General features: G+C 73.2%; 104 protein-coding genes and 1 riboswitch (1 of these 105 running past the window's edge). Of the genes, 32 read left to right on the top strand and 72 right to left on the bottom strand.

Going from position 1 to position 113831, the window contains the following annotated elements; all coding sequences use genetic code 11:
* Positions 1-442, bottom strand: partial view of a dihydropteroate synthase gene (gene folP, locus BM223_RS21515; RefSeq protein ID WP_038676625.1) — the 5' portion only. The gene continues 434 nt to the left of window position 1, outside the view; the window shows 442 of its 876 coding nt (coding positions 1-442); it begins with the start codon at positions 440-442; the stop codon falls past the left edge of the window.
* Between the two features lie 63 nt (positions 443-505).
* On the opposite strand from folP, the gene BM223_RS21510 reads away from it, so the two are divergent.
* Both BM223_RS21510 and BM223_RS21505 read left to right on the top strand, forming a co-directional pair.
* Positions 506-1306: a hypothetical protein gene (locus BM223_RS21510; protein WP_038683371.1), complete on the top strand. Its 801-nt coding sequence runs from the start codon at positions 506-508 to the stop codon at positions 1304-1306.
* Positions 1307-1337: 31 nt separating this feature from the next.
* Positions 1338-1934, top strand: coding sequence for an acyltransferase (locus BM223_RS21505; RefSeq protein WP_038676623.1), 597 nt, complete (start codon positions 1338-1340; stop codon positions 1932-1934).
* Here BM223_RS21505 and BM223_RS21500 read toward each other — a convergent pair.
* From BM223_RS21500 to BM223_RS21485, 4 genes are read right to left on the bottom strand one after another with little or no spacing between them, the layout of a single operon-like run.
* Positions 1921-3210 (bottom strand): nucleotide sugar dehydrogenase, encoded by a 1290-nt coding sequence (locus BM223_RS21500; RefSeq protein WP_038676621.1) that lies wholly within the window; start codon positions 3208-3210, stop codon positions 1921-1923. The two genes, BM223_RS21505 and BM223_RS21500, sit on opposite strands and share 14 nt — an antisense overlap.
* Positions 3211-3212: 2 nt before the next feature.
* Positions 3213-4718, bottom strand: a complete 1506-nt coding sequence (locus BM223_RS21495; RefSeq protein WP_052138194.1) for a glycosyltransferase family 2 protein — start codon at positions 4716-4718, stop codon at positions 3213-3215.
* A 2-nt stretch (positions 4719-4720) separates the two neighbouring features.
* Positions 4721-5704 carry a Gfo/Idh/MocA family protein gene (locus tag BM223_RS21490; RefSeq protein ID WP_038676619.1) on the bottom strand — a complete coding sequence of 328 codons (984 nt, stop codon included), beginning with the start codon at positions 5702-5704 and terminating at the stop codon, positions 4721-4723.
* A complete protein-coding gene (locus tag BM223_RS21485; RefSeq protein WP_038676617.1) occupies positions 5701-6792 on the bottom strand; it encodes a DegT/DnrJ/EryC1/StrS family aminotransferase in 1092 nt (363 codons plus the stop codon). The genes BM223_RS21490 and BM223_RS21485 overlap by 4 nt, the downstream gene beginning before the upstream one ends.
* A gap of 104 nt (positions 6793-6896) precedes the next feature.
* On the opposite strand from BM223_RS21485, the gene BM223_RS21480 reads away from it, so the two are divergent.
* On the top strand, positions 6897-9515 hold the full coding sequence (locus BM223_RS21480) for a glycosyltransferase (RefSeq protein WP_038676616.1): 2619 nt from the start codon (positions 6897-6899) through the stop codon (positions 9513-9515).
* On the opposite strand, the gene wecB is transcribed toward BM223_RS21480, so the two are convergent.
* The 3 genes from wecB to BM223_RS28635 are packed head-to-tail and all read right to left on the bottom strand — an operon-like array spanning position 9512 to position 12416.
* Complete coding sequence (gene wecB / locus BM223_RS21475; protein WP_038676614.1) at positions 9512-10603, bottom strand: non-hydrolyzing UDP-N-acetylglucosamine 2-epimerase; 1092 nt, start codon at positions 10601-10603, stop codon at positions 9512-9514. The two genes, BM223_RS21480 and wecB, sit on opposite strands and share 4 nt — an antisense overlap.
* On the bottom strand, positions 10600-11100 hold the full coding sequence (locus BM223_RS21470; RefSeq protein WP_038676613.1) for a hypothetical protein: 501 nt from the start codon (positions 11098-11100) through the stop codon (positions 10600-10602). Before BM223_RS21470 ends, wecB begins: the two co-directional genes overlap by 4 nt.
* Positions 11097-12416: a glycosyltransferase family protein gene (locus BM223_RS28635; protein WP_038676611.1), complete on the bottom strand. Its 1320-nt coding sequence runs from the start codon at positions 12414-12416 to the stop codon at positions 11097-11099. The genes BM223_RS21470 and BM223_RS28635 overlap by 4 nt, the downstream gene beginning before the upstream one ends.
* Positions 12417-12466: 50 nt before the next feature.
* Between BM223_RS28635 and BM223_RS21460 the strand changes: the two genes are divergently transcribed.
* Positions 12467-13624, top strand: coding sequence for an acyltransferase family protein (locus BM223_RS21460; protein ID WP_075018706.1), 1158 nt, complete (start codon positions 12467-12469; stop codon positions 13622-13624).
* On the opposite strand, the gene BM223_RS21455 is transcribed toward BM223_RS21460, so the two are convergent.
* From BM223_RS21455 to rfbA, 5 genes are all read right to left on the bottom strand, one after another.
* A complete protein-coding gene (locus tag BM223_RS21455; RefSeq protein ID WP_052138192.1) occupies positions 13563-15677 on the bottom strand; it encodes an acyltransferase family protein in 2115 nt (704 codons plus the stop codon). The genes BM223_RS21460 and BM223_RS21455 overlap by 62 nt on opposite strands.
* Complete coding sequence (locus BM223_RS21450) at positions 15677-16759, bottom strand: acyltransferase (RefSeq protein ID WP_141267160.1); 1083 nt, start codon at positions 16757-16759, stop codon at positions 15677-15679. The genes BM223_RS21455 and BM223_RS21450 overlap by 1 nt, the downstream gene beginning before the upstream one ends.
* A 47-nt stretch (positions 16760-16806) precedes the next feature.
* The gene (locus tag BM223_RS21445; RefSeq protein ID WP_038676608.1) at positions 16807-18072 is read right to left on the bottom strand and encodes a glycosyltransferase family 4 protein; all 1266 of its coding nucleotides are present in this window, start codon (positions 18070-18072) and stop codon (positions 16807-16809) included.
* Between the two features lie 66 nt (positions 18073-18138).
* The gene (locus BM223_RS21440; RefSeq protein WP_038676607.1) at positions 18139-19353 is read right to left on the bottom strand and encodes a hypothetical protein; all 1215 of its coding nucleotides are present in this window, start codon (positions 19351-19353) and stop codon (positions 18139-18141) included.
* Between the two features lie 11 nt (positions 19354-19364).
* Positions 19365-20264 (bottom strand): glucose-1-phosphate thymidylyltransferase RfbA, encoded by a 900-nt coding sequence (gene rfbA, locus BM223_RS21435; protein ID WP_038676606.1) that lies wholly within the window; start codon positions 20262-20264, stop codon positions 19365-19367.
* 172 nt (positions 20265-20436) lie between these two features.
* Between rfbA and rfbB the strand changes: the two genes are divergently transcribed.
* Complete coding sequence (gene rfbB, locus BM223_RS21430; RefSeq protein ID WP_425319924.1) at positions 20437-21426, top strand: dTDP-glucose 4,6-dehydratase; 990 nt, start codon at positions 20437-20439, stop codon at positions 21424-21426.
* A gap of 8 nt (positions 21427-21434) precedes the next feature.
* On the top strand, positions 21435-22835 hold the full coding sequence (locus BM223_RS21425; RefSeq protein ID WP_038683362.1) for a sugar nucleotide-binding protein: 1401 nt from the start codon (positions 21435-21437) through the stop codon (positions 22833-22835).
* 15 nt (positions 22836-22850) lie between these two features.
* On the opposite strand, the gene folE is transcribed toward BM223_RS21425, so the two are convergent.
* The 6 genes from folE to dacB form a co-directional block, all read right to left on the bottom strand.
* A complete protein-coding gene (gene folE, locus BM223_RS21420) occupies positions 22851-23471 on the bottom strand; it encodes a GTP cyclohydrolase I FolE (protein WP_038676602.1) in 621 nt (206 codons plus the stop codon).
* A gap of 7 nt (positions 23472-23478) precedes the next feature.
* Entirely contained in the window at positions 23479-25545 is a 2067-nt protein-coding gene (gene ftsH, locus BM223_RS21415) for an ATP-dependent zinc metalloprotease FtsH (protein WP_038676600.1), read from the bottom strand.
* A gap of 164 nt (positions 25546-25709) precedes the next feature.
* On the bottom strand, positions 25710-26261 hold the full coding sequence (gene hpt / locus BM223_RS21410) for a hypoxanthine phosphoribosyltransferase (protein ID WP_038676598.1): 552 nt from the start codon (positions 26259-26261) through the stop codon (positions 25710-25712).
* 4 nt (positions 26262-26265) lie between these two features.
* Positions 26266-27249 (bottom strand): tRNA lysidine(34) synthetase TilS, encoded by a 984-nt coding sequence (gene tilS, locus BM223_RS21405; RefSeq protein WP_038676597.1) that lies wholly within the window; start codon positions 27247-27249, stop codon positions 26266-26268.
* A 2-nt stretch (positions 27250-27251) separates the two neighbouring features.
* Positions 27252-28301 (bottom strand): zinc-dependent metalloprotease, encoded by a 1050-nt coding sequence (locus tag BM223_RS21400; RefSeq protein WP_235319105.1) that lies wholly within the window; start codon positions 28299-28301, stop codon positions 27252-27254.
* A gap of 49 nt (positions 28302-28350) precedes the next feature.
* Positions 28351-29820, bottom strand: a complete 1470-nt coding sequence (gene dacB / locus BM223_RS21395; protein ID WP_052138191.1) for a D-alanyl-D-alanine carboxypeptidase/D-alanyl-D-alanine endopeptidase — start codon at positions 29818-29820, stop codon at positions 28351-28353.
* Positions 29821-29957: 137 nt separating this feature from the next.
* Here dacB and BM223_RS21390 point away from each other — a divergent pair, with 137 nt between their 5' ends.
* A complete protein-coding gene (locus BM223_RS21390; RefSeq protein ID WP_038683356.1) occupies positions 29958-30446 on the top strand; it encodes an inorganic diphosphatase in 489 nt (162 codons plus the stop codon).
* 68 nt (positions 30447-30514) lie between these two features.
* On the opposite strand, the gene BM223_RS21385 is transcribed toward BM223_RS21390, so the two are convergent.
* The 4 genes from BM223_RS21385 to BM223_RS29900 are packed head-to-tail and all read right to left on the bottom strand — an operon-like array spanning position 30515 to position 35020.
* The gene (locus BM223_RS21385; protein WP_052138190.1) at positions 30515-31084 is read right to left on the bottom strand and encodes a TetR/AcrR family transcriptional regulator; all 570 of its coding nucleotides are present in this window, start codon (positions 31082-31084) and stop codon (positions 30515-30517) included.
* Positions 31081-31764, bottom strand: coding sequence for a class I SAM-dependent methyltransferase (locus BM223_RS21380; protein WP_052138189.1), 684 nt, complete (start codon positions 31762-31764; stop codon positions 31081-31083). The genes BM223_RS21385 and BM223_RS21380 overlap by 4 nt, the downstream gene beginning before the upstream one ends.
* Positions 31761-33734 carry an acyl-CoA dehydrogenase family protein gene (locus BM223_RS21375; protein ID WP_038676593.1) on the bottom strand — a complete coding sequence of 658 codons (1974 nt, stop codon included), beginning with the start codon at positions 33732-33734 and terminating at the stop codon, positions 31761-31763. The genes BM223_RS21380 and BM223_RS21375 overlap by 4 nt, the downstream gene beginning before the upstream one ends.
* Before the next feature lie 20 nt (positions 33735-33754).
* The gene (locus tag BM223_RS29900; protein WP_141267161.1) at positions 33755-35020 is read right to left on the bottom strand and encodes a C40 family peptidase; all 1266 of its coding nucleotides are present in this window, start codon (positions 35018-35020) and stop codon (positions 33755-33757) included.
* A gap of 502 nt (positions 35021-35522) precedes the next feature.
* Here BM223_RS29900 and BM223_RS28630 point away from each other — a divergent pair.
* Positions 35523-35954, top strand: a complete 432-nt coding sequence (locus tag BM223_RS28630) for a hypothetical protein (protein WP_141267162.1) — start codon at positions 35523-35525, stop codon at positions 35952-35954.
* A 7-nt stretch (positions 35955-35961) separates the two neighbouring features.
* Here the strand turns inward: BM223_RS28630 and BM223_RS21360 are convergent, their stop codons facing one another.
* From BM223_RS21360 to BM223_RS21330, 7 genes are all read right to left on the bottom strand, one after another.
* Positions 35962-37047 carry a phosphatase PAP2 family protein gene (locus tag BM223_RS21360; RefSeq protein ID WP_038676588.1) on the bottom strand — a complete coding sequence of 362 codons (1086 nt, stop codon included), beginning with the start codon at positions 37045-37047 and terminating at the stop codon, positions 35962-35964.
* 10 nt (positions 37048-37057) lie between these two features.
* Positions 37058-38071, bottom strand: a complete 1014-nt coding sequence (locus BM223_RS21355; protein ID WP_038676586.1) for an ABC transporter ATP-binding protein — start codon at positions 38069-38071, stop codon at positions 37058-37060.
* Positions 38071-39729: an ABC transporter permease gene (locus tag BM223_RS21350; protein WP_038676585.1), complete on the bottom strand. Its 1659-nt coding sequence runs from the start codon at positions 39727-39729 to the stop codon at positions 38071-38073. Before BM223_RS21350 ends, BM223_RS21355 begins: the two co-directional genes overlap by 1 nt.
* Complete coding sequence (locus BM223_RS21345; protein ID WP_052138187.1) at positions 39726-40799, bottom strand: thiamine ABC transporter substrate-binding protein; 1074 nt, start codon at positions 40797-40799, stop codon at positions 39726-39728. Before BM223_RS21345 ends, BM223_RS21350 begins: the two co-directional genes overlap by 4 nt.
* A riboswitch (TPP riboswitch) is annotated at positions 40791-40899 on the bottom strand. It overlaps the preceding gene by 9 nt.
* A 2-nt stretch (positions 40900-40901) precedes the next feature.
* Positions 40902-41975, bottom strand: coding sequence for an MBL fold metallo-hydrolase (locus tag BM223_RS30120; protein WP_038676583.1), 1074 nt, complete (start codon positions 41973-41975; stop codon positions 40902-40904).
* Positions 41976-41984: 9 nt separating this feature from the next.
* Complete coding sequence (locus tag BM223_RS21335) at positions 41985-42809, bottom strand: SDR family oxidoreductase (RefSeq protein WP_038676582.1); 825 nt, start codon at positions 42807-42809, stop codon at positions 41985-41987.
* Positions 42806-43921: an NAD(P)H-dependent amine dehydrogenase family protein gene (locus BM223_RS21330; RefSeq protein WP_038676581.1), complete on the bottom strand. Its 1116-nt coding sequence runs from the start codon at positions 43919-43921 to the stop codon at positions 42806-42808. The genes BM223_RS21335 and BM223_RS21330 overlap by 4 nt, the downstream gene beginning before the upstream one ends.
* A 104-nt stretch (positions 43922-44025) precedes the next feature.
* Between BM223_RS21330 and BM223_RS21325 the strand changes: the two genes are divergently transcribed.
* Complete coding sequence (locus tag BM223_RS21325) at positions 44026-44391, top strand: hypothetical protein (RefSeq protein ID WP_141267163.1); 366 nt, start codon at positions 44026-44028, stop codon at positions 44389-44391.
* A gap of 3 nt (positions 44392-44394) precedes the next feature.
* On the opposite strand, the gene BM223_RS21320 is transcribed toward BM223_RS21325, so the two are convergent.
* On the bottom strand, positions 44395-45588 hold the full coding sequence (locus BM223_RS21320) for an oxidoreductase (RefSeq protein WP_235319103.1): 1194 nt from the start codon (positions 45586-45588) through the stop codon (positions 44395-44397).
* Between the two features lie 61 nt (positions 45589-45649).
* On the opposite strand from BM223_RS21320, the gene BM223_RS21315 reads away from it, so the two are divergent.
* Entirely contained in the window at positions 45650-46501 is an 852-nt protein-coding gene (locus BM223_RS21315) for an oxygenase MpaB family protein (RefSeq protein ID WP_038676575.1), read from the top strand.
* Positions 46502-46576: 75 nt separating this feature from the next.
* Here BM223_RS21315 and BM223_RS21310 read toward each other — a convergent pair whose 3' ends face one another.
* Positions 46577-47245, bottom strand: a complete 669-nt coding sequence (locus BM223_RS21310) for a DUF305 domain-containing protein (protein ID WP_052138186.1) — start codon at positions 47243-47245, stop codon at positions 46577-46579.
* A 299-nt stretch (positions 47246-47544) separates the two neighbouring features.
* Here BM223_RS21310 and BM223_RS21305 point away from each other — a divergent pair, with 299 nt between their 5' ends.
* Positions 47545-48915: an LVIVD repeat-containing protein gene (locus BM223_RS21305; RefSeq protein WP_425319923.1), complete on the top strand. Its 1371-nt coding sequence runs from the start codon at positions 47545-47547 to the stop codon at positions 48913-48915.
* A 90-nt stretch (positions 48916-49005) separates the two neighbouring features.
* On the opposite strand, the gene BM223_RS21300 is transcribed toward BM223_RS21305, so the two are convergent.
* The 8 genes from BM223_RS21300 to BM223_RS21265 all read right to left on the bottom strand — a co-directional run bounded on the left by BM223_RS21300 (position 49006) and on the right by BM223_RS21265 (position 57193).
* Positions 49006-50373, bottom strand: coding sequence for an NAD-dependent succinate-semialdehyde dehydrogenase (locus tag BM223_RS21300; RefSeq protein WP_038676570.1), 1368 nt, complete (start codon positions 50371-50373; stop codon positions 49006-49008).
* A gap of 26 nt (positions 50374-50399) precedes the next feature.
* Positions 50400-51569: a fumarylacetoacetate hydrolase family protein gene (locus BM223_RS21295; protein WP_052139217.1), complete on the bottom strand. Its 1170-nt coding sequence runs from the start codon at positions 51567-51569 to the stop codon at positions 50400-50402.
* Between the two features lie 70 nt (positions 51570-51639).
* Complete coding sequence (locus BM223_RS21290) at positions 51640-52065, bottom strand: VOC family protein (protein ID WP_038676567.1); 426 nt, start codon at positions 52063-52065, stop codon at positions 51640-51642.
* 52 nt (positions 52066-52117) lie between these two features.
* Entirely contained in the window at positions 52118-52561 is a 444-nt protein-coding gene (locus BM223_RS21285) for a cytidine/deoxycytidylate deaminase family protein (RefSeq protein ID WP_052138185.1), read from the bottom strand.
* A complete protein-coding gene (locus tag BM223_RS21280; protein ID WP_038676565.1) occupies positions 52561-53451 on the bottom strand; it encodes an ABC transporter permease in 891 nt (296 codons plus the stop codon). The genes BM223_RS21285 and BM223_RS21280 overlap by 1 nt, the downstream gene beginning before the upstream one ends.
* Before the next feature lie 34 nt (positions 53452-53485).
* On the bottom strand, positions 53486-54613 hold the full coding sequence (locus BM223_RS21275) for an ABC transporter permease (protein ID WP_038676563.1): 1128 nt from the start codon (positions 54611-54613) through the stop codon (positions 53486-53488).
* Positions 54610-56160 carry an ABC transporter ATP-binding protein gene (locus BM223_RS21270; protein ID WP_075018705.1) on the bottom strand — a complete coding sequence of 517 codons (1551 nt, stop codon included), beginning with the start codon at positions 56158-56160 and terminating at the stop codon, positions 54610-54612. The genes BM223_RS21275 and BM223_RS21270 overlap by 4 nt, the downstream gene beginning before the upstream one ends.
* Entirely contained in the window at positions 56153-57193 is a 1041-nt protein-coding gene (locus tag BM223_RS21265; protein ID WP_052138184.1) for a BMP family lipoprotein, read from the bottom strand. Before BM223_RS21265 ends, BM223_RS21270 begins: the two co-directional genes overlap by 8 nt.
* A 129-nt stretch (positions 57194-57322) precedes the next feature.
* Here BM223_RS21265 and BM223_RS21260 point away from each other — a divergent pair, with 129 nt between their 5' ends.
* Genes BM223_RS21260 through BM223_RS21245 form a run of 4 tightly spaced genes read left to right on the top strand, consistent with a single transcriptional unit; the run spans position 57323 to position 61440 of the window.
* A complete protein-coding gene (locus BM223_RS21260; protein ID WP_038676560.1) occupies positions 57323-58318 on the top strand; it encodes a C-terminal binding protein in 996 nt (331 codons plus the stop codon).
* The gene (locus BM223_RS21255) at positions 58315-59019 is read left to right on the top strand and encodes a FadR/GntR family transcriptional regulator (protein ID WP_038676558.1); all 705 of its coding nucleotides are present in this window, start codon (positions 58315-58317) and stop codon (positions 59017-59019) included. Before BM223_RS21260 ends, BM223_RS21255 begins: the two co-directional genes overlap by 4 nt.
* A gap of 40 nt (positions 59020-59059) precedes the next feature.
* Positions 59060-59845: an SDR family NAD(P)-dependent oxidoreductase gene (locus BM223_RS21250; protein WP_038676555.1), complete on the top strand. Its 786-nt coding sequence runs from the start codon at positions 59060-59062 to the stop codon at positions 59843-59845.
* A complete protein-coding gene (locus tag BM223_RS21245; protein WP_038676553.1) occupies positions 59842-61440 on the top strand; it encodes an aldehyde dehydrogenase (NADP(+)) in 1599 nt (532 codons plus the stop codon). Before BM223_RS21250 ends, BM223_RS21245 begins: the two co-directional genes overlap by 4 nt.
* Before the next feature lie 64 nt (positions 61441-61504).
* Here BM223_RS21245 and BM223_RS21240 read toward each other — a convergent pair whose 3' ends face one another.
* The 7 genes from BM223_RS21240 to nth form a co-directional block, all read right to left on the bottom strand.
* Positions 61505-62368 (bottom strand): hypothetical protein, encoded by an 864-nt coding sequence (locus BM223_RS21240; RefSeq protein WP_038676551.1) that lies wholly within the window; start codon positions 62366-62368, stop codon positions 61505-61507.
* On the bottom strand, positions 62368-63144 hold the full coding sequence (locus BM223_RS21235; RefSeq protein WP_038676549.1) for an enoyl-CoA hydratase/isomerase family protein: 777 nt from the start codon (positions 63142-63144) through the stop codon (positions 62368-62370). Before BM223_RS21235 ends, BM223_RS21240 begins: the two co-directional genes overlap by 1 nt.
* 17 nt (positions 63145-63161) lie before the next feature.
* Positions 63162-64427: an acyl-CoA dehydrogenase family protein gene (locus BM223_RS21230; RefSeq protein ID WP_082003523.1), complete on the bottom strand. Its 1266-nt coding sequence runs from the start codon at positions 64425-64427 to the stop codon at positions 63162-63164.
* A gap of 179 nt (positions 64428-64606) precedes the next feature.
* Positions 64607-65782, bottom strand: a complete 1176-nt coding sequence (locus BM223_RS21225; RefSeq protein ID WP_038676547.1) for a MarP family serine protease — start codon at positions 65780-65782, stop codon at positions 64607-64609.
* Between the two features lie 4 nt (positions 65783-65786).
* Positions 65787-66521, bottom strand: a complete 735-nt coding sequence (locus BM223_RS21220; protein WP_082003522.1) for an NUDIX hydrolase — start codon at positions 66519-66521, stop codon at positions 65787-65789.
* Positions 66518-67156: a TlpA family protein disulfide reductase gene (locus BM223_RS21215; RefSeq protein WP_052138182.1), complete on the bottom strand. Its 639-nt coding sequence runs from the start codon at positions 67154-67156 to the stop codon at positions 66518-66520. Before BM223_RS21215 ends, BM223_RS21220 begins: the two co-directional genes overlap by 4 nt.
* Positions 67156-67872 carry an endonuclease III gene (gene nth, locus BM223_RS21210; RefSeq protein ID WP_038683337.1) on the bottom strand — a complete coding sequence of 239 codons (717 nt, stop codon included), beginning with the start codon at positions 67870-67872 and terminating at the stop codon, positions 67156-67158. Before nth ends, BM223_RS21215 begins: the two co-directional genes overlap by 1 nt.
* Before the next feature lie 114 nt (positions 67873-67986).
* Here nth and BM223_RS21205 point away from each other — a divergent pair, with 114 nt between their 5' ends.
* On the top strand, positions 67987-68664 hold the full coding sequence (locus tag BM223_RS21205) for a Crp/Fnr family transcriptional regulator (protein ID WP_038676545.1): 678 nt from the start codon (positions 67987-67989) through the stop codon (positions 68662-68664).
* A gap of 81 nt (positions 68665-68745) precedes the next feature.
* On the opposite strand, the gene BM223_RS21200 is transcribed toward BM223_RS21205, so the two are convergent.
* The 6 genes from BM223_RS21200 to BM223_RS29270 all read right to left on the bottom strand — a co-directional run bounded on the left by BM223_RS21200 (position 68746) and on the right by BM223_RS29270 (position 73431).
* On the bottom strand, positions 68746-70668 hold the full coding sequence (locus BM223_RS21200) for an HYR domain-containing protein (protein WP_141267164.1): 1923 nt from the start codon (positions 70666-70668) through the stop codon (positions 68746-68748).
* Positions 70669-70735: 67 nt separating this feature from the next.
* Positions 70736-71557 carry an MBL fold metallo-hydrolase gene (locus BM223_RS21190; RefSeq protein ID WP_038676541.1) on the bottom strand — a complete coding sequence of 274 codons (822 nt, stop codon included), beginning with the start codon at positions 71555-71557 and terminating at the stop codon, positions 70736-70738.
* A complete protein-coding gene (locus BM223_RS21185; protein WP_052138180.1) occupies positions 71554-72426 on the bottom strand; it encodes an NUDIX hydrolase in 873 nt (290 codons plus the stop codon). The genes BM223_RS21190 and BM223_RS21185 overlap by 4 nt, the downstream gene beginning before the upstream one ends.
* The gene (locus BM223_RS21180; RefSeq protein WP_038676539.1) at positions 72426-72893 is read right to left on the bottom strand and encodes a RidA family protein; all 468 of its coding nucleotides are present in this window, start codon (positions 72891-72893) and stop codon (positions 72426-72428) included. The genes BM223_RS21185 and BM223_RS21180 overlap by 1 nt, the downstream gene beginning before the upstream one ends.
* Positions 72894-72896: 3 nt before the next feature.
* The gene (gene sp36 / locus BM223_RS29275; protein WP_170222494.1) at positions 72897-73052 is read right to left on the bottom strand and encodes a Sp36 family protein; all 156 of its coding nucleotides are present in this window, start codon (positions 73050-73052) and stop codon (positions 72897-72899) included.
* 226 nt (positions 73053-73278) lie between these two features.
* Entirely contained in the window at positions 73279-73431 is a 153-nt protein-coding gene (locus BM223_RS29270) for a hypothetical protein (RefSeq protein WP_158510165.1), read from the bottom strand.
* 121 nt (positions 73432-73552) lie between these two features.
* Here BM223_RS29270 and BM223_RS21175 point away from each other — a divergent pair, with 121 nt between their 5' ends.
* From BM223_RS21175 to bagB, 7 genes are read left to right on the top strand one after another with little or no spacing between them, the layout of a single operon-like run.
* On the top strand, positions 73553-74713 hold the full coding sequence (locus BM223_RS21175) for a sensor histidine kinase (protein WP_052138179.1): 1161 nt from the start codon (positions 73553-73555) through the stop codon (positions 74711-74713).
* Entirely contained in the window at positions 74710-75396 is a 687-nt protein-coding gene (locus BM223_RS21170) for a response regulator transcription factor (protein WP_038676537.1), read from the top strand. The genes BM223_RS21175 and BM223_RS21170 overlap by 4 nt, the downstream gene beginning before the upstream one ends.
* The gene (locus BM223_RS21165) at positions 75393-76178 is read left to right on the top strand and encodes an inositol monophosphatase family protein (RefSeq protein ID WP_052138178.1); all 786 of its coding nucleotides are present in this window, start codon (positions 75393-75395) and stop codon (positions 76176-76178) included. Before BM223_RS21170 ends, BM223_RS21165 begins: the two co-directional genes overlap by 4 nt.
* 35 nt (positions 76179-76213) lie before the next feature.
* Positions 76214-76909, top strand: coding sequence for an ABC transporter ATP-binding protein (locus BM223_RS21160; RefSeq protein WP_038676535.1), 696 nt, complete (start codon positions 76214-76216; stop codon positions 76907-76909).
* A complete protein-coding gene (locus tag BM223_RS21155; protein WP_038676533.1) occupies positions 76909-79347 on the top strand; it encodes an ABC transporter permease in 2439 nt (812 codons plus the stop codon). Before BM223_RS21160 ends, BM223_RS21155 begins: the two co-directional genes overlap by 1 nt.
* Positions 79348-79386: 39 nt before the next feature.
* On the top strand, positions 79387-80385 hold the full coding sequence (gene bagA, locus BM223_RS21150; RefSeq protein WP_038676532.1) for an ATPase BagA: 999 nt from the start codon (positions 79387-79389) through the stop codon (positions 80383-80385).
* Positions 80386-80387: 2 nt separating this feature from the next.
* Entirely contained in the window at positions 80388-81581 is a 1194-nt protein-coding gene (gene bagB, locus BM223_RS21145) for an ArsA family ATPase (RefSeq protein ID WP_038676530.1), read from the top strand.
* Here bagB and BM223_RS21140 read toward each other — a convergent pair.
* On the bottom strand, positions 81560-81841 hold the full coding sequence (locus BM223_RS21140; protein WP_038683329.1) for a WhiB family transcriptional regulator: 282 nt from the start codon (positions 81839-81841) through the stop codon (positions 81560-81562). The two genes, bagB and BM223_RS21140, sit on opposite strands and share 22 nt — an antisense overlap.
* 208 nt (positions 81842-82049) lie before the next feature.
* Between BM223_RS21140 and BM223_RS21135 the strand changes: the two genes are divergently transcribed.
* On the top strand, positions 82050-84380 hold the full coding sequence (locus tag BM223_RS21135; RefSeq protein ID WP_052138177.1) for a transglycosylase domain-containing protein: 2331 nt from the start codon (positions 82050-82052) through the stop codon (positions 84378-84380).
* 18 nt (positions 84381-84398) lie between these two features.
* Here BM223_RS21135 and BM223_RS21130 read toward each other — a convergent pair whose 3' ends face one another.
* On the bottom strand, positions 84399-84752 hold the full coding sequence (locus tag BM223_RS21130) for a hypothetical protein (protein ID WP_038676527.1): 354 nt from the start codon (positions 84750-84752) through the stop codon (positions 84399-84401).
* Between the two features lie 82 nt (positions 84753-84834).
* Between BM223_RS21130 and BM223_RS21125 the strand changes: the two genes are divergently transcribed.
* Genes BM223_RS21125 through BM223_RS21115 form a run of 3 tightly spaced genes read left to right on the top strand, consistent with a single transcriptional unit; the run spans position 84835 to position 86026 of the window.
* Positions 84835-85206, top strand: a complete 372-nt coding sequence (locus tag BM223_RS21125) for a MerR family transcriptional regulator (protein WP_038676525.1) — start codon at positions 84835-84837, stop codon at positions 85204-85206.
* Positions 85203-85541, top strand: coding sequence for a thioredoxin (trxA, locus tag BM223_RS21120; RefSeq protein WP_038676523.1), 339 nt, complete (start codon positions 85203-85205; stop codon positions 85539-85541). Before BM223_RS21125 ends, trxA begins: the two co-directional genes overlap by 4 nt.
* Before the next feature lie 38 nt (positions 85542-85579).
* A complete protein-coding gene (locus BM223_RS21115) occupies positions 85580-86026 on the top strand; it encodes a nitroreductase family deazaflavin-dependent oxidoreductase (protein WP_038676521.1) in 447 nt (148 codons plus the stop codon).
* Between the two features lie 81 nt (positions 86027-86107).
* Here BM223_RS21115 and BM223_RS21110 read toward each other — a convergent pair whose 3' ends face one another.
* The 9 genes from BM223_RS21110 to BM223_RS21070 form a co-directional block, all read right to left on the bottom strand.
* Entirely contained in the window at positions 86108-86713 is a 606-nt protein-coding gene (locus BM223_RS21110; protein WP_038676519.1) for an ACT domain-containing protein, read from the bottom strand.
* A gap of 76 nt (positions 86714-86789) precedes the next feature.
* Positions 86790-88574 (bottom strand): exodeoxyribonuclease V subunit alpha, encoded by a 1785-nt coding sequence (gene recD / locus BM223_RS21105; protein WP_082003520.1) that lies wholly within the window; start codon positions 88572-88574, stop codon positions 86790-86792.
* Positions 88571-91954, bottom strand: a complete 3384-nt coding sequence (locus BM223_RS21100) for a UvrD-helicase domain-containing protein (protein WP_075018703.1) — start codon at positions 91952-91954, stop codon at positions 88571-88573. The genes recD and BM223_RS21100 overlap by 4 nt, the downstream gene beginning before the upstream one ends.
* Positions 91951-95343, bottom strand: coding sequence for an exodeoxyribonuclease V subunit gamma (gene recC / locus BM223_RS21095; RefSeq protein ID WP_038676517.1), 3393 nt, complete (start codon positions 95341-95343; stop codon positions 91951-91953). The genes BM223_RS21100 and recC overlap by 4 nt, the downstream gene beginning before the upstream one ends.
* An 11-nt stretch (positions 95344-95354) precedes the next feature.
* Complete coding sequence (locus tag BM223_RS21090; RefSeq protein WP_038676514.1) at positions 95355-96569, bottom strand: TetR/AcrR family transcriptional regulator; 1215 nt, start codon at positions 96567-96569, stop codon at positions 95355-95357.
* Positions 96562-97506, bottom strand: a complete 945-nt coding sequence (locus BM223_RS21085; protein ID WP_200887058.1) for a patatin-like phospholipase family protein — start codon at positions 97504-97506, stop codon at positions 96562-96564. The genes BM223_RS21090 and BM223_RS21085 overlap by 8 nt, the downstream gene beginning before the upstream one ends.
* Positions 97503-98084, bottom strand: a complete 582-nt coding sequence (locus BM223_RS21080; RefSeq protein ID WP_038676512.1) for a sugar O-acetyltransferase — start codon at positions 98082-98084, stop codon at positions 97503-97505. Before BM223_RS21080 ends, BM223_RS21085 begins: the two co-directional genes overlap by 4 nt.
* A gap of 3 nt (positions 98085-98087) precedes the next feature.
* Positions 98088-98585, bottom strand: a complete 498-nt coding sequence (locus BM223_RS21075; RefSeq protein ID WP_038676510.1) for a PGPGW domain-containing protein — start codon at positions 98583-98585, stop codon at positions 98088-98090.
* The gene (locus BM223_RS21070) at positions 98582-99079 is read right to left on the bottom strand and encodes a nuclear transport factor 2 family protein (protein WP_038676508.1); all 498 of its coding nucleotides are present in this window, start codon (positions 99077-99079) and stop codon (positions 98582-98584) included. The genes BM223_RS21075 and BM223_RS21070 overlap by 4 nt, the downstream gene beginning before the upstream one ends.
* Before the next feature lie 48 nt (positions 99080-99127).
* Here BM223_RS21070 and BM223_RS21065 point away from each other — a divergent pair, with 48 nt between their 5' ends.
* The 4 genes from BM223_RS21065 to BM223_RS21050 all read left to right on the top strand — a co-directional run bounded on the left by BM223_RS21065 (position 99128) and on the right by BM223_RS21050 (position 104522).
* Positions 99128-100711, top strand: a complete 1584-nt coding sequence (locus BM223_RS21065) for an adenylate/guanylate cyclase domain-containing protein (protein WP_038676506.1) — start codon at positions 99128-99130, stop codon at positions 100709-100711.
* 107 nt (positions 100712-100818) lie between these two features.
* Positions 100819-102540 (top strand): FAD-binding dehydrogenase, encoded by a 1722-nt coding sequence (locus tag BM223_RS21060; RefSeq protein ID WP_235319102.1) that lies wholly within the window; start codon positions 100819-100821, stop codon positions 102538-102540.
* Between the two features lie 198 nt (positions 102541-102738).
* Complete coding sequence (locus tag BM223_RS21055; RefSeq protein WP_038676502.1) at positions 102739-103773, top strand: ATP-binding cassette domain-containing protein; 1035 nt, start codon at positions 102739-102741, stop codon at positions 103771-103773.
* Positions 103770-104522: an ABC transporter permease gene (locus tag BM223_RS21050; protein ID WP_038676500.1), complete on the top strand. Its 753-nt coding sequence runs from the start codon at positions 103770-103772 to the stop codon at positions 104520-104522. Before BM223_RS21055 ends, BM223_RS21050 begins: the two co-directional genes overlap by 4 nt.
* Here the strand turns inward: BM223_RS21050 and BM223_RS21045 are convergent.
* The 4 genes from BM223_RS21045 to BM223_RS21030 all read right to left on the bottom strand — a co-directional run bounded on the left by BM223_RS21045 (position 104423) and on the right by BM223_RS21030 (position 109797).
* Positions 104423-105709 (bottom strand): serine/threonine-protein kinase, encoded by a 1287-nt coding sequence (locus tag BM223_RS21045; RefSeq protein WP_052138175.1) that lies wholly within the window; start codon positions 105707-105709, stop codon positions 104423-104425. The two genes, BM223_RS21050 and BM223_RS21045, sit on opposite strands and share 100 nt — an antisense overlap.
* Positions 105710-105735: 26 nt before the next feature.
* Complete coding sequence (locus tag BM223_RS21040) at positions 105736-107910, bottom strand: MMPL family transporter (protein ID WP_038676499.1); 2175 nt, start codon at positions 107908-107910, stop codon at positions 105736-105738.
* Positions 107911-108031: 121 nt separating this feature from the next.
* Positions 108032-108508, bottom strand: coding sequence for a hypothetical protein (locus BM223_RS21035; protein WP_038676497.1), 477 nt, complete (start codon positions 108506-108508; stop codon positions 108032-108034).
* Positions 108505-109797: a PD40 domain-containing protein gene (locus tag BM223_RS21030; RefSeq protein WP_141267165.1), complete on the bottom strand. Its 1293-nt coding sequence runs from the start codon at positions 109795-109797 to the stop codon at positions 108505-108507. The genes BM223_RS21035 and BM223_RS21030 overlap by 4 nt, the downstream gene beginning before the upstream one ends.
* Before the next feature lie 118 nt (positions 109798-109915).
* Here BM223_RS21030 and BM223_RS21025 point away from each other — a divergent pair, with 118 nt between their 5' ends.
* Positions 109916-110683 (top strand): TetR/AcrR family transcriptional regulator, encoded by a 768-nt coding sequence (locus BM223_RS21025; protein ID WP_038676493.1) that lies wholly within the window; start codon positions 109916-109918, stop codon positions 110681-110683.
* Between the two features lie 4 nt (positions 110684-110687).
* Here the strand turns inward: BM223_RS21025 and BM223_RS21020 are convergent, their stop codons facing one another.
* The 4 genes from BM223_RS21020 to tuf all read right to left on the bottom strand — a co-directional run bounded on the left by BM223_RS21020 (position 110688) and on the right by tuf (position 113566).
* Positions 110688-111077, bottom strand: coding sequence for a cupin domain-containing protein (locus BM223_RS21020; protein WP_038676491.1), 390 nt, complete (start codon positions 111075-111077; stop codon positions 110688-110690).
* 76 nt (positions 111078-111153) lie between these two features.
* Entirely contained in the window at positions 111154-111612 is a 459-nt protein-coding gene (locus BM223_RS21015) for a MarR family winged helix-turn-helix transcriptional regulator (RefSeq protein ID WP_038676490.1), read from the bottom strand.
* Positions 111612-112304, bottom strand: a complete 693-nt coding sequence (cobB, locus tag BM223_RS21010) for a Sir2 family NAD+-dependent deacetylase (protein ID WP_038676487.1) — start codon at positions 112302-112304, stop codon at positions 111612-111614. The genes BM223_RS21015 and cobB overlap by 1 nt, the downstream gene beginning before the upstream one ends.
* Before the next feature lie 74 nt (positions 112305-112378).
* A complete protein-coding gene (gene tuf, locus BM223_RS21005; RefSeq protein WP_038676485.1) occupies positions 112379-113566 on the bottom strand; it encodes an elongation factor Tu in 1188 nt (395 codons plus the stop codon).
* Between the last annotated feature and the right edge of the window lie 265 nt (positions 113567-113831).

The raw sequence follows: 113831 nt of genomic DNA, 5'->3' as shown, positions 1-113831 counted from the left end.
CGTCGTAGCCGGTGAACTGCTGCATCCGGTCGCTGTGGGCCCGCCAGTGCATCGCGACGTACGTCGCCCCGGTGCTCGCGACCACGTCGAGGATCGCCGGGTCGGCGAGGCCACCGGACACGTCGTTGACGATCCGGGCGCCCGCGGCGACCGCCCGGGCGGCGACCTCGGCGCGCATGGTGTCGACCGAGACCGTCGCGCCGTCGGCGGCGAGCGCCTCGATCACCGGGACGACGCGGTCGAGCTCCTCGGCCAGCAGCGGCCGGGTCGCGCCGGGCCGGGTCGACTCGCCGCCCACGTCGAGGACGTCGGCGCCCTGGGCGAGCAGGTCGCGTCCGTGGGCGATCGCGCGCTCGGGGTCATCGTACCGTCCGCCGTCGGAGAACGAGTCGGGCGTGACGTTGACGATCCCCATGAGGAGCGGGATCGGCGGAGCGGTCATGCGCCGAACGCTATCGGCCGCACGTAGTGTCGTCGTAGCCCAACCCCAGGAGGAGCCATGTCCGTGCTGAAGTCAGCCGCGACGCGTGCGGTCAAGCCGCTGGTGAGCGACCAGGTGTGGCAGCGCCTGCGCCGGATCGGCGGCGGCACCACGGAGGCGCCGGGCACCGCGGGGCAGGGTCCCCGGTTCGCCGAGATGGACCTGACCGCCATCGCCCGGCACTTCAAGACCGACAAGGCCGGCACCCACCACTACACGCAGCACTACGAGCGGCACCTGAAGCACCTGCGCGGCGAGGCGTTCACGCTGCTCGAGATCGGCATCGGCGGCTACGCCCGCGAGCGCCAGGGCGGCCGCTCGCTGCGGATGTGGAAGCACTTCTTCCCGAAGGCGCAGGTCGTGGGCCTCGACATCGAGGACAAGTCGTTCGTCGACCGGCCCCGGATCGTCACCTACCAGGGCTCGCAGGTCGACGAGGCGGTGCTCCGCCGGATCGTCGCCGAGCAGGGCACCCCGCGGGTGATCATCGACGACGGCAGCCACCGGCCCGAGCACATCCGCGAGACCTTCCGGATCCTCTTCCCGCTGCTGGCCGACGACGGGATCTACGCGATCGAGGACACCCAGACGTCGTACTGGACGCGGTTCGGGGGCAACCCCGACCGGCACGCCACCGACACCACGATGGCACTGGTCAAGGACCTGCTCGACGGGCTCAACCACGCCGAGTACCCCGATGCCGACTACGAGCCGACCTACAACGACCGGCACGTGATCGCGGTGCACGCGTACCACAACCTCGTGATCATCGAGAAGGGCCGCAACGACGAGCCCAGCAACGTCATCCCCGCCAAGCGCTTCTGAGCCGGGGGCCGGCGCCCGCTACGGTGACCGGGTGAGTGCAACGGTCAAGGACACTGCCCAGGTCGCCGACTCGGCCCAGCTCGGCGACGGAACCACCGTCTGGGAGCTCGCCCAGGTCCGCGAGGACGCCGTCCTCGGCGCGAGCTGCGTGATCGGCCGCGGCGCGTACGTCGGCACCGGCGTGCGGATCGGCGACCGCTGCAAGCTGCAGAACTACGCGCTGGTCTACGAGCCGGCCACCCTCGGCGACGGCGTCTTCATCGGGCCGGCCGCGGTGCTCACCAACGACCAGTACCCGCGCTCGGTCTCCCCTGACGGCGACCTCAAGCGCGCCTCCGACTGGCAGGCCGTCGGCGTCGAGATCGGCGACGGCGCCTCCATCGGCGCGCGCGCCGTCTGCGTGGCGCCGCTCAAGGTCGGCGCCTGGTCGCTGGTCGCCGCAGGTGCGGTCGTGACCCGCGACGTGCCGTCGTACGCGCTGGTGGCGGGCGTGCCCGCCAAGCGGATCGGCTGGGTCGGCCGGGCCGGCGTCCGGCTGGCCGAGACCGAGCCGGGCGTGTGGACGTGCCCCGAGACCGGCGACGTCTACGACGCCGCGGCCGACGGGGAGTCGCTCAGCCGCCGATGACGATGCGGCGGACGCCCTCGCGGTCCCACGCGGCGGCGTCCGTCACCCGGCGGCCGTCGACGAGCAGGCGCACGCCGGGCAGGTCGTCGGGCGTGAGCGTGCGGTACTCGGGGTGGTCGGCCTGGATCACGGCCGCGGCGACGTCCTCGCCCCGGTGGGCCGGGAGGCCGAGCTTCTCGAGCTCGTCGTCGGTGTACATCGGGTCGGCGACGTAGGGCACCGCCCCGCGCGCCCGGAGGTCGTCGACCAGCGGGAAGACGCCGGAGAAGGCGGTCTCCTTGACCGCGCCGCGGTAGGCGGCGCCGAGGACGAGGACCGTCAGCCCGGCGAGGTCGCCGTGGGCGGCGGCGAGCAGGTCGACGGCGTACTGCGGCATGCCGGCGTTGGCCTCGCGCGCCGCGCTGACCACGGTCGCGGCCGGGTCGTTCCAGAGGTAGAGCCGCGGGTAGATCGGGATGCAGTGCCCGCCGACGGCGATGCCGGGCAGGTGGATGTGGCTGTAGGGCTGCGAGTTCGACGCCTCGATGACCTTGAGGACGTCGACGCCGATCTGGTCGGCGTAGCGCGCGAACTGGTTGGCCAGGCCGATGTTGACGTCGCGGTAGGTGGTCTCGGCGAGCTTGGCGAACTCGGAGGCCTCGGACGGGCCGAGGTCCCACACGCCGTTGGGGCGCGGCAGATCGGGGCGCTCGTCGAACTGGAGGACGGCCTCGTAGAAGGCGATCGCCGCGTCGGTCGAGGCCTGGTTGATGCCGCCGACGAGCTTGGGGTACTTGCGCAGGTCGGCGAAGACCCGGCCGGTGAGCACCCGCTCGGGGCTGAAGACGAGGTGGAAGTCCTCACCGGCGCGCAGGCCGGAGAGCTCCTCGAGGCGGGGCCCGAAGCGGTCGCGGGTGGTGCCGACCGGGAGGGTCGTCTCGTAGCTGACGAGCGTGCCCGGCTTGAGGCCGCGGGCGACGGCCTCGGTGGCGGCGTCCATCCACTGCCAGCTGGGCGTTCCGTCGGCGGCCACGAAGAGCGGGACGACGATGACGACAGCGTCGGCCTCGGCGACCGCGGCGGTGGTGTCGGTGGTGGCGCTGAGCAGGCCGGCGTCGACCGCGGCGCGCATCTTGTCCTGGAGGTCGGCCTCACCGGGGAACGGCTCGACACCGCGGTTGACGAGGTCGACGACGGTGGCGTCGACGTCGGCGCCGACCACCTTGTGCCCCGAGCTCGCGAACTGGACGGCCAGCGGCAGCCCGATCTTGCCCAGCGCGACGACGCAGATGTTCACCCTCAGCTCCTGACTTCGACGACGACCCGGTCCTGGAGCCCGGGCCTCACCTCGACCGTGGTCGTCCGCAGCCGGCGACGCACCGGTGCGGACGACGTGAGCGCCGACCGCACCGGGACATCGTAGACGTCACCGCCCACCCGCAGCTGCCAGCGGGCCGCCCAGCGCCCGCGGTGCGCGGCGATCTCGCTCACGTCGGCCTCGGCGTGCAGCCGGCCGTCGGCGCCCACCTCGACCGGCACCCGGACGACGGCCGCGGGCTCGCCCGTGACCAGCCGGGCCGGCGCGGGCGGGCCCTCGGCCGCGACGAGCGCCACGGACAGCGCGCCGACGGTGCCGGCGGCGATGCCCTCGCTGCTCGCGGTGACCTGCAGCGCACCGTCGCGGAGCTCGGCGGTCTGCTCACCGAGACCGCGCTGCAGCACGTTGGGCACGTTGTCGCCGGTGGGCCGGAAGATGTCGTCGGGCACGCCGTCGCGGAAGCCGGGCAGCACGAGGAAGAGCTCGCCGTCCTCGACGTGGGCGCGGACCTTGGGGGCGCTGTCGCCCAGGGCGAGCACGGCGGGGATGTCACCGCGCCGCACGTGCCACCAGCGCAGCCGGGTGCCGACCTTGAGCAGCCGCTCGACGCCGGGGGTGAGGTAGTCGTCGGCCACCGCGGCGACGGCCGCGAGCAGCTCGGGCCGCTCGTCGGGCGCCACGTCGGCGATATTGCGCATGACGATCTTGTTGAGCTCCCAGCCGAAGTGGCGGCGGATGATCGCGTCGCGGTCGTCGCCGGGGGGCACGATCGCGCAGATGTGCTCGATCACCGACACGATCGCGGCGAGCCGGTCGCGCCAGGTCGTGGTGTAGGAGATGTTGTCGGCGTCGTCGCGGCGCACCGCGAAGTAGATGTGCGGCCGGCCCAGCACGGAGATCCGGCGGGCCGCGAGCATCGCCGAGATCGCGAACGGCTGGTCGCTGCCGACCCTCATGTCGAGCGCGTAGCGGATGCCGTGCTCGTCGAGCAGCGCGCGCCGGAACAGCTTGGTGTTGGACAGCGAGAACGGCAGGTTCGACCGCGGGAACGGCATGTCGGGCTCGTCGCGGTGGAAGAGCCGCTGGTCGACGACGCGGCCGTTGACACCCACCATCGCGGGCACGACCACGTCGGCGTCCCACTCGTCGGCGGCGGCGACCATCCGGGCCAGGCCGTCGCCGGCGAGGTAGTCGTCGGAGCCGAGGAAGAAGACGAACCGGCCGCGGGCGTGGTCGAGCCCCACGTTGCAGGGCCGGGCCGGGCCGCCCGAGTTGGCCTGGTGCACCACGCGGACGACACCGGGGTGCGCGGCGGCGTAGTCGTCGAGGAGCGCGCCGCTGCCGTCGGTCGAGCCGTCGTCGACCGCGACCACCTCGAGCCGGTCGGTCCCGATCGTCTGGCCCAGCAGCGAGTCGAGGCAGGCCGGCAGGTAGGCGGCCGTGTTGTAGACGGGGATGACGACCGAGACGTCGGGGACGGCGGCCATCGTCAGGGCCAGACGGTGTTACCCGTGGACGCCGACTCGAGGACCGCCGCGGCGACCTCGACCGTGCGCAGGCCCTGTCGCAGGGTCACGATCTCGCTCTCGTCGCCGCGGACGGCGTCACGGAAGCGCTCGTGCTCGACCAGGAGCGGCTCGCGCTTGGGGATCGCGAACCGGGTGACGTCGCCCTCGGACACGCCGCGGAAGGCGCTGACGGCCTCCCACTCGGTGCGCACCGCGCCGTTGGCGTAGAAGTGCAGGTCGGCGGTGAGCGTGTCGGCGACGAACGCGCCGCGCTCGCCGGTGACGACGGTCGAGCGCTCCTTGAGCGGGCTCAGCCAGTTGACGAGGTGGTTGACCACGATGCCGTTGCCGAGCTCGCCGACGACCGCGATGAGGTCCTCGTGCTCGCGGCCGCTGCGCCGGGCCGCCTGGGCGGAGACCTTGACGTAGGGCTGGCCGGTCACCCAGGCGGTGAGGTCGATGTCGTGGGTGGCGAGGTCCTTGACCACGCCGACGTCGGCGATCCGGCCCGGGAACGGGCCCTGGCGCCGGGTGACGACCTGGTAGATCTCGCCGAGGTCGCCGTTGGCCAGGCGGGTGCGCAGGCTCTGCAGCGCCGGGTTGTAGCGCTCGATGTGGCCCACGCCGCCGACCAGGCCGCGCGACTCGAAGGCGTCGACGAGGCGCTGGGCGCCGTCGACGGTGGGGGCGAGCGGCTTCTCGATGAGCGCGTGCACGCCGGCCTCGGCCAGCGCGAGCCCGATCTCCTCGTGGAAGCCGGTCGGTGCCGCCACCACCACGTAGTCGGGCTTGAGGGCGATCAGCGCGGCGACGTCGGGGACGATCGGGACGCCGTAGGAGGCCCGGGTGTCGGTGACCTGCGCGTCGGCGACGCCGATGAGCTCGACGCCGTCGAGGCCGGAGAGGATCCGGGCGTGGTTGCGGCCCATCGCCCCGAGGCCGACCAGGCCGGCCCGCAGGGTCATGCGTTCACCGCCGCGACGATGCGGTCGAGCTCGTCGGAGGTCAGCGTCGGGAACACCGGCAGCGAGAGCGCCTCGAGGGCGGCCTTCTCGGTCTCGGGCAGCTCCCAGCGCGGGTCGGGGACGCCGGCCTCGGTCAGGAACGGCTTGAGCCGGTGGACGGGCGTCGGGTAGTACGTCGCGCTGCCGATGCCGTGCTCGGTGAGCCGGGCCTGCAGCGCGTCGCGCTCGGCCGAGCGCACCGTGTACTGGTGGTAGGAGTGCTCGTAGCCGTCGGGCACGAACGGCGTCGTCGCGGCGGTGATGCCGGCGGTGAGCACCTTGGCGTTCTCGCGACGGCGGTCGGTCCACTCGGCGAGGCGGCGCAGCTGGTTGCGGCCCACGGCGGCGGCGACGTCGGTCATCCGGGTGTTGGTGCCGACGACCTCGTTGGCGTAGCGCTGCTCCATGCCCTGGTTGCGCAGCAGCCGCAGGGTGCGGGCCAGCTCGGCGTCACCGGTCGTGATCATGCCGCCCTCGAGGGAGTGCATGTTCTTGGTCGGGTAGAAGCTGAAGCAGCCGGCGATGCCGAGCGAGCCGACGTGGCGCCCGTCGATCGAGGCGAGGTGCGCCTGGGCGGCGTCCTCGACCACGGCGATGCCGTGCTTCTCGGCGATCGCGTTGAGCGCCGTCATGTCGGCCGGCAGGCCGTAGAGGTGGACCGGCATGATCGCGACGGTGCGCGGGCCGACCAGCGCCTCGACGTGGGCGGGGTCGATGTTGAAGGTGTCGGCCTGGATGTCGGCGAACACCGGCGTCGCGCCGACGAGGCGGATCGCGTTGGCGGTCGCGGCGAAGGTGAACGACGGGCAGATGACCTCGTCGCCGGGGCCGTAGCCGAGCGCCATCAGCGTGAGGTGCAGCGCCGACGTACCGCTGTTGACGGCCACGCACTCGCGCCCGTCGACGACGGCGGAGAACTCCTCCTCGAACGCCTTCACCTGCGGGCCCTGGACGACCATGCCCGAACGCATCACGTCGACGACGGCCTGGATGTCGGACTCGTCGATCACCGGACGCGCGGCCGGGATGTTCGTGGTGGTGCCAGACATGCTCATCCTCCCTGTGGGCCCAAGCCTGCCTCAGGCGGCGGCCACGCTATCACCGCACAGGGCGCCGACCACGCTCCAGGCCGGCAGACATTACGATCGAGCGCGTGGCTGAGCCGAACCCCAAGAGCACCCAGAAGCGACCGCGCCTGGCGGTCGTCGTCGCCAACGCGATCACCGGCGACTCTCGTGTGCAGAAGACGGCGCTCTCCGCGGCGTACGACGGCTGGGACGTGCTCCTGATCGGCAGGTCCACGAGCGCCCGGGTCGAGCGCACCTGGATGGGCCCGGTCAAGGTGCTGAGGGTGCCCGTCGACGACGCGCTGCGCCGTCAGGAGAACTTCCGGCGGCGCAACACGGTGACCCGCAAGACGGTCCGGGCCGGCCTGATCAGCAACAAGGACGCCGCGTGGGCCGAGGCCCGCCACCAGACCCGGGCGCGGGACCGGGACGCCCGCATGGCTGAGGTCGGCGCCCTCCACCGGCTCGGGCTCCGCGTCGCCGGACGGGCCGGCCGCGACTGGCTCCAGCTGCGCCTGCGCGCCCAGGCCTGGGGCGAGGGCCACCTGCCGAACCCGGACCGTGCCGTCGGAGACTGGCGTCACGACACCCCCGTCGTCCTCGACCTCGACCGGGCGATCGGCCCCGCGATCGAGGAGTTCCGGCCCGACGTCATCCACGCCAACGACATCACCGGCATGTATCCCGCGGCGATCGCGGCGAGCCGCCTGCGTCGCCAGGGCCACGAGGTGCACTGGCTCTACGACGCCCACGAGTACGTCTCCCAGATCGAGTGGCCGACCGAGCGGATCCAGAGCGGCTACCCGCAGGTCGAGCGGGAGTTCATCGGCCAGGCCGACGCCGTCGTGACGGTGTCCGACGAGATCGCCGACATCCTCCGCGCCGACCACCGGCTCACGAAGCAGCCCCTGGTCGTCCTCAACACTCCCCTGCAGGCAGCGGTCGGCACGGCGCCCGAGCTCTCCGTGCGCGCGGTGGTCGAGCTCGACGACGACGTGCCGCTGCTCGTCTACTCCGGATACGTCCAGGCCAACCGGGGCCTCGAGACGGCGCTCGGCGCGCTGCCCGAGCTGCCCGGAGTGCACCTGGCGGTGGTCACCAACCGGGACAACCCCGCCACCCGCGAGCTGCTGAGCCGGGCCCAAGAGCTCGGCGTCGGCGACCGGGTGCACCTGGCGCCCTACGTCGCGCAGCACGAGGTCCCCGACTACCTGTCCAGTGCGGACCTCGGCGTGATCGTCCTGGACCGCACGCCGAACCACGAGATCTCGCTGCCCACCAAGCTCGCCGAGTACCTCCACGCCGATCTCCCGGTCGTCGTCAGCGACGTCCGCACCCTGTCGGCGTTCGTCCGCGAGCACGGCGTCGGCGAGGTCTGCACGGCGGGTGAGCCGGTGACCTTCGCCGCCGCGGTCCGCACCCTCCTCGCCGACCGTGACCGCTACCTCGCGCGGATCACCGACGACCTGAAGAAGGAGCTCTCCTGGGAGTTCCAGGCCGCAGGCCTGCTGAAGCTCTACCGCGACATCTCCGGTCTGGTGCCGCCCCCGGCCGACATCCAGCCGAGCTGGGACCTCACCGAGCGCTTCCGCCACGTGGCCAGCGACAAGAACCGCAACCAGCTGGCGACCCCCGAGGACGGGCACCCCTGGCGCCGGTTGACGAAGGACACCCCGATCCGGCTCGGCCTGGCCCCGGCCAACTACGCCGGCCAGCTCGCGGCCCTCGCGACCTCCGTCACCGAGCACCGCGAGGACGTGTCGGCCGAGGTCACGATGCACACGAGTGGCCAGTCGTTCGGCTACCCGGCAGACGTCTACGCCGCGAACTCCACGCTGAAGCACCTCGACGTGCAGATCGCCCACCTCCAGCGGACCCTGCCCCGCTACACCCACCTGATCGCCGACGCCTTCCGGCCGGTCTTCGGAACGCTCAACGGCGACGACATCTCCGGTGACCTCCCCGCGCTGCGGCACGCCAAGATCAAGGTCGCGCTCCTCGCCCACGGCAGCGAGATCCGCTCACCCGCCCGGCACCGCGAGCGCAGCCCCCACTCCCACTTCCACGACGTGCCGGAGCAGGAGATCTTCGACGTCCTGACCCGGCTCTCCGACCGCAACTTGGCGATCGTCGACTCCGTCGACCTGCCCGTCTACGTCACGACGCCCGACCTGCTCGACGACGTCCCGCGCGCCACCTGGCTGCCCCTGGTCGTCGACATCGACTCGTGGGCGACGAGCAACCCGATCATGGAACGCGCCCGCCCGGTCGTCCTCCATGCCCCGTCGCGCCGGTGGACCAAGGGCACCGACCGCTTCCTCCCCGCGCTCGAGGAGATGGAGCGCAAGGGCCTGATCGAGCTCAACCTGGTCGAGGGACTGCTCTGGCCCGAGATGCAGCGCCAGGTCAAGGAGGCCGACATCGTCATCGACCAGGTCGCGGTCGGCGCCTACGGCGCCTTCGCGTGCGAGGCGATGGCCGCCGGGAAGCCGGTCATCTCCTACCTGACCGACCATGTCGTGGCCACCGTCGGTGACGACCTGCCGATCGTCAACGCGACCGGCGCCGAGGTGGCCGACGCGATCGAGCAGCTGGTCGCCGACCGCGACGCGACCCGCGAGATCGGCGCCGCGTCGGCTCGCTTCGCGCGTGCCGTCCACGACGGGCGGCGTGCGGCCGAGATCCTCGACGGCTTCCTGCGCTAGGAGGCTCGGCCGCGGGCGGCGAGCACACGCACGACCTCGTCGGCGGCGTGTCCGTCGCCATAGGGCTCCCCGGGAGCGGCGGTCGGCCGCGGACGGGTGACGAGCCCGGCCCACTCCTCCGCGGACAGCAGGTGCGGGTCGGGCGCCAACACGTTCCAGCCGTCGTCCAGCGTCTCGACCCACTCGGTCTCGGGGCGGATCGTCGTGCACGGGCGCTCGAGGAGGAAGGCCTCCTTCTGCAGGCCACCGGAGTCGGTCAGCACACCGGTCCCACCGAGCACGGTGGCGACCATGTCGGCGTACGCGAGCGGGGGGCCGACGCGGATCGCACCGCGCTCGAGCTCCAGCCCATGCTCCCTTGCCTTCGCGACCAGACGAGGGTGCGCCAGCAGGACCACCGGCAGCGACAGGCCCGCCAGTGCGTCGAGCAGGGCGTGCAGCCGCGCCGGGTCGTCGGTGTTGTCCGGGCGGTGGAGCGTAGCGACGACGTACGGCGCGGCCGCGTCGACGCCGTGCGGGAGGGTCGGCGCCCGCCCGGTCGAGCGGACGGCGTCGCGCACCTGGAGGCACACGTCGACCATCACGTCGCCCACCAGGACCGCGCGGTCGGCGAGGTTCTCGTCGGCCAGGTGGCCCATGGCGACCTCGGTCGGAGCCAGGAGCAGGTCGGCGGCGTGGTCGGTCAGGACCCGGTTGTGCTCCTCGGGCATCCGGCGGTTGAACGAGCGCAGCCCCGCCTCGAGATGGGCCACCGGCACGTGCAGCTTCACGGCCGCGAGCGTTGCCGCGATGGTCGAGTTGGTGTCGCCGTAGACCAGCACCCAGTCGGGACGCTCTCGATCGAAGATCGGGTCGAGGTCGGCCAGCATCGCACCCGTCTGCGCGCCGTGGGAGCCCGAGCCGACACCGAGGTGGATGTCGGGCGCCGGGATCTGCAGACCGTCGAAGAAGACGTCAGACATGTCGGCGTCGTAGTGCTGCCCCGTGTGGACGATGAGGTGCTGGTGGTCGGTGCGCCCGATCGCGGCCGCGATCGGCGCGAGCTTGACCAGCTGGGGCCGCGCTCCGACGACGCTGATCACCTTCATGCCGCCGCCTCCAGCTCGGCGAGCTTGCGGACGGCCCCGGCCACGCTGAAGACGACCTCCGGACCTTCGATCCGTCGCGCCAGGTGCCAGCCGGCCCAGGTCGTCGCGAGGTCCAGGCAGATCACCAGGTCGGCGCCGCGGAACTCCTCGCGCAGCTGCGGGGACCAGATCGCCCCCGCGGCGAAGAGCAGACTGTTGTCGGCGCCGTACTTGTCGGGCGCCACCTTCAGCAGCCGGCGGTCGAGCTTGCGCAGCATCTTGCGGCGGCGTCCCGCTGGGGCCGGGCGAGGACCACCCTGCGTGCGCGCCTCGACGACCTGACGACGGGGACGCAGCGACGCGCCGAGGACCAGGCAGCGCCGCACGGGCAGCGGCTCGGCGGGCCGGCGCAGCACCGCGAGAGCGAGGTCGAGGTCGCGGTCCGCGAGCGGCTCGAGTGCCTCGGCGAGCCACGCGCGGCTCATCCGGCTGGTCGTCGACAGCAGCAGCACCTTCACGAGGTCTCCTTCGCACTCACCGCGTCGTGCAACGCGGCGACCCGCGGGCCGAGCTGGCGGTTGCGCTCGTACTGCTCGGCGTGGGACAGACACCGACGCCGTACGGTCTCGTCGGACTCGCGCGCGGCACGGCCGGCGCCCTCCAGCGCCTGCGCGATGGCGCCCGGGGTGAGATCGGCGGCCGGGAACCACAGCGGGTAGCCCTCGAGCACCCGGGCCGAGTCGCCGCCCGGCTCCTGGACCGAGACGATGGGCAGCGCGCTCGCCATGTACTCGTAGACCTTGCCGCTGGTGACGAAGCGGCCGGCGCCGAGGATCAGGAGGAGGACGTCGATCTCCTCGAAGATCGTGCGCACGGCTGCCTTCGGCACCGGACCGTCGTACGAGATGCCGTCGTCGTGCTGCTCCAGCACGTGGCTGAGCGATGCGTCCTTGACCGCGAAGAAGCCGAGGTGCCCCCAGAGCCGGGCCCGGGCACCGGCGACCACGCCGCCACGCTCACGCGCCGTCCGCCAGCCCTCGCCGAACTCGACGAGCGGCAGCCGCGGTGTCAGTGTGCCGATGTAGCCATAGGTCAGCGGTTGCTCCGGAGCGGGGGCGCTCAGCACCGGGGACGGCGCCAGCTCCAGGTCGTAGCCGTTGGCGACCGAGTGGATCTTCGATGCCGACGCCGGGTAGCGCGCCGCGTGCTCGGCGCGCAGCGGCTCGTTGACGAACCACACCTCCAGCGCGTCGGCGACGAACGCCGCCTCTAGCTCGTGGACCCGGCGGTCCGGGTTCTCGGTGCCGTCGAAGACGTCGACGGTCCACGAGTCGCGCTGGTCGAGCACGAAGGGGATCCCGAGCTCGGTGTGCAGACGGTGCGCCGCACCGACGCTGACGTTCGGGTTGGCCGTGGCGACGACCAGGTCGAGGGGGTCGCGCCGGTGGAGCGCGCGGCCGGCGGCGACCAGCGGCTCCAGCCACGGGCCGTAGCTGGCCTCGGGGAAGCCCTCCTGGTCCTGCTCGACCCGGCGCAGGGTCCACGCCCGCGGACGGCGTGCGCGCTCACGGTCCCAGCGTCGTACGTCGAGGTCCATGACCGGCCAGTCGAACGGGATCCGCACGACCTCGACCCGGCTGTCGATCCGCTCCTCGAGCGTCGGGTCGGCCAGCGTGTAGCGGTAGAAGGACTCGCGCTCGCAGGTCAGCACGGTGACCCGGAAGCCTCCCGCGGCCAGTGCGTTCGCGGTCGCGAGGGCGCGGTAGACGCCGCTTCCTCGCGAAGGCGGGAAGCCCCAGGCGATGTACAAGACGTGCGGGGCAGCCCGATCCACGCCAGGGACCCTAGCAGCCTGGGCAGCCCCGCCTCGCGTTACTGTGCTGTGTGCGTGACGAACCGATCGAGGGACGCGACCGGCTCCCCTCCCTGACCGGGCTCCGCTTCTGGGCAGCACTCCTCGTCGTGCTCTACCACCTGTCCCGCACGGTCGGTCAGGTCCCCGTCGTGAGCGACCTGTCCTGGTACGGCCGGTGCGGCGTGACGTTCTTCTTCGTGCTCTCCGGCTTCGTGCTGGCGTGGAGCTACGACGGGACCCGGACCCGTCCCCTCGTCTTCTACTGGCGCCGGTTCGCCCGGATCTGGCCGCTCATGGCGGTGGCGATCGTGCTCTCCGTCGCGGTCTACCTGGCCCTCGACGTCCCCGTACGTCGCGACGGCGCGCTCGCCGGCCTGACCTTCACCAACGCCTGGTTCACCGATCCGGGGATCGTGGTCGGCGGCAACCCCGCGGTCTGGTCGCTCAGCGACGAGGCGTTCTTCTACGCCGTCTTCCCGCTCCTGCTCCTGGTGCTCGCGCCGCGGCGACCGTGTGCCCTCCTGGTGGTGGCCGGGGCCGGCTGCGCGGCCGCGCTCGGCCTCTGGCTGGCGAGCGGCGGCATCGACCTCGCCCACCGCTCCTGGGCGCTCGACTACCTGCCGCTCTCCCGCCTGACGCAGTTCGTCGTGGGCGTCGCGGTCGCCCTCGCGATGCGGCGGGGCTGGCGACCCCGGATCGGCCTGCCCGTGGCGCTCGTCCTCGTCGTGGCCTACCTCGCCGCGTTGATCCCCTGGCACCAGGCCGTCCCGGACACCGAGTGGTATGGGCCCTACAGCGCCTCACAGCTCCTCTCGACCCCGGTCTTCGCGCTGCTCGTCGCCGCGGCGGCGCAGGCCGACCTCTCAGGACGCCGAACCGGGCTGACCGGAACCTGGATGCTGCGCCTCGGGCACTGGTCGTTCGCCTGGTACCTCGTCCACGAGATCGTCATCCGCTGGGTCCGCCACCAGCACCCGGCTCTCTACGAGGGCGCCGGGGTGCTCGCGGTCTGGACGGCGGTGATCGTCGTGTCCCTCGCCCTGGCCGGAGCGCTGTACTACCTGGTCGAGCACCCAGCCGAGCGCTTCCTGCGCCGCCGCGGCCCGCAGCCCGCCGCTCGCGAGGTCACGGCACCGGGGCGGCACCGGCAGATGCACGTCGGGGGAACGACGGCAGGCGACGGATGATCTCCGGTGCCAGCGAGCGTGCGTACTCCCTCGACAGGTGCGAGTAGTCGCGATAGACGATGACCGACCCGACCTGGGGGTAGCACCAGCGACCGTCGCAGAAGCGATCGGTGAGGTCGACCAGCGCGACGCCCCGGCCCTCGGCCTTGCCGCCCGCGTCGGTGATCGGGCGTTGCGCCGGTAGGCCGACCGTGCGCGGAACCGCGCACCTCATCGGGTCCCGGTGCTCGGCGAGACACGTGGGCACGTAGTCACCGTTGGTGCGCGGGACGTCCGCAAGGACGATCACCTCGAGCCCTGCGTCTCGCCAGCGCTGCCACAGCGCGACGAAGCCGTCGGTGGCCGGATCGGTCATGGTCATGTCGTCGGGTGGGACGAAGTCGTAGGCCGTCGAGTACGACGCGACGACGACCGCGTCGAGCGAGGTGTCAGCACGCACGGCACGGTCGAGCTTGCGGACCCAGTCGGCACAGTCGCGCTGGTAGTCGGGGTCCTTCTCGGCGGGCAGCACGCGCAGCGCGAGCGTGGCCGGGCAGCTCGTCTTGGCGTAGGTGCGCACCTGCCACCCCTCACGCCGCCCGATCTCGTCGAACGCCGGGAACCACGCCCCCGCGTGAGAGTCACCGACCAGCGCCACCTCACGTCGGGCCGATCCCGCGTCGGCACCCAGGTCACAGCTGACCAGCTCGCTGCTCGCGAAGCTCGCCTGGCAGCCCGGGTACGCGACCTCCTCACGGTTCTGCCGCGCGACCTGGACCGGACCCGGCCGCGCGGGGCCCTCGCCGACGACCGAGTCGCAGTGATTGGCCGGGTCGAGCGCTCCGGGTCCCGTGCAGGAGGACGGGCTCGGCAGCGCGAAGTCCTGCTCGGCAGGCAGCGCACTCCGCAGGCCGGCCGCCGCGGCCACCACGACCGCCATCGCCACCGCTCCCGCGACGAGGGCGCGCGGCACCGGCCGGAGGAAGGCGCCGCCTCGGAGCGGGTCCTCGACGAAGCGGGTGCTGCACCAGGCCAGGAGCAGGCTCAGCCCGAGCACACCGATCTTGTCGTAGCGGTCCGGTTCGTGGCCCAGCGCGAACGGCGCCACCACGATCAATGGCCAGTGCCACAGGTAGACGGCGTAGGAGATGTCACCGACGAAGGTCGCCGGGCGCCAGGTGAGCCAGTGCGGCGCCGTCCGGGTCCGCGCGTGGCCGGCCAGCAGGACGGCCACGGTGCCGGCGACCGGGACGATCGCCAGCCAGCCGGGGAAGGGCGTCGTGTCGTCGTAGAGCACGCCCGCCAGGACGATCGCGACGAGCCCGGCCCAGGCCACGGCGGCACCCCCGTGCCCAGTGAGCCGGCGCCGCTGCCACAACAGGCCGACGAGCCCGCCGGCGGCGAACTCCCACATCCGGGTGAACGTCTGGAAGTACGCGGCCCCCGGGTCGGTCGCGGTCGCGACGACCGACCAGGCCAGGGACGCCGCCCCGACGGCCGCGAGCAGCACGACTAGGGACTGCCGGACGCGCTCCGCCGACACGACCCGGCGGTGCCGGCGGGTGATGACGGCCAGCACGACCGCGATCGCCACGGGCCAGACGAAGTAGAACTGCTCCTCGACCGACAACGACCAGTAGTGCTGGGCGACCGAGGCCGACTCGCCCAGCGCCGAGTAGTCGACGGCGTCCAGCATCAACACCCAGTTCTGGACGTAGAGCGCGCTCGCCACGACCTGTCGCACATTGGTCGGCCACTCGGTCTGCGGGATCCAGGCCCACACCAGGACGAGGGAAACGAGCAGCACGAGCAGTGCGGCCGGCAGCAGCCGTCGCACCCGCCGGGCCCAGAAGCGGACGACGCGGAGACCCGACGAGACCTCGGCCTCCTGGGCCAGGTGCCGGGTGATCAGGTAGCCCGAGATCACGAAGAAGACGTCGACGCCGACGTAGCCGCCCGAGAGTCGTGCCGGCGCGAGGTGGTAGAGCACCACCAGCAGGACGGCGACGGCCCGAAGTCCTTGGACCTCGGCCCGGAACTCGCTCTCCCCGTGGGGTGCCGGGGCGGGAGGCATCAGAACACCCGCCGCAGCACCGGCACCTTGCGCGCGACCAGGCTCAGCGCGAACGACAGGACGACGATCGCGACGTACATCTGGATCTTCGCGACCGGGCGCGGGTCGGCCCAGAAATCGGGGTACCAACGGCGGAACACCGAGTAGAAGACGAGGTGGCACAGGAAGACGCCGAACGTCGCGGCACCCAGCGAGCGCAGCACCCGCTGCGCGCGGTCGGGCAGTTCGACGCGGCTGCACAGGTCGATCACGCAGACGAACAGGCAGACCGACGCGATGACGACAAGGGGGCTGAAGTAGGCAACGGGACTCAGCGCCTGGAGCCACGTGTGGTCGGGGCGCACGTTGTACTGCCAGATCGTCTCGGCCATCAGTGCGACGGCGAGCGCGCCGGTCCACAGCCATCGCCAGCCGTGCCGCTGCGGCTCGCGCCAGGCGTACCCGGCGACGAAGATGCCGATGTAAGGAAGGAACATGATCACGATGTTGTCGCCGCGCGGCCGCGGCGACCCCAGTTCGGTGGTGATGCCCGGGAGCGCGAGGATCACGGCTGTCCACGCCGAGGCCACGACCGCGGTGACGACGGCCCGCTTGCGACCGCCGTCAGCCAGGAAGGCGGCCAGCACCGGCGCGACGAGGTACAGGCCGAGGATGAGCCACAGGAAGTAGAGGGCGGTGAAGATGCGGCCGTCGATCAGCTGGAGCAGCACGTTCTCGATCGTCGGCCGGTCGTCGAAGAACACCCGGCGCACCAGCAGCAGGTAGACGAGGTGCCACACCACGAGCGCCGGCACCAGCCGCAGTGCGCGCTTGCGCAGGAAGATGCCGGGACCACCCACGTGCGCCCGCGGGTCGAGCAGGAGCGCCCCGCTGATCATCACGAAGACCGGCACGCACCAGGTGCTGCCAAGGTCGATGATCAGCCCGAAGTACCAGGTGCTCGTGCCTCGCAGCTGCTCCTCACCGAGGATCAGCCCGAAGATGTGGATCGCGAGCACACCGAGGATCGCCATGATCCGGAGGACGTCGAGATCCCACCGGTAGGGGCGTGGGGAGACTTCTTCCGAGACCGCTGTCGTCACCGGCGCAGCCTAGAACAGCCAGGTCTCCAGCCCTAAGCAGTGCGCTCCTAGCCCCGGCGGGGCCGCCCGAATCGGCGGGCCCGCTCGGGTTGCTCGGCGAGGCTGTCACGCAGCCGCGCCAGCTCGTCGACCGCCAGGTCCCGCTCGGTCCGCGCGGCGTCCAGGTTCGCGCGCAGCGCCTGGATCCGGCCGCGGCGACGCTGGGCGGCGGCCCGGGCCCGGGTCAGCGCGCGCTCGGCCGCGGCGAGCCGCGCGTCCGTGGCGGGCAGTGGCCAGCCCGGGTAGCCGACAGCCGGGCCGCGCCCCTTGCGCTGGTAGAGCTCCTCCAGCCGGCGCCCGCCGGCCTCGAGGCCGTGCACCCGCTCGACGTACGCCCGCCCCTCCTGACCGAGCCGGGCCCGGCGCTCGGGATCGCTCAGCAGGTCGCGCAGCACGTCGGCGAACGTGTCCGGGTCCGCGCTGACCGCCGGCAGGTCGGGATGCTGGGCCCGCACCTGGTCCCGGATCCGGGTCACCGCGACCCGGCCGAGCGCCATCGCCTCCATCGACGTCACCCCGACATCGCCACCCAGCACCTTCTCGACCACGATGTCGGCCCGCGCCAGTCGCGCGACCGCCTCCGCGTTGTCGACGCCCTCGATGAGGTCGACGTCGAACGCCAGGCCCTCGGCCCGCAGCCGGTCCAGACCGGCCAGCACCATGTCGGTGCCCTTGAGCGCCCGTCGGCTCGGCGCGTGCGCGATCACCGGACGGCGTACGTCAGTGCGCAACGGAGGCGCGACCAGGTCCTCGGTGTCGATCACCTTCGGCAGGTAGACCGCGTCCTCGACGTACGGCAGGTCGAGGACGCTGCCCACGGTCAGGTGCGACGCATAGGCACGGATGACCCGGAGCCGGTCGGCGATCAGGTCCTCGTAGGAGGGCACGTCGGCGAAGCGGTAGAAGCTCCACTCGTCCTCCTGGAGGTGGTGGCTGCGCAACCGGACGTCGGTCCCGTGGAAGGTGGCGACGACGCTCACCCCCATCGCGCGCCACAGGGGCAGATCCCAGTACGCGGGGAGGGAGTGCCCCTCGGGCACCAGCGACCGCGCGAAGTGGAGGTGGACGACGTCGAAGCCACCCTGGAGGGCGTCCTGAAGCGCAGCCAGGTAGGCCGGCATCCCCGCCGACACGTCGATGCGGCGGTCGCAGGGGTAGTCGTAGGTGCTGGTGCCGTACTCCCACACCTCGACCTCGTGGCCGCGCGCACGTAGGCCCTGCGCCAGGCCCCACGCCTGGTTCGCGATGTTCACCGGAGCCTGGAGCACACGCATGGCTGGGAGGCTAGGCGGCCGTGACGGATCCGTCAGAGGATCCGCGGAAACTTGACGATGCCCTCATCAACGCACGGTCGGGTCGGCCTCGTTCACGCTGCGGGTGACGAAGTACGACGCACCGATGCTGTCGTAGTTCAAGGGCGCCGGGTTGCCGTTGTACTGGTCCTGGATCATGACGACGCCTGCGAACCGGCCATCGGCATCGATGATCTGCAGGCCCATCTGGGTGTGGCCGAAGTTGTCCGAGATACGTCCGTTGCAGTTGAAGTCGTGCTCGACGACGGACTGGATGCGCCGGTCCGTCACCGACGCCACCTGCGTGTTGGCGTCGAGAGCCGAGAAGTAGCGGTACACCGCTCCCCCGTTGACGCAGGGCAGACCGGTGACGTAGCGCAGCTTCGGCCAGGTCGCCGTCGTGAGCGTGTAGCTGCCGAGGGAGATGATCTCTCCGCACTCGGTGGGGTTGTTGACCTGGGTGTTGCTGCGCACGGGGTTTCCGTAGAAGTTGTTCCAGAACTTCTGGCATCCGGTGATCGCCGGTCCCTGCGACACGACCTCGTCCCGGATCGCCTCGGTTCCGAGGCCACCCTTGAGCGTCGTGCCTGCCGCGCCCCAGCCCCAGCCGGCGTTGACCGCCTGCTGGTCACGGAGCGCGTAGGTGGGCTGCGCCGCGTAGAAGTCGTTGGGCGCCTGGAACTTGTCGAAGTAGATCATCTCGATCTTGGCGATCTTGTCGTTGCTGAACGCGTAGCGCCAGCGCTCGACACCGGCGCCTCCGGCCCAGGTGACCTGGATGACGTCACCATCGACCGGAGCGACGCCCGGGGAGGTCACGTTCGTGTACGTGCCGGTCAACGACGAGGGCTCGCCCTCGAGCGCCGGAGTGTTGATGTTGTCGTGGAACTCGACGCGACACAGCGGTGCCGAGCTGGAGTCGGGCTGCGGGGTACCGCCCGTCGGGACCCCGACGTAGGTGATGCAGTAGTTGTTCGAGGACGAGCCCCATGCCGACGCCGGGGTGTCGGTGGCGGTGTTCCAGGCCCAGTACCGCTCGGTCACCGTCCCGTCGGCTCGGAAGTCGTACAACGCCAGCCGTCCGAGCTGGCGCCGGTCGGCACCCGTGGTGCCCGCGACCTCTCCCTTGATCGCCACGGCGAAGACCCCGGGAAGGTGCGACGGGGTGGCGGCGCGGGAGTCCCCGCCCCCGGCCACGACCAGCACCGACGTCGTGAGGGCGACTGCGACCAGCAGCACGAGGCGCCTGGCGATCCGACTCATGGGGGGTCCTCCTAGACCACGGGGGCTTCTGGCGGGATGTCACTGCGGGCCTCGGTCACGAGGTCGAGCAGGTACCGACCATAGCCGCTCTTGAGCAGCGGCCGGGCGAGCTCCTCCAGCTCGGCGTCGTCGATGAAGCCCAGGCGCCAGGCGACCTCCTCGGGCGCACCGACCTTCGTGCCCTGCCGGGCCTCGAGCGCGCGCATGTAGTTGCTCGCATCGTTGAGGTCGTCGAACGTTCCCGTGTCGAGCCACGCGGAGCCGCGCGGCAGCACCTCGACCTGCAGGCGTCCCTCGTCGAGGTAGAGCCGGTTGAGGTCGGTGATCTCGAGCTCGCCCCGCGGCGACGGCTTGAGCGTGCGGGCCTTGGCGACGACATCGGACCCGTAGAAGTAGAGGCCGGGGACGGCGTACCGGCTGCGGGGGCGCTCGGGCTTCTCCTCGAGCGACAGCGCGCGTCCCTCGCCGTCGAACTCGACGACGCCGTACGCCGTCGGGTCGGCCACGCGGTAGCCGAACACCGCGGCGCCGTCGAGATCGGCGAACCGGCGCAGCCGGGTGCCCAGACCGGCGCCGTAGAAGAGGTTGTCGCCGAGGACCAGCCCCGCGCCGCCGCCGTCGAGGTGCTCCTCGCCGATGAGGAACGCCTGGGCCAGTCCGTCGGGCGAGGGCTGCACCGCGTAGGTGATCGTGATGCCGAGGTGGCTGCCGTCGCCGAGCAGGCGCCGGAACTGGTCGGCCTCGTGCGGGGTCGTGATGACGAGGACCTCGCGGATGCCGGCGAGCATGAGCGTCGACAACGGGTAGTAGATCATCGGCTTGTCGTAGACCGGCATCAGCTGCTTGCTCACGGCATGGGTGATCGGGTGCAGTCGGCTGCCCGTGCCTCCGGCCAGAATGATCCCGCGCATAGTTGTTTCTCCGTCTCGTCTCCGCCGGGCGTGTCAGCCGGGTCCAGGGTCACAGTGTGGACCGTGCCGGGCGCGCGCGCCCACGGGCATCGGCGAGCGCGACGCCGGGCGGCTCACGGGTCTCCCGACTCGGTGCTCGACTCACCACCCTTCCTACACTGGCGGCGTGCAGATCCTCGTCACTGGCGGAGCCGGGTTCATCGGCTCCAACTTCGTCCACCACCTCGTCCGGCACACCGACGCCACGGTGACGGTGCTCGACAAGCTGACCTACGCCGCGAGCCGCGAGGCGCTGGCCGGGCTGCCGGGCGACCGGGTCCGGCTCGTGGTCGGCGACGTCGCGGACGCCGAGGTGGTCGAGCCGCTGGTGGCCGAGCACGACGTCGTCGTCCACTACGCGGCGGAGTCGCACAACGACAACTCGCTCGACGACCCGTCACCGTTCATCCGGACCAACCTGCTGGGCACGTTCACGCTGCTCGAGGCGGTCCGCAAGGCCGACGTGCGGCTGCACCACGTCTCCACCGACGAGGTGTACGGCGACCTGGCGCTCGACGACCCGAAGAAGTTCACCGAGGACACCCCCTACACCCCGTCGTCGCCGTACTCGGCGTCGAAGGCGGGCTCGGACCACCTGGTGCGCGCATGGGTGCGCAGCTTCGGCGTGCGGGCGACGATCTCGAACTGCTCCAACAACTACGGGCCGTGGCAGCACGTCGAGAAGTTCATCCCACGCCAGATCACCGAGGTGCTCGACGGCCGCCGGCCCAAGCTCTACGGCTCCGGCGAGAACGTGCGCGACTGGATCCACACCGAGGACCACTCCTCCGCCGTGCTCACCATCCTCGAGAAGGGGCGGATCGGTGAGACCTACCTGATCGGCGCCGAGGGCGAGCGGTCGAACCTCGAGGTGGTGCGGCTGATCCTGCAGCTGATGGGCCGCGACCCCGACGACTTCGAGCACGTCACCGACCGCGCCGGGCACGACCTGCGCTACGCGATCGACGCCGGCAAGCTGCGCACCGAGCTCGGCTGGGTCCCGCAGTACGGCGACTTCGAGGCCGGGCTCGCGCAGACCGTCGCGTGGTACCGCGAGCACGAGGCGTGGTGGCGGCCGGGCAAGGACGCGACCGAGGCCGCCTACGCGGCCAAGGGGCAGTGATCCCTCCGATGGTCGAGCCTGTCGCGACCCTGGCCGTCGAGACCACGCCGATCCCGGGGCTGCTCGTCGTACGGCTGCCGGTGCACCGCGACGAGCGCGGCTGGTTCAAGGAGAACTGGCAGCGCGCGAAGATGGTGGCCCTCGGGCTGCCCGACTTCGGGCCGGTGCAGAACAACATGAGCTTCAACGCCTCCCGCGGCGCGACCCGCGGCATCCACACCGAGCCGTGGGACAAGCTCGTCTCGGTCGCCACCGGGCGGGTGTTCGCGGCGTGGGTCGACATGCGCGACGGCGCGAGCTTCGGGACGACGTACTCGGTCGAGATCGACGAGAGCGTCGCCGTCTTCGTGCCCCGCGGCGTCGGCAACTCGTACCAGGCGCTCGCCGACGGCACCGTCTACTCGTACCTGGTCAACGACCACTTCGTCGCCGGCCGCACCTACCCCGCGCTCCACCTCGCCGACCCGACGGCCGCCATCCCGTGGCCGATCCCGCTCGACTCGCCCGACGTCGAGATCTCCGCCAAGGACCGCGCGAACCCCCTGCTGCCCGACGTCACCCCCCTGGCGCCGCGGCGGACGCTGATCACCGGCGCCCGGGGCCAGCTCGGCCGGGCCCTCGCCCGGGTCTTCCCCGGCGCCACCCTGGTCGACCTCGACGAGCTCGACCTCACCGACGAGGCCGCGCTCTCCGCGTGGCCGTGGGAGGACTACGGCGTCGTCCTCAACGCCGCCGCCTACACCGCCGTCGACCGGGCCGAGGACGACGGCCGCGCCGCCGCCTGGGCCGCCAACGCCGCCGCACCCGCCGCCCTCGCCCGGATCGCCACCGCGCGCGGGCTGACCCTGGTCCACTACTCGACCGACTACGTCTTCGACGGCTCCCCCGTCCCGGGCGGGCACCGCGAGGACGAGCCCTTCGCCCCCCTCGGCGTCTACGGGCAGACCAAGGCCGCCGGCGACCTCGCCGTCGGCACCGCCCCGCGCCACTACGTCCTGCGCACGTCGTGGGTGATCGGCGAGGGCCACAACTTCGTCCGGACCATGGCCCGCCTCGCCGCCGACGGCGTCGACCCGTCCGTCGTCGACGACCAGGTCGGACGGCTCACCTTCACCCCCGAGCTCGCCCGGGCCACCGCGCACCTGCTCGACACCGGGGCGCCGTACGGGACCTACAACGTGACCAACAGCGGCGAGCCCCGCTCCTGGGCCGCCTACGCCCGCCGGGTCTTCGAGCTCACCGGCCACGACCCCGCCCGGGTGAGCACGGTCAGCACCGCCGAGTACGGCGCCGGCAAGGACCTCTCCCCCCGGCCGCTCCACAGCACGCTCGCGCTCGACAAGCTCGCCGGCACCGGCTTCGTCAGCACCGACGCCGACGCCGCACTGGTGGCGTACCTGCAGGGCTGAGGAGCGGGGTGCTGCTCAGCCGCGCGGGCTGTGGATCAGCGCCATCGCCTCGGCGCGGGTCGTCGCGTTGGACAGCATCGAGCCGCGGACCGCGGAGGTGATGGTGCGGGCGCCGGCCTTGCGGACGCCGCGCATGGTCATGCAGAGGTGCTCGGCCTCGATCACGACGATGACGCCGCGCGCGTCGAGCAGCTCCATGAGGGAGTCGGCGACCTGGGTGGTGAGCCGCTCCTGGACCTGGGGGCGCTTGGCGTAGAGGTCGACGAGGCGGGCGAGCTTGGACAGGCCCGTGATCTTGCCGGACTCGGCCGGGATGTAGCCGACGTGGGCGACGCCGGTGAACGGCACCAGGTGGTGCTCGCACATCGACCACAGCTCGATGTCGCGGACCAGGACCATCTCGTCGTGCCCGAGGTCGAACGTGGTGGTGAGCACGTCCTCGGGCGCCATCCGGAGCCCGGCGGTCAGCTCGGCGTAGGCCCGGGCCACCCGGGCCGGCGTCTCACGCAGGCCCTCGCGGTCGGGGTCCTCGCCGATGGCCGCGAGCAGCTCGCGGACGGCGGCCTCGGCGCGGTCGTGGTCGAACGGGGGGACGTCCTGCGGGCCGCGGTCCGGCACGCTGATCGGGTCGGTCACGGGTACCTCAGGTGCCGGAGGTGGGTGCCGGGGGCTGCGGGTCGGTCGGCGGTACGACGGGCGTCCCGCCGTACACGTCGCCGCCGGGACCCGGCGGGGTCAGCACCTGGCCGCCGTCGCCCGGCTCGGGGGCCGCGGAGCCGTTCTGCTCGGCCCGGCGGCGGATCTCCTCGGGGATCTCGACCGGCGGGATCGTGGACGGCACCCGGGTCGGCGACCCGGTCCAGGCGGGCCGCTCGGGGCGCAGGCGCAGCGCGGTGAAGACCTCGGCGACCTGCTCCTTGTCGAGCGTCTCCTTGTCGAGCAGCGCGAGCACGAGGGCGTCGAGCACGTCCCGGTTCTCGACGAGGATGTCGAAGGCCTCCTGGTGCGCAGCGGCGAGGAAGTTCTTCGTCTCCTCGTCGACGATCGCGGCGACGTCCTCGGAGTAGTTGCGGGAGTGGCCGATATCGCGGCCCAGGAAGGGCTCGGAGTTGGACTCGCCCAGCTTGATCGCGCCGAGCCGCTCGGTCATGCCGTACTGGGTGACCATCGCGCGGGCCAGCGAGGTGGCCTTCTCGATGTCGTTGCCGGCACCCGTGGTCGGGTCGTGGAAGATGAGCTCCTCGGCCGCCCGGCCACCCAGCATGTAGGCGAGCTTGTCGAGCATCTCGCTGCGGGTCTGGGAGTACTTGTCCTCGTCAGGCAGCACCATCGTGTAGCCCAGCGCCCGGCCGCGCGGCAGGATCGTGATCTTGTGGACCGGGTCGGTGCCCGGCAGCGCCGCCGCGACGAGGGCGTGGCCGCCCTCGTGGTAGGCGGTGATCAGCTTCTCCTTCTCGGTCATCAGGCGGGTCCGGCGCTGCGGGCCCGCGATGACGCGGTCGATCGCCTCGTCGAGCATCTCGGCCGTGATGACCTTCTGGTTGCTGCGCGCGGTGAGCAGCGCCGCCTCGTTGAGCACGTTGGCCAGGTCGGCACCGGAGAAGCCGGGCGTGCGGCGGGCGGTCGAAAGGAGGTCGACGTCCTCGCCGAGCGGCTTGCCCCGCGAGTGGACCTCGAGGATGCGCTTGCGGCCGGACAGGTCCGGCGCGTCGACCTGGATCTGCCTGTCGAAGCGGCCCGGACGCAGCAGCGCGGGGTCGAGGACGTCGGGACGGTTGGTCGCGGCGATGAGGATGACGCCGCCGCGCACGTCGAAGCCGTCCATCTCGACGAGCAGCTGGTTGAGCGTCTGCTCGCGCTCGTCGTGACCGCCGCCCATGCCGGCGCCGCGGTGCCGGCCGACGGCGTCGATCTCGTCGATGAAGACGATCGCGGGGGCGTTCTCCTTGGCCTGCTCGAACAGGTCGCGCACCCGGGAGGCGCCGACACCGACGAACATCTCGACGAAGTCGGAGCCGGAGATCGAGTAGAACGGGACGCCCGCCTCGCCGGCGACGGCGCGCGCGAGCAGGGTCTTGCCGGTGCCCGGAGGACCGTAGAGCAGCACGCCCTTGGGGATCTTGGCGCCGACGGCCTGGAACTTGGCGGGCTCCTGGAGGAACTCCTTGATCTCGCCGAGCTCCTCGATGGCCTCGTCACAGCCGGCGACGTCGGAGAACGTCGTCTTCGGCATGTCCTTGCTGATCATCTTGGCCTTGGACTTGCCGAACTGCATGACGCCCCGGCCACCGCCCTGGACGTTGTTCATCAGGAAGACGAACAGCAGGATGATCAGCGCGAACGGCAGCAGCGTGACCAGCAGCGAGCTGAGGAAGCCCGGCTTGGGGTTCTTGAAGTTGTACTTGCCGAGCTTGCCGGCGGCCTCCTGGGCCTTGACGTCGTCGATGATGCCCTGCTGGGCACCGTCGACGTAGTACGACAGCACCTTGTCGCCGGAGTCGCGCGTGCCCTTCTTCAGGGTCGCCTCGATCGACTGGTCGCCGTCGATGAAGGTGATCTCGTCGACCTTCCCCTGCGCGATGTACTTCTCCATCTGCGACGTGGGGACCTCGTCGTACCCTCCTCCGGGCGCGACGAGCTGGAGAGCGAGGACGACGGCTGCGACCGCCACCAGGATCCAGAGCCAAGGGCCCCTGAGAACTCGCTTCACGTACTTACCCGCTCCCCATTTCCACGATCAGGATCTGACGACGGTACACGCCGCCGACCCTCCCATTCTGGCCGGTCCATGGTGACCGGCTCCCGGGGCCCGCCCACGGCGGCCCCTGTGCCCAACGGCTGGGGACCCTCACGGGTTCCCGCAGCGGGCCATGCTCAGCTGTAGACCGAGGGGGCGAGGGTGCCGATGTCGCGCATGTTGCGGTAGCGCTCGCGGTAGTCGAGGCCGTAGCCGACGACGAACTCGTTGGGGATGTCCCAGCCGACGTAGCGCGCCTCGATGGGCATCTGCAGCGCCTCGGGCTTGCGCAGGAGGGTGGCGATCTCGACGCTCGCCGGGCCGCGCGAGCCCAGGTTGGAGGTCAGCCACGACAGGGTGAGGCCGGTGTCGATGATCTCGTCGACGATGAGGACGTGGCGCCCGGTGATGTCGGCGTCGAGGTCCTTGAGGATGCGCACGACGCCCGAGGACTTGGTGCCGGAGCCGTAGGACGACACCGCCATCCAGTCCATCTCGACGTGCTTGGTGAGCGACCGGGCGAGGTCGGCCATGATCATCACCGCGCCGCGCAGGACGCCGACGATGACGAGGTCCTTGCCCTCGTAGTCACGCTCGATCTCGGTCGCCATCTCGGCCACCCGGGCCTGGATCTGCTCCTCCGTGAAGAGCACCTCGACCAGGTCGTCGGCGACGTCGCTCGCATGCATGGCGTCAGCCTGCCACAGCCGTCGGGCGGAACCGGAGGTGGGCGCGGTCCCGGTAGGCGGTGAGGTGGCCCGGCAGCTGGACCTCGCCGCTGATCGCCCCCTGGGCGAGCCGGTGCAGGGCGCTGACGTGGACGTGGAAGAGCTCCGCGTCGCGCGCCCCCGCGTCGAGCGCCGCGCGGCGCAGCACCCGGGTGGCGATCGCCGGGAGGAGGTCGTCGAGTCCGGCGAGCGGGAGACCCTCGGGGCGGGCTAGACCGGCGTACGCCGCGTCGGCGAGCGCGTCGAGCGCCTCGACGTCGGCGCGGACCTGGTCGGCGGTGCGGGCGAGGGTGGCCGCGATGCCCGGCCCGAGCTCGTCCTCGAGCACCGGCAGCACCCGCTGCCGGACCCGGACCCGCGCGTAGCCCGGGTCGCTGTTGTGGGGGTCGTCCCAGAACTCGATGCCCTCGGCGAGGCAGGCGGCGACCGTGTCGGCGCGGGCGACGTCGAGCAGGGGGCGGGCGTAGTAGCGGTCGAACGCACGGCGCATCCCGGCGATGCTGCGCCCGCCGGAGCCTCGCGCCAGGCCGAGCAGCACGGTCTCGGCCTGGTCGTCACGGGTGTGCCCGAGCAGGACGGCGTCGGCGCCGAAGTGCTCGCGCAGCTGCTCGAGGACGGCGTACCGGGCGCGCCGGGCGGCCGCCTCGACGCCCAGCCCGGCCGGGTCGACCTGGACCCGCGCGGACGCCGTCTCGTCGGCGCCGAGCGCCGCCATCTGCGCGACGACGTGGGCGGCGTGCTCGGCGGAGCCCTCCTGGAGGCCGTGGTCGACGGTCGCGCCGATCACCCGGAGGCCGGCCTTGTGCCCCTCGAAGACCGCCGCGCTGAGCAGGGCCAGCGAGTCGGCGCCGCCGGAGCACGCCACCAGGACGACGCCGCCCGGCTCGAGCGGCGCGAGCACGGCGCGCACGCCTCCGCGGACCGCGGCGATCGCGGGATGCAGTCCCATGCTCAGGCGAGGACGCGCTCGACCCAGCCCTCGGGGTCGCTCAGCTCGGCCTTGGAGGGCAGGTTCTGCGGACCGGCCCAGACGGCGTTGAACTCCTCCATGCCGACCCGGTCGACGACCGCGCGGACGAACTTCGCGCCGTCGCGGTACTGGGCCATCTTGGCGTCCAGGCCGAGCAGCCGGCGCAGGATCCGGTCGAGCCCGCCGACGCCCTGGCGGCGCCGGGTGAACTTCTTGCGGATCGCGCCCACGCTCGGGATGACGGTGGGGCCCACGTCGTCCATCACGACGTCGGCATGGCCCTCGAGCAGCGACATCATCCCGGTGACCCGGTCGATGACCGCGCGCTGCTCGGGCGTGCTGAACATCTCGACGATGCTGCCGCCGTTGCGGCCGGCCCTGATCGCCTCGCTGATCCGCTCGACGCCGCCCTCGAGCAGGCTGGCCGGCTCGACGGTCTCGCTGATCGCGCGGATCTCGGAGAACAGGTGCTCGCGCATCCACGGGACCGCCGTGAACTGCACCCGGTGGGTCTCCTCGTGGAGGCACACCCAGAGCCGGAAGTCGTGGGGGTCGACGCCGAGCTCGCGCTCGACGTGGACGATATTGGGCGCGACCAGGAGCAGCCGCCCGTACGGCTCGTAGAAGGGGTCGAACTGGCCCAGCACCTTGCCGGCCAGGAAGCCGAGCAGGCCGCCGACCTCGGCGCCCGTCACCTTCGCCCCGAACCGCTGGCCCAGGCCGGACGGCGGCTTGGCCGACACGATCTTCTCGACCATCGGCCCGGTCGCCAGCGCGAACGCCTCGGCGTTGGCCTGCACCCACCCCGGACGGTCGACCACCAGGATCGGCGCCGTCCCGTCGGGCGCGTCGAGCCCGGTGAACTCGCGGACCAGCCCGGTCGACCGGTTCGCCCCGGCGCGCAGCTCGGCGACGGCGTCGGCGGCCTCGGTCCGGGTCACCACGGGGCCCTCGCCCGCCAGGCGGGAGCCCAGGGACACCGCGAGATCCCAGTCGATCATCTGCGGGAGCTCGGTCGCGGGTCCGGTCATGGACCCAGCGTAGGACGTGACCGCAACGGGGGCGCCGTGCCGAGCCGGCTCAGCAGGCGCAGGCCCCCAGCGCCGCGGCGGCGTTGTCCATCGCCACCCGCGCGAGCATCGACTTGGGCTTCTTGACCCGGTCGGCCATCAGCGCGAACGCCATCAGGTGGCCGTCCCGGTCGACGGCGATGCCGGCGAGGGAGGTGACGCCGGTGAGGGTGCCGGTCTTGGCCCGGACCCGGCCCCGGCCGGCGTCGGGGCCGAGGTCCATCCGGTTGGCGAGCGAGCCGGTGTAGCCGGCGACCGGCAGGGCGGCGAGGAGGGCGCGGAGCTGGGGGTGGTCCGCGGAGGCGGCGAGCCGCAGCACGTCGACGAGGACGACGGGCGAGAGGCGGTTGTCGCGGGAGAGTCCGCTGCCGTCGTGCAGGACTGAGCCCCGCATCGCGATGCCGTTGGCCGACAGCACCCGGGTGACGGCGCGCTGGCCGGCGGCGAACGAGCCCTCGCCCTGGTCGGCGACGCCGGCCTGGCGGAGCAGGATCTCGGCGGCGGCGTTGTCGCTGACCTCGATCAGGCGCTGGACGATCTGGGCGACGGTCGGGCTGGTGACCGCGCCGACCGGGGTGGCCGCGGCGGGCGCCCGGGTGCGGGTGGTGGCGCCGGTGACGGTGATGCCGCGGGCGGCGAGCGCGTCGCGGAAGACGCGGGCGGCCTCGGCGGAGGGGTCCGCGACCGGACCCTGGCCCGGCAGCGGGCGGCCCTCGTCGACCCAGAGGGCGCTGACCGGGTTGATCTCCTCGGGGACGTAGTCCGGGCGCCACGTGGGGTGCAGCGCGGGTCCCGAGAACAGGCTGTCGTCGTAGCCGAGCGCGACCTGGCGGACGCCGTCGGCCTTGAGCGCGCGGGCGGTGCGCTGGGCGAGCGTGCGGACGTCGGCACGCACCGGCTGGTAGGTCGCCGCGGCGGTCGGCGGCTCCGGCGCGCGGGCCAGGAACGGGTCGCCGCCGCCGACGAGGACCAGGCGGGGCGTCGTCCCGGCCGACCGGTCGAGCACGGTGGTCGTCGAGAACACCCGGTCGGGGCCGAGCAGGAAGAGCGCGGCGGCGGAGGTGACGATCTTGGTCGTCGAGGCGGGGATGGCGACCGCGGGGCCCTCGGCGATCCGGTACGAGAGACCGGTCCCGTCGAGGGGCCCGACCGCGGCGATCACGTGCTTGCCGAGGTCGCGGTCGCCCAGGGGCGCGAGCGCCTTGCGGAGCTCGGCCCGCTTGAGCGCGGCGGTGCCGTCGGCGGCGGGCGCGAGCACGCCCGGGACGGCGACCGGGGCGACGTCCACCTCGGGGGGCGGGGCGACGGCGGCGGGGTCGGCGGGCGGCCCGGCGGCGTCGGCACGGAGGTCGTGCCACCACTCCTCGGCCCAGCCCGTCCGCCAGGCCACGCCACCGCCGGCGAGCAGTGCCACGACCAGGATGCCGACGAGCACCCGGAGGGTACGCCGGCCACCCGGCTCCCGGTCCGACTTGGCCACGGTTCTCCTCCCCGACTGCGCGTTCGAGGACATTGTGCGTGACAATGTCCCGAACATCGGCGTCGGGAAGGCCGCGAGCCTGCGCCACACCCCGCGCCGGACCCGATCCGGGCCGACGATTGTGGAGGAAGCCAGTGCTGGAGTTCGACGTCCTCGTGGAGATCCCCAAGGGGAGCCGCAACAAGTACGAGGTCGACCACGAGTCCGGGCGCATGCGCCTCGACCGCTTCCTCTTCACCTCGACGATGTACCCCGCCGACTACGGCTACATCGAGGACACGCTCGGCCAGGACGGCGACCCGCTCGACGCGCTGGTGCTCCTCCAGGAGCCCACGTTCCCCGGCTGCCTCATCAAGTGCCGCGCGATCGGCATGTTCCGGATGACCGACGAGGCCGGCGGCGACGACAAGGTCCTGTGCGTCCCGGCGGGCGACCCGCGCATGGAGCACCTGCGCGACATCAACCACGTCCCGAACTTCGACCGCCTCGAGATCCAGCACTTCTTCGAGGTCTACAAGGACCTCGAGCCCGGCAAGTCCGTCGAGGGCGCCGACTGGGTCGGCCGTACCGAGGCCGAGGCCGAGATCAACGCCTCGTTCGAGCGCTTCAAGACCACCGGCCACTGATCATGTAACTACGTGTTACGTCGCGAATTCCGGTGTCCCAGCGCCCGGGTAGTAGACCGAACACGTAGTTACATGAGCTTCGGCGCCAAGAGCACCGACAGCCCCGCGGCGATCGCCGCGGGGCTGTCGTCGTACTCGGGCGGCATCGTCACGTAGCTGAGCGCGAGCCGGGCCAGTGCCCGCGCGAGGGTCCGGACGGCGTCCGGGTCGGCCGCCGGCCAGGCCGTCCGCGCCGCGGCCTCGAGCCGCTCGGCGACCCGGACCAGCAGCGGGCCGGCGTCCACGGTGACGATCCGGACCAGGTCGTGGTGGGCGTCGCCGGTCCGGACCCGCTGGATGAGCGGGTCCTCGGCGGCGATCTCGAGGTAGTGCCGCAGCCCCTCCCGGAGCCCGGTGCGCGGGTCGTCCGGGTGCTCGGCGAGCGTCGCGGCGATGACGGCGCAGAGCGCGTCGGCGAGGTCGACGGTGTAGGCCTGGGCGAGCCCGTAGCGCGACCCGAAGGAGTTGTAGAGCGTCTGCCGGCTCACCCCGGCGTCGCGGGCGACGGCCTCGAGCGTCACCTCGCCCCAGGGGTGCTCCAGCAGGAGGGAGCGCAGCGCCGCGAAGACGGCCGTCCGACGCTCCGCGGCCGCGCTCACGTCCGCTTGACCCCGCGGAAGTAGGCGATCGCGCCGCTGCGGTCGAGCACCAGGTCGGCGATCCCCTCGGCCGCGCACCACGCCTCGAGGTCGCGGCCGGTGCAGCCGGGGCCGAGCAGGCCGGCGACGCGGCCGACCTGGCGCAGCGGCTCGAAGCGCAGCCCGGTGTCGTTGAGGAGCGCGCTGCCGGTCAGGACGCCGCCCGGCTTCAGCACCCGCGCCATCTCGACGACGGCGCGACCGGGATCGGGGAAGCAGTGCAGGCCGGTGAACGAGACGACGAGGTCGAACGAGGCGTCGTCGAACGGCAGGGCGCCGACGTCGGCGACGCGGGGCACCACCTGGTCGGCGAGCCCGCGCTCCTCGGCGACCCGCATCGTGCGGTCGAGCATGGTCTGCGCGATGTCGGCGGCGACGTACTCGACGCCCTGGCCGGGGCGCAGGCCGCGCAGCGCGACCCCGCCACCGCAGGGGATGTCGAGGACCCGGTTGCCCGCGGGCTGCCGGCCGATCTCGTCGGCCGCGCGGTAGAGGCGGCCGAGGTCGCTGTTGATGCCGAGCCGCCAGATCGCACCGCCGGCCCGGGGGTGCTCGACGGTCCAGTCGTAGAACGACGCCCAGAGCGGGTCGTCGCTCCAGCCGCCGAGGCCGGGCACGCGGGAGAACGCGGCGCGGATCATGCCTGTCCTCCGACGAGCGCCGGGGCGCGCAGCAGCGCGTCCGGGACGGCGAACCCGTCGACGAGCTCGCGGGCGACCGGGCGCAGCCGGCGGCACAGGTCGCCGACCTCGCGGGTGATCGCCTTGGACCGCTGCACGCCGAGCCGCCCGTGCTCGATGAACCAGGCGGCGTCCGCCTCGATCTCGCTGAGTGCGTAGAGGTCGCACACGGCGTTGAGCGTCGCCTTGACCTCGCCGTCGTCGAGCGCCTCGACCTGGTCGACGAACGCCTCGAGGACGAGCCGCTCGACGTGCGCGCGGGCCGCGGCGATGACGTGGTCCTGGACCCGGGAGAACACCTCGCCGGCGTTCATCCCGGCGTCCACGCCGCTCTTGAGGCGACGGGCGACGCCACCGATCCGGTGCTCCTCGCGGAACCGGAACATCGCCAGGTGGTAGCTCGGGTCGCGCAGGCCGCTGTCGGTGTCCCAGCTGTCGCCGCCGCCCGGGAGGACGTCGCGGATCTGCTCCAGGAGCTGGTGCGCCCGGCTCCGCTCCAGCACGGTGTCGACCGCGAGACCCGCCACGAAGCGGACCATCCCGAGCTGGTCGAGGTCGGAGAAGTCGCTCGCGTAGTCGGTGAGCAGGCCCTTGCCGACGAGCTGCAGGAGCACGTGGTTGTCGCCCTCGAACGTCGTGAAGACGTCGGTGTCGGCCTTGAGCGCGGCGAACCTGTTGACCGCGAGGTAGCCCGCTCCCCCACACGCCTCGCGGCACTCCTGGATCACGTCGGTCGCCAGCCAGGTGGCCAGCGCCTTGGTGCCCGCGGCCCGCGACTCGAGCAGCCGGCGGGACTCCTCGTCGGTCGTGATCCCGGAGAAGACGTCGTGCAGCCGCGAGGCCAGGACCTGCTGGGCGAAGTGGAGCGCGTAGGTCCGGGCGACCCGCGGCAGCAGCCGGCGCTGGTGCAGGCCGTAGTCGAGGAGCAGCTGCTCCTCCCCCTCGTCGCCCGTCCCGGTCTCGAACTGGCGGCGCTGCAGGGCGTAGCGGACCGCGATCGTCAGCGCGACCTTCGCCGCGCTGACGCCGGCCGCGCCGACCGAGACCCGGCCCTGGACGAGCGTCCCGAGCATGGTGAAGAAGCGCCGCCCCGGGCTCTCGATGTCGCTGACGTAGGTGCCGTCCTCGGTGACGTCGGCGAAGCGGTTGAGCAGCGCCTCGCGCGGCACCCGGACGCCGTCGAACCAGATCCGGCCGTTGTCGACGCCGTTGAGGCCCATCTTGGCGCCGTCGTCGCCGATCCGGACGCCGGGCAGCGGTGCGCCCGCCTCGTCGCGCAGCGGGACGACGAGCGCGTGGACGCCGTGCCGCTCGCCACCCACCTCGAGCTGGGCGAACACCACCGCGACCCGCGCGTGCGCGGCTGCATTGCCGATGTAGTCCTTGCCGGCGTCCTCGGTCGGCGTGGTGACCACGAACTCCGCGGTCGCCGGGTCGTAGGTCGCGACCGTGCCGAGCGCTTGGACGTTGCTGCCGTGCCCGGTCTCGGTCATCGCGAAGCAGCCGAGCAGCCGGCCGCTGACCACGTCGGCCAGGTAGGCGTCGTGGTGGCGCTGCGTGCCGAGCTGGAGCAGCGCGCCGCCGAAGAGGCCGAACTGGACCCCGACCTTGACGAGGACCGACAGGTCGCCGTACGCGAGGGTCTCGAAGGCGGCGATCGAGGCGCCGATGTCACCCCCGCCGCCGTACTCCTCGGGGAAGCCCATCGCCGCGGAGCCGGTGCCCGCGATCTCGAGCACGACCTCCTTGACCCGCTCGCGGAAGTCGGCGCGCGACATCTCCTCGGCGTCCTCGAGCACCGACGCGTACGCCGGCAGCAGCGTCCGGACGGTGCGGCGGATCTCGGCGTAGTGCCCGTCGAGCACCTCGGTCAGGGCGGCGACGTCGACCGCCAGCGCAGGGGGCTCGGTCGTCGTGGAGTCCTCGGCCATGGGCCGAACCTAGTGGACGATCAAGGCCGGGCGTAGAAGTCGGGGGTGCGCCAGTAGTACATCGACTCCTCGGTCACCGGGCGGCCGGTGCGCGGGGCGTGGATGATCTTGCCGTTCCCGGCGTAGAGCGCGACGTGGAAGATCGACGACGGGCTGCCGCTGTCGCCCCAGAACACGAGGTCGCCGGGACGCAGGTCGCCAGGGCTGATCGGCGTCGACTGCTCGTACTGGGCGACCGAGTAGTGCGGCAGGCTCTTGCCGCCGGCGGCCCACGCCTTGGACGTGAGGCCGGAGCAGTCCCAGCTGTCCGGGCCGGCGGCGCCCCACACGTAGCGCTCGCCGAGCTGGGCGCGGGCGAAGGCGATGGCGGACTGGGCGCCGTTGCCGGGGGCGGGCGGGGCCGGATCCGGGTCGGGCTTCGGGTCGGCGGGCTTCGGGTCGGCGGGCTTCGGGTCGGCGGCGGCCACGGGGTCCGGGCCGGGCGTGGGCTGCGGCTTCGCGGCGGCGGCGCGGGCCTGCTCGCGCTCGGCCTCCAGCGCGTCCTGCCGGGTCCGGGCCAGCCGGACGCTGACGCCCTGGAGCCGGGCCAGCCTGCGCACCAGCCGGTCCTTGCGGTCCTCGATCCGCGCGCTCTGCGCGGCGGCGGCCGCGGCCGCGGCATCGGCGGCGTCGCGCGCCGCCCGGGCCTCGGCCAGCGCGGTGCCGGCCTTCTCGGCGGTGTCGGCCGCAGCCGCCTCGGCCTTCTCGGCGGTGTCGGCCGCGGCGACGTACTCGTCACGGCGCTGGTCGAACCGGGCCTGCACGTAGTCGGTCGCCGCCGAGCGCTCCAGCAGCGACTCCATGCCGTCGGCGGAGATGAACGCGTCGACGGCGTTGACCTCGAGGCCCGCGCTGTTCGCGATGATCACCGCGTCGCGGTACTGCCCCTCCTGGACGACGAGCGCCCGGTCGGCCGCCACCGACGCCGTCGCCGCCTCCCGGGCCGCGATCCGCGCCTGCTGCGCCGTCCACCGGGCCCCGTTCCACGCCTCCGCGGCCCGCGCCGCACGGACGGCGGCCGCGTCGAGCGAGGCGTTCGCGGCGTCCAGCTGCTCCTGGATCCGCCCGACCGCCCCCTTCGCGGCGGTGGCGCGCCCCTCGGCGGCCCGGACCTCACCCACCGACGGCGTCGCGGGGGTCGCGGGCGTCGTCGGGTCGGTGCCGGGATCGGCCTGGGCGGACGGGAGACAGATCCCCACGGTCAGCACGAGGGCGAGGGCTCCGGTCCCGAGGCTTGGTGAACGCACTCGCGTCACCGTAGTGCTCTTTCGTCACATTGGAAACAAAAATCTCAGAAATCTCACGCGTTACCGGCGTGTCGCCTTGACGAACTACACCGTTGTAATTTGCGCGAGACCCTCTGGAGCGGATCCGGCATGCTCTGGCCGTCGACGTCTCCGTGCTCCTGCGAGGCACGCCCGAGGCGCCCCGGGACCGCGGGCGACGACGACGATCCCGCCGTCCTCGCGGCGCTCGAGGCCGGCCTCGGCGGCTACGGGATCTGGCCGGGCCACCCCCTGTGGGGCACGAGCGCGAGCGCCAGAGGGGCCGCAGCTCGTCTTCCGCCGGAAGGCGAGGACGGTCCGGGTCCGGATCGTCAGCGAGCTGTCCGATCTGGACGTCTTCGGTCGGGCGGATCGACTGGCCGAGCGTCCGGGCCCACCTCGTCGCTCGCCTCGACGACCTGCCGAGCTCGGCCGAGGCGCTCGCCGCCGTCGAGGCCGACCTGCGGGAGAGGCAGCGCGCGCGGTGGCTGGCGATGTCTCCCTGGGAGCTGCTCGACGTCGACTGGACGCGCTACGCACCCGCGGCGCGCGCCCTGCTCGACGACCCTTCTTCTGGGATCCGGCCGACGACGAGGCGCCGCACGGCAACGACGAGGGAGCGGACCTGCTCACCGACTACCTCGCCCGGCGCCCGGACGACGCGGTGGCGTTCCTCGCCGCCCAGGCGCGGGCGTGCGGGTACGAGACCCTCGACGAGGCGGCCGCGGACGACGAGCACCTCCACGACGCGCTCGTGCTCGGCACCGCCTTCGCCGAGATCAAGGTGACCGGGCAGCTCACCGCGACCCTGCGCGACCTGGCGCTCGACGTGCTGGCCCGCCGCGCCGGGAACGAGCCGACGGAGGCCGACAGCCTGCTCGGGACGGCGCTGCGCGCCGCCCCGCGAGCCCCCTAGCGCCGGCTCAGTCGGCCTCGACCGGCACCTTCGACGTCGTCGTGGTCGGATGCGAGTGCAGATGTCGGTCGAACTTCTGCCCGCTGGCGATGCCCCCGACGTAGAACGACACGACCGCGATCGCGACGCCGGCCAGGTCGTCGGCGACGTAGTGCCAGCCGAAGTAGAGGGTGGCGACGACGGTGAGGCCGAAGTTGACCCAGAAGACGATCTTGAGGATCTTCGAGCGCAGCGTGTACTGCACCATCAGCGCGAACAGCAGCGTGATGGCGGTGTGCAGGCTGGCGAAGCCGGCGATGGAGTTCACCGACTCGGTGACCCCGCCGTAGAGGACGTTGCCCCTGGCTCTGACGATCGAGTTCATCAGGTCGGTGGTGCCGGTGTGGGCGAGGCCGCCGACGCCGTAGTACTCCGAGGAGTAGGCGATGCCGGGGCCGAGGGTCGGCAGCAGGTAGTACGACAGGGTGCCGAGCGACCAGGCCAGGCACTGCGAGGTGACGAACCAGTAGCCGAACGACATGTTGCGCGACCAGACCAGCCACGCGGTCACGGCGAGCGGGACGAGCGGCAGGAACATCAGGTAGATCGGCGAGAGGATCTCGGCGGTGAAGGTCTTGCCGAGCAGGCCGTGCAGCACGTCGCTGGGGTCGTGGCCGAAGAAGATGACCTTGTCCATGATGTGCAGCTCGCGGTCGTACGACAGCGCCTTGACCTCGCCGGGGGCGGCGTTCGGGTCGGAGCGGACGAACGGCAGGAACGACTTGAGGTTCCGGTAGCTGACGTAGGTCAGGTAGAACGCGATGACGCCGATGCCGACGAGGGTGGCGCGCTCCTTGGTCCAGTGGGTGCGCAGCCGGTGCTTGACGATCGGGATCACCCGGCTCGGCCGGGCGCGCGCCTTCCACAGCGTCAGCGGCAGCAGGTCGAGCAGGAGTGCGCCGAACAGCAGCAGCGGGAGCCGGATGTAGGACGGTCCGAGGAAGCTTCCCTCCGGGTCGAGCAGCCGTCGGTCGAGGCTGATCGCGGCGAACAGCGCCAGGCCCAGCATGAGCGCGGCCGTGCCGATGAGGAGGCTGTAGGCGCGGCGATACACCCGACGGAGTCTAGGAGACCGGCGAAGCAGGTACGGCGGCGAGGCCGCCCGGGTCGAGCCGGAGTGTCGCCCGCTCCCCCGGTTGCGGCGCCCAGCCCTGGACCCCGGCGGCGTCCAGCTCGCCCACGCCGGCGACGGACACGACCAGCCGCGCGCCGTCGGGGGTCAGCCGCACCGCCCGGACCTCGGCGGGCACGCCGTCGTCGCCGCCGTCACCCGGCCCGGCCAGCACCGCCGTCGGCCGGACGGCGACGGCGGGCGCCGCCGGCCGCCCGGCGAGGCGCAGCAGCTCGGCCGCCGCGGTCCCCTGCAGCACCCGGGAGTAGCCCAGGAAGAGGGCCGTCCCGGCGTCGGCCGGGGCGGACCACACGGTGGCGGTGGCGCCCTCCTGGACGATCCGCCCGGCGCGCATCACGGCGAGCCGGTCGGCGACGGCGAACGCCTCCGCCTGGTCGTGGGTGACGAGGAGAGCGGTGGTGCCGGCCTCCGTGAGGATCCGGCGCAGGTCGGCCGCGAGCCGGACCCGCAGGCCGGCGTCGAGGGCGCTCAGGGGCTCGTCGAGGAGCAGCAGGCGGGGGCGGCCGGCCAGGGAGCGGGCCAGCGCGACCCGCTGCCGCTCGCCGCCCGAGAGCGTGCGCGGCAGCCGGCCGCCGTACCCCTCCAGGCCGACGAGGGCGAGCAGGTCGTCGACCGCGGCCCGGACGGCGGCCCGCGGCTCCCCCTGGAGCCGCAGCGCGTAGCCGACGTTGCGGCCGACGGTCAGGTGGTCGAAGAGCTGGCCGTCCTGGAACATCAGCGCGAAGCCGCGGCGGTGCGTGGGCGTCGTCCCGAGGTCGGTGCCGTCCCAGGCGATCCGGCCGGCGCGCAGCGGCTCCAGGCCGGCCACCGCGCGCAGCAGCGTGGACTTGCCGCAGCCCGAGGGCCCCAGCACGGCGAGCACGTCGCCGTCGGCCACGGCGAGGTCGACGCCGTCGACCGCGACCGTCCCGTCGAAGGCGACCTCGACGCCCTTGAGGTCCAGCATCACCAGGCTCCTGTTCCCGGCACGCGCAGCCGTTCGACGACGAGGATGACACCGGCGGTGACGGCGGCGAGCACCACCGAGGCCGCCATCGCGGTGCCGTAGTTGAGCGCGCCCGGGTGCCCGAGCAGGCGGTAGATCACGACCGGCAGCGTCGGCTCGGCCGGCCGCACGATGAACGACGTCGCACCGAACTCGCCCAGCGACACGGCGAACGCGAACCCGGCCGCGGCGAGCAGCGGTCGCCACACGACAGCCAGGTCGACCGTCGCCAAGGCGCGCAGGGGGCTCGCCCCGAGGGAGGCCGCGGCCTGCCGCTGGCGGTCGTCGATGCCGGCGAGCACCGGGACGAGCGTCCGGACGACGAGCGGCAGCGCCACCAGCGCCTGCGCGATCGGCACGAGCAGGGGGCTCGCCCGCAGGTCGAGCGGCGGTCGGTCGAGCGCGATCAGGAAGCCGAAGCCGAGCGTCACCGCGGAGACGCCGAGCGGCAGCATGAAGAAGCCGTCGAGCACCGTCCGCGCGCGGCGACCGAGCCGGCTGCGGGTGCGCCGGGTGACGACGAACGCGACGATCAGCCCGAGCGAGAGCGACATCCAGGTGGCGTCGACCGCGATCCGCAGCGAGGCCAGCAGCGCGTCGGTGACCGACACCTGCAGCAGGCCGTCGCCGGAGCCGCCGAGCGCGCGGTAGAAGTCGAGGCTCCACGCGCCCTCGCGGCGTACCGAGCCGAGGGCGAGGGCGGCGATCGGCAGCGCCACCAGGCACAGCGTCAGCGCCGTGGCCGCGAGCGCCGGCAGGTCGCGCCGCTGCGGGCGCACGGCGGGCGCCAGCACGCGCCGCACCGTCGGGTCCGGTACGGCGCGCAGCCGGCCCACGACCACGAGGAGCGCCACGACGGCCAGCATCTGCACGAGCGAGAGCGCCGCGGCCGCGGGCAGGTCGAGCAGGTCGGCGGTGAGCAGGTAGATCTCGGTCTCGACCGACGAGTAGCGCACGCCGCCCAGCACCAGCACGACGCCGAACGCCGTGGCGCAGAACAGGAACACCACGCTCGCCGCCGACACGATCGCCGGGCGCAGCGCGGGGAAGGTGACCGTGCGGAAGACCTGGGCGGGCGTGGCACCGAGCGCCGCGGCGGCCTCGGCCGGGCGCCGGTCGAGGCCCTCCCAGGCGACGCCGACGGTCCGGATCACCACGGCCACGTTGAAGAAGACGAGGCCGATCAGGATCGCGACCGGCGTCCCGTCGAGCCCGAGGAAGCCCAGCGGCCCCGACGACGTGATGAGCTGGCGCACCGCCAGCCCCACCACCACGGTCGGCAGCACGAACGGCACCAGCAGCGCCGTGCGCACGAGGCCGCGGCCCGGGAAGCGCAGCCGGTGCAGCACGTACGCCGCCGGCAGGCCCAGCAGCACCGACACCACGGTCGCGACCGAGCTGGTCCACACCGTGAACCACAGCACCCGGCCGGTCCGCGGGCGGCCCAGCACGTCGAGCACCGCACCGGGGTCGAAGCGGCCCTCCGGCCAGACCCCGCGGTGCAGCATCGCGCCGACGGGCAGCACGAAGAAGACCGCGACGACCGCGACCGGGACCGCGGCGAGCGCGACGTACGCCGCTCGCCCCGCGACCCGTCCGGAGCCGCCGGACGCGGTCATCGGGACACGATCTCGGTCCACTCCTCCAACCAGGTCTTCCGCTCCTCGGTGATCCGCGCGGGGTCGACCTGCTCGGCGTCCGGGGCCTTCGTCGCGAACTCCGACCACGCCGCGGGCAGCGCGGTGTCGTCGGCGACCGGGTAGACGTACATCGACTCGGGCAGGGCCGCCTGGACCTCGGGCGAGAGCAGCCAGTCGATCACCGCGTGGGCGCCCGAGACGTTGGTGGTGCCCTGCTCGTTGCGCAGCACGCCGGCGTACTCGACCTGGCGGAAGCAGTCGTCCAGCAGCGCGCTCGTCGACGACTTCTTGCCCGCCTTGTCGAGCGTGAACGCCGGCGACGAGTCGTACGAGACGACGATCGGCCGGTCCCCGCCCGAGAACGTGAAGTCGGTGAAGTAGGCGTCGGACCAGCCCTTGACGACCCGGGCGCCGTTGGCCATCAGCGCGGTCCAGTAGTCGGTCCAGCCGTCGCCGTACTTGGCGATGGTGGCGAGCAGGAAGGCGAGGCCCGGCGAGCTCGTGCTCGCACCCGGCACCACGAAGAGGTCCTTGTAGACGGGCTTGGTCAGGTCGTCGATGCTCTTCGGCGCCGGCACCCCGTTCTTCGCGAACCACGCGTCGTCGACGTTCACGCAGACGCTGCCCGTGTCGACCGGCGTCAGCGCCCCGCTGTCGTCGCCCGGCAGCGCGTACTCCTTCGCCCCCGCCGGCAGCGTCGCCCGGTACGGCGCGAACACGTCCTCGTCGATCGCCCGGGTGGCGAAGGTGTTGTCGATCCCGAAGACGACGTCACCAACCGGGTTGTCCTTGGTCAGCACGAGCTGGTTCGTCAGCGCGCCCGCGTCCTCGAGCTTGCTGATCTTCAGGTCGTAGCCGGTGTCCTTCTCGAACTCCTTCACCAGCTCGTCGGGCAGCGCGAACGACTCGTGGGTGACCAGCGTGACGGTCTTGTCGTCGGCCGTGCGGCCGTCGTCCTCGGACCCGAGGAGCGAGCAGCCGCTCGCCAGGAGGGCGGAGGCGGTGAGGGCCACCAGGGTGAGGCGGCCGGTGTGGATGCGCGTCGGCATCGGTTGACTCCCTTCGCCGGTGCTAACCGGATCAGGTTCGGAGGGTCTGCGGATCGTCCGCACTCTCAGCCGCGTCGGCGCGGCTCCCCTGTCTGACGAGCGTCAGTCTACGGCGGTGAAGACCACGCCGTCCGGGTGCCCCTCCTCGGTCGCCTGTCCCCGCGCGACGAGCAGCTCCAGGTGCGCCTTGGTCTCCATCGCGGCCATGCCCTGGCTGAACACATCGAGCTCGTCCATCGCCCGCTCGTGCCGGGTCCAGCCGAGGTCGCGCGCGACCACGAGCGAGGTGACCGAGCCGCGCTCGCGCAGCGAGGTGAGGCACTGGGTGAGGCGCTCCTCGTGGTGGGCCAGGAGCTCGTCCACCCGCTCGTACGACGAGGGGGCGACCGGGCCGTGGGCCGGGAGGATGCGCAGGTCGGGCAGCTCGCGGACGCGCGCGAGCGAGGCCATGAACTGGCCGAGGGGCTGCTCAGCGGGCGGCACGGTGAAGCCGATGGAGGGGGTGATCGTGGGGAGCACGTGGTCGCCGGCGAAGAGCACGCCCTCGGCCTGGTCGGCGTAGACGTAGTGCCCCGGGGTGTGCCCCGGGGTGTGGACGGCGTCGAGGGTGCGCCGGCCGACGTCGAACTGGCGGTCGCCCTCGATCCAGAGGTCCGGGAACGCCCAGTCGCCGGGGTTGGGCAGCTCGCCGTCGTGGCCGGCCTCCCAGAGGTCGGCGATCTCGGCGGCGCCGGCGGTGCGGAGGACGGCGAGGAAGGGGCTCTCGTCGAGGCCGTCGTGGCCGGCGCGGTGGAGGAGCTCGAGGGCGGGCTGCTCGCCGATGCCGAGGGCGACCTCGGCGCCGTACTCCTGGCCGAGGACGGTGGCGAGCGTGTAGTGGTCGCGGTGGACGTGGGTCACCAGGAAGCGCTTGATGTCGCCGAAGCCGTACCCGATCGAGCGCAGGCTCTTGTCGAGCAGCTCGCGCGCGACCGGGATCGCCCAGCCGCCGTCGATCAGGGTGAGCCCGTCGTCACCGGCGACGACGTAGATGTTGACCGCCTTGAGCGCGTCCATCGGGAGGGGCAGCGGGATCCGGTGGATCCCCTCCGCCACCTGCCAGGCACCTTCGTCGGCCCAGTGGCGGCCCGAGTCCGGCGAGACGGCGTGTCCGGTGGCGATCCCTCCCGTAGTCATGAGCCCACTCTAGGGAGAGTTCACTTCCGCTCGTAGATCGGGTAGCTGCAAGTCGAGGTTCGGCTCCTGGATGCCGCCGTCGACCTCGAGCATCTTGCCGGTCACGTACTTGCCCGCGGCAGAGGCCAGGTAGACCACGGCGGCGGCGATGTCCTCGGCCTCGCCGATCCGCCCGAGCGGGGTCGCCTCCTCGAGCTGGGTCTTCATCTCCGGGACCCCGGCGACGAACTCCAGCGCACTCGTCATGACCGAGCCGACGAAGACGCCGTTCACCCGGATCTCCGGGTTGAGGTCGGTGGCAGCCAGTCGCGACCAGTGCGCGAGCGCCGCCTTGGCGGTGCCGTAGGCGAGGTAGCCGCGGCCGGCGAGCCGGCCCATCGCCGACGAGATCGAGGTGATCGACTTCTGCCGGCCCTCCCCCGCCGAGGCCAGCATCAGCGGGACGGCCGCGCGGCTGAGCGCGTGCGCGGTGGCGACGTTGAAGTGGAAGGCCTCCTCGAGGTAGGCCACGTCGGTGTCGAGGAACGCGTTGGGGATGGTGCCGCCGACGTTGTTGACGACGATGTCGAGGCGGCCGAACTCCTCGTGGGCCGCGGCGGCCAGAGCGGCGACCTCCTCGGTGTGCGCCAGGTTGGCCGGGACGACGAGGGCGCGGCGGCCCACGCCCTCGATCCGGCGCGCGACCTCCTCGAGCTGCGCCTCGGTGCGCGAGGAGATGACGACGTCCGCGCCGGCCTCGGCGAGCGCGATCGCGGTGGCGGCGCCGATGCCGCGGCCGGCGCCGGTGACGACGGCGACGTGGTCGGTGACGGTGAAGCGGTCGAGGATGCTCATCGGCCGCCGCCCGTCGTCCCGGTGACGAGACCGCGGCCGGTGACCAGCGGCAGGTCGAGCGCGGAGACCAGGCCCGGGCGGGCCGCGACGACAGCGGGGATCGCGTTGATCAGGCGCTGGGCGGTGACGATCATCCCGGAGACGTTGTGGTCGCCGTTCTCGCCGTGGTGGGTGAACTCCACCTTGAGGCACGGCTCGCCGGTGATCTCGATCCGGTAGCAGCCGTCGCCCTCGGCGGGCTTGGGCCAGCCGGGCTCCTGGTCGGCCGCGGTGCGGGTGACGTGCTCCAGCGTGATCCGCGGGACGCCGTCCACCGTGCCGATGACCCGGAACCGGACGGCGCCCATGGTGCCCTCGGGGACGTCGAGCGAGACGGTCTTGGTGTCGCGCGGCGCGGGCCGGCGGTCGACCTCCTCGACCAGCGGCTCGTCGAGGGTGACACCCAGGCCGGCCGCGATCACGCGCACGACCGGGCCCCAGGCCGTGGTGAGGATGCCCGGCTCCCACAGGAGCGGCGTGGCGTCCATCGGCTGCCCGAAGCCGAAGAGGTCGCGCATCACCACGGGCTGGTAGTACGTCGAGTAGTCGGCGATCTCGCTCACGGTGACGTGGTCGATGCGCTGGCTGAGGCTGGTCATCACGAGCGGCAGGACGTCGTTGGCGAAGCCCGGGTCGATCCCGTTGACGTGCAGGCTGGCGTTGCCCTGCCGGCCCGCCTCGTCGATCTCGTCGATCATCTCGGCCGGCAGCGTGCCCTCGCGGTGGAGCAGGATGACCGGCCCGGACGAGACCACGTTGACGCCGTCGCGGATCAGCTCGGTGAGGTCGGCGATGGACTCGAAGACCCGGTCGTCGGTCATCGCGCCGTGCACGATGCAGTCGGGGCGCAGCGCGACGAGCTCGTCGCGGTCGGTCGTCGCCCGGACGCCCAGCTCGCGGCCGAGCCCGGCCAGCAGTCCGGCGTCCTGGCCGTGCTTCTCGGGGGTGGAGGTCCACACGCCGACCAGCTCGAGGTCGGGATGGGCGTCGACGCCGGCGATCGCGTGCCGGCCGATGGTCCCGGTCGACCAGACGACGACGCGCAGCGGCTTCTCGGGGATGACCTGTGACATGCGGGTCAATGTAGAACGAGTTCTAGTTCCTGGGAAGGCTTTCCCGGGACCCGTGGAATCCACGGGTCCGCAGAAAGGAGGTGTGAGCGCGTAAGGAACGGGGCATGCCGCCCTCTGTCTTGTGGGGGCGCACGTCCGCGCGCCCGCACCACCCGATCCAGGAGAAGCCCCCTATGAAGCTCAAGCTCGTCGCGACTGCCGCCGCTCTCGCCGTCACCCTCACCGCGTGCGGTGGCGGCGGCCGCCCGTCGCAGGACGACGTCGCGGGCGCGATCAAGGACCAGGTCGGCGGCAGCAGCAGCGCGCTGAGCGACAAGGTCATCGACTGCATCGCCAAGAAGGTCGTCGACTCCGACCTCTCCGACAAGACCCTCAACAAGCTCGTCGACAACGACAAGGGCTCCAGCGACGAGCTCTCCGACGTCACCGAGGTGATCACGAAGGCGACCACGAGCTGCGCCTCGGAGTGACCCTCAGGGCGCCGGGATGACCTGTCCCGGCGCCCACTCCGGGCACCGCGTGCCCGAGTAGATCGTCGGCATGCAGCGGTTGCAGTGGATGCAGATCCCCTCGCTCGCCGATCCCGCCCGCAGCCGGTCGACCAGGTCCGGCTCGCGCAGCAGCGCCCGGCCCATCACGACGAAGTCGAAGCCGTCGGCCATCGCCTGCCGCATCGTCTCGACCCGGTTGATCCCGCCGAGCAGCATCAGCGGCATCGCGACCGCACTGCGCACCTCCAGGGCCTTGGGCCGGAAGTAGGCCTCCTCGAAGTCGTACTGCTTCATGAAGCCGCGCCCCACCGGGGTCTTCATGCCCCAGCGCACGAGTGCCGGCATCGTCGCGGCGAACTCCGCGACGGGCGCACCGCCACGGAACAGGTACATCGGGTTCATCAGCGACGAGCCGCCGGAGAGCTGGAGCGCGTCGAGGTGGCCGTCGGCCTCCAGCAGCTGGGCGAGCTCGATGCTCATCGCTGTCGTCACGCCCCCGGCGAAGCCGTCGGAGACCGACACCTTCGCGGTCACCGCGACGGCGTCCCCCACCTCCTCGCGGACGACGCGCGCCACCTGCCGCGCGAGCCGCGCCCGGCGCTCCAGCGGGCCGCCCCAGCGGTCCCGGCGGCGGTTGAGGCCGGGCGCCAGGAACGACGAGATCAGGTACGAGTGCGCCATGTGCAGCTCGAGCACGTCGAAGCCGGCGCGCACGAGCAGCCGCGCCGTGTCGACGTACGCGCGGGTGACCCGGGTGAGGTCCTTCTCGGACGCCGTGCGGATCATCTGCATCGACAGCGGGCTCGGCATCGCGCTGGCCGCGATCGCCGGCACTCCGTTGGAGCGGCCGTTCGCGACCGGGCCGGCATGGCCGACCTGGCCGGCGATCGCGGCCCCGGTCGCGTGGATCTCGTCCGCCAGCCGGCTCAGCCCCGGCAGGCTGTGCTCCCCCACGACGATCTGCTCGCGGTGGGTGCGCCCGTCGGGGGCGACCGCGAGGTAGGCGACGGTGGTCAGCCCGACCCCGCCGGCCGCCGGCGCCCGGTGGTAGGCGATGAGCTCGTCGGTGACGACGCCGTCCGGCGTGCGCCCCTCGAAGGTCGCCGCCTTGACGGTCCGGTTGCGCAGCCGGACCGGTCCGAGCGTGGTCGGGGCGAAGACGTCAGGAGCACTCACGCGCCGCACTCTAGCCCCGAACTGAAATACGTTCTACCGATCGAGGGCCTATCGTCGGCCCATGGCCAAGACGCTGTGGCGCGAGCGCAACGAGGCGCTCGACGCCGAGACCGACTACGTCGAGATCTACCAGAACCTCGCGCTCTACGAGTTCAGCTGGGACATCACCCAGGCGCTGAGCTTCGCCCTCTTCCGCACCTATGCGGTCCCCAGCGTGGGCCGCCTGCTCGACGAGACCGGCGCCTTCACGGGCGCCGTCCAGAAGCGCTACGACGACACGGCGCTCCTGCTCGAGGCGCCGTTCGTGCACGGCTTCGACTCCGAGGCCGGCCGGACCGCGCTGCGCCGGATCAACCAGATGCACCGCGCCTACGACATCTCCAACGACGACTTCCGCTACGTGCTGTCGACCTTCGTCGTCGTCCCCAAGCGCTGGCTCGACGCCTACGGATGGCGCCCGCTGACCGACCACGAGCTGCGCGCGAGCGTCAACTACTACCGCGCGCTCGGGCGGCACATGGCCATCAGGGACATCCCCGCGACCTACGACGAGTTCATGCACCTCATGGACGACTACGAGCGCGCCCACTTCGCCTACGACGAGGGCGGACGCCGGGTCGCCGACGCGACCCTCGGCCTGCTCACCACCTTCTACCCGCGGCCGCTGCGCAAGCCGGTCGAGGTGTTCAGCCGCGCCCTGATGGACGGGCCGCTGCTCGACGCCTTCGGCTACGACCCCGCGCCGCCGGTGGCCCGCCGGCTGAGCCTCGCCGCGATGCGCGCCCGGGCCCGGCTGCTGCGGCACACGCCGTCCAACCGGCGCCCGACGTTCACCGCCGACCTGCCGCGGATCAAGAGCTACCCCGACGGCTACCGGCTCGCCGACCTCGGCACCTGCCCCGTCCCCCACTGACCGTCGTACCGGACAAAATGGTCGTGATTTCGGAGAAATCACGACCATTTTGTCCGGTACGACGGGAGCCCCGGGTCAGAGGCGGGCGAGGAGGTCGCGCATCCGGTCGATCTCGGCGTTCTGGCCGACCATGATGTCGCCGGCCAGCTCGCTGACGAGGACGTCGGTGCCCTTGGTCGCGACGACGTCCGCCATCGCGATCGCGCCCTCGTGGTGGCGGATCATCCCCTCGAGGTAGAGCCGGTCGAACGCGCGGCCCCGGGCCTGGCGCAGGGCGCGCAGCTCGGCCGCGGTGAGCATCCCGTGCATCGTGGCGTGCCCGTGCTTGCCGTGGTCGTAGGCGTCCGGCGGGTCGTCCTTGGTCGGGACGGCGAGGTCGTGGTCGCGCAGCCAGGCGGCCATCGTGAGGATCTCGGGGCCCTGGGCGCCGAGGATCCGTCGCGCCATCGCCTTCACCGCCGGGGACGCCGCGCGCGTCGGCGCCATCCGCGACATGGTCAGCGCCTGCGCGTGGTGCGGGATCATCATCTGCATGAACGCGATGTCGTCGTGGGCCGCACCGGCCTGCTCAGCCGTCGTGCCGGGCGCCGCGGTGGAGCCGTCGTCACCGGGTGCGCCCGGCTGGAGGACCGGCGGCTGCGACGACGGCGTCAGTGCCGACCGCGGGCCGGCGCCGGGTGGGTCGTCGGACTGCCCCTGGCAGGCGCCCACCAGGAGCGCGAGCACCGCGAGCGGCGCCACCACTGCCGGGCGGGCACGACGAGAACAGGACCGAGACCGAGACACCGAGATTGCTCCTTCTTGCCCGAAGGGGTTGTGACCCGGCTCACCATAGGCGAGCATCGGGCCAGCGTGTTCATTCAATCTCGGGAGTGACCATGGCGAAACTCGCCCCCACTGGGCTGCGTGCCCTCTCCATCACCGCGCTCGGCGCACTGGCGCTCGGCATCTCGGCACTGGCCGTGCCGGCCGACGCGCACGACGACCACGACCACGACAAGAGCCCCGGCGCCGCGGCGTCCTCGCCCTGCCCACCGGGCCAGCTGCGCAAGGCCGAGCGGGCCGGCGACAACTTCGACGACGCCTGCCAGGCCGGGCAGGACCTCGCCCGGCTCGACGACAGCGACGCCGTCCTCGCGCCCGGCGAGGTCGACAAGAGCCGCAACATCACGCTGCTGGCCAACCTCCCGAAGTCGGGCGCCTTCGCGGGCGAGACCTCCTTCGAGACCGACCTCGCGTTCCAGGGCGACTACGCCTTCCAGGGCAACTACGACGGCCTCACCGTCTACGACATCAGCAAGCCCCGGCGCCCGCGCATCGTCACCCAGGTGCTGTGCCCCGGCTCGCAGAACGACGTCTCCGTCTACGGCGACGTGCTGGTGCTGAGCGTCGACTCCAGCCGGAGCAACGACTCCTGCGACAACGTCCCGCAGTCGGCGACGATCAAGGAGTCGTGGGAGGGCATCCGGGTCTTCGACATCAGCAACCCCGAGGCGCCGCGCTACGTCGCGGCGGTCGAGACCGCTTGCGGCTCGCACACCCACACGCTCGCGCCGGCCAAGAACCGGCGCGACCTCTACGTCTACGTGTCGTCGTACTCGCCCAACGCGAGCTTCCCCGACTGCCAGCCGCCGCACGACCAGGTCAGCGTGGTCAAGGTCCCGCTGCGCAGCCCGCAGGACGCGCGCGTGGTGAGCACGCCCGTCCTGTTCCCCGACGGCGGCAACCCGAGCGGCGGCTACTCCGCGGCGACCACCGGCTGCCACGACCTCACGGCGTACGCCCGCAAGGACGTGATGGCCGGCGCCTGCATGGGCGACGGCGTCCTGGTCGACATCTCCGACCGCGAGCACCCCGTCGTCACCGAGCGGGTGCGCGACACCGAGAACTTCGCGTTCTGGCACTCCGCGACCTTCAACAACGCCGGCACCAAGGTGGTCTTCACCGACGAGCTCGGCGGAGGCGGCGGCCCGACCTGCAACCCGACGGTCGGTCCGGTCAAGGGCGCTGACGGCATCTACGACATCCGGCGCGGCAAGCTGGTCTTCCGGTCCTACTTCAAGATCCCGCGGACCCAGGCCAACACCGAGAACTGCGTGGCCCACAACGGCTCGCTGATCCCGGTGCGCGGGCGCGACATCATGGTCCAGGCCTGGTACCAGGGCGGCATCTCGGTGTGGGACTTCACCGACTCGGCCCGGCCCAAGGAGATCGCCCACTTCGACCGCGGCCCGCTCTCGACCGAGCGGCTGGTGCTCGGCGGCTCGTGGTCGGCGTACTGGTACAACGGCCACATCTACTCGAGCGACATCCAGCAGGGCTTCGACGTCTTCCGGCTCAACGACCGGCGCATCGCCGGCGCCCAGCGGGTGAAGGTCGACGAGCTCAACGTCCAGTCCCAGACGTCCTACTAGGTGCCGTCACCGTCGTACCGGACGATTCGGTCGTGAGATCGGGAGAATCACGACGTTTTTGTCCGGTACGACGGTGGGCCCGCGATCCCGTCAGGAGGCCGGGATGCGCAGGACCCGGTGGTTGGCGAACTCGTCCATGCCCACCGGGCCGAGCTCACGGCCGATGCCGGAGCGCTTGGTGCCGCCGAACGGCAGGTCGGGCTGCGAGCCGCCGGCCATGTTGAGGTAGACCATGCCCGCGTCGATCCGGTCGGCGACCCGCTGGGCACGCTCCAGGTCGGTGCTGAACACGCTGGAGCCCAGACCGAAGGGGGTGTCGTTGGCCAGGGCCACGGCCTCCTCCTCGGACCCGGCGCGGAAGACGATGGCGACCGGGCCGAACAGCTCCTCGCGGTAGGCGTCCGTGCCCGGGGCGACGTCGGTGAGCACGGTCGGCTCGACGAAGGCGCCGGGGCGGTCGACCCGGCCGCCGCCGGTGTGCACGGTGGCGCCCTGCGCGACGGCGCGCTCGAGCTGGTCGACGAGCCTGTCGGCCGCGGCGAGCGACGACAGCGGGGCGAGCGTCGTCGCCGGGTCGGTGGGGTCGCCGGGGACGAGCTCGCCCATCGCGGCGACGAGCCCGGCCACGAAGTCGTCGTACAGGTCGGCGAGGACGATCATCCGCTTGGGCGCGTTGCAGGCCTGGCCCATGTTGCCCATCCGGGAGGCGGCGGCCTCGCGCGCGGTGGCCGCGATGTCGGCGCTGTCGAGCACGATCATCGGGTCGGAGCCGCCGAGCTCGAGGACGACCTTCTTCAGGTTCTGCCCGGCCCGCGCGGCGACGGCGGCGCCGGCCCGCTCGCTGCCGGTCAGCGAGACGCCCTGGATGCGCGGGTCGTCGATCATCGTGGCGACCTGCTCGTTGGTGGCGAGCAGGTTGACGTAGACGTCCTCGGGGACGCCGGCGTCGGCCATCACGCGGGCGATGGCGAGCGCCGTGCGCGGGCAGCTCGGCGCGTGCTTGAGCACGATGGTGTTGCCGAGCACCAGGTTGGGCGCCGCGAAGCGGGCGACCTGGTAGTACGGGTAGTTCCAGGGCATGATCCCGAGCACCGCACCGATCGGGCGCTTCTGGACGAGGGCGCGGCCGCCCTCGATGGTGAGCTCCTGGTCGGCGAGGAAGGTCGCGCCGTTGTCGGCGTAGTAGCGGAAGATCGCGGCGACGATGTCGATCTCGCCGCGCGACTCCTCGAGCCGCTTGCCCATCTCGAGCGTGATGATCGCGGCGAGCTCGTCGGCCCTCTCCTCGAAGAGGTCCGCGACCCGGTGCACGATCGCCGCGCGCTCGGCGAGCGGACGGCCGGACCAGGCGGCGAACGAGCCGGCGACGCCGCTCAGCGCGGCCTCGACGTCGGCGTCGGTGGCGGCGTCGAACGACTCGACGAGCTCGCCGGTGGCGGGGTTGACGGTGGCGTACATGGGGGCTCCTTCAGGTCGTGGGTCGGTCAGCGGGCGGCCAGCAGCGAGCGCCGGTTGAGGCTCTCGACGAGGTCCCAGATGCCGAACGTCCACGGCGGTGCGGTCTCGGCGTGGTCGACCACGTTGACCAGCTCACCGAGCCGGTCGGCCGAGATCCGGACGACGTCCCCGACGACGTGCGTGAAGCCCTGCCCCGGGCCGTGCCGGTCCTGGGTGGGCGCGAAGAGCGTGCCGGTGAGCAGCACGAATCCGTCCGGGTAGTGGTGGTGCGCGCCGCAGGTGTGCGCGATGAGCTCGAGCGGGTCGCGGCTGATGTTGCGCATCGAGCTGACGCCGTCCATCCGGAAGCCCTCAGGACCCTCGACGGTCAGGTTCACGTCGAGCCCGCGGACGTCGTCGATGGTGAAGGCGTCGTCGAAGAGCCGGACGAACGGGCCGAGCGCGCACGAGGCGTTGTTGTCCTTGGCCTCGGTGAGCAGCAGCGCGCTGCGGCCCTCGAAGTCGCGCAGGTTGACGTCGTTGCCGAGCATCGCGCCGACCGGCGTCCCGTCGGCGCGGGCGACGAGGGCGACCTCGGGCTCGGGGTTGTTCCAGGCCGAGCGGCTCAGCACGCCGATGGTGGCGCCGACGCCGACCGACGACAGCACGGGGGCCTTGGTGAAGATCTCCGGGTCGGGGCCGATGCCGACCTCGAGGTACTGCGACCAGAGACCCTCGGAGACGAGGATCTGCTTGACCTTCTCGGCCGCCTCGGAACCCGGCTTCACCTGGGCGATCGCGCCGCCGATGGCGTCCGCGAGCTGGCCGCGGATCGCCTCGGCCTGCTGCAGGTCACCCTGCGCGCGCTCCTCGATCACCCGCTCGACCATGCTCTCGACGAACGTCACGCCCGCCGCCTTGAGGACCTGCAGGTCGACCGGCGACAGCAGCCGCGCCACCTCCGGGTCGCGCTCGTCGCCGAAGGCGTCGATCAGCGTGGTCAGCGACCAGCGCCGGCGGGCCGGGTCGGCCGCGGCGGCGCGCAGCGCGGCGGCGTCGTGCCGCTCCAGCAGCTTCGAGCAGGTCGGGCCCAGGTCGGTGACGTCGACCGCGTCGTCGCCGGCGACGACGACGAGCGCCGGTCCGCGCTCGGCCGGGTCCCAGACCCGTCCCACGAGCGTGGCGCGCTCCCGGTCGTGCGGCAGCAGTCGGTCCATGGTCAGCACAAGGTGCTCCTCGTTCTCACAGGTTCGTTCAGGGGGAAGGGCAGGAAAGGCAGGGGAAGGTTCAGGACGGGTCGACGGCACCGGGGGCGCCGCCCTCGTGCCAGGCGAAGAGCTCCCAGAACTCACCGCAGGGGCCGGCGAAGTAGGCGCAGCGGGCGTTCCACGCGTAGTCCTTGGGCGGGGCGTAGAACTCGACGCCCTGGGCGGTGAGCCGGGCGTGCTCGCGGTCGACCTCGTCGGGGCTGTCGAGCTCGACGGCCATCATCACGCCGTGCCCGCTCGGGGCCTCGACGGCGGCCGGGACGCCGGTGGAATCGCGGATCGCGCTCGCGTCCCACAGGGCGAGGATGACGCCGTTGCGGGTGAAGTCGGCGAAGCCGGGCATCCGGGACTTGAGCTGGTAGCCGAGCTTCTCGGTGTAGAAGTCGACCGCGGCGTCGAGGTCGCGGGTGACCAGGCAGATGTCGGTGAGCTGGAGTCCGGGCATGGGGATCCTCCTGGGGGTGCGGTGGATGCGGTGGATGCGGTGAAGGGCTGGGTCAGGGAGCGGTCGGGTCGGCGACGTCCCAGTCGTTCTCGTGGGGGAAGTTCCACGGCGAGGGCATCAGGTCGCCGGAGCGGACCTTGACCACCTCGCCGCCGCGGTCGATCAGCACCCACGCGTCGGGGCCGTAGTGGCCCATCAGCTCGCGGCACAGGCCGCACGGGTTGGTGACGACGGTGCGGCCGTTCTCGTCGCGGCAGACCGCCACCATGGCGACGACCTGGCCGGCGTTGTGCATCTCGGCGTTGGCGATGGCCGACGCCTCGGCGCACACGTTGACCCGGCGCGAGCCGACGTGCAGGCCGGGGAAGACCTCGCCGCTCGCGGTCCGCGCCGCCGCCGCGACCTGGTGCACGACCGGGTCGAAGGAGGCGGCGAGGACCTCGACGGCGCGCTCGTAGAGCGCGATGTCCTCGGGCTCCAGCGGTACGGCGCGCATCAGTCGGCCTGCAGCTGGGGCGTGGCGATCCGGACCTGGTCGACCTTGGAGGTGCGGGCCAGGACGACGAGCCCGACCAGGGCGACGACGTACGGGATCATCTGGGCGAACTGCGGGGGCATGACTTCCTCGTTGATCTGGACGCCGGCCGCCGACGAGAGGCCGAACACGGTGGAGATGGCGGCGAGCCACAGGACGTTGCCGCGGCTGAAGATCGCCGCGGCGACCGCGACGAAGCCGAGCCCGCTCGTCATCCCCTCGGTGAAGAGGGACAGCTGGCCGATGCTCATCTGGGCGCCGGCCAGGGCGCAGAGCATGAAGCACCACACCTGGGCGAGGATCCGCATCCGCTGGACGTTGCCGCCCGCGGTCTCCAGCGCCTCGGGGTGCTCGCCCGCGGCCTTGAGGTGGCGGACGACGACGCTGTTGCGCACCGCCCACACGGTCACGCCGACCAGCACCCACGCGAGGTAGGTGAGCACGGTGTGCCCCGAGACGAGGCCGCCGAGGACCGGGATGTCCCCGATCACGGGGATCTCGATGCGCGCCAGGCGCGGGATGCCGTCGTCGGCGAGCGCGCCCTTGACGCCGTAGATCGAGCGCAGCAGGAAGACCGTCGCGCCGGCGCCGAAGACGTTGAGCACGATGCCCGCGACGAACACGTTCACCCGGTACGTCGTGATCAGGATGCCGAACAGCAGCCCGGCCACGGCCGCCGCGAGCAGTGTGACCACGATGGCGCCGAGTCCGGAGCCGAGCTCGAGGCCGAAGGCGACCCCGAAGAAGGCGCCGAAGATCATGGCGCCCTCGAGGCCGACGTTCAGGTCCCGGGTCCACGAGGTGACCAGGCAGCCGAGCGCGGCCAGCAGGATCGGGGTGGTGAAGCGCATCCCCGATCCGAGAAATGCGTCGAGCCAATCCATGTCACGACCTCCGCAACGAGCCCAGGCGGTGACGCAGCTGGGCGAACTGGTGGAACACGCGAGCCTGGGCGGCAGCCGCGATGATGATGGCCGAGATGAGCACCAGCGAGAGCTCGGAGGGAACCTCGGAGGCCTGCTCGATGCCGCGGGCGGCCGAGCGCATCACGCAGTACACGCTCACCCAGATGACCGTCGCGACCGGGCGGGAGCGCGCGACGAGCGCGATCAGGACGCCGTCCCAGCCGATGCCGGAGGCGATCTCGGTCCAGAACCGGCCCTGCGAGGCGGTGACCAGCAGCGAGCCGGCCACGCCGCACACGAAGCCGCTCAGGGCCATCGACGAGACCCGCGCCTTGAAGACGTCGATGCCGACGGACGAGGCGAAGGCGGGGCTCTCCCCCGTCATCCGCCACCGGTAGCCGAGCACCGAGCGCTCGCTGAGCCACCAGATGACGATCGCGACGACGACCACCACGAACACCGCCGTGGTCAGGCCGCTGCGCGGGACGAGCTCGCCGAAGCGAGCCGTGTCGGCGACCTCCTTGGTGGTGCCGCTCTGCCGCGTGGTGTCGCGCAGCGGGCCGATCGCGAGGTAGGCGCAGAACAGGATGACGATGTAGTTCGACAGCAGCGTCGAGAGCACCTCGTCGACGCCCCAGGCCGCGCGCAGCCAGCCGAGCCCGGCCGCGATCAGGCCGCCGGCCAGGCCGGCCGCGAGCGTGCAGAGCAGCAGGTGCGCGGGCGAGAACAGCGGGCCGAGGTAGGCGCCCGTGAGGGCGGCGGCGAGCGCGCCGGCGTACATCTGGCCCTCGGCGCCGATGTTGAACATCCCGGACCGGAAGGCGATCGCGACGCCGAGCGCCGCGACGTAGAGCGGCAGGCCCCAGGCGAAGGTCCGGGCTACCTGGGTGGGGTCGCCGACGGCGTACTGCAGGCCGCTCTGGATCGTCGCGAACGGCGCGTAGCCCTGGCTGTAGATCAGGACCGAGGCCAGCACCAGTCCGATGACGACGGTGTAGCCGATCGCGGCCGCCTGGCGGCCGGCGACCGCGCGCCAGCCCGGTCGCTCCGGTGGAGCGGGGGCCGGAGCCGCCGGCTCGGTCGGGTTCGTGGTCGGGGCGGCGGTCATGCGGCACCTCCCGTGGTCGCGCCCATCATGTGCATGCCCAGCTCCTCGCGGGTCGTGTCGAGGGTCTGCTTCTCGGCGACCACCCGGCCGCGGTACATCACCAGCACCCGGTCGGAGAGCCGCAGGATCTCGTCGAGGTCGGCCGAGACCAGCAGCACCGCGCAACCGCGGGCCGTGGCCTCGGCGATCCGGCCGTAGAGGTACTCGATGGCGCCGAGGTCGACGCCGCGCGTCGGCTGCGCCAGCACCAGGCAGGCCGGCTGCTCCTCGAGCTCGCGGGCGACGACGATCTTCTGCTGGTTGCCGCCCGAGAGCGTGCTGCAGACGGCGTCGACGCCGGCCGCCTTGATGTCGTACTCGCGGACCAGGCCGGTCGCAGTGGTGCGCACCTTGGCGCTCAGCGCGCTGGCGAGCACGCCGAGGCCGGTGCGCTTGCGCACCTCGCACGGCGCGATCGCCTCGAGCACGGTGCCGTTGATCGGCAGGCCCTCGTGGTGCCGGTCCTCCGGGACGTAGCCCAGGCCGTGGTCGCGGCGGGCCGCGACGTCGAGGCCACCGACGTCGGTGCCGGAGATCGACACCGAGCCACCGGTGAGCGCGAGCGTGCCGACGAGCGCCTCGGCGAGCGCGGTCTGCCCGTTGCCCTCGACACCGGCGATCCCGAGGATCTCGCCGGCCCGGACGGTGAACGAGACCTGGTCGAGCGCCGCGTCGTGGCCGGGCTTCTCGGTGCTGACGGCGTCGACGAGGAGCACCGGGGGCTGCTCCTCGGGGACGACCCGCTCGACCCGGCCGAGGTTGACGTCGCTGCGACCGGTCATCGCGGCGACCACCTCGGCGGCGTCGGTGGCCGCGGCGTCGTACGTGCCGACGGTGCGGCCGCGGCGCAGCACGGTGATCCGGTCGGCGACCGCGAACACCTCGCCCAGCTTGTGCGAGATGAAGACGATCGCCGAGCCCTCGGCCGCCAGGCGGCGCAGGAGCTCGAACAGCTCGGTCGTCTCCTGCGGGGTGAGGACGGCGGTCGGCTCGTCGAGGATGAGCACCCGTGCGCCGCGGTAGAGGACCTTGACGATCTCGATCTTCTGCTGGGTGGCGACGCTGAGCCTGCCGGTCACCGCCTCGGGGTCGATGTCGACCCCCAGGCGCCGCATCGGCTCGGCGATCGCCTCCTTGGCGCGGTCCTTGCTGTAGAGCCCGGGCCCGCCCGGCTCGGCGCCGAGGGTGATGTTCTCGGCGACGGTGAACGTCGGGACCAGCATGAAGTGCTGGTGCACCATGCCGATCTGCGCGTCGATGGCGTCCTGCGGGCGGCGGAACTGCCGCTCCTCGCCCCGCACCCGGATCACCCCGGCGTCGGGCTGGTACATGCCGAAGAGCATCCGCATCAGCGTCGTCTTGCCCGCGCCGTTCTCACCGACCAGGGCGTGCACCTCACCGGCGCGCAGGTCCAGGTGGACGTCCTCGTTGGCGACCACCGGGCCGAACCGCTTGGTGATGCCGGACGCCTCGAGCAGCGGGGCGTCCGGCCTCGTCGTCTCATTCACTGATCTTGAGCTCCCCGGAGGAGATCCGCTCCTGGAGGGCGTCGAGCTGCGCGATGCCGTCGGCACCGACCAGGGCCTTGTCGTAGACCATCTTCCAACCGCCCTCGGCGAATCCGTAGGTGTGCTGGCTGCCCTGCTCCAGGTCGCCGCCCTGGAACTCCTTGGCCAGCGAGAGCAGCACGGTGTCGACGCCCATCTCCAGGCTGCCCGGCGTCTTGCCGGGGGCCAGCGGGCTCTTGTCGGCGACCACGCCGATCGGCGAGATCTTGGCGTCGGCCTTGGCGGCGTCGAAGATGCCGGCGCCGGTCAGGCCGGCGTAGGCGAAGATCGAGTGCGCGCCCTTCTGCTGCAGCGCCAGGGCGATCTCGCGACCCTTGGCCGGGTCGACGAACGAGCCGGCGTACTGCGGGGTGACCTTCTGGGCGGGGTCGACCTCGGCCACACCCTGGGTGTAGCCGGACTCGCAGTTCTTGATCACCGGCGCGTCGATGCCGCCGACGAAGCCGGCCGCCTTGGCACCGGCCGCCGCGTTGACGGTCGCGGCCAGCGCGCCGGCCATGTAGCAGCCCTCGGCGGTGCGGAACTCGGCCGAGACGACGTCCGGGCTGTCGACGGTGCCGTCGACGAAGACGAACCGGGTGTCGGGGTTCTCGCCGGCGACCTTGATCAGCGCATCGATCGCCTCGAAGCCGAGCACGAAGACGATGTCGTTGGCGTCGGCCGCGTCCTGCAGGAGGGGCTCGAAGTTCTGCGCCTGGAGCTGGCCCTCGTAGGTGTTGACCTTGGCGTCCAGGTCGGACTCGAGCGGCTTCTCGGCGGCCGCGGCCTGGTCGAAGAAGTCGCCGTCGCCGAAGGCGTTGTCGACGAAGATGCCGACCGAGAGGCCTTCGTCGTCGGACCCCGAGGCCTTGGGCTTGGCTCCACCGCACGCCGTCAGGCCGACAGCGAGAACGGCCGCACTCGCCACCACGCTCGCGCGCCGGACGAACGGGCGCCGGGTCGCGGGAGCGGAGAACGGAAGTTTCGTGGTCATCGGATTCTCCTCGGTCGAACGCGCCACCGAGCACGGTGCTGCGGCGGCTGTGATCCGGAACATATCAATCATCATATGATACGATCAAGCCCTCAAATCGAGGATCCCTCCCACCTGACTGGAGACCGCATGGCCGCCGAGCCCGCCCGCCGCGTCGTCGTCACCGATCACGCCTTCGTCGACACCGCCCACGAGGAGCAGGTCGCCGCCGAGCACGGCTGCGGGTTCGCCGTCCACGCGTGCACGAGCGAGGACGAGACGGTCGCCGCGGTCGCCGGCGCGGAGGTGGCGTTCGTGAACTTCGCGCCCGTCACCCGGGCGGTGCTGGCCGCGATGGCGCCCGGCGCGACGGTGGTCCGCTACGGCATCGGCTACGACAACGTCGACGTCGCGGCGGCCGGCGAGCTGGGGGTGCAGGTGGCCAACGTCCCCGACTACGGCGTCAGCACCGTGGCCGACCACGCCGCCGCGAGCCTGCTCTCGCTCGCGCGCCGCCTGACGTCGTACGACGCCCTGGTGCGGCGCCACGGCTGGGCCCGCCCCGGCGACGTCGGCCCGCTGCCCGGGCTCGCGCAGATGACCGTGGGCCTGGTCGGCTTCGGCCGGATCGCCCAGGAGGTCGCCCGGCGCCTGGCCCCCTTCGGCTGCACGATCATCGCCCACGACCCGCACTGCCCGGCCGACGTCGTCACCGCGCAGGGCGTCGAGCCCGTGTCGCTGGCCGAGCTCCTGGCCCGCTCGTCGGCGGTCTCGCTGCACGCCCCGCTGACCCCCGAGACGCGGCACCTGGTCGACGACGCCTTCCTCCGGGCGCTGCCCGCGGGCGCCATCCTGGTCAACACCGCCCGCGGCGGCCTCGTCGACGAGGCCGCCCTGGCCGCGGCCCTGATCGACGGCCACCTCGCCGCCGCGGCGCTCGACGTCACCGACCCCGAACCCTGGGCGAGCGACTCCCCGCTGCGAGATGCTCCTGGTCTCGTGCTCACCCCCCACGCCGCGTTCTACGCGACCGACTCCCTCGACCGGCTGCAGCGGCTGGCCAGCGAGGAGGCCGCCCGGGCGCTGCGCGGCGAGCCGCTGCGCTGCCCCGTCGCCGCGCCCGTGACCCAAGGAGCCACCGCATGACCACGTCCAGCACCTCCGGGCCCAAGCGCACCCGCCTCTCCGACCAGGTCGCCGACGCGCTGATCCAGCAGGTCGTCGCCCAGGAGCTCAAGCCGGGCGACCGGCTGCCCACCGAGCCCGAGCTGGTCGAGCAGTTCGACGTGAGCCGCACGGTCATCCGCGAGGCCAGCAGGATCCTCGTCGAGCGCGGCCTGGTCGAGATCCGGCCGCGCACGGGCATGGTCGTCGCCGACTTCGACGGCACCGGCTTCGCCCGCCAGTTCGAGCTCCTGCTGCAGATGAAGCGCGGCAGCTTCCGCGAGCTGATGGAGATGCGCCTGGCCCTCGAGGTCGGGATGATCGAGCACGCCGCCGAGCGCTACACCGCCGACGACCGGCGTCACATCGAGGACGCGCTGCGCTCGTTCGAGGGCCACGACCTCGACCACGCGACCGCGCTCGAGGCCGACCTGGAGTTCCACTCCGCCCTGGCCGAGGCCTCGCACAACCCGTTCTTCACCCACATCATCAACCCGATCAACGACTACCTGCGCGGCGCCTACCGGCCCACCCTCGGCTACGAGGCCGCACGCGAGAACACGCTGCGCGAGCACCAGGAGATCGCCGACGCGGTCTTCGCGCGCGACGTCAGCGGCGCCGGCCGGCACGCCCGCCAGCACCTGATGCGCGTCCTGGCCGACACCGACGCGCTGCTCGACTGACTCCTTCCTTCCGCACCGGCATCCCCCTGAGAGGACCTCGATGGACCTGACCACCCAGCGCCCCCTCCCCGCGGCCTTCGGCCTCCACGACCGGCACGTCGTCGTGACCGGCGGCGGCCGCGGGATCGGGCGCGCGATCGCGCTCTGCGCTGCCGCCAGCGGCGCCCGGGTGACGCTCGTCGCCCGCTCCCAGGAGCAGCTCGACGACGCCGCCGCCGAGATCCGCGCGGCCGGCGGCACCTGCGCCGGCGTGGCCCACGACCTGACCGACACCGAGAGCCTCGACGCGCTGGCGGAGCGGCTCTGGGAGGTCGCGCCGGTCGACGGCGTCGTGCACGCGGCCGGCGTCCAGCTGCGCGGCCCGGCGGTCGACGTCGAGGTCGCCGCCTGGCGCCGGGTGCAGGCGCTCAACGTCGACGCGCCGTACTTCCTGAGCACGGCGCTCGCGCGCCGCCAGCTCGCGGCGGAGCAGCGGGGCTCGCACGTGTTCATCGGCTCGCTCAACAGCAGCCTCGGGCTGCCCAACGTCTCGCCGTACGTCGCCTCGAAGACCGCGCTCGTCGGCGTCACCCGCGCCCTCTCGACCGAGTGGGCCGCCCGCGGCCTGCGCGCCAACATCGTGGGCCCGGGCTACTTCCGCACCGAGATGACCGAGGGCCTGCTCGCCGAGCCGGCCCACGCGCAGCGGATCCTCGGCCGGATCCCGGCCGGTCACCTCGGCGCCCCCGAGGACGTCGGCACGGCAGCGGTCTTCCTGCTGAGCGACGCCTCGTCGTACATCACCGGACAGCTGATCAACGTAGATGGAGGATGGCTCGCCTCATGACGCCCTCGACCGCACGACCGCACGGCCTCTCGATCATCGCCGGCGAGGTCGGCCGTCCCGACGGCTCCGGCACGCCCTTCCGGGCCACCGACCCGGCCACCGACCAGGTCGTCGAGCCCGTCTTCCACCCGGCCACCGACGACGAGGTCGCCCGCGCGGTCGCCGCCGCGAGCGCCTGCTTCGACGACTACCGCGCCACGACGCCGGCCGAGCGCGCCGCCTTCCTGCGCGCGATCGCCGACCACCTCGAGGCCGCCCGTCCCGCGCTCGTCGCCCGGGCCGGCACCGAGACCGGCCTCCCCGAGGCCCGGCTCAACGGCGAGCTCTCGCGGACCACCAACCAGCTGCGCCTCTTCGCCCGCGAGCTCGAGCTCGGCGAGCACCAGGGCGTCCGGATCGACCACGCCCAGCCCGACCGCCAGCCCGCTCCGGCACCCGACCTGCGCCAGCGCCAGGTGCCGCTCGGACCGGTGCTCGTGTTCGGTGCCAGCAACTTCCCGTTCGCCTTCTCCACCGCGGGCGGCGACACCGCCTCCGCGCTGGCGGCCGGCTGCCCGGTCGTCGTCAAGGCGCACAACTCGCACGCCGGAACCGCCGAGCTCGCCGGCTGGGCGATCGTCGACGCGGCCCGCGAGTGCGGCTTGCCCGCCGGCGTCTTCTCGCTCGTCTACGGCCCCGGGACGACGGTCGGCCAGCGCCTCGCCGCCGACCCCGGCATCAAGGCGATCGCCTTCACCGGCTCCCAGGGCGGCGGCACGGCGCTCATGCGCACCGCCGCGGCCCGCCCCGAGCCGGTCCCGGTCTACGCCGAGATGTCGTCGGTCAACCCGGTCATCCTCCTCCCCGGCGCGTGGGACGCGCGCGGCACCGCCGTCGCCGCCGGCTTCGTCGGCTCGCTGACCCTCGGCTCCGGCCAGTTCTGCACCAACCCGGGCCTGCTCTTCGTGCCCGCGGCCCAGGCCGACGAGGTCCGCGCCGCCGTCGCCGCCGAGCTGCGCGAGCGTCCCGGCCAGACGATGCTCTCCCCCAGCATCAGCCGCGCCTACGCCGACGGCGTCGAGCGCCTCGACGCCTCCACGCGCACCACCCTGGTCGCCGCGGGCGCCGAGGGCCCGACCTGCAACGCCCCCGCCCCGGCCGTCTACGCCACCGGGCTCGACGACTTCGCCGCCGACGAGGCCCTGCGCGAGGAGGTCTTCGGCGCCGCCTCGCTCATCGTCAGCTACGACGACGTCGACGCGCTGCGCACCGCGATCGACGGCCTGGAGGGCCAGCTGACCATCAGCGTGCACGCCGAGCCCGGCGACCACGCCGCCGTCACCGCGCTGCTGCCGACGCTGGAGCGCCGGGCCGGCCGGCTGATCCTCAACGACTGGCCCACCGGCGTCGAGGTCAACGACGCGATGGTCCACGGCGGCCCGTTCCCGGCGACGTCCGACAGCCGGACGACGTCGGTCGGCAGCGCGGCGATCCTGCGCTTCCAGCGGCCCGTCGCCTACCAGGGCTTCCCGGCCGGCCTGCTCCCCGCGGCCGTCACTGACGCCAACCCGTGGAGCCTGCCGGCCCGGGTCGACGGCGCGCTGGTCCGCCCCTGACCGTCGTACCGGACAAAATGGTCGTGTTCTCGGGGAATTCGCGACCATTTTGTCCGGTACGACGTCAACCGGCGGGATCCTCGAGCACGGCGGCGACGTCGTCGACGAGGGCGAGGATCCAGCGCCAGGTGTCGGGGTCCTCGGTGACCAGCGACTCGTGCCGGTAGAGGTAGAGCCGCCCCTCGACCACCTCCACGTGGACCGGCCGCTCGGTGAGCCGGGCCAGCACGTCGGGCCGGAACAGGGTCGCGTCGAGGAGCGAGCGGACCGTCGCGGTCCGCCCGATCGGCGCCTGCACGACGAACGCCTCGGCGCCGGGCCCCTCCAGCTCGGGCGTGCCGAGCGACTGGTCGGTGGAGCCGGGCAGGGTGAAGTCGGTCCACTTCCCCCGCGCCCGCAGCACGAGGTGCGGCAGTTGCGGGCCCGAGAGCGGGGTGGTCGCGTAGGCCCAGTCGCTCGACTCCGCGGTGCTCCTGCCATAGCTGAAGTGGTGCTGGCCGAGCTCGATCTCCCGCGGCTCGCTCATCCGTACGACGTCCCGCGTGGCCGGCCGCACGCCCTGGCCGAAGAGCAGCCCCGGCCCGGTGTGCGGCGTCTCCGGCCGCTCGGTGAACGTCATCGCGTTCGCGCTCGCGAACCGGCCCAGGCGCACCAGCCGGGCCCGGTACGCCGGGTTCGGGCGCACCGCCGACCACAGCAGGCCCAGCGTGATCACGGTCGCGATCCCGGCCGGGATCAGCGCCCACAGCGGCTGCGGCGGGACGAACGACAGTCCCAGCGCGATCGCGCCGAGGAACAGCCAGGTCAGCAGGCTGACGATGAGCCAACCCAGCAGCTCGGTGGCCAGCACCCGCGCGGGGCGCGGCGGCAGGTCGGCTCGGTCGACCGGCGCCGTGAGGGCGCCGGTGAGCAGTCGGTCGGCGGTCATCAGCCGCCGAACTGCGGCGCCCGCTTCTCGACGAACGCCGCGACACCCTCCTGGCCGTCGGCCGAGCCCGCCAGGCCGCGGATCGACAGCGTCTCGGCGCGCAGCGCGGTCTCCGGTGCGGGGGCGGCGACGTCGCGCAGCAGGTGCTTGGCGGCGGCCTGGGCGCCGGCCGAGCCGGCCGCGAGGGTCGCGGCGAGCTGGTCGACGGTGGCCGCCAGCTCGTCGGCCGGGACGACGCGCGCGACCAGGCCGGCGTCGTACGCGTCCTGGGCGGTGAGCAGGTCGCCGAGCAGCGCGAGGCGCAGCGCCCGGTGCAGGCCGAGGGTGTGCACGAGCAACGAGCTGCCGCCGTCGGGCGAGAGGCCGACCTTGGTGTAGGCGAGGCTGAACTTCGCGCCCTCGGCGGCCACGACGACGTCGGCCGCGGCGGCGAGCGGGAAGCCCGCACCGGCGGCGGTGCCCTGGACGGCGCTGACCACGATCGCGTCGGAGCGGACCAGCTCGCTGACCACCCGGTGCAGCGCGTCGGCGAGGTCGTCGATGAAGCCGGTGACGTCGTCGGCGGCCGAGAAGGCGCCGAGGTCGCCGCCGACCGAGAAGAACCGGCCCTCGGCGGCCAGGACGATCACCCGCGCGCCGTCGCGGTGCGCGGCGCGGACGGCGTCGTGGAGCTGGGCGACGGAGCCGGGGTGGACCGGGTTGCCCCGGTCGCCGTCGGCGAGGGTGATCCGGGCGATCCCGGCGTCGTGCTGGTAGCGGACGAAGGTGTCGGTCATCAGGGAGTCCTCGGGGATCAGCGGAACTGGTCGTGCAGCGTGGGCGGGAGGTCGAAGAGCGGGTCGCGGGTGAGCTCCGCGCGGCCGAGCGTGGTCAGGTGCGCCTCGTCAGGGCCGTCGAAGATCCGCATCGCGCGGTGCCAGCCCCACAGCGAGGCGAGCGGCGTCGCGTCGCTGATGCCGGCCGCGCCGTGCAGCTGGATGGCCCGGTCGATGACCGACAGCACCGCCCGCGGGACGGCGATCTTGGCCGCCGCGATGAGGTGCCGGGCGCCCTTGTTGCCCTCGGTGTCGACGGTGTGCGCGGCGAGGTGGCACAGCGCGCGGGCCTGGTCGAGCTCGACGCGCGACTCGGCGATCTTCTCGCGCACCGCGGACTGCTCGGCGAGCAGGCCGCCGAACGCCGTCCGCGTCTTGGCCCGGTCGACCATCATCGCCAGCGCCCGCTCACCGGCGCCGAGCGCCCGCATCACGTGGTGGATCCGGCCCGGTCCGAGGCGCATCTGGGCGGCCGCGAAGCCACCGCCCTCCTCGCCGAGGAGGTTCGCGACGGGCACCCGCGCGTCGGTGAACTCGATGACGGTGTGGCCGTGCTGGTCCTGGCGGCCGAAGACCGGGTACGAGCGCCCGATCGTCACGCCGGGGGTGTCGACGGGCACGATCACCATCGACTGCTGGCGGTGCGTGGCGGCGTCGGGGTCGGTCTTGCCCATGACGATGAGCACCTGGCAGCGCGGGTCGGCGGCACCGGTGATCCACCACTTGCGGCCGTTGATGACGTACTCGTCGCCGTCGCGCTCGATCCGGGTCTCGATGTTCGTGGCGTCGGACGAGGCGACGGCGGGCTCGGTCATCGCGAACGCCGAGCGGATCTCGCCGTCGAGCAGCGGCCGCAGCCAGCGCTCCTGCTGCGCGGGCGTGCCGACGAGGTGGAGCAGCTCCATGTTGCCGGTGTCGGGCGCCTGGCAGTTCATCGCCTCGGGCGCGAGCTCGAGGCTCCAGCCGGACAGCTCGGCCAGCGGCGCGTACTCGAGCTGGGTCAGCCCGGACTCGCTCGGCAGGAAGAGGTTCCACAGCCCGCGCTCGCGCGCCTTGGCCTTGAGCTCCTCGACCACCGGCGGCACCGTGTGGTCGTCGGCGCCGGCCTCGTCGCGGTGGCGCTCGTATGCCTCCTCGGCCGGGAACACCTCCTCGGCGAGGAAGCGCTTCAGCTCGTCGTAGAGGCGCACGGCCTGGTCGCTGGGTGCCGCGTAGGCGGGGTACATCGGAGACGGCCCGGTCATGGGCCCACTATGGCGTAGGGCGCGGGGCCTGCTGAACACGGGCGCCGTCGCGAGCGTCGCGAGGCGCGTGCGATGGCAAGGCGGCGGAGTGAGGCGGTCTGGTTGACCGTTGATCGACGCCGCCGCAGCCAGCGTGCGTGCATCGCGGCGCGCAGCAGGCGTCCGTGTTCAGCAGACCCCTACGACGCGCAATTGCCGGTGTTGACCTCGGCGTCGGCGGCGACGCCCGCCCGCGCGGTGCCGGACACCTGCTGGGCGGTCAGCGCGTAGCCGGTCTCGGGGTCGGTGACCGAGGCGGCGAAGACGACGCCCGCGACCTTGCCCTGCGGCGTGACGATCGGTCCGCCCGAGTTGCCGGGCCGGACCAGGCCGCGCAGCGAGTAGACCTCGCGGACGACGGTGCCGTCGCCGTAGATGTCGGGCGAGCGGAGGTTCTGCTTGGCGCGCACCCGGGCGGTCTGGACGTCGAACGGCCCGTCCTGCGGGTAGCCGACGATCGCGACCGCGTCACCGGCGCCGATGCTGCGGTCGAACGCGAGGACCGGGGTGTCGTCGGTCTCGAGCGCCAGCACGGCGATGTCGAGCTTGCGGTCGTAGTGGACGACGCGCGCGAGCTCGGTGCCGCCGCCGATGCTGACCTCGGGGTCCTCTACTCCGGCGACCACGTGCGCGTTGGTCATCACGCGGTCCTGGGCGATGACGAAGCCGGTGCCCTCGACGCCGCGTCCGCAGCGGTTGGCGCCGCGGATCTTGACCACGCTCGACCGGGTCGCCTTGACCTTCGCCGAGCCCGGCAGCTCGGACGGGCCGGGGGCGACCTCGACGATCTGCTCGGGCGCGAAGGGCTCGAGGTAGCGCGGGAAGAAGCCGGTGCCGACGACGTTGTTGAACGCCTGCAGGGCGGTCGGCGCCGACTCGGGCAGCGCCTCGTTGACCTTCGCCAGGATCGCCGAGCTGCGGACCATCGAGGTGATCGGGCCGATCCGGGTGCCGGAGATCGCGACGCCGAGCGCCCATGCGACCAGCAGCACCGCGAAGGCGCTCAGCAGCGCGCCGCCGACGGCGTCGACCGCGCGGGCCGGCTGCCAGGTGATCCGCTCGCGGACCCGCGCGCCGGCGTACTGCAGCAGCGCCTGGCCCAGCGAGGCGCAGAGGATGACGATGAAGAGCGCTCCGAGCGAGACCGCGAGCGACGGCTCGAGGCCGCCGAGCACCAGCGGTGCCAGCAGGATCCCGCCGAGGCCGCCGGAGAGCAGGCCGATGGTGGCGAAGGCGCCCGTGATGAAGCCCTGCCAGTAGCCCGACAGGGCGTAGGCCGCCACCAGGAGGAGCAGCAGCCAGTCGAGGAGGTTCACCGGCTCACTCGTTCGGCTCCAGGAGGTCCATGCCGTCTCCCGCGTCGTCGTCGGTTGCCCGAGCGGTACGACGGACGTACTCGGCGAGCATGTACTCCGGGAGATCATGCACCGGCGGGTCGGCCACTGGGGGGAGCCACCCGAGGAAGTCGAAGAATCGGGTCAGGATGCCGCCCGTGAAGCCCCAGAGGATGACGTCCTTGTCGGGCCCGATGAGGAAGCCCGGCCCCTTCCAGCCACCGGGGTGGCGGACCTGGATGCGGTGCTCGGCGGCGAACAGCTCCTCGAGCGGGACCCGGTGGATCGCGTGCACCTCTTGGGGGGAGGCGACCCGGATCGGGCCCGGGTCGCGCCACCAGCCGAGGATCGGCGTCACCGCGAAGTTGGACGGCGGCAGCCACAGCTCGGGCAGGCTGCCGAAGACCTCGACCCCCGCGGGGTCGACGCCGATCTCCTCCTCGGCCTCGCGCAGGGCCGCCTCGACCGGCGTCTCGCCGGGGTCGATGCTGCCCCCGGGGAACGACACCTGACCGGGGTGGGAGCGCATGTCGTGGGCGCGCTCGGTGAGCAGGACGTCGTGGTCGCCGAACAGCATGAGCACCGCGCCCCGGCGTACCGGCTGGTCCTTGGGGGGCAGGAACGCCGTCAGCTCGCTGCCCTGGATGGCGCGGGCCCCCTCGGCGACCGGCACCAGCCAGTCGGGGAGACCCTCGGGGAGCTGCTCGGGGACCTGGCTCACGAGGCCGCCCGGGCGGCGGTGAGGTCGAGGCCGAGGTTCTCGTTGACGAGCGCGACGACCTCGGCGGGCGAGGTGATGCCGCCCGCGTGGGGCTTCGAGATCGTGCCGTCCTCGTGGACGAAGAGGAAGAACGGCAGCCCGGCGCCGAGCGCGGCACCGGTGTCCTGGAGGTCGCCGCAGCCGTCGGCCAGCGAGGGGTAGGTGACGCCGGTCATGCGGGCGAGGTCGATGGCCGCACCCGGGTAGGTGTCGAGGTAGTTGACGCCGATCACGCTGATCTGGTCGCCGTACTTCTCGTAGAACTTCTGCAGGGCCGGCATCTCCTTGCGGCAGGGCGCGCAGTTGGACGCCCAGAAGTTGATCACCGCCGGGCCGTGGATGTCGGAGAGCGCGGCCCCCTTGGCGCCGCCGAGGCAGTCGAGAGCGACGTCGGGCAGCTGGGCGGCGGCGCCGTCGCCGACCGACCAGTCGGCGGGGGTGCAGTCGGCGATGCCCGCCGCCTCGCGGTCCTTGATGAGGTCGGGCGTGGTGGGGTCGACCTTGCAGGCGAACGCCGGGGCGACGCTGTCGCAGCCGGTGAGCAGCACGCCGGCCGCCACCAGGGCCACGAACAGGGCGACCAGGCGTCGGCGCATCAGTTGGGGCCCTCGGTGCGGACGAGCTTCTCGGCCTCGACGGGGTCGGTCGGCCCGGTGCCGTAGGACGGGCACCAGCGCGCCACGGGGCAGGCACCGCACGCGGGCTTCTTCGCGTGGCAGCGGCGGCGGCCGTGCCAGATGAGGTGGTGCGAGAGCATCGTCCAGTCCCGCTTGGGGAAGAGCGCACCCACGGCGTGCTCGACCTTGACCGGGTCGGTCTCGTCGGTGAAGCCGAGCCGGCGGGCGAGCCGCCCGAAGTGGGTGTCGACGGTGATCCCGGGGACGTCGAAGGCGTTGCCGAGCACCACGTTGGCGGTCTTGCGCCCGACGCCGGGCAACGTGACCAGGTCGTCGAGGCGGCCGGGCACCTGGCCGTCGTACCTCTCGACGAGGGCGGCGCTCAGCTTGAGCAGCGACTCGGTCTTGGCGCGGAAGAAGCCCAGCGGACCGACGATCTGCTCGAGGTGGGCGCGATCGGCCGCGGCCATCGACGCCGGGTCGGGGTAGGCCGCGAAGAGCGTCGGGCGCACCGCGTTGACCCGCTTGTCGGTCGTCTGCGCCGAGAGGACGGTGACGACGAGGCACTCGAAGGCGTTGTCGAAGTCGAGCTCGGCCTTGGCGTCGGGGTAGGTCTCGGCGAGGACCCGGTCGATCTTGCGCGCCCGCCGGACGAGCTGGGTCGACGTCTCCTCGGTGATGTCGATCGGCCGCACGGAGGCCACCCTACGGTGTGAGTCCGACAGTCCAGGACCGCGCGTCCGCTAGGTGTGACATGTTGCACTGGCTAGGATGCCGCAGACCGGGTTTTACGCAACTTTGGAGGAAGCGTGGACAACGACGTACTCCGTCAGGCGCCACTGTTCAGTGCCCTCGACGACGAGGCCATGGCAGCGCTGCGCACGTCGCTGGCCACCACGCGGCTGCGCCGCGGCGAGGTGCTGTTCCACGAGGGCGACAGCGGCGACAAGCTGTACGTCGTCCTCGAGGGCAAGGTGAAGCTCGGACGCACGTCCTCCGACGGGCGCGAGAACCTGCTCGCGATCATGGGCCCCGGCCAGATGTTCGGCGAGCTGTCGCTCTTCGACCCCGGCCCGCGCTCGGCCACCGTCACCTGCGTGACCGACGCCGAGTTCGCCTCGCTGTCGCACGAGGACCTGCTGCGCTGGCTCGAGGGCCGCCCGGTCGTCGCGCGCGGCCTGCTCGCCCAGCTGGCGGCGCGGCTGCGCAAGGCCAACGACGTCGTCGCGGACCTCGTGTTCTCCGACGTCCCCGGCCGGGTCGCCAAGGCACTGCTCGACCTCGCCGAGCGCTTCGGGCGCACCGCCGACGACGGCGTGCACGTCCACCACGACCTCACCCAGGAGGAGCTCGCCCAGCTGGTCGGCGCCTCCCGCGAGACGGTCAACAAGGCGCTCGCCGACTTCGCCTCGCGCGGCTGGCTGCGGCTCGAGCCGCGCTCGGTCGTGATCCTCGACATGGAGCGGATGTCGCGCCGCGCGCGCTGAGCCACTCCGCAGCACCCGCAACGACGACGAGACCCCGCCGCCCGATCACTCGGGCGGCGGGGTCTCGGCGTTGGTGGACGCTCAGGCCCGGCGGCGCCGGACCAGCAGCAGGCCGCCCAGCAGGAGCAGAGCCGCGAGCAGACCCGGCTCGAGCAGGCGGGGCGCGCCCGTCGCGGGCAGGCCCGTCGCGGACGGCGAGCCGGTCCCGGCGCCGGCACCGTCACCGTCGTTCTCGTCGACGACACCGCCGACCTCGCCCTCGACCGGGGCGAGGACCGTGACCGTGAAGGTCGCGGACGCGCTCCCCGCGCGGGCGGCGACCCGGCCCCGCACTGCCGGCGGGGTCGCCGGGTCGGCCGCCGTGCAGGTCACCGTCGTCGTCCCGATCTCGAAGGTGCCGCCCGAGGCGGGCGTGCAGCTGACCGGCACGTCGCCGTGCACCAGGTCGGTCGCGCTGGCCTGGTAGGTCACCACGGCACCGGCGTCACCGGTGGCCTCGACGGTGATGTCGTCGGGGACGGTGATCACCGGGGCGGTGGTGTCCGCGACGGTCACGGTGAACGTGCCCGTCGCCGCGCCCTGCCACTGGTCCTCGACCCGGCACCGCACCGTGGTGGTGCCCAGCGCGAAGGTCGCGCCCGGCGTCACCACCGGACCCGAGCCGTCCGCACCGGTGCGGCACTCGGCCACGAGCGCGGTGTCGACGAAGTCGCGGCCGGAGGCGGCGAAGTCGACGGCCGCCCCGTCCGGGCCGGTCGCCTCGGCCGAGAGGTCGGCCGGGACGGTGATCGTCGGCTCCGGCGCCACGACCCGCACCGACAGCACCAGGTCGGCGCTCTCGTTGCCGGCCGCGTCCCGGGCCCGGCAGGTGAGGCTGCCGGTGCCGATGGCGGCGACGGACCCGGACGGCCGGCTGCAGGTCACCTGCGGCGCCGGGTCGACGGCGTCCGTGGTGATCGTCGTGTAGGTGAGCACGGCGCCGTCGGCGCCGGTCGCCGTCAGCACGAAGCCGCGGCTGCCGGCGACCGGGTCGTGGACCGCCTCGGGGACGTCGATCGTCGGCGCCGTCGAGTCGGCCACGGTGACGTCGAACGTGTCCGTGGCCCGCTTCCCACGGGAGTTGAGCGCGCTCGTGCACGTCACCGTCGTCGTCCCGATCGCGAAGGTGTCGCCCGAGGCCACCGGGACGTCGCCCGGCCGGACGCAGCTCGCCGCGAGCGGCCCGTCGATCGGGTCGCTGGCCGAGACCGCGAAGGACACCGGAGCGCCCGCGGCACCGGTCGCCTCGACCACCTGGTCGACCGGGACGGTGATCACCGGTGCCGGGTCGTTGACGGTCACGGTGAACCGCTGGAACGCGAAGTCCACCAGGTTGATCAGGCTGAACCGGCCCCACAGGCATGCGCCGTAGGTGGTGCCGATGGGGAACTGCTTGGTGGCGTGGAAGGTGCGCGTGGTCGTGTAGCCGAGGAACTGCAGTCCCAGCAGCTGCTGCGGCGAGGTGATCTCGACGGGGCTGACCGCGCAGGCACCGGCCACGAAGCTCTGGTCCGCCCAGCCGCCGCTGATCGAGAAGTCCACGGAGACCTGCGCGCCGTTGACGCTGGTCGCGTCGCGCACGATCGGGTTCTCGCCGGTGATCACCGGGCCGGCCGCGGCTTGGGGGGCGGCTTGGGGAGCCTTGGCCGCGCTCGGGGCCTTGGCCGGGGGCGCGGGCTCCGGTTCGGGTGCGGGCTCCGGCTTCGGCTCCGGCTGGGGCTCGGGCTCGGGCGTCGGCTCCGGCTCCGGCTCCGGCTCCGGCTCGGGCGTCGGCTCGGGCTCCGGGGTCGGCGTGACCTCGGGCTCGGGCGAACCGGCCGGTTCGGTCACGGGCGGCGCCGCCGGCGGCTCGGCGTCGCCGTCGGCGAACGAGGGCGGCGCGACGAGCACGCCGGCGAGGAGGAAGGCGGTCGCGGCCAGGAGCCGGGCACGCCGATGACGGGGTCTTCTGGGGGGAGGGAGCATCTCTCCATCGTCAGCGAGACCTCGCGCTGCGTCCCGGTTTTCGGCGAACTACCGCCAAAACGTCTGGTCAGCGGCGCGCGAGGTAGGCCAGCTGGGCCCGCACCGACGACTCGGCGGCGTCCCACAGCGAGGAGTCGACGTCGGCGTACACGACCTCGACGACCTGGCGCGGCAGCGTCGGGTGCTCGGCGACGTCGGGCGGCAGGTCGGTGGGCGACAGGCCGAGCCGGGGCAGCGCGGCCTCGACCTGGGCGAGCCGGTCGCGGCGGTGCACGACGTAGTGGTCGAGGACGCCGGCCGCGTCGGGCAGGACCGGTCCGTGGGCCGGCCACAGCGACGCGACCCGGCCGGACGTGACGAGCGCGCGCATCCGGGCGATCGAGTCGAAGTACGAGCCGAGGTCGCCGTCGGGGTGCACGATCACCGTGGTGCCGCGGCCGAGGACCATGTCGCCGGTCAGCAGCGCGCCGTCGGCCTCGACGAGCAGCGAGATCGAGTCGGTGGTGTGCCCCGGCGTGGTCAGCACCTCGACGTCGAGGCCGCCGACGGAGAGCACCTCGCCGTCGGCGAGCGGGTCCGCGCGCCAGCACTGCTCGGGGTCGAGCCCGCGCACGCCGCAGCCCATCCGCTCGGCGAAGGAGCGCGCGGCCTCGGTGTGGTCGTAGTGGTGGTGGGTGACGACGACCGCGTCCACCTCGCCGGCGACGGCGGCGACGGCGTCGAGGTGGCCGTCGTCGAGCGGCCCGGGGTCGACGACGATCGAGCGGCCGGAGCCGGGCTCGCGCAGGATCCAGGTGTTCGTCCCGTCGAGCGTCATGATCCCCGGGTTGGGCGCGAGCACGCAGCGGCCGCGGTCGCCGTACGGTCCCCCGGTCCAGGCCTCGCTCACGACACGGCCCGCCGTGCCGCCACCAGCGGCCGCAGCCAGTCGGGCATCGAGAGCGTGAAGCCCTCGCCCAGCGGCTCGACCGACGGCGTGAACATCTCGACCGTGCGCGACGTGCTGGCCGCGAGGACGTCGTCCGGCGTCGCGTGGGTGCCGACCTCGAGACAGGTCAGGTACGTCGGCGGGAGCATGGCGAGCTCGCCGCGGTCGGCCTGGTCGGCGGCCTCGGCAGCCGGGATCCAGACCACCTCGGACGACTCGCTCGACACGTCGCGGGTCACCTGTCCCTCGGGCAGGCGGGCGACGAAGAACCAGGTGCGGTAGCGCTTCGGCTCGAAGACCGGCGTCAGCCAGCCGCTCCAGATGCCGAGCAGGTCGGTGCGCAGCACGAGTCCGCGCTGGTCGAGGAAGTCGGTCATCGACAGCGCGCGCGACTCGAGGGCGACCCGGTCGGCCTCCCAGTCGTCGCTCGTCGTGTCGGCGACCACGCTGTCGGCCGAGGTGCCGGCGAGCAGCACCCCGGACTCCTCGAACGTCTCGCGCACGGCCGCGCAGATCAGCGCCCGCGCGACGTCCTCGGTGGTGCCGAGCCGCGCCGCCCACTCCGCGGGCGTGGGCCCGGCCCAGGCCACGGTGTGGTCGTAGTCGCGCGGGTCGACGCCGCCCCCCGGGAACACGCACATGCCCCCGGCGAACGCCATCGTGGTGTGCCGGCGCAGGAGGTAGATCTCCGGCCGCCCGTCGGCGCCCGCCCGCTGCAGGACGACGGTCGCCGCGTCGCGCGGCGCGGCCGGCTCGCGCCGTCCGTCCGCGTACTCGGCGGCGAGGTCGGCGAGGTGTGCGGGCAGCGGCACCGGCGGCAGCGGGATCATCAGGAGGCGCCGACGATCTCGGCGATCACCTCGACCTCGACGGGCGCGTCGAGCGGCAGCACCGGGACGCCGACCGCCGAGCGCGCGTGCACGCCGGCGTCGCCGAAGACCTCGCCGAGCAGCTCGGACGCACCGTTCGCGACCCCCGGCTGACCGGTGAAGTCGGGCGTGGACGCGACGAACGCGACCACCTTGACGATCCGGACGTTGCTCAGCTCGCCGGCGATCGAGCGGATCGCCGCGATCGCGTTGAGCGCGCACTGGCGGGCGCAGGCATAGGCGTCGTCCGCGCTGACCTCGGCGCCGACCTTGCCGGTCGCCATCAGGGCGCCGTCGCGCATCGGCAGCTGGCCGGCGGTGTAGACGTGGTCGCCGCTGCGGACGGCGGGGACGTAGACCGCCACCGGCGGGACGACGTCCGGGACGTCCAGGCCGAGCGCGGCCAGGCGCTCCTCGGGGGTCGGCACCGCTCAGCCCTCGATCGGGCGCTTGAAGTAAGCGATGTCGTTGCCACCCTGGCCGGGGATGAGCGTGACGAGCTCCCACCCGTCCTGGCCGAAGTTGTTGAGGATCTGCGCCGCGACGTGGTTCAGGACGGGCGCCACCTGGTACTCCCACTTGGTCATGGCGCTGACCTTACTCAGTGCCGTCCTGCGCGAGCGTGTCGCTCCTCCGTCACGCCACGCTGCCGCGCCCGCCGTCCTCGCCCGCGGTGCGGAAGGGGGCTCGGCGGCCGGGCGGCCGGCTCGGGGAAAGGCGCGGCACCTCCGCTCCGGTCGCTCCTTCGTCGCTCCCGCCGCTCACGTCGCCGGCGCTTCCCCCGACGACCGGCAACACGGCTCGCCGCGGGGCTCAGCCGTAGCGGTTCACGACCCAGAGCAGCTCGCGGTAGTGGTCGTCCTCCTCGGGCGGAGGTGGATCGACGTCCTGCGCGGTGCGCAGGCTCGCCGGGTCGATCGGCGGGGGCAGGTGGCGGTAGCGCTCGGACCTGGACTGCTCGGCCATGGCGACTCCTTCCGGTACGCCGATGCTAGGCCGCCGCGGCGGCCCACGGAAGGACCACCGCGGGGTCAGGATCCACCCGTGGTCTGACGTCCGCCCCCGCCCGGCCGTCTACGGTGGCCCGGTGACCCGAGCCGACCGACAGCCGTGGCGGCTGGGCCCGCGCGGCGAGCGGTGGTTCGACGTCGGGCTGACGGTGTTCCTGCTGCTGCCGGTCTTCCCCTACCTGTTCTTCGTCGACGTGGTCGAGGGCCTGCTGATGCTGGTCCAGATCGTGCCGCTGTTCTGGCGCCGCCGGCACCCGCTCCCGGTCTTCACCGCGGTCGCGCTCGGCTGCGCGGCGCAGGCGGTCCTCACCGACACCCCGCTGTGGAGCCAGTTCGCGTTCCCCGTCGCGACCTACTCCGTCGCCCGGTACGCCGGCGCGCGGTGGGCTCTCGCGGCACTCGGGACGGGTGTCGTGGGCGCCGCGATCGCCGCCGTCGACTGGCTGCGCGGCTTCGGCACCAACATGACGACGCCGGAGAACGTGACCGCGTACTTCATCACGATCGCGCTCCTCGTCGTCGTCGCCTGGACCCTCGGCACGCTCGGCCGCACCCGGCAGGCGTACGTCGACGCGCTGGTCGAGCGTGGCCAGCGGCTCGAGCGGGAGGCCGCCCAGCAGGCGGCGCTCGCCGCGATCGAGGAGCGGCACCGGATCGCCCGCGAGATGCACGACGTGGTCGCGCACGGGCTGACCACGATCGTGGTCCAGGCCGACGGCGCGCGGGCCGCCGCCGCGCACGACCCGTCGGTGACCGGGCCGGCGCTCGGCACCATCGCCGCGACCGGGCGCGAGGCGATCGCCGAGCTGCGCCGGATGCTCGGCATCCTCCGGGCCGAGGGCGCGCCGACCACACCGCAGCCGCGGCTCACCGACCTGGCCGACCTGGTCGCCGAGGCGCAGGCGGCGGGGACGTCCGTCAACGCGCAGCTCCCCGGGGCGGCGACCCCGGTCTCCGACGGCGTCGCGCTGACGGCGTACCGGATCGTGCAGGAGGCGCTCAGCAACGTCCGCAAGCACGCAGGTCCCGGCGCGGCGGCCACCGTCGTCGTGGGCACCGAGCGCGGCACGCTCGAGATCGTCGTCACCGACGACGGCCGTGGCGCGGCCGCCCACGACGACGGTCGCGGCCTGGGCCTGACCGGCATGCGCGAGCGGGTCGCGGCGCACGACGGCACCCTCACCGCGGGCCCCGCGCCGGACGGCGGCTTCGCGGTGTGCGCGAGGATCCCCCTGTGAACCAGGGAGAGCCGATCCGGGTGTTCCTCGTCGACGACCAGGAGCTGGTCCGCGCCGGCTTCCGGATGCTCATCGACAGCCAGCCCGACCTCGCTGTCGTCGGCGAGGCCGGCGACGGCGGCGAGGCGCTGGAGCGGCTGGCGGTGACCCGCTGCGACGTCGTCCTCATGGACGTGCGGATGCCGCGCCTCGACGGCGTCGAGGCCACCCGGCGCCTGGCCGAGCGCCCCGACCCGCCGCAGGTGATCGTGCTGACCACCTTCGACCTCGACGAGTACGCGTTCGCCGCCATCCGCGCGGGCGCCGCCGCCTTCCTGCTCAAGGACGCCACGCCCGAGACCCTGCTCGGGGCGATCCGCACCGTCCACGCCGGCGACTCCGTCGTCGCCCCCAGCACCACCCGGCGCCTCCTGGAGCACTTCGCGGCCGCGCTGCCCGCCGGCGCCACGGGCGGCCCCGGCACGGCCGACGGTGACGACCGGCTCGCCGCGCTGACCGAGCGCGAGCGCGAGACGCTCGTCCTGGTCGGACGCGGCCTGTCCAACGCCGAGATCGCCGCCGACTTCGTCGTCTCCGAGGCGACCGTGAAGACCCACATCGGCCGGCTGCTCGCCAAGACCGGCTCGCGGGACCGGGTCCAGCTCGTCGTCCTCGCCTACGAGACGGGGCTGGTCCGGCCGTGAGCGACGCCCGGGTCGCGCGCGCCGCCGCCGAGGCCGGCGCCGCCGTCGTCCGCGCCCGGTACGGCGGCACGCTGGTCCGCCACGCCAAGGACGGTCTCGACTTCGCGACCGACGCCGACGTGGCCGCCGAGCGGGCGATCCTCGACGTGCTGGCCCGGGAGCGCCCCGGCGACCTCGTGGTCGGCGAGGAGCTCGGCGCCACCGGTGACCGCGGCGCCACCCGGCGCTGGCTGGTCGATCCCCTCTGCGGGACGCTCAACTTCGCGACCGCCACTCCCCTGGTCGCGGTCAACGTCGCGCTCCAGGTCGACGGCGTGACCACTGCCGCGGCCGTCGTCGACCCGCTCGCCGGCGAGACCTGGGCGACCGACGCGCCCCCGACCCCGTCGGCCGCCTCGGGCCTGGTCGACCTCAACGCCGACGGCCCGACCGACCGGCCCTTCGTCGGCGCCGAGCTCGCCGCCGATCCCGCCTTCCGGCGGGTGTTCGGGCCGCGCGTGCTGTCCACCACGCTCGCGCTGGCCTGGGTCGCCACCGGGCAGCGTGCCGGCTACGTCACCGACGGCGCCCCCGGCACCCTCCACGACAGCGTCCACTTCGCCGCCGGGATCGCGCTGTGCCGGGCCGCGGGCTGCGTCGTCACCGACCTGCACGGCGGCGCCGTCGAGAGCGGTCGCGGCCTGCTGGCCGCCGCCGACGAGCGCACGCACGACGCGCTCGTCCGCCTGGTCGCGCCGGCCTTGTCCACCCCACGTCGGACCCCGGATCAACCCGTGGCCTGACGATCCGCGGCCCGCGCTCGACCAGGCTCGGTGCCATGACCGATCTCGCCGCCAGCACCCGCGGCCTCACCAAGTCCTACGGCCACGGCGACACCCTGGTCCATGCCCTCCGCGGCGTCGACCTCGACCTCCCGGCCGGCCGGTTCACCGCGATCATGGGGCCCTCCGGCTCCGGCAAGTCCACGCTCATGCACTGCCTGGCCGGGCTCGACCAGCCCACGTCGGGCAGCGTCACCGTGGCCGGGCGCGAGCTCGCCGGGCTGGACGACGACGCGCTGACCCGCTTCCGGCGCGACCACCTCGGCTTCGTCTTCCAGGCGTTCAACCTGCTGCCGATGCTGACCGCCGCGCAGAACATCTGGCTGCCCACCGAGCTGGCCGGCCGCGACCGCCGCGAGCCCGCGCTCGCGGCGCGGTTCGAGCAGGTCGTCGACACGCTCGGCATCAGCTCGCGGCTCACCCACCGGCCGGCCGAGATGTCGGGCGGTCAGCAGCAGCGGGTCGCGATCGCGCGGGCGCTCGTCACCGCGCCGGCGATCGTCTTCGCCGACGAGCCGACCGGCAACCTCGACAGCACGACGTCCGCCGAGGTCCTCGCGTTCCTGCGCCGCTCGGTACGCGAGCTCGGTCAGACCGTCGTCATGGTGACCCACGAGACCGAGGCCGCGCGCTACGCCGACGACGTCATCGTGCTCACCGACGGCCAGATCGCCAGCCGAGTCGCAGCCTGATGCGTACCGTCCTCCTCGCCTCCCTCCGCACCCACACCCGGCGGTACGGCGCCGCGCTGCTCGCGATCGTCGTCGGCGTCGTCTTCATCGTGGTCACCGCGGCCCTCTCGTCGTCGGTCCGCAACGGGCTGAGCGCCGGCATCGGCGAGCCCTACGCGGGCGCCGACGCGGTCGTCGACGATCCCTCCCCCGAGGACGCCGCCCGGCTGATCGACGCCGCCGCGAAGTCCGGTGCCGACGCCTGGATGATCGGCTGGACCACCCAGCAGGTCGCCCGCGACGGCAAGGTCCTCGACAGCAGCGCCGACGTCGGCCAGGTGCCCGATCGTCCCGAGCGGCGCTGGCAGAAGCTCGTCGACGGCCGCTTCCCCAGCGGTCCCGGCGAGGCCGTCGTCGACGTCAACGCCGCCAAGGTCGGCGAGATCGGCGTCGGCGACCACCTGCGGGTGGGCACCGGCACCGGTGCGCTCGACGTGACGGTGACCGGGCTCGTCGACTCGCCGTCGACGTACTCGGTGGCGTCGGTCTACCTGCTCTGGTCCGACCTGGCCCGCTGGACCGACCGGCTCTACGTCACCAGCCTGGCGTGGAGCGGCTCCGGCGACCTCGCCGCGGCGCGCGGCGCGATCGACGACGTCGTCCCCGACGCGGACACGGTCGCGGTCGACGCGTACGTCCAGAAGCTCCAGAAGGACGTCAACAACGGCGTCGACGTGATCGCGATCGTCGTGCTGCTGTTCGCCGCGATCGCGCTGCTGGTGGCGGTCCTGGTCATCAACAACACGTTCGCGATCCTCTTCGCCCAGCGGGCCCGGGACTTCGCGCTGTTGCGCTGCGTCGGCGCGACCCGCCGCCAGGTGGTCCGCTCGGTCCGGCTCGAGTCGCTCGCGCTCGGCGTGCTCGCCGCGGTCACCGGCGTCCTCGGCGGGCTCGGGCTCGGCCACGGCCTGGTCGCCCTGGTCCGGCACCAGTGGCCCAGCGCCCGCCTCGGCCCGGCCGAGGTCGCCCCGGTCTGGCTGATCGCTGCCGCGGCCGTCGGGCTCGGCGTCACGCTCGTCGCGGCCTGGCTGCCGACCCGGCGTGTCGTCCGGGTCAGCCCGCTGGCCGCGCTGCGGCCCGACGACAGCACTCGCGTCTCGACCCGCACGGGCCGGGTCCGGGTGGTGGTCGGCCTCGCCGTCGTCGCCCTGGGCCTCGCCGCGCTCGCGGCCGCCGTCGCGGCGTCCAGCCCGCCCGTGCTCGTCGTCGGCGGCGCCGGCACCTTCGTCGGCGTCCTGCTGCTCGGCCCGGTCCTGGTGCCCGGCCTGATCCGGACCGCGGGCCGGCTCGCCCACCGCGCGCTGGGCCCGGTCGGCCGGCTGGCCGCCGGCAATGCGGTCCGCAACCCCCGCCGTACGGCGGCCACCGCGGCCTCGCTCCTCATCGGCGTCACCCTCACCACCGCGGTGCTCACCGGGATGGCGAGCTCGCGCACCGCCCTGTCCGCCGAGATGGACGAGCAGTACCCCGTCGACCTCGCCGTCACCGGCACCGCGACGCTGCCGCCCGACGTCGTCACCCGGCTCGGCGCGATCGACGGCGTCGACGGGGCGGTCAGCGTGCCCGGCGCACCGGCCGAGATCGCCGGCCTGGGCAAGGTCCCCGTGGTCGCCGAGCCCTCCGGCGCGGCGACCGGCGTCCGGCCGGTCCTGCACGGCGACCTGCCGTCGGTCGGCTCGCGCCAGGTCGTCGTCCCCTGGGACCTGCTCGGCGACGGCGTCGAGCCGGGCGACCGGGTCGTGGTCACCGTCGGCGACCGGTCGGCGCGGCTGCGCGTCGTCGGCGGCGAGGGCTGGGGCGAGGCCGCCCTGGTGAGCACCTCCACGCTGCACCGGCTCGCACCCGGTGCCGCCACCCAGGCGGTCTGGCTGCGCGCCGCCGACGGTGCCGACCCGCAGGACCTCGCCGGGTCCGTCGAGGCGATCGGCTCCCCCGTCGGAGCCGGCCTCCAGAACGGCCTCGCCCGGCGCTCGTACGTCGACGTCCAGCTCGACGTCGTCACCGGCGGCGTCGTCGGCCTGCTCGGCATCGCCGTCGTGATCGCGCTGGTCGGCATCGCCAACACGCTCGGCCTGTCCGTCCTCGAGCGCGGCCGCGAGCACGCCCTCCTGCGCGCCCTCGGCCTCACCCGCCGCCAGGTGCGCCGGATGCTCGCCGCCGAGGCCGTCCTGCTCGCCGTCGTCGCCACCCTCGTCGGCACCACGCTCGGCGTGCTCTTCGCCTGGGCCGGCGTCCGCGCGCTGGTCGAGCCGGCGGTCGACGGCGCGCACGTCGTCCTGCCCTGGGGCCAGCTCGCCCTGGTCGTCGCGACGTCCGCCCTGGCAGGCCTCCTCGCCGCGGTCGTGCCCTCGCGCCGGGCGGCCAAGGTCACGCCCGCAGCCGGGCTCGCGCTGGAGTAGCGCCCCCACCTCCCCAGTCGCTCGCTAGGCTCTGCCCTCGTGAGCGACTGGGGGAAGGTCCGCCTGCACGTGGTCACCGGCAAAGGTGGCACCGGCAAGTCCACCGTCGCGTCCGCGCTCGCCCTCGCGCTGGCCACCCGCGGCAAGAACGTGCTGCTGTGCGAGGTCGAGGGGCGCCAGGGCATCGCCCGGATGTTCGACGTCGATCCGCTGCCCTACCAGGAGCGGCGGCTCACCACCGGCCTCCCCGACGCCGACGGCGGCCGGGGCGTCGTCCACGCGCTCCACATCGACGCCGAGTCGGCGCTGCTCGAGTACCTCTCGATGTACTACCGCCTCGGTCGCGCCGGCAAGGCGCTCGACCGGTTCGGCGTCATCGAGTTCGCGACCACGATCGCGCCCGGCGTCCGCGACGTGCTGCTGACCGGCAAGGTCTACGAGGCCGTGCAGCGCAACAGCCGCAACAAGGGCGCCATCGAGTACGACGCCGTGGTGCTCGACGCGCCGCCCACCGGCCGGATCACCCAGTTCCTCAACGTCAGCAACGAGCTCGCCGGGCTGGCCAAGGTCGGCCCGATCAAGTCGCAGTCCGACACGATGATGACGCTCTTCCGCTCCCCGCGGACCGCCGTGCACCTGGTCACCGTGCTCGAGGAGATGCCGGTCCAGGAGACCGCCGACGGCATCACCGAGCTGCGCGCCGCACGGCTCCCCGTCGGCGGCGTCGTCGTCAACCAGGTCCGCCCGCGCGACCTCACCGACGAGCAGCTCTCCGCGGCCCGGGCCGGCACCCTCGACCGGACCCGGATCGAGCAGGACCTCACCGACGGCGGGCTCGAGGTCGGTCCCGGTCTCGTCGACGGGCTGCTCGCCGAGGCCGCCGACCACGCCGAGCGCCGCGCGCTCGAGGACTCCCAGCGCGACCTCGTCGCCGCGCTGGACGTGCCGTCGTACGAGCTGCCGCGGATGGCGGGCGGGATCGACCTCGGCGGGCTCTACGAGCTCGCCGGACTCCTCCGAGAGCAGGGGATGGCGTAGTCATGGCACGCAGCTCCACCCAGCGCCCCTCCCGCGTCGGCCCCGCCACCGCGCCCGGCCGCCGCGCCGGCGCGCTCGACGTCGACGCGCTCCTCGACGACCCCACCACCGGCATCATCGTGTGCTGCGGCTCGGGCGGCGTCGGCAAGACCACCACCAGTGCCGCGCTCGCGCTGCGCGCGGCCGAGCGGGGCCGCAAGGTCGTCGTCCTCACCATCGACCCGGCGCGCCGGCTCGCCCAGTCGATGGGCATCGAGGAGCTCGACAACACCCCACGCCCGGTCACCGGCGTCGAGGGCACGGGCAGCCTCGACGCGATGATGCTCGACATGAAGCGCACCTTCGACGAGGTGGTGCTCTCCCAGGCCAGCCCCGAGAAGGCGCAGCAGATCCTGGCCAACCCGTTCTACATCGCGCTGTCGAGCTCGTTCGCGGGCACGCAGGAGTACATGGCGATGGAGAAGCTCGGCCAGATTCACCGAGATGCGCAGGCGTCCGGCACGTACGACCTGATCGTGGTCGACACCCCGCCGTCGCGCTCGGCGCTCGACTTCCTCGACGCGCCCGAGCGGCTCTCGAGCTTCCTCGACGGCCGCTTCGTCCGGCTGCTGCTGGTGCCCGCGAAGGGACCGGCCAAGCTGATGACGGCCGGCCTCGGCCTCATCACCAACGCGCTGACCAAGGTGCTCGGCGCCCAGTTCCTCAAGGACCTGCAGACGTTCGTGACCGCGCTCGACACCGTCTTCGGCGGCTTCCGCCAGCGCGCGCAGCAGACCTACTCGCTGCTCAAGGCCGACGGCACGGCGTTCCTCGTGGTCGCCGCTCCCGAGCCCGACGCGCTGCGCGAGGCCGAGTACTTCGTCGAGCGGCTCAGCGAGGACGACATGCCCCTCGCGGGGCTCGTCGTCAACCGCGCCAGCCCCGACCCCGGCGGCGAGCTGTCCGCCGACGAGGCGATGACCGCGGCGGAGCGGCTGCGTCGTACCGACCCCGCGTCGCTGACCGCCGGACTCCTCCGGCTGCACGCCGACCGCGTGCGCATGGTGCAGCGCGAGCGCGCGCTCCGGGACCGGTTCGCGACCGCGCACCCGCAGGTGGCGACGGCCGTCGTACCGGCCCTGGCCGGAGACGTCCACGACCTCCACGGCCTGCGCACCGTCGGTGCGCTCCTCGGTCAGACGGTCGCGGGGTCCTGACGGTCCCGCGCGTCCTCGAGGACCTTGCGCCACGAGGCCTGCGGGCGGCGGCGCAGGAGCGCGCGGCGCTCCCGTTCCGTCATTCCGCCCCAGACACCCCACTCGATCTGGTTGTCGAGTGCCTCGGCGAGGCACTCGGTGCGCACGGCACAGCCGGCGCAGACCTGCTTGGCCTTGTTCTGCTCCGCCCCACGGACGAAGAGCTGGTCGGGCTGCTGGTCCCGGCAGGCAGCACGAGGCGCCCAGTCATCTACCCACATAGTTGTCCCCTGAATGGTTCCCACATCCGAGGAGCCAGCACCCCCACAGCGCTTGGTTCTCCTCGACCGAATCAAAGTAAAGGAGTATCGCCAATACCGACACCGCTCATTGGGCCCAACCTCTCTAGTCACAATGGACTACGAGCGGTGGGGCGGAGCGACTTCGGCGACTCGGAGCGATGAGGGCCCGTCCCGTACCCTGAGCCGCATGTCCCGCACCCGGTTCGACGGTCTGCCGCCCGGAAAGATCGCCTCCCACCTCGGCGTCATGCTCCTCGTCGCCGCCGTGCTCGGCGTCGTCGTGGCCGGTCTCGCGATCCCGTTCGCCGGCGTGGTCGGCTTCTCGGCCCGCAACGTGGCCGAGTCCGTGGACGACCTCCCGCAGGAGCTCGAGACCGAGCAGCTCCCGCAGCGGACCGAGATCGAGGACATCAACGGCAAGACCATCGCGACCCTCTACGACCAGAACCGGGTCAACGTCCCGCTCCGCCAGATCTCGCGGACCATGGTCGAGGCGATCGTCGCCATCGAGGACTTCCGCTTCTACCAGCACGGCGCGCTCGACCTCAAGGGCACGATGCGCGCGCTGCTCACCAACCAGGCCTCCGGCGGCGTCGCCCAGGGTGGCTCCTCGATCACCCAGCAGCTGGTCAAGCTGACCCTGCTCAACCAGGCCGACACCGACGAGGAGCGCAAGGCCGCCACCGACGACACCTACGGCCGCAAGCTCCGCGAGCTGCGCTACGCCATCGCCCTCGAGAAGCGCCACAGCAAGGACTGGATCCTCGAGCGCTACCTCAACACGGCCTACTTCGGCGACGGCGCGTACGGCGTCCAGGCCGCGGCGCAGCACTACTTCAGCGTCAACGCCAAGGACCTCAACCTCCGCCAGGCCGCCCTCCTCGGCGGTCTGGTGCAGAGCCCCGAGGCGTACAACCCGACCAAGAACCCCGCGCAGGCGACCGTCCGCCGCAACATCGTGCTCGACCGGATGGCCCAGCTCAACGTCGTCTCCGAGGCCGACGCCGACGCCGCCAAGGCCAAGAAGCTCGGTCTCAAGGTCAAGAACCAGCCCAACGGCTGCCTCAACTCCGGCGCCCAGTTCTTCTGCGACTACGTCGTGCGCTGGCTCATGACCGACGACGCCCTCGGCGCCACCACCCAGGACCGCAAGCGGCTCATCTTCAACGGCGGCCTGACCATCCGGACCACCATCGACATGCGCTACCAGCGCGCCGCCCAGCAGGGTGTCTCCGGCCAGGTCTACAAGGGCGACCAGGCCGTCGGCGCGCTCGCCCTGATCGAGCCCGGCACCGGCAACGTCAAGGCGCTCGCGCAGTCGCGCCCCATGGGCACCCGCAAGGGCGAGACCTTCCTCAACTACGTCGTCCCGAAGAAGTACGGCGACGCCAACGGCGCCCAGGCCGGCTCGACGTTCAAGGCCTTCGTGCTCGCCGCCGCGATCAGCCAGGGCATCCCCCTGACCAAGACCTTCCCGGCGCCCAACCCGGGCTACTTCCCCGAGAACAAGTTCGAGACCTGCGACGGCCCCTACCAGAGCAGCGGCGTGTGGGAGCCGAAGAACTCCACGAGCTCGTCGGCCAACCCGAACCTCTACGAGGGCACCCGCAACTCGGTCAACACGTTCTTCGTGAACCTCGAGCTCGCCACCGGCATCTGCGAGCCCTACAAGCTGGCCAAGCAGATGGGCATCCGCTCGCTGACGAAGGACAACATCAAGCCGTCCTTCACCCTCGGCGTCGTCGACGTGAGCCCGCTCGACATGGCCGAGGCGTACTCGACCTTCGCCGCCCGCGGCCTGCACTGCGACGCCCGACCGGTCACCCAGATCGCCGACGCCCAGGGCAACGTGCTCAAGAAGTACGACAAGCAGTGCACCCAGGTGCTCGCCAGCCCCGTCGCCGACGCGGTCTCCGACGTCCTGCGCGGCGTCGTCGAGCCCGGCGGCTTCGGCTCCGCGCTCAACCCGGGCCAGCCCGCGGCCGGCAAGACCGGAACCACCAACGGCAACTACTCGGTCTGGTTCGCCGGCTACACCCCCAACCTGGCCGGGGCCGCGATGGTCGCGGGCGTCAAGCCCAACGGCAACCAGCAGACGCTCGACGGCAAGTCCATCGGCGGCTACGTCCGGGCCAGCACCGCGGGCTCGACCACCGCAGGCCCGATGTGGGGTGACGCCTTCAAGGCGATCGCGCCGCTGCTTCCCGACGAGAACTTCGTCAGGCCGTCGTCCACCGACGTCGCCGGGCTGCTCGTCACCGTGCCGCCCGTCGCCGGCAAGACCTACGACGACGCCCGCGCCGAGCTCGAGGCCCTGGGCTTCACCGTGGCCCGCGGCGGCTCGGTCGACTCCCGGCTGGCCCGCGGCCTGATCTCCTACTCGTCCCCCGGCGCCGGCGGCCAGCTCGCCACCGGCGACACCGTGACCCTGTATCCCTCCGACGGGTCCCCGGCCAAGCCCAAGGGCAACGGCAAGGGCAAGAAGGGCAAGGGCAAGAAGGGGCGCGGCAACGGCTGACGCCGCCGCATCACCGGGCTACCGCGACGACCACAGGTCGACGAGGTAGGGCAGCGGGTACACCGCGAGCGCCACGAGCCACAGCCACTGCTGACGGCCCGGGAGCAGGTACACCAGCGCCGCGTTGCAGCCGGCGAACAGGACGGCGATCAGCCCGCCGCAGACGATCGCGGCAGCGCGGTAGAAGCCCGGGTCGGTGTTGTGCTCGGTGATGACCTGGCCGAACCAGGTCACCGACACCTCGAGCACGACGAAGGCCGCCGGCAGCAGCGTCACGTACCCGAGCACGACGTTGAGGGCGCCGGTGGCGACGACCGAGAGGGCCGCCGGCGCCCACCGCCGGGGCACGGCCTCGGTGTGCTCGACGCTCATCCCCCGAGGATGGCACGCCCCGGAAGCCGGAACCCGCTCGTGACTTGACCTTGCCCCACGGGTCAAGGTCTACCGTCGTCCCGTGCTCATCAAGGACCTCGCCGAACGCGCCGGCGTCAGCGTCAAGGCGGTGCGCTACTACGAGTCCCGCGGGCTCCTCGCGCCCGCTCGGTCGGCCAACGGCTACCGGGACTACGACGCCGCCGACGTGCTCGTCGTCCGGGAGATCCGGGCGCTGCTGTCGCTCGGCCTCACCGCCGACGAGACGGTGCCCTTCGTCGAGTGCCTGCGCGCCGGCAACGACCGGGCTGACGTGTGCCCGGCGTCCCTGGACGCCTACCGGCTGCGGATCGCCGAGATCGACGAGCGCATCACCGAGCTGAGCCGGCTGCGCGGGGAGCTCTCCGGGCTCCTCGCCGACGCCGAGAGCTACCGAACCGAGGAGGACGCATGACCGCCACGACGACCCTGCCCGAGATCACCGACGCCGACTTCGCGAGCGAGGTGCTGGGCTCCGACGTACCCGTGCTGGTGGAGTTCTGGGCGCAGTGGTGCGGCCCCTGCCACCAGGTCGCACCCGTGCTCGCGGCGATCGCCGCCGAGCGCGCCGGCGCCCTGCGCGTGGTCAAGGTCAACAGCGACGAGAACCCCGTCACCTCCGCGCACTACCGCGTGATGGGCCTGCCGACGATGATCGTCTTCCGCGACGGCGAGCCCGTGCACGAGCTGCGCGGGGCGCGGCCCAAGGCGGCGCTCGACCGGGAGCTCGACCACGTCCTGGCCGGCTGATCCTGGAATAGCGGCCGTCGTCGTGATCTTGTGGAGACATGACTCTTCAAGGTGAGTACGAGCCGAGCTCGCAGAAGTGGGTCCGCGACCAGGTCGCGGCCTACGAGGCCTCCGGGGGCCGCGAGGCCAACACCCTCCAGGGCGGCAAGGACCCGATCGTGGTGATCACCTCGGTCGGCGCCAAGTCCGGCAAGCTCCGCAAGAACCCCGTCATGCGCGTCGAGAAGGACGGCGTCTACGCCGCCATCGCCTCCAAGGGCGGCGCCCCCGAGAACCCCAGCTGGTACGCCAACTTCGTCGCCCACCCGGTCGTCGACCTGCAGGACGGCCCCGAGCCGAGGTCCTACACGGTCCGCGTCGCCGAGGGCGAGGAGCGCCGGCAGTGGTGGGACCACGCCGTCGCCACCTGGCCGACCTATGCGTCGTACCAGGAGAAGACGGACCGCGAGATCCCCGTGTTCCTGCTGGAGCCCACCGACGCCTGATCTGCCAGCCCGCCGAAGTGCGCCGGTTGCGGGGTCGAGATCCACACCTCGGACCCGCAACCGGCGCACTTCGTGGCGTGGTCAGGCGGTGGCGATGGTGACCGCGAGCCCGCAGAGGTGACCCAGGCGGGCGATCTCGGACTCGGCGTACTCGGGGCCGCCGCGGCGGCCGATGACGACGATCTCGTTGCCGTCGAGGCGGGCTGCGGCGAAGAGGGTGACCTCGTCCTCGGGGGCCTCGAGGCGGGTCGGGGACTCGATCTCGACGAACTCGAGGACGTCGGGGGCGGCGCTGGTGCCGTAGACGACGCCCTTGGCACGGTGCACCCGGGCGGCCCAGTCGACGCGGAAGGTCGCGGGCAGGAGGTCGATCAGCTTGTCGAAGTCGCCGGCGGCGGTGGTGAGCTCCTCGACCGCCTCGAGGTCCATCATCAGGTTGCCGCCGGCCGGGTAGCGGCTGACGAAGAGCACCTCGACGTCGTCGAGGGCGTTGCAGGCGGAGACGACGGAGTCGGGCATCATGCCCTGCTCCAGCTCGAGGAGCACGTCGTCGACCGCGGTGCCGTCGGAGCGCTTCTCGACGATCTCGATCGCCTCGATGTCGCCGCCCGCCATACCGATGGCCGTCGCCACGCGACCCAGCGAACCGGGGACGTCGGGCAGCAGCACGCGCAGCAGGAACGGCATGAACTCGACACTAACCCGCCCGTGTTTCGCCGACGTGGCGGGCCCACCGGTTGGGCACGACCCGGTCGCGGCCGGGTCAGGCGGGGGCGAGGCGCTGGCGCAGGCCGGTGGCGCGCTGCGCGGTGGTGCCGACCGCGGCGCGTACGGCGGCCTCGGAGCCGACGACGAGCACGCTCTCGCGCGCCCGGGTGACCGCGGTGTAGAACAGCTCGCGGGTCAGCAGCCGCGAGCCCTCGTCGGGCAGCAGCACCGCGATCCGGGTGGCCTGGCTGCCCTGGCTCTTGTGGATGGTCATCGCGTGCATCGTCTCGATCGCGTCGAGCCGGCCGGGGGCGAAGGGGCGCGGGACGCCGGCCCCGGCGATCCAGGCGCGGGGGCGCCCGGACGGGTCGGCGACGACGACGCCGGTCTCGCCGTTGTAGATGTCGAGCGCGTAGTCGTTGGTGGTGACGAGCAGGGGACGGCCGGCGTACCAGGCGGAGCCGAGGGGCGCGGCGAGCTCGGCGGCGAGCCACTGCTCGACGTGCCGGTTCCAGACGTGGACGCCGTAGGGCCCGTCGCGGTGCGCACAGAGCAGCCGGAAGCGCTCGATCTCGGCGAGGGCCGCCTCGGGCCCGCGCTCGACCGCGGCCTCGCGGACCCGGACCGCCGCCGCCGTGCACTCGTCGCGGAGGGCCTCGACCGGGTCGTCGGTCTCGACGTAGGCCACCTCGCCGGTGCCGGCCCGCAGGACGGCGAGCACCCGGTCGGCCGCGTGGGGCGAGTCGTCGCGCAGCGCGGCGGCGAGGTCCTTGATCTGCTCGGTGGAGCGGTGGTTCTCGGTGAGCGCGACGACCGGCGAGTCCGGGTGGCCGGCGAAGCCGGCGACGAGGTCGGAGAGCACCGCGCCCGCGCCGACGGAGGTGAGCTGGCGCGGGTCGCCGACGAGGACGAGCCGGGTCTCGGGACGGACCGCCTCGAGCAGCCGGGCCATCATCGTCAGGTCGACCATCGACGCCTCGTCGACGACCACCAGGTCGTACTTGAGCCGGTCGTCGCGGCCGTGCCGGAACCGGGTGGTGTTGTCGGGGCGCCAGCCGAGCAGGCGGTGCAGCGTCATCGCCTCGGGTACGGCGACCTGGTGCTCCCCGTCACCGAGTGCCCCCAGCGCCGCGAGCTCGGCACCCACCGCCTCGTGCAGCCGGGTCGCGGCCTTGCCGGTGGGCGCGGCGAGCGCCACCGACATCCGCCGCTGGTGGGCGACCGCGAACTGGTCGGCGAGCGCGAGGACGAGGCGGGCGACCGTGGTGGTCTTGCCGGTGCCGGGCCCGCCGGTGAGGACCGTCGTCCGGTGCCGCGCGGCGTGCTCGACCGCGGCGGCCTGCTCGGGGCTGAGGTGCGCGCCGCTGACCCGGCGCAGCGTGTCGGCGAGCACGGCGTCGTCGACGGCGGGCGGGCCGAGCGCGATCCGGGCGGCGAGGTCGTCGGCGACCTGCCGCTCGAGGCGGTGGTAGCGGTCGAGGTAGACCAGGTCGTGCTCGACGTGGAGCACCCCGGCGGCGACGAGGGCGGAGCCCTCGATCGCGGCAGTCCACGCGGCGGGCTCGGGCCAGGACAGGTCGGCCGTGCGGTCGAGCTCGGCGAGGTCGGGCAGCGCGGCGAGGTCGAGACCGACCGAGCCCGCCCGCACCGAGCGGACGGCGAGCGCGGCCGCGAGCCGGACCCGCTCGTCGTCCTCGTGGGCGAGCGCGGCCACCCGCTCGGCGACCCGTACGTCGGCCGCGTCGACCACGCCCGCCGCGTTGAACGCGCCGAGCAGGCCGCCGACACCGCGGGCCAGCCGCGGGTCGTGCGGCGAGGTGGGCTCGAAGATCTCGGTCACCGGCCGGCCTCCTGGGGGGACGCGCCGTCGAGCAGGTCGGAGAGCGCGGTGACGAGGGCGACCGGCGGCTGCCAGGTGAAGACGCCCGTCGGCGCGCCGTCGACGCGGGGCGTGTCGGGCCCGCACATGCCTCGCAGGTAGAGGTAGACGACGCCGCCGAAGTGGCGTGCGGGGTCGTAGCCGGGCTGGCGCCAGCGCAGGAAGCGGTGGAGCACGACGGCGTAGAGCAGTGCCTGCAGCGGGTAGTCGGAGTGGCCCATCGCCTCGTCGAGTGCCGCGGGACGGTAGGCCCCGGCGGTCAGCGGACCGTCGAGCTCGGCGGCCATCGGGCCGAGCCAGTTGGTCTTGTAGTCGACGACGACGTAGCGGGCGTCGCCGGCGGCGTCGCGCAGCCGCAGCACGACGTCGACCGACCCGGTCAGGTAGCCGCGCAGCACCTGGCCGCCGAGCAGCGGGTGGTCGAGGTGGTCGGCGTAGGCGCGGACCGGGTCGCCCTCGGGCAGGTGCCGGCGCAGCAGCGCGGCCATGTCGCCGAGGAGCACCGTCTGCCCGGCCCGCGCGGCGGGGTCGTCGCCGCCGACGAGCGGGAGCTCGAAGTCGAGCTCGCAGAGCCGGTCGGCGGTGCCGATGGCGCGCAGCGTCGTGTCGTCGAGCAGCGGCCCCAGCGGCGTGTCGAGGACGGCGACCAGCGCGTCGGCCAGCTCGGCCGGGTCGAGGTCGACCGGCCACCAGGTCAGCTGCTCGGCGATCTGGGTGAGCAGCTCGGCACGCAGGTCGGCCACACCGGGGTCGGCGTGCTCGAGGACGCCGTGGACCAGCGAGCCGAAGGTCGCGCCGACCGGCAGCCCCGCCATCGGCGACGGGACGGCGAGCGCCGGGTCGGCCGTCGCGTCGGGCAGCACCGTGGCCGGCAGGTCGGGCAGCTCCTCGTCGTCCTTGACCGCCACCTCGGGCTCGCTGCCCACGGCGGCCGCAGCGTCGGCAGAGCCGAGGTCGACCCGGCTGAGCGCCGAGTAGGACGTGCGGCGCCACTCGGTGTCGACGCTGCGGGTGAACGTGCGGGCGGCGAGCGCGGCGGACGGCTCGTCGGGGAGCGCGGTGGTGAGCGGCACCGGCTCGGCGACCTCGGGCTGGGGCCCGCCCCGGTCGCGCCAGGTGGCGAACAGGTGGGTGACGGCGTCCTCGTCGGGCAGCGGCGGGAGCGGCGGCACCTCGGCCCGCAGCCCGGACCCGTCGGCCGCGGGCTCGCGCAGCAGCAGCCGGTGGAGCGGCGAGGCCTCGGCATTGCGGGTCGGCGCCCACCACGCCACGACCTGGCTCTGGGCGCGGGTGAGCGCGACGTAGAGCAGCCGCAGCCACTCGCCCGCTTCTTCGTCGGCCCAGCGCCGGCAGTGCTCGGCCCAGTGCGGGCCGGAGCCGCCGACGTCGAGGCTGCGCCGCCCGTCGGCGTCGTGGAAGAGCGGCCGGTCGGGCTTGCCGACCCAGCGGTCGGCGAGCGAGGGCAGGTAGACGACCGGGTACTGCAGGCCCTTGCTCGCGTGGATCGTCACGAGCTGGACCGCGTCGGCGTCGGAGTCGAGCCGGCGGGTCCGCTCGGTGCCGCGGCCCTCGCGCGCCTCGAGCACCTGCTGGCGCAGCCAGGCGAGCAGCGCCACCGCGCCGAGCTGGTCGCGCTGGGCGACCTCGTGGAGCACCTCGCCGACGTGGCGGATGTCGGTCAGGGTCCGCTCGCCGCCGACCTGGCCGAGCAGCCGGGCCGGCAGCCCGCCCGACGTCGCAGCCTCGAGGACGGCGGCGACGCCGCGCCGGGCCAGCGCCTCGGACCACGACCGCAGCCGGTCGCCCAGCTCGTCGGAGAGGTCGTCGCCGCCGGCGTCGAGCCCGGTGGCGTCGTAGTCGAGGAAGCAGGTGAGCGCCGCCGCCCGGACCCGTGGCGTGCGGTGCGGCTGCTCGAGCGCCTCGAGCAGCGAGAGCCACTCGGTGGCGGCGGGCGTCGCGAAGACGCTGCCGCCGCCGGCGATGACGGCCGGGACGCCGACGTCGAGCAGGGCCGCGCGGGCGGCCGCCAGGTCGGCGTGGCGGTAGCAGATCACCGCGACGTCGTCGGGGCGCAGCGGGCGGCCGTCGAAGACCGGCTCGGCCGCGAGCAGCTCGCGGACGTCGTGGGCCAGGTCGCGCGCGATGTGCGGACGGACCTTGGCCACCGGCAGCGCCGTCGTGCCGCGCTTGCCGAACGTCTCGCGCCGCACCACCCGCAGCCGGAAGGGCGCGGGCCGTGGGGCCCCGGTGAGCCGGGACTCCTGGTGGTGCGCGGTCACGTCGTGGACGACGATGCGCGGGTCGCCGAGCTCGGCGCCCCCGAGGAGCTGCTGGAAGGCGCCGATCAGACCGGCGTCGCTGCGCCGGTTGACGCCCAGGGTCTGCTTGACCTGGGCCGTCTCGGCGGCGGCGAGGTAGGTCGTCACGTCTCCCCCGCGGAAGGCGTAGATCGCCTGCTTGGGGTCGCCGATGAGCACCATGGTCGCGTGACCGGTGAACGCCCGGTCGAACACCTGCCACTGCACGGGGTCGGTGTCCTGGAACTCGTCGACGAGCACGATGCGCCAGCGGGCGCGCATCCGCGCGCGGGCCGGGGACGCCGGGTGCTCGAGCGCCTCGGCAAGCTGCGAGAGCAGGTCGTCGTAGGACAGCACACCGAGCCGGCGCTTGCGCCGGTCGAGCTCGGCCCGCACGGCCGTGGCGAAGGCGACCTTGCGCCCGGCCGGCTGGTCGCGCGGGACGTCGGTGGGCTCGAGGTGGGCCTGCGGGTCGGCGACCACGGTCCGCGCGATGGCGAGCGCCTCGGCGTGGGTGAACGCCGGCGCCTCGCTGGTCTGGGCGAACGCCCGCAGGTAGAGGTCGTCGACGACCTCGACCAGCATGTCGTCGAGGTTGTCGACCAGCCGGGCCCGCGCGTCGGTGTCGCCCGCGACGCCCAGCGAGTCGAGCACCAGCGAGCAGAACTGGTGGATCGTGGCGATCGTGGCGGCGTCGAAGTCGGCCAGCGCCTGCGCCACCCGCCGGTGCCGGAGCCGCCGCTCGTCGGGCGTGCCGTCGAGGAGCTGCTCGATGACGTCGGTCGGCTCGTCGCCCGGAGCACCGGCCAGCGCCCGCTCGGCCTCGACCAGCTGGTGCCGGACCTGCTCGCGCAGCTCCTGGCTCGCCGCTCGCCCGAACGTGACGACGAGCAGCTGCTCGAGCGGCACGCCCTCCTCGGCGACGTAGCGGGTGACCAGGGCGCCGATCGTCCAGGTCTTGCCGGTGCCGGCGCTGGCCTCGAGCAGGGTGGTGCCGGTGGGCAGCGGGCCGCGGATGTCGAACGGCGTCATCGGGGTGTTCATAGCTGACCCACCCTCTCGGCACCGGCGAGGAGCGGCTCCCACAGCGTCCAGGCGTAGGACGCCAGCCCGGCGTCGACGAGCGCGGTCACCGGCGCGGAGTGCCCGTAGATGCGGCGGTGGGCGGGGTCGTCGTCCTCGCCCTTGATGCCCCACTGGTTGAACCGGTCGGTCACCCAGGCGCGTGCGGCGGCCTCGACGGGCTCGATGTCCATGCCGCGCAGCTCCTTGGCGCGGGCGTCGGCCCAGGCGTAGGCGGTGTCCAGGGGCATCGGCAGCGGCCGGGTGAGCCCCTCGTCGTAGAGCGCGACGAGGGCGTGGAGCCACTCGGTCGCCCGGTGGTCGAGAGGACCGACGAGCGCGCGCTGCGGACCGGCCTTGGCCCGGGCCACGGCGTGGCCGGTCCAGTTCTCGTCGGGGTGGGTGGCGCTGAGCGCGAGGACGTCGAGCCAGGAGGCCAGCCGCTGCTTGGGCTTGAGCCGGGAGTAGGACAGCGAGACGACCTGGTTGCCGTGGACCCGCGGGACGGTGCCGGTGAGCCGGCGTCCGCCGCCCAGGTCGACGTCGATGTCGATGGTGCGGGGCGTGCCGGTGCGCAACGGGGCGCTGCGGGCGAACAGCTCCTGGCACTCCTTGACCACGCCGGTCAGCGCGGCCCGCCCGAGGTCGAAGGGCGGCAGGGAGCCGCGCAGCTGCTCGGCGGTCATCACGGCGGTCGCGGTCGCGGCCGGGTCGTCGGCGGCGAGCACCTCGCGCAGCAGCCGGTCGCCGATCTGCCAGACCTCGAGGCCGTTGAGGGCGACGGGGATCGCGTCGGCGACCTGGTCGGGCTCGAACGGTGTCGCGACGTCGAGCCGCTGCCGGAGGAACGTCCGCGCCGGGCGGTGCACGAAGCCGACCAGGTCGGCGAGCGCGACGTCGCCGCCCGCGGCAGGCGCCGGCGGCAGCGGGTCGGCGAGGAAGGGGGGCACCGGCGTCCGCTCGCGGACCGCGGCCCGGGCGCCGGCCAGCGAGGCCCGGTCGAAGCTGAACGGTCCGGTGCCCAGCAGGGCCCCGGCGGCGTGGTTGCGCGGGTCGAAGGCCTGGAGCGGGTGCCGGACGACGACCGCGTCGCGCACCGGAGCGGCGGCCGTGCGGTCGAGCGCGTCGACCAGCTCGCCCAGCGGTACGGCGGGCGGCCGCTCCTGGCCCGTGTGCTCGGCGGCGCCGGTGTAGGTGATGATCAGCCGCTCGCCCGCCGCGAGGACGGCGTCGAGGAGGAGCTGGCGGTCCTCGCCGCGCAGGTCGCGCTCGCCGACGAGCGGGCGCCGGGCCAGGACGTCGTCGCCGTCGACGCCGCTGGTGCGCGGGAACACGCCGTCGTCGAGGCCGACCAGGCAGACCACCCGGTGCGGCACCGAGCGCATCGGGACCATCGTGCAGACGGTGAGCGTTCCGGTGCGGAAGTTGGCGCGCGTGGGCCGCCCCGCGAGCCGGGCCTGGAGCAGCGCGCGGACGTCGGCCAGCCGCAGCGGGACGTCGGGGTCGCTCTCGTCGGCGCTCGCCCGGGCCCGCGCGAGCTCGCGCTCGAACTGCGGCAGCTGCCAGGCGTCGTCGGCGTCGACCTCGCACAGGTCGCGCACGCCGTCGGCGATCGCCGCGAACCAGGCGTCGGCGGCCTGCGCCCGGTCGAGCGCGTCGAGACAGCCGGCGAGCCGGGCGACGGCCTCGCTGAGCCGGCCGACCAGCTCGATCTCGCCGCTGGCGATGTCGTCGACGGGCAGCCCGCGCCCGACGTGGCGGTGGTCGTCGTCGCTCATCGCGACGCCGAGCAGGAGCCGGTCGAGCCCGGCCCGCCAGGTGTTGTGCTCGAAGCCCTCCATCGCGTAGGACGCCCGGTGGCCCGCGTCGACGCCCCAGCGGATGCCGGCCTCGGCGACCCAGCGCGTCATCCGCGCCAGGTCGTCGTCACCGAACCCGAACCGGCGCCGGCACACCGCCCGCGAGAGCAGGTCGAGCACCTGGGAGGCGGTGGCCCGGCCGCCGGCGAGCTCGACGAGCGCGACCGCCACGCCGAGCAGCGGGTTGGTGCTGCTGGCCGCGCGGTCGGCCAGCCGGACCCGCAGCCGGTGGGCGGGGTGCAGGGCGTCGTCGGCGTGCTCGTCGCCGATCAGCTCGCCCAGGCCGAAGCCGGCCGAGATGAGCGGCGCGTAGGTCTCGATGTCGGGGCACATCACGACGATGTCGCGGGGCTCGAGGGTCGGGTCGTCCTCGAGCAGACCGACCAGCAGCTCGCGCAGGACCTCGATCTGCCGGGCCGGACCGTGGCAGGCGTGGACCTGGACCGACCGGTCGTCGGCCGCGAGCACGCGCCCCGACCGCGCCTCGGCGTCGGGCGCCCGGTTGGCACGCAGGTCGGCCTGGAGCCAGCCGAGCAGGCCGGCGGGCGGGGCCGGGTCGGGCGCCGCCCCCGCGTCGTCGGCCTGGCCGGCGCGCACCCGGGCGCTCAGCACCGTCGCCAGCTCGCGCGCGTCGCGCCCCAGCGAGGCGAGCAGCGGGTTCTCGGCGAGCTCGGCGGTGCTCGACGTGTCGCGCGGCCCGACCTCGACGCCCGCCGCCGCGACGGCGTCCCACAGCGCGGCCGACGGCTGCGACAGCCACAGGTGGACGTCGCGGTGGGCGGCCAGCGCGACGAGGAGGTCGATCTCGGTCGCGGGCAGCCGGGTGTGGCCGAACAGCGACAGCCGGTCGGGCAGGTCGAGCCCGTCGACGGTGCCGGCGAGCAGCGCCGCGCAGACCCGCTCGTGGCGCACGTCGGGCGCCTCGTCGTGCCCGGCCTCCGCCATCCGCACCAGCAGCCGCCGCCACAGCTCGGCCTCCCAGCGCAGGTCGTCGGCCAGCGGCGCGCCCGCGCCGTCGGTGTCGCGGCCCTCGCGCCAGTCGCGCACGAGCGCCGGCCGCTGGACGGCGTAGGACGTGAGGCGCTCGGCCAGCCGCCGGGCGACCGACCACCGGCGGCTGCGCCGCAGCTCGCCCTCCTCGCCGTCGACCCCGTGCCCGAGGTGGGTCGCGAGCGTCGCGCACCACGGCTCGCCGAGGTTGTCGTCGATCGTCGCCAGCAGCGGCCAGACCAGGCGGTCGGGCTGCCACGGATCGTCGCGGTCGCGGCCCAGCAGCAGCCCCACGAGCGAGGCCGGCTGGAGGAAGCGCACCCCCGCGCACACCCCGTCGCCCCCGCGCGCGCCCGCACCGAGCCGGTGCGAGAGGCGCTGGGTGAGCCACCGCTCCACCCCGCGCGCGGGCACCACGACGACCTCGCTCGCGAACGGGTCGTCGAGCGGCGTCGCGAGCAGCCCGCCGAGCTCGTCGGCGAGCAGGTCGGTCCGCGCGGCGCGGTGCAGGTGAAGGGTCATCGAGGGCGAGGCTAGGACATGGGTCCGACGGAATCGGCGGGCAGCCCGAGCACGGCGCGACCGACCCGGCAGAGCACCACCCACGGATCGGCGGGGCCGGCCGACGCCGCCGGCAGGTAGCGCCGCAGCGTGTTGACCGCGATCTGCGCCGAGCGCACCAGCGCATGGGCGTCGGGTGCGGTCAGGTCGTCGCGGACGGCGGCGAGCAGCACGGCCCACTCGCTCACGTAGTCCTGCTGGGCCCGGCGGATCGGCGCCCGCTCCTCGGGCCGCACGTTGCCGATCTCGGTGAAGAGCGGGGACAGCGCGTCGCCCTGCGCGACGTTGATCCGGACGAACGACGCCAGCGTCCGGTCGAGCGCCGTGGCCGGGTCGTCGGTGCCGGCCAGCACCGCGGCGAGGTCGAAGTAGAGCGCATCCAGGCAGCGCATGATGACCTCGACCAGGATCGCCGACTTGCCCGGGAAGTGGTGGTAGAGCGTCGGCCCCGAGATGCCCGCGGCGGCACCGATGTCGTCCATCCCGACGACCTGGTAGCCGCGCTCCGCGAACAGCCGGACGGCGGCCGCGAGCGCCGCCTCGCGCCGGGACGAGGGCTGCAGCCCGCCCGACGTGGCCGGCCGCTCCGCCGACACCGGCGCCATCTCCCCCAGGGGGAGCCACGGCACGGCGGCGACCGCGGTGGCTGCCGCCACCATGAGCTGCTGGGCCCGCGGCTCGGGGACCGTCGCCCGCTCGTACGCGCGCCCGCTGTCGAGGACGGCGTGCACCGCGACCGAGAGTGCCGCCACGTCGCGGCGGTCGAGGTCCGGCCGGGCCGCGGCGAGCGCGGTGCGCAGCGGCTTCAGCGCCCTCCCGTAGCGGGCGGCGAGCTCGTCGCGCTGCGCGGGCTCGAGGAAGCGCGCGTTGCGGTCCCACAGGGCGTGCGGACGTCCCGGCCGCAGCAGGTGACGGGCGGCGTGGCCGAGCAGCGCCGCGAGATCGGCCGGCCCGTCGTACGCCTCGGCGAGCTGGGCGATCTCGAGCTCGATCGCGGCGACCAGGAGCTCGGACTTGCCGCCGAAGTGGCGGTAGAGCGCCGGCCCGGTGATGCCCACCTCGGCCGCGATGTCGGCGACGAAGGCGTCGGGATAGCCGCGCCGCGCGAACTGCCGGGCCGCGGCGGCGACGATCAGCTCCTTGCGGTTGCGGGGCCTGCGCTGCGCACCAGGACCGGGCTCAGCCATCGAGGAAGGCCTGCATCACCGCGCGTCCCTGCTCGATGGCGGCGTCGATCGACGTCAGGTCGCCACTCAGCCGGGACACGTCGGGAGCGCCCAGCGGGGGCCGCACCTCGACGAGCGTCGGTACGTCGGCCCGGGTCCCCTCGGCGAGCCGCAGGTCGTCGGCGGCATAGCTCCGGTGGCGCCCGATGTGCGCCGCGCCGGCGGCCCGCCCGTGGCGCAGGAAGTACGGCGCGAGCAGCATCCGCTCGAACCGCGAGGGCGGGACGGCGCGCTGGTCGGTGCGGCGGGTGCGCAGCACGAGCACGTGGGAGGCCCCTTGGTCGAGCGCGGTCCGGTAGGGGACGCCCTCGGAGAGGCCGCCGTCGACGTAGCGCCGGTCGCCCACCCGGACCGGCGGACCGGCCAGCAGGGGGATGCACGAGCTGGCACGCAGCGCGGTCTGGGCGCTGAGCCGGTCGGTGACATAGGGGGCGAGGTCGACCGCGGTGCCGGTCGCGGCGTCGGTCGCGATCGGGTGGAAGCCGATGGGGTTCGCGACGATCGCGTCGAAGTCCATCGGCGTGATCGACTCGTAGACGTGGTGGACCAGACGGGCCAGGTCGACGACCGGACGGCCGCGCAGCATCCGCCGCGGGTCGGTCACCTTCGCCGCCGCCACCTCGGGCCAGGCCCAGCTGCGCAGCCACTTGCGGCCCTCGCCGGTGAGCAGCCAGGCACCGTTGAGCGCGCCGCCGGAGGCGCCGTAGACGTGGTCGAAGGCGTCGGTCAGGCCGGCCTCGTCGATCGCGAGCGCCATCCCCGCCGAGTACGCCGCCCGGCTGCCGCCGCCCTCGATCGCCAGCGCCACGCGGTGCCCGTCGTCGCGGTGCCCGGGCCGGCTGCCCGTGCGCAGCCGCTCCCGGAGGACCGTGGCGAGCGGGACGATCGTCGTGCTCACGCGGGGAGCTCCCGCACGACGCGTGCCGGGTTGCCCACCGCCAGCACGCCCGCAGGCAGGTCGCGGGTGACCACGGAGCCGGCGCCGACGACCGTGTCGGCACCGATGGTGACGCCGGGGCAGACGATGACGCCGCCGCCGAGCCAGACGTTGTCGCCGATCTCGATGGGCTGCGCGGACTCCCACTTGTCGCGGCGCGGCCCGGCCTCGAGCGGGTGGAGCGGCGTGAGGAGCTGGACGTTGGGGCCGATCTGGACGTCGTCCCCGATCACGATGGGCGCGACGTCGAGCGCGACGAGGCCGAAGTTGACGAACGACCGCGCGCCGATCCGGATCTGGCTGCCGTAGTCGACGTGGATCGGCGGCCGGATGCCGGTGTCCTCCCCCACGGCGCCGAGCAGCTCGCCCAGCAGCTCGTGGCGCCGGTCGCGCTCGCGCGCCGTCGTCGCGTTGTACGCCGTGGCGAGGTCCTGGGCACGCAGGTAGGCCTCGACCAGGTCGGGGTCGTCGGCCAGGTAGAGGTCACCAGCGAGCATCCGCTCGCGCATGCTGCGGCTGTCGTCGTCCGGGCCGGTCATCGCTCAGTCCTCGTCGTCCTCGTGGTGCCGGCGCTCGTCGGCGTCGTTGATCTCGCCCTCCAGCGCGGCCCGGGCCTCGGGCTTGCCGTGGAAGCGGCGGAACGAGTAGACGATCAGGACCAGTGCGATGACGCACGACAGCAGCAGCGTGATGCCCGTCCAGACACCGCCCGGGAGCCACCAGCGCTCCGCGATCGGCCACCAGTTCGGCATGTCGGGGTCGACCAGCCACACGACGCCGAACGCACCGATGGCGAGCGCGCCGATGGTCGACATGATCACCCGCGGCCAGGTCTCGACGCCCTCGGCCGCGGCACGCAGCGCCCGCAGGAGGACGGGGTCGAGCAGCCGCTCGGCCCAGGTGTACTGCTGCGAGAGCACCGCCAGGCCGGCCGCCATCAGCAGCAGGCCGGGGCCGGGGAGCACGAGCGCCGCGACGCCCGCGACCAGCAGCAGCCAGCCGAGGACCTCGAGCAGGAGGCGCTTCGCCGCGCCGGTCACCGGCCACCACCGAAGCGGTCGAGCCAGGTGAGGACGTCGTCGTCGGCGTTGCCGTGGGCGGCGGCGATCCGCGCCCACTTCTGCGCCATCGCGTGGAAGCGCAGCGGGTTGTAGACGTCCTCCTCGCCGGAGAAGAGCCCGTCGCCGGCGTAGGTCATGATCGTGATGTTCGGCTCGGTCAGCATCGTGCCGTCGCCCGGGTCGGGCATCGGGTTGAGCACCTCGCAGACGAGCCGGCCGGCGTCGGCGTCGACGACCTGCCACGACACGGGGAACTCCGGCATCAGCCGCCCCGGGTACGACGTCATGGTGCGCACCGCCCAGTCCCGGATCTCGTCACGGCCGGTGAACGTACCCATCGCGTGCTCGACGTACACCGCGTCGGGGGTGAACAGGTCGGCATAGCCGGTCCAGTCGCCGGACGCAGCGAAGCCGGCGACCTTCTCGTGGAAGGCGGCGTAGGCCTCGGTGATCTCGGCCGCGGGAGCGCTCATGTCCCCGATCCAACCAGAGCGGCGCAATGGCGCACTACGCTTCGCCCCATGCCGCGTCGGTCCGTCTCCCCCCGGCGCAGCCCGTTCGGATCCCGGATCCTCGGCCCGCGCGACCAGCACCCCCGTCAGCTCCGGATCCGGATCCAGGTGCTGCTCACCGTGCTGCTCGTCGGGACGAACCTGATCGGCGCCCTCGTCGTCTTCGTCATCAACACCTGGGCCATCCCCTCACCGGCCCCGAACCGCGAGATGGTCATCGCGCTGGCGATCGCCATCCCGACGTACGTCTTCGTGGCGGCGGCGATCGGCGCCGTGTGGGGGACGACGACGTCGCTGCGCGCGCTGCGGTGGGCGACCCAGCCCGGGGTCGACCCGGACCGCACGCAGCGGGCCCGCGCACTGCGGGTGCCGCTCACCCTGACCGTCATGCAGCTGACCATGTGGCTGGTCGGGACGGTGCTGTTCACCGTGCTGACGATCGTCCTGCAGCCCTCGCGCATCCTCGGCACCGCGCTGACGGTCACCATCGGCGGCATGGTGGTGGCCGGGATCTCCTACCTGTTCACCGAGTTCTCGCTGCGCCCGATCGCGGCGCGGGCACTGAGCGACGTCCGCGTGACGGGCCGGATCCGCGGTGTCGGCGTCGGCCCGCGGATGGCGATCTTCTGGACCCTCGGCACCGGCGCCCCCATCGTCGGCCTGCTCATCGCCGCCGTCCTCGCGGTCACGCCCGGCGGCGACGACGCGACGCTCGGCCAGCTCGCCGTCGTCACGATCATCGTGTGCTGCATCGTGCTGCTGTTCGGCTTCCTGCTCACCGACCTCAACGCCCGCTCGGTCGTCGCCCCCCTCCTGTCGGTGCGCGACGCGATGCGCGCCGTCGAGGCGGGCCACCTCGACACCGACGTCGTCGTGTACGACGGCACCGAGCTCGGCCAGCTCCAGAGCGGCTTCAACGACATGGTCGCCGGCCTCCGGGAGCGCGAGCAGATCCGCGACCTCTTCGGTCGCCACGTCGGCCAGGAGGTCGCCGCCGCGGCCGCCAGGCTCGGCGCCGGCGAGATCGAGCTGGGGGGCGAGACCCGCACCTGCTCGGTGCTCTTCGTCGACCTGGTCGGCTCCACGACGTACGCCACCGAGCACGGGCCGACCGAGGTGGTCGCCGTGCTCAACCGCTTCTTCGGCGTCGTCGTCGACGAGGTCGACCGGCACCACGGCCTGGTCAACAAGTTCATCGGCGACGCCGTCCTCGCGATCTTCGGCGCTCCCGTCGAGCTCGCCGACCACGCGGCCGCCGCCCTCGCCGCCGCCCGCGCGATGGCGGCCCGGCTCGCGGTCGAGGTGCCCGAGGTCGGCGCCGGGATCGGCGTCGCGACCGGCCAGGTCGTCGCCGGCAACGTCGGCCACGAGCAGCGCTTCGAGTACACGGTGATCGGCGACGCCGTGAACTCCGCCGCCCGCCTCACCGACCTCGCCAAGGACGTCCCCGGCGGCGTCCTCGCGTCCTGGGCCTCCGTCGAGGCAGCCGGCCCCGACGAGGCCGCCCACTGGCGCGGTCACGGCGACGTCGTCCTCCGCGGCCGCTCGGCCCCCACCCTGCTCGCCGTCCAGGCCAGCGCCTCGAGCGCCTGACGGGCGCACGCTCTTGTAACTCAGTGTTCAGTGCACTACCAGGGTGGTCGACACCCCTGGTAGTGCACTGAACACGTAGTTACATGAGATGTGGCAGGCTCCCCCGCGTGACCGAGGGCGCTGTGGACCAGGGATTCGAGCCGGACGCGATCGTGGTGGGGGCGGGGCTGGCCGGCCTCGTCGCGACCTACGAGGCGACGCGCGCGGGCAAGCGCGTGCTCGTGCTCGACCAGGAGAACCGCGCCAACCTGGGCGGCCAGGCGTTCTGGTCGCTGGGTGGGCTCTTCCTCGTCGACTCCCCCGAGCAGCGCCGGATGGGGATCAAGGACTCCTTCGACCTCGCGTGGCAGGACTGGCAGGGCTCGGCGGGCTTCGACCGCATCCCCGACGAGGCCGACGGGACGCCCGGCCAGGACCACTGGGCCCGGCAGTGGGCCGAGGCGTACGTGCGGTTCGCGGCGACCGAGAAGCGCGCCTACCTGCGCGACCTCGGGCTCAAGGTGCTGCCGTTCGTCGGGTGGGCCGAGCGCGGCCGCGGCGATGCGTCGGGGCACGGCAACTCCGTGCCGCGCTTCCACCTGACCTGGGGCACCGGCCCCGAGGTGGTCCGGGTGTTCCTCGAGCCGGTCCTCGCCGCAGAGGAGGCGGGCCTGGTCCGCTTCGGCTTCCGGCACCGCGTCGACGAGCTCGTGACGGCGGACGGCGCCGTGGTCGGCGTCCGCGGCGCGGTGCTCGAGCCGTCCAGTGTCGAGCGCGGCTTCGCGTCGACGCGGGTCGAGGTCGGCGCCTTCGAGCACACGGCTGCCGCCGTCGTCGTGACGACGGGCGGCATCGGCCACAACCACGACCTGATCCGCGCGAGCTGGCCGGCCGACCGGCTGGGACCGGCGCCGCGGCACATGATCAGCGGAGTCCCCGCGTACGTCGACGGGCGCGGGCTCGCGATCGCCGCCGAGGCCGGCGCCCGGCTGGTCAACCCGGACCGGATGTGGCACTACACCGAGGGCATCCACAACTGGGACCCGATCTGGCCCGACCACGCGATCCGGATCATCCCGGGCCCGTCGTCGCTGTGGTTCGACGCGACCGGGCAGCGGCTGCCCGCCCCCAACTACCCGGGCTTCGACAGCCTCGGCACGCTCGCCACGATCGGCGCGACCGGCTACGACTACACGTGGTTCGTGCTCACCCAGTCGATCATCGAGAAGGAGTTCGCGCTCTCCGGCTCGGAGCAGAACCCCGACATCACCGGCAAGGACCTCAAGGTCATGCTCAAGGCGCGCCTGGCCAAGGGCGCGCCCGCGCCGGTCGAGAAGTTCAAGACCGACGGCCGCGACTTCGTCGTCGCCGACACGCTCGACGAGCTCGTCGACGGGATGAACGCGATCGTCGCGGGCGACTCCCCCACGCGCGGGCCCGCGCTCGACGCCGCCGTCCTGCGCCGCCAGATCGAGGCGCGCGACGCCGAGCTCGACAACGGCTTCAGCAAGGACTTCCAGCTGATGGCGGTCAACAACGCCCGCCGCTCGCGGACCGACAAGCTGATCCGGGTGGCCAAGCCGCACAAGGTGCTCGACCCCGAGCACGGCCCGCTCATCGCCGTCCGGCTCAACATCCTGACCCGCAAGACCCTCGGCGGCATCGCCACCGACCTGTCCTCGCGGGCCGTCGGCCACGACGGCGCGGTCATCCCGGGCCTGTACGCCGCGGGCGAGGTCGCCGGCTTCGGCGGCGGTGGCGTGCACGGCTACAACGCGCTCGAGGGCACCTTCCTCGGCGGCTGCATCTTCTCCGGGCGCGCCGCCGGACGGGCGATCGCGCGCGGCTGAGCCGCCCCGAGCCGCCCCGAGCCGCCCCGAGCCGCCCCGAGCCGCCTGACGAGCCCGCCACCCGAAAATCCCCTCGCCGATGAATCCCCGTCGGTGGCAGGGTCTGAGAGGGGTGGCGGGGCGTGGGGTGCTGGCTTGACAGCCCCTATTCAATTTTGAATACTCGCCATATTCAACCTTGACTACGAGGGGATCGAGATGATCGAAGCACGAGGACTCGTGCAGACCTTCCACACCGGGCAGGGCAAGCAGAAGCGCGAGGTCCCGGCCGTGCGCGGGGTCGACCTCGACGTCGCCGAGGGCGAGGTGGTCGGCTTCCTCGGGCCCAACGGTGCGGGCAAGACGACCACGCTGCGGATGCTGACCACGCTGCTCCGCCCGACCGCCGGCACCGCCCGGGTGGCCGGCTACGACGTGGCGACCCAGGCGGTCGACGTGCGGCGCAGCATCGGCTACTGCTCGCAGGTCGGCTCGACCTTCTCCGGCGCCTACGCCGGCGACGAGGTCGTCGACCACGGCATGCTCTACGGGATGTCCAAGAAGGCCGCTGTGACCAAGGGCCAGGAGCTCTTCGACAAGCTCCAGCTCGAGGGTCTGTGGCGGCGGATGCCGAAGAACATGTCCGGCGGGCAGAAGCGGCGCCTCGACATCGCGATGGCGCTCATCCACTCCCCCGGCCTGGTCTTCCTCGACGAGCCCACCACCGGCCTCGACCCGCAGGCCCGGATCAACCTGTGGCAGCACATCGCCGACCTGCGGACCAAGGACGGCGCGACCGTCTTCCTGACCACGCACTACCTCGACGAGGCCGACGCGCTCGCCGACCGGATCGTGATCATCGACAAGGGCGAGATCGTGGCCAGCGACACCGCGGACAACCTCAAGGCCGCCGTCGCCGGCGACCTGGTCGACCTCGAGGTCGGCACCGACGAGCAGGTCGCGGTCACCCGCGACAAGCTCGGCTCGATCAGCGTCGAGGTCGAGGTCGAGGGCCGCCACGTCCGCGGCCGGGTCGCCCGCGCCGGCAAGGCCGTACCCGGCCTGCTGCGCGACCTCGACAACGCCGGCGTCTCGCTCGAGTCGATCGAGGTCGTCCGGCCCACGCTCGACGACGTCTTCCTCACCCTCACCGGGCGCTCCCTGCGCGACGCCGAGGCCGCGGCCGAGGCCAAGGAGGCCTCCACCGACGCCGGCGCCGACGACGCCACGACCCCCGAGGGAGCCTCGGCATGAGCACCTTCTTCCGCGAGTCCTGGATCGTCTTCAACCGCCAGCTGCGGATGAACCTGCGCAACCCCGCGTGGGTGATCATCGGCATGCTGCAGCCGGTCCTCTACCTGCTGCTGTTCGGACCGCTCCTCGAGCCGGTCATCGCCCAGCTCGGCGGCAACAAGTACACCTGGTTCGTGCCGGGCATGCTCGTCCAGCTCGGCATCTTCGGCGCCTTCTTCGCCGGCTTCTCGCTCATCGGCGAGTGGCGCGAGGGCGTCATCGAGGCCGAGCGGGTCACCCCGGCGCACCGCTCCGCGCTGCTGTTCGGGCGGCTCTACCGCGACCTGCTCCAGCTGTTCGTGCAGGCCGTGATCCTGATCGGACTCGGCCTGATCCTCGGCATGGACGCCTCGTTCGGCGGCATCGTGCTCGGCGTCGTGCTCACCCTGATGCTCGGCGGCGCGTGCGCCGCGGCGTCCAACGCGCTGGCGCTCACCACCAAGAGCGAGGACGTCATGGCGCCGGTCATCAACGTCGTGATGATGCCGGTGCTGCTGCTCAGCGGCATCCTGCTCCCGATGAGCTTCGGCGCCGGCTGGCTCGAGCGGCTCTCGGACTTCATGCCGATCAAGCACATCGTCGACGCCGTGCGCGCCTCGTTCTTCGGCGACTACGACAGCTCGCTGCTGTGGGGCGTCGGCTGGACGGTCGTGCTCTTCGGGCTCGCCGTCTGGTGGGGCACGTCGGTGTTCAAGAAGGAGAACGCCTGAGCCGGGCGCGCCCCCGGTCCGGCCGGGGGCGCGCCGGACGAGCCGGGGTCGTCGCGCAGCAGCAGCGCGAGCCCGACCCCGATCGCGGCGGCGGCGATCGCCGCGGCCAGCATCAGGAGCCACCACTTGCCGGTGCCCATCCCCGTGCCACCTGAGCGGGCCGCGGGAGCCGGGGCCGACAGGTAGGCCGGCGGCGGTGCGTAGACCGGCGCCGGCGCCGGCGGAGCCACGGGCGGCGGGGCCGGTGCCGGCGGAGGAGTCGGTGTCGGCGCGGGCGTCGGCGGCCGGACGGCGGTCGGCCCACCCACCACCGGCACCGCCGAGCCCGGCGTGACCGGCAGCCGCAGCGCGGCCTGGAGGTCGGCGCTCATCTCGGCGGCACGCTGGTAGCGCTCGCCCGGCTCCTTGGCCATCGCCGTGCGCAGGATCCGGTTGGTCGCGTGCACCATCGGGCTCGCGCCGGCCAGCTGCGGCACCGGTTCGCGGACGTGGGCGGCGACGAGCTGGTAGTCCGACATCCCCCGGTACGGCGGCGCGCCGGTCAGCGCCACCCAGAGCAGGCAGCCGAGCGCGTAGATGTCGGTGACCGCGCCCGCCCGGGCGCCGCCGTGCAGCTCCGGCGCCATGTACGACGGCGTGCCCGCGGTCGTCGTGCTGAACAGGGTGGCGTCGGCGTTCATCCGCCGGGCGATGCCGAAGTCGGCCAGGTAGGCGCGCACGGCACCGGGCCGGCGCCGGACCAGGACGTTGCCCGGCTTGATGTCGCGGTGCACGAGACCGGCGTCGTGGGCGTCGGCGAGGCCGCTGCTGATCTGCTCGATGATCTCGAGGGCCTCGACCAGCGTGGGCGTGCCCTCGGTCCGGATCAGGTGCCCGAGGTCGCCGCCGGGGATGAGCTGGCTGGCGAGGTAGAGGTAGCCGTCCTCCTCGCCGTGCGCGTAGACCGCGACGACGTGGGCGGACTCGAGCGACGCCTGGGCCCGCGCCTCGCGGGTGAACCGCTGCCGGAACTCGGGGTCGTGGGCGAAGAGCGGGGCGATGACCTTGAGCGCGACCTCGCGGCCGAGGTTCTCCTCGAGGGCCCGGTAGACCACGCCCATGCCGCCCTGGCCGAGCTGCTCGAGCAGCCGGAAGCGCCCGATCCGGGCGCCCGGAGCGAGGTCGCCGGGCGGCTGCGGGGAGGACACACCCTCTGTTCTACCGGACCGAGGGGTCAGGCGCCCGCAGGCACCGGCTGCCGCTCGTCGGTGGGCGCGCTGCCGGCGTCGTCGTCCGGGCCGCCCTCGCGGAAGCCGTGCCGCGCCCACCAGCGGGCCAGTGGCGCGGGTGCCCACCAGTTCCAGCGGCCGAGCAGCTTCATGGTGGCCGGCACGAGCAGGGCCCGGACCACGGTCGCGTCGACCAGGATCGCGACGAGCATGCCGAGGCCCATCATCTTCATGAAGACGACGCCGCTGAGGCTGAACGCGCCGATCACGACGGCGAGCAGCAGCGCCGCGCTGGTGATGATCCGGCCGGTCTTCTGCACGCCGGTCTGCACGGCGAGGTCGTTGTCGCCGGTCGCGTCCCACTGCTCGCGCACCCGGGAGAGCAGGAAGACCTCGTAGTCCATCGAGAGGCCGAAGAGGACGGCCAGCATCACGATCGGGTTGGTCATGTCGAGGAAGCCCTGCGGCGTGAACCCGAGCAGCCCGGACAGGTGGCCGTCGCTGAAGATCCAGGTGACCACGCCGAACGAGGCGGTGATCGAGAAGGCGTTCATCAGGACCGCCTTGAGCGGCAGGACCACCGAGCCGAAGGCGAGGAAGAGCAGCACGAGCATCACGCCGACGACGATCAGGCCCATCAGCGGCAGGTGGTCGCCCACCGACGCGGCGAGGTCGACGGTGTCGGCGGTGAGCCCGCCGACCAGCGCCTCGGAGCCCGGCGGCGCGGGGACCGCCCGCAGGTCGCGGACCACCTGCTGCGAGGCCTCGGTCTGGCTGTTGCCCTCCCACGCGGCCCGCAGCAGCGTGGCGCCGTCGTCGCTCGCGACGGCGCGGACGTCGACGACGCCGGGCACGCCCTCGAGCCCCCGCGTGTACGACGCCAGCGCGGCCTCGTCGGCGTCGCGGACCAGGATGTTGGCGGTGGAGCGCTCGGGGCCGAACTCGCTGTTGAGCCGCTCGGAGGCCTGGTGCGAAGCGGTGTCGGCCGGCAGCACCCGGTAGTCGACGCTGCCCCACTTGACCCCGAGGAAGGGCGAGGCGACGGCGAGCAGGACGACGGCGACCGCAGTCGCGACGACGATCGGGCGGCGCATCACGCCGCGCGCCAGCCGGGCCCAGGCGCCGTGGTCGCTCTCGACCGGCGTGGACCGCTGGAGGAACGGGATCCGGAGCGCGTCGATCCGGGTACCGAGGAGCGCGAGCGTGGCGGGGAGGACGGTGAGCGCAGCGACCATCGCGATGAGCACGGCGGCGATGCCGCCGTACCCGATGGACTTGAGGAAGGTCTGCGGGAAGACGAGCAGCGAGCTCATCGCCGCGGCGACGGTCAGCGCCGAGAAGGCGACGGTCCGGCCGGCGGTGGCCATCGTGCGGACGAGCGCGCGCCGTGTGTCGTCGGGCGTGCGCGCGATCTCCTCGCGGAAGCGGGAGACCACGAAGAGCGCGTAGTCGATCGCCAGGCCGAGCCCCAGCAGCGTGATGATGTTGGGCGCGAAGATCGAGACGTCGACGACCTGGTTGAGCCCGGCGATCGTCGCGCGGGCCCCCAGCACCGCGACCGCGCCGACGAGCAGCGGCATCAGCGCCGCGACCACGCTGCGGAAGATGATGAGCGAGAGCAGCAGCACGACCGGCAGCGAGACCAGCTCGGCGCGCAGCAGGTCGGACTTCGTCTCCTCGTTGACGTCGCTGTAGACGGCGTACGGACCGGCGAGCTCGGTGTGCAGCGTGCTCTTCTCGACCGCGGGCCGCAGCTCGTCGAAGGAGTCGATGAACTCGTTCTGGCTGCTGCCGGCGAGCGAGACGTAGACGGCCGTCGCGTGCCGGTCGGTGCTGACCATCGCGGGGTCCTGCGCGTCGTACCAGGTGGCGACGGAGACGACGCTGTCGCGCGGGATGCTCGCGACCGTCCGCTCGACCTCGGCCCGGAAGGCCGTGTCGGACACGGTGGCGTCGTCGCTGGAGAACAGCACGATCGTGTCGATGGAGCGGTTGCCGAAGGCGGCCCGCTCCTGGACCAGCTCGCGAGCCGACTCGGTGCCCGGGTCGTCGAAGCCGCCGGCCGCCAGCTTGTCCTCCAGGCCGACGCCGGCCAGCGCGGCGAGAGCGGTCACGCCCAGGCCCACCAGCAGCACGGCCACCGCTCGGCGCACGACCAGGGCGCCCCATCGCTCGATCATGGTCAGTCCTCCGGTTGCGTGGCAGTGATGCCGGATCAGGTCAGTTAACAGGCTTAACGGTAAACGCCGTTAACGACCGTGTCAACGCATCACTGCCACGCCCCGAGCCACGGGACCGGCCTCAGCCCCGGGAGAACGCGAGCACGAAGCCGCCCTCCTGCGGCGTCACCTGGAGGAAGACGTCGCCGGCCGTCGCGGTGACGATCGGGCGACCGATCCCGTCGGTCTCCCGGGCGGCCCCGAACGACGCGAGCGCGGACTCGTACCCGGCCAGGACCTCCTCCTCCGACGCATCGGTGGCGTACGACGCCGTCTCGTTCTGCCCGCCCACGGTCTCGCTGGTCAGGCAGAGCACCGCCTCGACCGGCGGGTCCGGGAAGCCGTCGGGCAGCAGCGAGATCTGGCCGAGGTCCGGCGTGCCGAACGCCTGGGGGAAGGGCCCGCGGCACTCCTCGGGGACGTCGCCCGCGGCGTCGCCGCCGTCGCTCCCGCCGTCGGCCTCGACGCCGGGGGTGGGCGTCGGCTCGGTGTCGTCGTCGCCGCACCCGGCGGCGAGTAGGGCGAGGGCCGCCAGCACGGCGGCGAGCGTGGTCCTCATCGGCGCACCTTGACGACGCGGCTGGTCGCGACGGCGTCCCGGAAGCCGGCGCTGCTCACGGTGACCCGCACGCTCAGCTTGCGCCGGCGGTCGGCCTTGGTGACCTTGTACGTCGCACCCGTGGCCCGCGGGATCGCTCGCCCGTTGCGCAGCCACTGGTAGCGGAAGCGCGCCGGCTGGGGGCTCCAGGTGCCGGCCCGGGCCGCGAGCCGGGCGCCGGGCCGCACCACGCGGGGCGCCTTCACGCTCGGCGCCGCGCGCAGCCCGAAGCGGTGGACCGGGCGGACGCTCTGCAGCCCGGCGTTGCTCCAGTACGGCGCCCGGGCGCCCGGCAGGGCGAGCGTCTCCTGGACGGCGCAGTCGAGCGGGGCGTCCTTGACCCAGACGCCGCCGGGGCCGGCCCAGGCCAGCGCGCTGCTGTCGGGCGCGAAGGTCGGGCTGGCGAAGGCCGCGCTGGTGGCGCCGGTCCAGCAGCGCTGGGTCGGCCAGGTCGGCGGAGGTCCGCTGAGGGCGTTGCCGTTGACGCTCGAGATCATGATGTGCGCCTCGTGCTGCTCGCCACGGGTCGACGCGAAGATGGTGCCGTCGCGCGAGACGGTCGGCTCGAAGAGCGGGTGGAAGTCGGTGGACGCCTGGCCGTCGTTGAACCAGAACTGCTGGTCCCGGGCCAGGTCGAAGAGGTGGATCGAGTCGAAGTCGGTGCCGTTGAGGACGAGCCTGCTGCCGGTCACCCACGACGGGTTGTCGTAGTAGCCCACGCCGTACTGCGTGGCCGGCGTGAACGCGGTCGCGGCGCTGACGGCCGTCACCCACCGCTCGCGGCAGGCGCCGCCGGTGTCCGGGCAGACGAAGTGCTCGTAGGTGTAGGTGATCTTGGAGCCGTCGGGCGAGATCGTGGTGTCCGCGATCCGGCCGCCGATGGGCTCCCTCGAGGAGTCCTTGAGGTCCGGCGGGTCGAACGAGCTGAGCACCGTCCCCCACTGGTCCATCCGGTAGACGACGGGGCCGCGCGCGGCGACGACGATGCCGTTGTCGGCGCTGCTCGGCGAGAGCCACGGGTTCGCGCTCGTGCCGTTGGTCGTCAGCCGGCGCTCGCCGGAGCCGTCCGGCCGCGCGACATACACGTCGTGGCCCTTGAGGTAGACGATCGTGCCGAGGGACGCGGGCGCGGCCGCGGCGGCGGCCGGCAGGGGGGCGGCCGCGCCGGCACCGGCGCCGGGGAGCCCGGTGAGGGCCAGGATCGGGAGGGTCAGCAAGGCGCAGGTGCGCAAGAGCCGGGAAGGTCGCATGAGCCGAGGCTCGGCCGCCCGGCGACCCGGAACCCAGTGCCGCACGGCCCGACTTCCCGGGCGCCCAACGCTAACGACGTAAACTGAAGTGTCAGGCTGTCACAGTCGAGGAGCACCCATGGCCCATCTCCGCGCGCCCGTCACCCGCCGCGAGCGGCAGCGCGAGGCGACGTACGACGAGATCGTGCAGGTCGCCTGCGCTCTCCTCGACGAGGGCGCCGACCTGTCCCTGCGCGCCGTGGCCGGCCGCATGGGGATGACCGCGCCCGCGCTGTACCGCTACGTCGCGAGCTACCAGCAGCTGGTCGACCTCGTCGCGTTCGAGCTCGACAAGGCGGCGACGGCCGAGTGGGAGCAGGCCGCCGCGCGCTTCCCCGACGACGACCCGGCCGCCCGGCTGGTCGTGGCGTGCGTGCGCTTCCGGCACTGGGCGCTGTCCCGGCCGCACCAGTTCGCCCTCGTCTTCGCCAACCCGATCGCCGAGGCCGACTCCGAGCGCCGGGAGCTGCTCACGCTCTCGACGTCCGGGCACTACTTCACCGACCTGCTCTGGAACATCTGGGAGAAGCACCGCTTCCCCTACCCCCGGCTCGACGACCTCGACCCGGTCATCCGCGAGGCGGTCCTCGAGCCGCTGATCCCGGCCAAGGCCGAGCACATCGCGCCCTCCGAGCGCGGCCTGCTGTGGATCTACATGCGTGCCTGGTCCGCGCTCTACGGCGTGGTCACGCTCGAGTCGACGGGGCACTGCGACCCGCGCGTGATCGCCTCCGGGCAGCTGTTCCGGGCCGTCGTCCTCGAGTGGCTCGCGCCGCTGGGCCTCGAGGACGAGCGTGCGCGGCTGACCGCGATCCTCGACGACGAGCTGGCCCGGACGCGGGACTGAGACCTCACGCCACCCACGGCGGGACGACGGGCTCGCCCGGCGTCCCCTCGTCGGCGATCGGCACGGCCCGGCCCCGGCCGGTGCCGCACACCAGGAACTCCACGTCGCCGGCGCCGGCCGCGATCCGGCGCTGCGCACCGGCCGGGAAGGTCACCGCGTCCCCGGGCGCCAGCCGCCCCTCCGTGCCGTCCCCGGCGACCGTCGGCTCTCCGGCGAGCACCACCCAGACCTGCTCGACGTCGAAGAGGTGCCGCGGACCCTGCTGACCCGCGGCCATCGCGACCCGCCAGACGCTGAGGTCCGCGGTCGCGCTCAGCGTCGGCGAGGCGAGCGTGGTCATGACGGCGTTGGGGGTGGTCGAGACGCGCTGCTCGGCAGGGCGGGTGATGCGCACAGGGGGCCTCCGAATGGTCAAGGTGCTTGACCATCACCGTACGGGCATGCCCGATAATGGTCAAGCAGATTGACGATCACCAGACCGGGCGCACCCCGCCGCCGGGTGCCGGAGGCGCCGCGGCCAGGTAGGTGGCGAGCGCCTCGGTGAGCGCGTCGTAGCGACGCGGGCCGACCCGCGCCGCCACCTCGTCCTCGACCGTGCGCCAGGCGCGGTCGGCCAGCGTGAGGACCTCCCGGCCGCGCGCGGTCGCGGTGACGTCGCGGGCCCGGCGGTCGGCGGCGTTGACCGCTCGCGCCACCAGTCCCCGGCCCTCGAGCTGGTCGACCATCTGGCTGGCGGCCTGCTTGGTGACCTGGAGCAGCTCGGCCAGCCCGCCGATGCTGGTCGGCGCGCCGGCGACCGCCCGCAGCAGGTAGGCGTGCGCGGGCTTGAGCTCCTCGCCGAGCAGCTCGGCGAGCACCTCGGCATGGCGGTCGGCCAACGCCCGGAAGGCGAAGGCGAACTGCATCCCGAGGTTCGGCTCGGCGCCCATCAGCCCCAGAACACCTCGCGCACCCAGGCCGGCACCAGCTCGCCGGCGCGGCCCTGGCGCGACTCGTGGAAGAAGTGGCTGCCCTCGCTCGGCTCCAGGTTCAGCTCGAGCGTCCGGGCGCCGTGCCGGCGGGCGTGCTGGACGAAGCCCGCGGCGGGGTAGACCGCGCCCGACGTCCCCACCGAGACGAAGAGCGCGGCGTCGGCGAGGGCGTCCGAGATCCGGTCCATCTCGTAGGGCACCTCGCCGAACCAGACGACGTCCGGGCGCAGGTCGGCGGCCCCGCACTTCGGGCACACCGGCTCGTCGGCCAGGGTCCCCTCCCACGGCACGACCGCTCCGCAGGAGCGGCACATCGCCTTGAGCAGCTCGCCGTGCATGTGGATCACGTTGCGCGAGCCGGCCCGCTCGTGCAGGTCGTCGATGTTCTGGGTGACGACGAGCAGTCCCTCGCCGAGGGTCTCCTCGAGCTCGGCCAGCGCCCGGTGCGCGGCATTGGGCTCGACGGTGCGCAGGGCCGCGCGCCGCTCGTCGTAGAAGCGCTGCACGGTGGCCCGGTCGCGGTCGAAGCCCTCGGGCGTCGCGACGTCCTCGACCCGGTGCCCCTCCCAGAGGCCGTCGGCGTCACGGAACGTCGGCACGCCGCTCTCCGCGGAGATGCCGGCACCGGTGAGGACGACGATCTGAGGCACGAACGGAGGCTACCCGCCACCGCGGTGACGGGCGTCACCTGCCCGTGCCCCAGACCGCCGCGCCGTCGTCCCGGTCAGTCGAGGAGCTCGGCGACGGTGCCCGCCGCGACGGTCCGGCCGCCCTCACGGACGGCGAACCCGAGGCCGACCTCCATCGCCACCGGCTTGCCGAGCTCGACGACGACCTGGACGGTGTCGCCCGGCGCCACGAGCGTCACCTCCCCCAGGTCCATCCCTCCGGAGACGTCGGTCGTCCGGAAGTAGAACTGCGGGCGGTAGTCCGCGGCGAACGGCGTGTGCCGGCCGCCCTCGGCCGCGCTCAGCGCGTGCAGGTTCGCACGGAACCGGGCGTGCGGAGCGACCGAGCCGGGCGCGGCCAGCACCTGGCCCCGGCGCACGTCCTCACGGCGGACGCCGCGCAGGAGGATGGCCGCGTTGTCGCCGGCCTGGACCTCGTCGAGCGTCTTGCCGAAGGTCTCCAGCCCGGTCGCCACGCTCGCGACGGTCGGGCCGAGACCGACCACCTCGACCGCCTCGCCGGCGCGCAGCGAGCCGCGCTCGACCGCGCCGGTGACGACCGTGCCGCGCCCGCTGATGGTGAGCACGTTCTCGATCGGCATCAGGAACGGCTCCCCCAGCTCGCGCTCGGGGACCGGCACGTAGTCGTCGACGGCCTGCAGGAGGTCGGCGACCGAGCGGGTCCAGCGCGGGTCGCCGTCGAGCGCCTTGAGCGCGGAGACCCGCACCACCGGCACCTCGTCGCCGGGGAAGCCGTACTCGCCGAGCAGCTCGCGCAGCTCGAGCTCGACCAGGTCGAGCAGCTCGTCGTCCTCGACGGCGTCGGCCTTGTTGAGCGCGACGACGAGGTACGGCACCCCGACGCGCTGCGCCAGCAGCACGTGCTCGCGGGTCTGCGGCATGGTGCCCTCCTGCGCGGAGACGACCAGGATCGCCGCGTCCACCTGGGCCGCGCCGGTGATCATGTTCTTCACGTAGTCGGCGTGCCCCGGCATGTCGACGTGGGCGTAGTGACGGGTCGCCGTCTCGTACTCCACGTGCGCGATGTTGATCGTGATCCCCCGCTGGACCTCCTCGGGAGCGCGGTCGATCCCGTCGAAGGCGACGAAGGTGTTCTGGGTCGGGTCGGCGTCGGCGAGCACCTTGGTGATCGCCGCGGTGAGCGTGGTCTTGCCGTGGTCGACGTGACCCATCGTCCCGATGTTGAGGTGCGGCTTGGTCCGCACGAACTGGCTCTTGGCCATGGTCGTTCTGCTTCCTTGCTGGTGATTCGTCGGCGTACGACGTGGGCGAGGGCATGCCAGACCGCTCGCGCCCGGGACCGGGTGAAACCGACCCTCCTCCTTCGGTCCCGCTGGGGCGGGAGGAGGGTCAGCGTCGCGCGCCGGCGAGGTCCGCGGCGGCCACGCAGCACGCTGCGACCGGCAGGAGACCTGCCGGGAGCGTGGTGGGGACGGCGAACATGCGGATCACGATAGGCAGCAACGCGGCGGCGTGCCACCGGATTCC

Origin of the sequence: Pimelobacter simplex (assembly GCF_900114845.1) — a bacterium.
GTDB classification, from domain to species: Bacteria; Actinomycetota; Actinomycetes; order Propionibacteriales; family Nocardioidaceae; genus Nocardioides; species Nocardioides simplex.
Note: the sequence above shows the minus strand (reverse complement) of the source record. Positions and strands in the feature narration are given on the sequence as shown.

What these genes read in the sequence shown, in the direction of transcription:
- bagB (WP_038676530.1), top strand. Translation starts at nt 80,388, where the DNA reads ATGGCACGCAGCTCCACCCAGCGCCCCTCCCGCGTCGGCCCCGCCACC.
- BM223_RS21100 (WP_075018703.1), bottom strand. Translation starts at nt 91,954, where the DNA reads ATGAACACCCCGATGACGCCGTTCGACATCCGCGGCCCGCTGCCCACC.
- BM223_RS21055 (WP_038676502.1), top strand. Translation starts at nt 102,739, where the DNA reads ATGATCGAAGCACGAGGACTCGTGCAGACCTTCCACACCGGGCAGGGC.
- BM223_RS21330 (WP_038676581.1), bottom strand. Translation starts at nt 43,921, where the DNA reads ATGTCACAGGTCATCCCCGAGAAGCCGCTGCGCGTCGTCGTCTGGTCG.
- BM223_RS21255 (WP_038676558.1), top strand. Translation starts at nt 58,315, where the DNA reads ATGACCACGTCCAGCACCTCCGGGCCCAAGCGCACCCGCCTCTCCGAC.
- BM223_RS21345 (WP_052138187.1), bottom strand. Translation starts at nt 40,799, where the DNA reads ATGCCGACGCGCATCCACACCGGCCGCCTCACCCTGGTGGCCCTCACC.
- recC (WP_038676517.1), bottom strand. Translation starts at nt 95,343, where the DNA reads ATGACCCTTCACCTGCACCGCGCCGCGCGGACCGACCTGCTCGCCGAC.
- BM223_RS21490 (WP_038676619.1), bottom strand. Translation starts at nt 5,704, where the DNA reads ATGACCCTGCGGGCCGGCCTGGTCGGCCTCGGGGCGATGGGCCGCAAC.
- BM223_RS21015 (WP_038676490.1), bottom strand. Translation starts at nt 111,612, where the DNA reads ATGGGCGCCGAGCCGAACCTCGGGATGCAGTTCGCCTTCGCCTTCCGG.
- BM223_RS21285 (WP_052138185.1), bottom strand. Translation starts at nt 52,561, where the DNA reads ATGCGCGCCGTACCGCTGGAGCCCGAGGACATCGCGCTCTACGAGCGC.
- BM223_RS21185 (WP_052138180.1), bottom strand. Translation starts at nt 72,426, where the DNA reads ATGATCCCGCTGCCGCCGGTGCCGCTGCCCGCACACCTCGCCGACCTC.
- BM223_RS21140 (WP_038683329.1), bottom strand. Translation starts at nt 81,841, where the DNA reads ATGTGGGTAGATGACTGGGCGCCTCGTGCTGCCTGCCGGGACCAGCAG.
- BM223_RS21135 (WP_052138177.1), top strand. Translation starts at nt 82,050, where the DNA reads ATGTCCCGCACCCGGTTCGACGGTCTGCCGCCCGGAAAGATCGCCTCC.
- BM223_RS21230 (WP_082003523.1), bottom strand. Translation starts at nt 64,427, where the DNA reads ATGACCGGGCCGTCTCCGATGTACCCCGCCTACGCGGCACCCAGCGAC.
- BM223_RS21485 (WP_038676617.1), bottom strand. Translation starts at nt 6,792, where the DNA reads ATGTCTGGCACCACCACGAACATCCCGGCCGCGCGTCCGGTGATCGAC.
- BM223_RS21215 (WP_052138182.1), bottom strand. Translation starts at nt 67,156, where the DNA reads ATGCGCCGACGCCTGGTCGCCCTGTTCGTGGCCCTGGTGGCGGCCGGC.
- BM223_RS21300 (WP_038676570.1), bottom strand. Translation starts at nt 50,373, where the DNA reads ATGTACGCCACCGTCAACCCCGCCACCGGCGAGCTCGTCGAGTCGTTC.
- tilS (WP_038676597.1), bottom strand. Translation starts at nt 27,249, where the DNA reads ATGGGACTGCATCCCGCGATCGCCGCGGTCCGCGGAGGCGTGCGCGCC.
- BM223_RS30120 (WP_038676583.1), bottom strand. Translation starts at nt 41,975, where the DNA reads ATGACTACGGGAGGGATCGCCACCGGACACGCCGTCTCGCCGGACTCG.
- BM223_RS21260 (WP_038676560.1), top strand. Translation starts at nt 57,323, where the DNA reads ATGGCCGCCGAGCCCGCCCGCCGCGTCGTCGTCACCGATCACGCCTTC.
- tuf (WP_038676485.1), bottom strand. Translation starts at nt 113,566, where the DNA reads ATGGCCAAGAGCCAGTTCGTGCGGACCAAGCCGCACCTCAACATCGGG.
- BM223_RS21315 (WP_038676575.1), top strand. Translation starts at nt 45,650, where the DNA reads ATGGCCAAGACGCTGTGGCGCGAGCGCAACGAGGCGCTCGACGCCGAG.
- trxA (WP_038676523.1), top strand. Translation starts at nt 85,203, where the DNA reads ATGACCGCCACGACGACCCTGCCCGAGATCACCGACGCCGACTTCGCG.
- BM223_RS21290 (WP_038676567.1), bottom strand. Translation starts at nt 52,065, where the DNA reads ATGCCCGGACTCCAGCTCACCGACATCTGCCTGGTCACCCGCGACCTC.
- BM223_RS21235 (WP_038676549.1), bottom strand. Translation starts at nt 63,144, where the DNA reads ATGACCGACACCTTCGTCCGCTACCAGCACGACGCCGGGATCGCCCGG.
- BM223_RS21245 (WP_038676553.1), top strand. Translation starts at nt 59,842, where the DNA reads ATGACGCCCTCGACCGCACGACCGCACGGCCTCTCGATCATCGCCGGC.
- rfbA (WP_038676606.1), bottom strand. Translation starts at nt 20,264, where the DNA reads ATGCGCGGGATCATTCTGGCCGGAGGCACGGGCAGCCGACTGCACCCG.
- BM223_RS21265 (WP_052138184.1), bottom strand. Translation starts at nt 57,193, where the DNA reads ATGACCACGAAACTTCCGTTCTCCGCTCCCGCGACCCGGCGCCCGTTC.
- BM223_RS21025 (WP_038676493.1), top strand. Translation starts at nt 109,916, where the DNA reads ATGGCCCATCTCCGCGCGCCCGTCACCCGCCGCGAGCGGCAGCGCGAG.
- BM223_RS21090 (WP_038676514.1), bottom strand. Translation starts at nt 96,569, where the DNA reads ATGGCTGAGCCCGGTCCTGGTGCGCAGCGCAGGCCCCGCAACCGCAAG.
- BM223_RS21335 (WP_038676582.1), bottom strand. Translation starts at nt 42,809, where the DNA reads ATGAGCATCCTCGACCGCTTCACCGTCACCGACCACGTCGCCGTCGTC.
- BM223_RS21080 (WP_038676512.1), bottom strand. Translation starts at nt 98,084, where the DNA reads ATGACCGGCCCGGACGACGACAGCCGCAGCATGCGCGAGCGGATGCTC.
- BM223_RS21130 (WP_038676527.1), bottom strand. Translation starts at nt 84,752, where the DNA reads ATGAGCGTCGAGCACACCGAGGCCGTGCCCCGGCGGTGGGCGCCGGCG.
- BM223_RS21325 (WP_141267163.1), top strand. Translation starts at nt 44,026, where the DNA reads ATGCCGCCCTCTGTCTTGTGGGGGCGCACGTCCGCGCGCCCGCACCAC.
- BM223_RS21400 (WP_235319105.1), bottom strand. Translation starts at nt 28,301, where the DNA reads ATGACCGGACCCGCGACCGAGCTCCCGCAGATGATCGACTGGGATCTC.
- BM223_RS21280 (WP_038676565.1), bottom strand. Translation starts at nt 53,451, where the DNA reads ATGCGCTTCACCACCCCGATCCTGCTGGCCGCGCTCGGCTGCCTGGTC.
- hpt (WP_038676598.1), bottom strand. Translation starts at nt 26,261, where the DNA reads ATGCATGCGAGCGACGTCGCCGACGACCTGGTCGAGGTGCTCTTCACG.
- wecB (WP_038676614.1), bottom strand. Translation starts at nt 10,603, where the DNA reads ATGAAGGTGATCAGCGTCGTCGGAGCGCGGCCCCAGCTGGTCAAGCTC.
- BM223_RS21050 (WP_038676500.1), top strand. Translation starts at nt 103,770, where the DNA reads ATGAGCACCTTCTTCCGCGAGTCCTGGATCGTCTTCAACCGCCAGCTG.
- BM223_RS21380 (WP_052138189.1), bottom strand. Translation starts at nt 31,764, where the DNA reads ATGATCCGCGCCGCGTTCTCCCGCGTGCCCGGCCTCGGCGGCTGGAGC.
- BM223_RS21355 (WP_038676586.1), bottom strand. Translation starts at nt 38,071, where the DNA reads ATGCTGGACCTCAAGGGCGTCGAGGTCGCCTTCGACGGGACGGTCGCG.
- BM223_RS21065 (WP_038676506.1), top strand. Translation starts at nt 99,128, where the DNA reads ATGCCGCGTCGGTCCGTCTCCCCCCGGCGCAGCCCGTTCGGATCCCGG.
- sp36 (WP_170222494.1), bottom strand. Translation starts at nt 73,052, where the DNA reads ATGACCAAGTGGGAGTACCAGGTGGCGCCCGTCCTGAACCACGTCGCG.
- BM223_RS21455 (WP_052138192.1), bottom strand. Translation starts at nt 15,677, where the DNA reads ATGCCTCCCGCCCCGGCACCCCACGGGGAGAGCGAGTTCCGGGCCGAG.
- BM223_RS21445 (WP_038676608.1), bottom strand. Translation starts at nt 18,072, where the DNA reads ATGCGTGTGCTCCAGGCTCCGGTGAACATCGCGAACCAGGCGTGGGGC.
- BM223_RS21250 (WP_038676555.1), top strand. Translation starts at nt 59,060, where the DNA reads ATGGACCTGACCACCCAGCGCCCCCTCCCCGCGGCCTTCGGCCTCCAC.
- BM223_RS21375 (WP_038676593.1), bottom strand. Translation starts at nt 33,734, where the DNA reads ATGGCCGAGGACTCCACGACGACCGAGCCCCCTGCGCTGGCGGTCGAC.
- BM223_RS21440 (WP_038676607.1), bottom strand. Translation starts at nt 19,353, where the DNA reads ATGAGTCGGATCGCCAGGCGCCTCGTGCTGCTGGTCGCAGTCGCCCTC.
- BM223_RS21240 (WP_038676551.1), bottom strand. Translation starts at nt 62,368, where the DNA reads ATGACCGCCGACCGACTGCTCACCGGCGCCCTCACGGCGCCGGTCGAC.
- BM223_RS21160 (WP_038676535.1), top strand. Translation starts at nt 76,214, where the DNA reads ATGACCGATCTCGCCGCCAGCACCCGCGGCCTCACCAAGTCCTACGGC.
- BM223_RS21155 (WP_038676533.1), top strand. Translation starts at nt 76,909, where the DNA reads ATGCGTACCGTCCTCCTCGCCTCCCTCCGCACCCACACCCGGCGGTAC.
- BM223_RS29270 (WP_158510165.1), bottom strand. Translation starts at nt 73,431, where the DNA reads ATGGCCGAGCAGTCCAGGTCCGAGCGCTACCGCCACCTGCCCCCGCCG.
- BM223_RS21350 (WP_038676585.1), bottom strand. Translation starts at nt 39,729, where the DNA reads ATGACCGCGTCCGGCGGCTCCGGACGGGTCGCGGGGCGAGCGGCGTAC.
- BM223_RS21200 (WP_141267164.1), bottom strand. Translation starts at nt 70,668, where the DNA reads ATGCTCCCTCCCCCCAGAAGACCCCGTCATCGGCGTGCCCGGCTCCTG.
- BM223_RS21035 (WP_038676497.1), bottom strand. Translation starts at nt 108,508, where the DNA reads ATGAGGACCACGCTCGCCGCCGTGCTGGCGGCCCTCGCCCTACTCGCC.
- BM223_RS21110 (WP_038676519.1), bottom strand. Translation starts at nt 86,713, where the DNA reads ATGCCGTTCCTGCTGCGCGTGCTGCTGCCCGACGTCCCCGGTTCGCTG.
- BM223_RS21030 (WP_141267165.1), bottom strand. Translation starts at nt 109,797, where the DNA reads ATGCGACCTTCCCGGCTCTTGCGCACCTGCGCCTTGCTGACCCTCCCG.
- BM223_RS21040 (WP_038676499.1), bottom strand. Translation starts at nt 107,910, where the DNA reads ATGATCGAGCGATGGGGCGCCCTGGTCGTGCGCCGAGCGGTGGCCGTG.
- BM223_RS21070 (WP_038676508.1), bottom strand. Translation starts at nt 99,079, where the DNA reads ATGAGCGCTCCCGCGGCCGAGATCACCGAGGCCTACGCCGCCTTCCAC.
- BM223_RS21295 (WP_052139217.1), bottom strand. Translation starts at nt 51,569, where the DNA reads ATGGACCGACTGCTGCCGCACGACCGGGAGCGCGCCACGCTCGTGGGA.
- BM223_RS21115 (WP_038676521.1), top strand. Translation starts at nt 85,580, where the DNA reads ATGACTCTTCAAGGTGAGTACGAGCCGAGCTCGCAGAAGTGGGTCCGC.
- BM223_RS21495 (WP_052138194.1), bottom strand. Translation starts at nt 4,718, where the DNA reads ATGGCCGCCGTCCCCGACGTCTCGGTCGTCATCCCCGTCTACAACACG.
- BM223_RS21425 (WP_038683362.1), top strand. Translation starts at nt 21,435, where the DNA reads ATGGTCGAGCCTGTCGCGACCCTGGCCGTCGAGACCACGCCGATCCCG.
- BM223_RS21275 (WP_038676563.1), bottom strand. Translation starts at nt 54,613, where the DNA reads ATGACCGCCGCCCCGACCACGAACCCGACCGAGCCGGCGGCTCCGGCC.